This window comes from Halolamina pelagica, from assembly GCF_001307315.1.
Classification (GTDB): Archaea; Halobacteriota; Halobacteria; order Halobacteriales; family Haloferacaceae; genus Halolamina; species Halolamina pelagica_B.
Map to the genome: position 1 here is coordinate 556146 of NZ_LGUC01000001.1, position 113386 is coordinate 669531.

A 113386-nucleotide genomic window follows, 5' to 3' on the forward strand; every position below is an offset into this window, starting at 1 on the left:
TGGTCGCGCTCTCCTACTTCAACGCTCGCCCGCCCTCAGCGCTCGAGCTCCGGCGGCGCGGTCGCGTTCGTCTCGACGTAGGCCGCAGTCGCCTCGTTGCCCACCGCGAGAACGGTGTAGCTGCCTCGCGGCGAGACTGTCCAGACCGTGCCGTCGTCGCCAGTTCGGCCGACCGACGTTCGCTCGGCCTGGCCCTGGCTCAGCGTGACGGCGAGATCGACCGGCTCGCCCGACTCGGCGTCGGTGACGCTGATACGGAGCGGCCCGCCGGGGTAGGTGCGGTTGACCGTGACGTTGATCCCGTTGATCGTGTTCGACGCGATCGAGCCCGACCGGTACTGCTCGAGCGAGAAGCGCTGGTACTCCTTGAACACGCGCTCGGAGCCGCTGTCGACGAACGCGGTCAGCGACCGGTTGCCCCCAGTGAGCGTGACGATGTTGGTCGTCCCGGATGTCGTCGCCGACGGGTCGCCGTACCGGAAGATATCGGGGTAGCTCTCGCGGGTCACGTTGACCGCCTCGTTGGGCTCCATCGTCGCGCTGTCGTCGTCCGACTTGACGGCACCGCGATACGCCTCGCGGTGGTAGTGACCGTCGTCGACGGTCGCCAGTTCGTAGCCTTCGGGGCCGGTGGTGACGAAGAACTGCGCCGGCTCGTCGACACCCCGGATCGCGTCGGCAGCGCGCTCACGGACGGGGCCGCCGAACGTGCGGAGCTCGTACCGGATCTCGGTCGGCCGGGAGAGGCTGAACCCGTCAATCTCGTCGGCGAGCGCGGTGAGTTTGACCATCCGGGCCTCGAGCGCGTCGGCCTTCGCCGAGATGGTCGCCAGTTCGATCACGAACTCCTCGGGGGTCAGTTCGCCGGCGTTGAACGCGCGGATGGCGGCCTCCTGTCTGTCGCGCAGCGTGATGATCTCGGTTTCGACGGTCGAGGATGCCTGGATGATGCGGCGACTGCGTTCGCTCTCGCCGTCGGCGGCGTGGATGAACTCCACCACTGCGGCGGTCTCGACCTCGACAGCGGTGACGTTGCCGTTGAACTCCGCCGCCGGGCCCAGGTTCAACGTCGCGCGGTCGACGTCGCTCCGCTGGACGGCGCCGTCGGGTACGACGAGCACCCGGGTCTGGTTGCTGCGGTTGAACGATTCCTCTACCTGCGCGGGGGTGGTCTGGGTGACGGTGTCGCGGGTCTGGAGACTGTCCGCCGGCACCGTATCGGGGGCGCCGGCGGCGCCGATACCCGCCGGTACGGCGAGCGCCAGGGAGAGGGCGACTGCGGCGATGATCGCGAGGGACCTCATCAGCGAAACCTATCGCGGCCTCTCCCTTAAAACTCGCCGGAGCGCATCGCAGGGGTGATAGAAAGCGTTTTGCCCGGGCGCTGTCACGCTGGGGACATGCGGTACGTCGTCGTTGCCCTCCTGTTAGTCTGCGCGCTCTCGGGCTCAGCGGTGGCCCAGGAGTCGCCAAACGTCGCCACAGCGACGACGACGTTCGACGTCGACCTCCAGCCCGACGGCGACGCGGCCTGGACGGTCCGGACGACGATCCCGTTCGACACCGACGACGAGCGGGCCGGATTCCGATCGTACGCCGAGGAGTTCGAGGCCGGCGAGGCGTCGGGCTCACCCGGAATCGCGTTCTTCGAGTCGGCCGCGGCGGCGGCGTCGACGGCCGCCGACCGGGAGATGGCGATCACGGGCGTCGAGCGCAAGTACACCGTCGGGAACAGCTCCGGCACCCTGGTGCTTCAGTTCCGGTGGACGAACTTCCTCGAACCCACTGGGGACGGCTACAAGCTCAGCGACGCGTTGCTAACGGAGGACGGGACGTGGCTCCGGTCGCTCCAGTCCGGACAGGAGATCCGGATCCGAACGCCGCCGGGCTACGATATCCAGCGCAGTATCGAGGCCCGACAGGAAAACGACTCGCTGGTCGTCACCGGCCCCGAGTCGTTCGATCCGGAGGAGTTCTCGGTCGTGTACGCCGCCGAGAGCACCCCGACGCAGTCGCCCACCGAGCCTGACGAGGGGATCGACGTACTCGCCGCGGCGCTGCTCGGCCTGCTGTTCCTGGTCGTGCTCGTGTTGGCGGTCTGGCGCTGGCGTGGCGGCGAGCCGATCGCCACGGAGAACGGCGACGGCCCACCGTCGTCGACGGACGCCTCGGCGCCCGAGCCGAGCGAGCCGGACGAGGAAGACGCCCACGTCGACCCCGAACTCCTCTCTGACGAGGAGCGCGTCGAGACGCTGCTCGAGAGCAACGGCGGCCGGATGCGGCAGGCCGACATCGTCTCGGAGACCGACTGGTCGGACGCGAAAGTGTCACAGCTGCTGTCTCGGATGGCCGACGAGGGGCGGGTCGAGAAGCTCCGGCTGGGCCGGGAGAACGTCATCTCCCTCCCCGACGACGAGGAGTAAGTTGCCCCGTCGGTGGGTCATCCGCGTGAGGGCATAGCGAAAGGATTTACCCCCAGCCACGGGAATTTCGTGCCGATGAAGGTTCTGGTAACCGTCAAGGAGGTGGCTGCCGTCGAGGACGACTTCGAGATCGACGGACTGTCCATCGACGATCGGTACCTCGAGTACGACCTCAACGAGTGGGACGACTACGCCGTCGAGGCGGCCGTCCAGATCGCCGAGTCGGCCGACGAGGACGTGGAAGTCGTCGCCGCCACCATCGGTCCGGAGCGCAGCGAGGAGACGATCCGGATGGCGCTGGCGAAAGGCGCCGACCGCGCGGTCCGTGTCTGGGACGACGCCATCGCCGAGCAGACACTGCTCGACGTGGACGCGAAGGCGAGCGTGTTCGAGCAGGTGGTGGCCGAGGAGGAGCCCGACCTGGTGCTGACGGGCGTCCAGGCCGCCGACGACGCCTTCGGCGCGACCGGCGTCGCGCTGGCCAACCGCGTCGGCTACCAGTGGGCGGCGGTCGTCAACGACCTCGACTACGCGGCCGGCGACGACGTTGCCACGGTTCGACGCGAACTGGAGGGGGCATCGAGGAGATCACCGAGGTCGATCTCCCGGCCGTGCTCTCGATCCAGACCGGTATCAACGAGCCCCGCTACGCCAGTCTCCGCGGGATCCGACAGGCCCAGCAGAAGGAGATCGCTCCGCACGATCTGGGGGATCTGGGGCTCGACGCCGAGACCGTCGACGGCGCGCTCGAACTGGTCGACATGTACGAACCCGAGAGCGAGTCCGACGCGACGATCTTCGAGGGCGGCGCCGAGGACACCGCCGCGGAGTTGGCTAGCGTGCTGCGGGACAAGGGGGTGGTCGGCGAATGAGCGACGTTCTGTTCGTCGCGGAACACCGCCGCGGCGACCTGCGTGACGTGAGCTACGAGGGGATCTCCGCCGGCCGCGAGCTCGCGGACGCCCTCGGCGGCGACCTCCACGTCGCCGTCGTCTCCGGCCCCGTCGACCGGTTCGCGGAGTCGCTGAACACGCCCGAGGTCGACGCGATCCACACCGTCGACGCGGGCGAGGAGTTCGACCACGACACGTACGCGGCCGCGACCGAGGCGCTCCACGCCGAGCTCGACCCGGCCGCGCTGCTGCTTCCGAACTCGGTCAACGGGCTCGACTACGCCCCCGCCGTCGCCGACTCGCTGGGGCTGCCCTACGCGAGCGACGCCGTCGACATCGCGTACGACGACGGGCTGACCGTCACGCGCGAGATGTACGGCTCGAAGGTCGAGACCACCGTCGACGTGGCGGGCGACCAGTTCGTGATCAGCATCCGGAGCGGCGAGTGGGCGGCCGCCGACGGCGCCGGCGACGCGACGGTGTCGGCGTTCGAGTTCGACGCCGACTCGGTCGACGACGGCGCCCGCGTACAGGGGTTCGAGGAGGTGGGAAGCGGCGACGTGGATATCAGCGAGGCCGACTTCCTCGTCTCCATCGGCCGCGGGATCGAGGAGGAGGAGAACCTCGACCTGATCCGCGACCTGTGTGACGCCACAGGTGCGACGCTGTCCTCGTCGCGACCGATCGTCGACAACGGCTGGCTGCCGAAGAACCGGCAGGTGGGCCAGTCCGGGAAGCAGGTGACGCCGGACGTGTATCTCGCGATCGGGATCTCCGGCGCGGTCCAGCACGTCGCCGGGATGAAGGGCGCGGAGACGATCATCGCGATCAACACCGACCCGAACGCACCGATCTTCGACATCGCGGACTACGGCATCGTCGGCGACCTGTTCGACGTGGTGCCGGCGCTGATCGAGGAGTTCAACTAGAACCTTTTGCTGCGGGCCCCCAGAGGGGCCCTGGCAAAAGCTTCACCAAAAGCTTCCTCGCTCCCTACGGTCGCTCGTCAGCCCGCTCGCTCGGGCTTTGCCCTCGCTCGCGGTGACTGATCGGCGGCGACTGCCCCGGCCACGGGGACTGCTCGCCGTTCCGAAAACTCACGCTCGCGAGGGGTAGGACCCGTCTCGCTCCACCGCTCGCTTTCGCAAACACCTTATACGGCCCGGAAAAACCACGAACTGATCAGCTAATGCCCAGACCGGAAGTTCTTGATCGGATCAAGGAGGCGGAGGCCGACGCCGACGAGATCATCGAGGAGGCTCGCCGGGAGAAGGAGGAGCGCATCTCGGAGGCTCGGGAGGAGGCCGCCGAGATCCGTGAAACGGCCGAAGCGGAGGCCGACGAGCTCCAGGAGGAGCGCCTCGCGACGGCCCGCGAGGAGATCGAGGAGGAGAAAGAAGCGATTCTCGAGGAGGGCGAGTCCGAGCGTCAGGCCCTGATCGAGGAGGCCGAAGAGAACATCGAGGAGGCCGTGGAGTACGCGGTCGACCAGTTCGAGGAGGCGGTGCATGCTCAGGCCTAAACGGATGAGCAAGCTCTCGGTGGCCGGCTCCAAGCGGGTGATGGGGTCGGCTATCGAGGTCGTCCACGACGCCAACGTCCTCGACGTGTCCGAGTACGACGGCTCGTGGGACGGGTTCGAGCCGGGCGACCCGGAGGCAGCAGCCGAGCAGGCCTCCGAGAAGCTCGTGACCGTCCGCTCGATCAAGAGCATGCTCGACATCGACGACGCGTCGGTCGAGAGCAGCCGCACCATCTCCGAGGCGGATCTGGCGGAGACGCTCCCCGAGATCCGGGATCGCGTGAACGAACTCGACGACGAGCGCGACGCGCTCCGGAACGAGCTCCGCGGCGTCCAGGAGCGGCTCGACGCCGCGCGGCCGTTCGTCGACCTCGGGATCGACCTCAACCTGCTGTCGGGGTACGACAGCCTCGAAGTCGCCGTCGGTCAGGGCGACCGAGACTCCATCGAGCGCGAACTGCTCGACGCCGACGGCGTCCGCCAGTACGAGATCTTCGCCGGCGACGACGTGCTCGCGGTGTTCGTCTACCCCAGTGAGCACGCCGACGGGGTGCTCGACGACGCGCTCGTCGGCGCCGCGTTCACGAGCATCGACGTGCCCGACGCCGAGGTGGCCCCCGAGTCCTACGTCCGCGAACTCGAGAGCGAGAAGGACCGTATCGAGTCCGAGATCGCGGAGGTCGAGGCGGAACTGGGCGAACTCGAGCGCGAGAACGCCGAGTTCCTGCTGGCCGCCGAGGAGCACCTCGCGGTCCAGGTCCAGAAGGCCGAGGCGCCGCTCTCCTTTGCGACGACGAAGAACACGTTCGTCGCGGAGGGCTGGATCCCGACCGAGGAGTACGAGGGCGTCAGCGCCGCGCTGAAAGACGAGCTCGGCGACCGGGTCGAGGTCGAAGAGGTCGAGCGCGCCGCGTTCAAGTCCGACGGCGAGGCCGTCCACGAATCGGGCGAGGCCGTCGCCGACGGCGGCACCACGATCGGCAAAGACGAGCCGCCGGTCGTGCAGGACAACAACGGGCTGGTCCAGCCGTTCGAGGTGCTGGTCGAGGCGATCGGCCGGCCCAACTACGAGGAGTTCGACCCGACGGCGCTACTGTTCCTGACGTTCCCGGTGTTCTTCGGGTTCATGATCGGGGACGTGGGCTACGGGCTGGTGTACACCGCAATCGGCGGCTTCCTCTACACGCAGTACGACAGTCCCGGCTTCAAGAGCATGGGTGGCGTGACGATCGCGGCCGGGCTGGCGACGATCGTGTTCGGCTTCCTCTACGGCGAGATCTTCGGCCTGCACACCGTCAGCGAGGTCGTCTGGGGCGGTCACGCGCCGCTGCACAAGGGGCTCATCCCCGAGTACAGCTACTGGGTGCCCGCGTGGATCCTGGTGAGCGCCATGGCGGCGCTGGTCCACCTCAACCTCGGCTACGTGCTGGGCTTCTTCGAGGAGCTCCAGTTCCACGGCATCGAGGAGGCGGTCACGGAGAAGCTCTCGTGGATCTTCGCGATGAACGGCCTCTGGATCTTCATCGCCAGCAAGTGGTTCCAGGGCTCGAAGCCCGAGTTCATCTTCACCGTGTTCGATAGCGGCCCGAAGGCCGCCTTCGAGCTCGGCTTCAGCGGCTTCCCGGTGATCGTCGGACAGGTCGGTATCGGTCTGTTCCTGCTGGGTGCCGTGCTGCTGTTCCTCGGCGCGCCCGCCGAGGTCGTCGAGATCTTCGACGCGCTGGTGAACGTGCTCTCCTACGCCCGGCTGGCGGCGGTGCTGCTGGCGAAGGCAGGGATGGCCTTCGCGGTCAACCTGTTCTTCTTCGGCGTCGCCGTCACCGGCGAGGGCGAGGAGGCGTCGTGGCACTTCATGACCGGCCACGCCTACGAGGTCGGCGACATGTACCACGGCCACGAAGTGACGGAGATCCTGTTCGGCGGCCTGATGCACGGCGGCGTCGCGTCGCTGGTCGGCGGGATCCTCGTGCTCGTGCTCGGCCACATGCTGGTGCTCGCGCTGGGTGTCACCAGCGCCGGGCTGCAGGCGGTGCGTCTCGAGTACTACGAGTTCTTCTCGAAGTTCTTCGACGGCGGCGGCCGCGAGTACGAGCCGTTCGGCTACGAGCGCGTCCACAGCCGCGAGGAGTAGCGGGCCGTTCGGTTTTTCGGTTCTTTTTCGTTCGCCGAGTGACAACTCGGCCGCAACACCTGCTTTTCGTGTGTGCCGGTCTCGCACGTTCTCTTCGGCGCCTTTGGGAAGGTTTATGACCGTCGTGGGGCCAACTACGGCTTGTTCGGAGACGACTAACCGCGAATCCGAGTGGATACCCCTATGTTCGAAAACGCACTCCAAGTCGCAAGCCTCGTACTGCAGGACGCAAGTGGTCCGGCCATCACCTCGACGGGTATGGCGGCCCTCGCGGTCGGTCTCGCCGGTCTCGGTGCCGGGTACGCCGAGCGTGGGATCGGGTCCGCCGCCGTCGGCGCCGTCGCCGAAGACGACGATCTCTTCGTGCAGGCCCTGATTCTGACGGTTCTGCCGGAGACGATCCTGATCTTCGCGCTGGTCGCCATGATCCTGGCGTAACTTTCCTCTCCCTTTCCGCTCATGAGCTTGGAAACCGTCGTCGAGGACGTCAGAGACGAAGCCCGCGCGCGTGCCGAGGAGATACGCGAAGCGGGCGAGAGCCGGGCAGAGGAGATTATCTCGGAGGCGGAGGCCGACGCCGAGGAGATCGTCGAGCAGCGCGAGCAGGAAGTCCAGACACAGATCGACGAGGAGCGCGAACAGGCGCTGTCGAGCGCGAAGCTCACGGCCAAACAGAAGCGCCTGGAAGCCCGTCGTGACGTGCTGGAGCGGGTCCGCGAGCAGCTCGAGGAGCGCGTCGCCGAGATCGACGGCGAGCGCCGCGAGGAGCTGACCCGTTCGCTGCTGGATGCGGCCGCCGAGGAGTTCGACGACGATGCGGACGTCGAAGTCTACGGCCGCGAGTCGGACGAAGCGATGCTGACGGACCTGCTCTCGGAGTACGAGGGCTGGTCGTTCGCCGGCACCGAGGACTGTCTCGGTGGCGTCGTCGTCGAGAGCGAGAGCTCTCGCGTCAGCGTGGACAACACCTTCGACTCCGTGATCGCGGAGGTCTGGGACGAGGAGCTCAAACGCATCAGCGAACGCCTCTTCGAAGAATGAGCGCAACCGGCAGTTCCAACCCGGAGTACGTCAACGCTCGCGTGAGCGCCCGGCGTGCGACGCTGTTCGACGAGGAGGACTACCGGAAGCTGCTGCGGATGAGCCCCGACGAGATCTCCCGCTACATGGAGGAATCGACGTACCAGGGTCAGATCAACCGGCTGAGGTCGCGGTTCTCGGGTGTCGACCTGGTCGAGTACGCCCTGAACGCGGGGCTGGCCGACACGTTCGACGAACTGCTCGCGTGGGCTGACGGCCGCCTGTACGAGCAGGTCGCCCGCTACCTGCGGAAGTTCGACGCGTGGAACGTCAAGACGGCCGTCCGCGGCATCTACGCCGAAACCGACCCCGAAGCGGTCGAGGACGACCTCATCCGTGCCGGCGAGTTCGACGACGTGCTGCTCGACCAACTGGTCGAGGCCGAGAGCGTCGACGCGATCGTCGACCTGCTCGACGGCACGATCTTCGGCGACCCCCTCGCCGCGGCCGCCGAGCAGTACGACGAGTCCGGCATGCTCGTCCCGCTGGAGAACGCCATCGACCGGGCGTACTACGAGAACCTGTTCGAGGGCGTGACTAGCGCCGCTGGTGCGGGGCCGGAGTCGGCGTACGCCGAGTACCTGCAGGCCGAGATCGACTTCCGTAACGTGCGCAACGCGCTGCGGCTCGCACGGAGCGGTGCGGAGGTCGAGCCCGCCGAGTACTTCATCGAGGGTGGCACGCTGTTCACCCCGAGGAGCTGTCGACGCTCTCCCGGAACCGCGACCAGCTGGTCGAGCACATCCGCGAGAGCCGCTACGGCGACGAGCTCGGCGCTGCGCTTGACGAGATGGCCGAAGCGGACAGCCTCATCGGCTTCGAGCGCGCCCTCGAGGGTGCGCTGGTCGAACACGCACGCAACGCCGGTCACGCCCACCCGATGTCGGTGTGTCCGGTGATCGCGTTCGTGCTCGCGAAGGAGCGTGAGGCGGACAACATCCGTGCCATCGCCCGAGGCACCCAGGCGGGGCTCGACCCCGAGGAGATTCGGGCGGAACTGGTGGTACAATGAGTCAGGAGATCGCCGTGATCGGGAGCCCGGAGTTCACGACCGGGTTCCGCCTCGCCGGCGTCCGGAAGTTCGAGGACGTCCCCGACGAGGAGAAGGCGGATCGGCTTGACGACGCCGTCGCGTCGACGATGACCGACGACGACGTGGGCATCATCGTGATGCACAACGACGACCTCGACTACCTCTCGCGGGGACCCGCGAGGACGTCGAGACGAGCGTCGAACCGACGCTCGTGACGCTCGGCGGCGGCGCCGGCAGCGGCGGACTGCGCGACCAGATCAAACGAGCCATCGGGATCGACCTGATGGACGACGAGGACTAACAATGAGTCAGGCAACAGACGTCGCCGCGGAAGACCGCGGCCAGATCGAGAGCGTGAGTGGTCCGGTCGTGACCGCCGTCGACCTCGACGCCCGGATGAACGACGTCGTCTACGTGGGCGACGAAGGGCTGATGGGCGAAGTTATCGAGATCGAGGGCAACGTCACGACGGTCCAAGTGTACGAAGAGACCTCCGGGGTCGGCCCCGGCGAACCCGTCGTCAACACGGGCGAGCCGCTGACGGTCGACCTGGGTCCGGGGATGCTGGACTCCATCTACGACGGCGTTCAGCGCCCGCTGGACGTGCTGGAGGACAAGATGGGCTCCCCGTTCCTCGACCGTGGGGTCGACGCCCCCGGGATCGACATGGAGCAGACGTGGGAGTTCAAGCCCGCCGTCGAGGAGGGCGACACCGTCGAGCCCAGCGAGATCGTCGGCGAGGTCCCGGAGACCCAGACCATCGACCACAAGGTCATGGTCCCGCCGGACTACGAGGGCGGCGAGGTCGTCGCCGTCGAGTCGGGCGAGTTCACCGTCGAGGAGACGGTCGTCGAGCTCGACAACGGCGAGGAGATCCAGATGCACCAGGAGTGGCCAGTGCGTGAGGCCCGACCGGTCAAGGAGAAGCAGACGCCGACGGAGCCGCTGATCTCCGGTCAGCGCATCCTCGACGGCCTGTTCCCGCTCGCGAAGGGCGGGACGGCGGCGATTCCGGGTCCGTTCGGCTCCGGGAAAACCGTCACCCAGCAGAGTCTCGCGAAGTTCGCCGACGCCGACATCGTCGTCTACATCGGCTGTGGCGAGCGGGGCAACGAGATGACGGAAGTCATCGACGACTTCCCGGAGCTGCCCGACCCCCAGACCGGGAACCCGCTGATGGAGCGGACGACCCTGATCGCGAACACCTCGAACATGCCCGTGGCCGCACGGGAGTCCTGTGTGTACACCGGGATCACCATCGGGGAGTTCTACCGCGACATGGGGTACGACGTGGCGCTGATGGCCGACTCCACCTCCCGGTGGGCCGAGGCCATGCGCGAGATCTCCTCCCGACTGGAGGAGATGCCCGGCGAGGAGGGGTACCCGGCCTACCTGGCCGCCCGCCTCTCCCAGTTCTACGAGCGAGCCGGCTACTTCGAGAACATCAACGGTAGCGAGGGCTCGATCTCGGTGATCGGTGCCGTCTCGCCGCCGGGCGGTGACTTCTCGGAGCCGGTCACCCAGAACACGCTGCGTATCGTCAAGACGTTCTGGGCGCTGGACGCCGACCTGGCCGAGCGCCGGCACTTCCCGGCGATCAACTGGGACGAGTCGTACTCGCTCTACAAGGACCAGCTCGACGAGTGGTTCGAGGAGAACGTCTCCGAGGACTGGCCCGAGCGGCGACAGTGGGCCGTCGACGTGCTCGACGAGGAGAGCGAGCTCCAGGAGATCGTTCAGCTGGTCGGGGAGGACGCCCTGCCCGACGACCAGCGACTCACCCTCGAGATCGCGCGCTACATCCGTGAAGGATGGCTCCAGCAGAACGCCTTCATCGAGGTGGACCAGTACTGTCCGCCCGAGAAGACGTTCCAGATGCTGGGTGCGATCCGGAAGTTCGACGACGAGGCGTTCGAGGCGCTCGAGGCCGGCGTCCCGATCGACGAGATCACGAGCATCGACGCCGCGCCGAAGCTCAACCGCATCGCCACGACTCCCGACGACGAGGTCGAGGAGCACGTCGAGGAGCTGAAAGACGACATCGAGACCCAACTGCGCGAGCTCTACTGATGAAAGAGTACAAAACAATCACCGAGATTTCGGGCCCGCTCGTCTTCGCGGAGGTCGACGAGTCCATCGGGTACGACGAGATGGTCGAGATCGAGACCGCCGACGGGGACACGCTCCGTGGGCAGGTGCTCGAGTCCGCCGACGACCTCGTCGCGATCCAGGTGTTCGAGGGCACCAGCGGTATCGACCGCAACGCGTCCGTGCGGTTCACGGGCGAGACGCTGAAGATGCCCGTCACCGAGGACCTCCTCGGACGGGTGCTGGACGGCTCGGGCAACCCCATCGACGGCGGTCCCGACATCGTCCCCGACGAGCGCCACGACATCGTCGGCGAGGCGATCAACCCCGTCTCCCGGGAGTACCCCGAGGAGTTCATCCAGACCGGCGTCTCCGCCATCGACGGCATGAACACGCTGGTCCGGGGCCAGAAGCTGCCGATCTTCTCCGCCTCCGGGCTGCCCCACAGCGAACTCGCGCTCCAGATCGCCCGACAGGCGACGGTGCCCGAGGAGGACGAGAGCAGCGACGACGGCGAGGGGTCGGAGTTCGCCGTGGTGTTCGGCGCCATGGGGATCACCCAGGAGGAGGCAAACGAGTTCATGGCCGACTTCGAGCGCACCGGCGCGCTGGAGCGCTCGGTCGTGTTCATGAACCTCGCCGACGACCCGGCGGTCGAGCGAACGGTCACGCCGCGGATGGCGCTGACCACCGCCGAGTACCTCGCCTTCGAGAAGGGTACCACGTGCTGACGATCCTGACGGACATGACCAACTACTGCGAGGCGCTCCGAGAGATCGGCGCCGCGCGTGAGGAGGTCCCCGGCCGGCGTGGCTACCCCGGGTACATGTACACCGACCTGGCCCAGCTCTACGAGCGGGCCGGCCGTATCGACGGCCGCGAGGGATCGGTGACCCAGATCCCGATCCTCACCATGCCCGGCGAGGACGACACCCATCCGATCCCGGACCTGACGGGGTACATCACCGAGGGGCAGATCGTGATGGACCGCGACCTCGACAGCAAGGGGATGGAGCCGCCCGTCAACGTCCTGCCCAGCCTCTCCCGGCTGATGGACGACGGTATCGGCGAGGGGCTCACCCGCGAGGACCACGGCGACCTGAAGGACCAGCTGTTCGCGGCGTACGCACAGGGTGAGGACCTGCGCGACCTCGTGAACATCGTCGGTCGCGAGGCGCTCTCGGAGACCGACAACAAGTACCTCGACTTCGCCGACCGCTTCGAGACGGAGTTCGTCGATCAGGGGTTCCGCACGAACCGCGACATCGACCAGACGCTCGACATCGGCTGGGAGCTCATCTCGCTGCTCCCGAAGACGGAGCTCAACCGTATCGGCGAGGACCTGATCGAGGAGTACTACGTCGAGGACGCGGGCGTCGACGGCGACGCCGGCTCCGAGGAAGCACCCGCGGACGACTGAACCGATCGCGGCTGGCGACCTGCTGGGCCCTCCGTGGCCCAGCAACGGAGCGCCACGACGCGATCGTGTAGCCAGTCACGGCTTGCGACCGAGAGTGACCCCGTGTCACTCTCCGGGAGCGTGTTGCCGTGACTGTGTCGGCAGTCCCGGTGCCGATCTTCTCTCCCTCTCTCCGTTCTCACTCGTTCACAGCGCCGAGCCCGCCGTTTCGCGCGTGCGAGAGGATTCGCTCGTGCTGAGCCCCGGCGTTGGCGACGATGGCCTGTTCCGAGAACCCCGGAAGGATCTCGTTGTAGGCCTCGTAGCTCGTGGTTCCCACGGTCACCGTCTCGCCGTCTGGAACCGGTTCGCCGCCGACGGTCGCGGAGTTCGGATCCGCGTTGGCCCACACCCCCAGACCGTGCGTGGCGTCGATTGGCCCCTGCGTCGCCCGGAGTGCCGCCCGCAGGTCGGCGGCGTCGACGGCCAGCGTGACCAGTTCAGAGCCGAAGGGCACTGTGCCGATCAGGTCGCCGGTGGTCACCTCGCCCGCGATGGACTCGCGAACTGACGCTTCCAGGACGAACCCCACGTCGGCGCCGCGTTCGCCAGAGGGAGTCTCCGCCTCCGCGCGATAGGCGTCGGCGACGAACCCTGCAGTCTCAAGCGTCGTCAGCGGCGCGTCGAGGGTCGCGAGGCGGTCGTCCAGTCCGGCGGCGTCCAGCCGGGCGCGGTACGCCTCGGCGATGGGGCCGGAGACCGGGTAGTCGGCCGTCTCGTGGATTTCCCCCATCGCTTCCGCCCTCAGTTCGACTTCGAGCAGTTCGTGGCCGACGCCGGCGGTCCTGGCGACCAGCGTCCCGTCGACGTGCTCCACGACGCGTTCGTGGTCGTGAGCACCGACCACCGCGTCGGCGTCGACTGCGCGTGCGATTTCCTCGTCGAGTGGGCCGCAGTGAGAGAGCACGACGACGTGATCGACGCTCGGCGGGAGGTCGGCGATAGCCTCCGTCGCGGCCCGGATCGGGTCCGTGAACTCGAGGTCGTCGACCGCGAAACAGAGCTCCGGCGTCTCAGGGGTGACGAGGCCGACGACGGCGACCGTCCGGTCGCCGATATCGAGCGTGACGCTGTCCGGGAGGTCGAGATGCTCGCCGCCGTCGACGTTCGCGCCGAGCCAGCGACCGGGGGTGGCGGCCGCGAACCCGGCCAGCCAGTCGGGGCCGTAGTCGAAGTCGTGGTTCCCCGGGACGTGTGCGTCGGGGGCGAGCGCCCGGTGGAGCGGGGCGATCTGTCCGCGGCCCGTGTCGGTCGTGAAGGCGAGGGCCCCCATCGCGGTGGCGTCGCCGGCGTCGAGCACGGCGGTTCGGTCGTCCCGCAACGCGTCCACGGCGCCGGCGAGGCGGCCGATCCGCTCCGGGTGGTCGACGGCAGTCTCCACGTCGTTGATCACCAGCAGCCGGGGCCCAGCGGCCCCCGCGTCCGTCGTCATGCGTCGGCGTGGGGTCCTCGTCGTGATAGGTTCACGGGTCCCGAGTTCGGGCCCCAACGGCCGGCTCCGGAGGGTTCCGAACAGGTATTTAAACCTGTGCATGATACACGTTAGCAAACCGCTGTATCGGCTGCGTGCGGCGATCTCTCACGGGGTGACCACAACATCTTTATAGAACCACGGACAATCTATCGCTGAACATGAGTCAGCGACAGCGCATGGGTAACCAGCCCATGATCGTACTTTCCGAGGACAGCCAGCGAACCTCCGGGCAGGACGCCCAGGAGATGAACATCACGGCCGGGAAGGCCGTCGCCGAGTCGGTCCGCACCACGCTCGGACCCAAAGGCATGGACAAGATGCTCGTCGACTCCTCGGGCGGCGTCGTCGTCACGAACGACGGCGTGACGATCCTGAAGGAGATGGACATCGATCACCCCGCGGCCAACATGATCGTCGAAGTCTCCGAGACCCAGGAGGAGGAGGTCGGCGACGGCACGACGACGGCCGTCGTCGTCGGCGGTGAACTCCTCGACCAGGCCGAGGAGCTCGTCGAGTCCGACGTGCACCCGACGACGATCGCGCAGGGGTACCGCGCGGCCGCCGAGAAGGCCAAGGAGATCCTCACCGAGGAGGCCATCGAGGTCACCGCGGACGACTACGACACGCTGACCAAGATCGCCGAGACGGCGATGACCGGCAAGGGCGCCGAGACGGCCAAGGACCAGCTGGCCGAGCTCGTCGTCGACGCCGTCCTCGCCGTGCAGGACGACACCGGGATCGACACGGACAACGTCTCCATCGAGAAGGTCGTCGGCGGCTCCATCGAGAACTCCGAGCTGATCGAGGGCGTCATCGTCGACAAGGAGCGCGTCAACGAGAACATGCCCTACGCCGTCGAGGACGCCGACGTCGCGCTGTTCGACGGCGCCATCGAGGTGAAGGAGACCGAGATCGACGCCGAGGTCAACGTCACCGACCCCGACCAGCTCCAGCAGTTCATGGAGCAGGAGGAGCAGCAGCTCCGCGAGATGGTCGACCACCTCGTCGACGTCGGCGCCGACGTGGTGTTCGTCGGTGACGGCATCGACGACATCGCGCAGCACTACCTCGCCCAGGAGGGCATCCTCGCGGTCCGCCGCGCGAAGAGCGACGACCTGAAGGCGCTGGCTCGCTCGACCGGCGCGACGACGGTCTCCGCCCTCGACGACATCGAGGAGGAGGACCTCGGCTTCGCCGGCAGCGTCGCCCAGAAGGACATCGGCGGCGACGAGCGCATCTTCGTCGAGGACGTCGAGGAGGCCCGCTCGGTCACGCTGGTGCTCCGCGGCGGCACCGACCACGTGGTCGACGAGCTCGAACGCGCCATCGACGACTCCATCGGCGTCGTGCGCACGACGCTGCTCGACGGGCAGGTGCTGCCCGGCGGCGGCGCGCCCGAGGTCGAGCTCGCACTGCAGCTCCGCCAGTTCGCTGACTCCGTCGGCGGCCGCGAGCAGCTCGCCGTCGAAGCCTTCGCCGACGCGCTGGAAGTCATCCCGCGCACGCTCGCGGAGAACGCCGGCCTCGACCCGATCGACTCGCTGGTCGACCTGCGCGCCAGCCACGACGGCGGCGCGTTCACCTCCGGCCTCGACGCCTACACGGGCGACATCGTCGACATGCAGGAAGACGGCGTCGTCGAGCCGCTCCGTGTGAAGACCCAGGCCGTCGAGTCCGCCACGGAGGCGGCGACGATGATCCTCCGCATCGACGACGTGATCGCCGCGGGCGACCTCGCCGGCGGTCAGGTCGGCGACGACGACGGCGGGGACGAGATGCCGCCGGGCGGCGGCGGCATGGGCGGCATGGGCGGTATGGGTGGCATGGGCGGCGCTATGTAAGATCGGTCGCAGACCGATCCGCCATGGCCGCGTAGCCCCCCACCGCTGTATCGGCCTCCAACTGAGGGTCAGACAGCACGCGTTTCTCAACCCGCGACAACTTTCCGATCGTTTCTACACGGACGCCGTCTAGCCCGGTATTTATTTGTGCGTCCCGTACCGCCTCTCAAACACCCGACTGGTCCGTCGGGTAGTCAGAGGCAGGCCGGCGGGTCCTTCCGGCCCCGCTGTGTTCGATCTGGTGCAGTGCCCGCTCCGGGCACGCGTTTTCACTCGTGAACCGTCCGGAGCAGCGCTTCGAGCTCGTCGACGAACCCCTCGAACATCGCCTCGCCCTTCGCCGCACTGACCGCGCTCACGTCGCCCATCGCCCCCGAGTCGGACCACTCGGCCACGTCGAGCGTGACGTTCAGCGGGCCCGAACCCAGTAGATCCGCGGGCGCCTGGTCGTACTCTGTCTCCCACTCGGTCGCCGCCAACCGCTCGTCGTCGACCAGTTCCGGGTGGAGGTGGAGCATCAGCGAGGTCTCCAGCTCCCCGCCGTGGGCCATCCCGCCGAGATCGCTCTCCCGCACGTCGTCGAGGAAGTACTCGCCGAGTTCGAAGTAGGTCAGTCCCAAGATCTCTGTGTCCGGTTGCTCGGCGCCGACGCGCTGGGTCGCTGCCGCGATCAGCGGGCGGTTCCCCCCGTGGCCGTTGAGGAAGAGGAGAGTGTCGAACGCGTTGCCCAGCGCGCTGTCGGCGATCTGCGAGAGCGTATCGCTCAGCGTGTCGAACTCCGCGCTGACCGTGCCGCCGAAGGGGAGGTGGTGTGGCGAGTGACCCAGCCACAGCGGCGGCGTGGTGAGGACCGGAATGTCGTCGGCGACGCGCTCGCCGGCACGCTGTCCGCCGGTGTTGGCAACGCGTTCGGCGCCGGCCGTGGCGACGGCGTCGACGAGAATCGTGTCGGTGCCGGTCGGGAGGTGGTGGCCGTGCTGTTCGAGGGCGCCGACTGGCACGACGAGGATGGAGCCGTCCTGCTCGGCGATCGCCTCGATCTCGGGGTACGGTTTCGCGGCCCACGCGACGGCGCTGCTGGTGTCGACCATGGGGTGAGTTGGCAAAGGGCTGGCAAGTAGGTGTGGGTGGCGGACATCGACGGCCCGCGGGACCCGGTGGCCGGAGGCAGGTGCGGTGGGAAGCGAACCACGGTCGGACGTGCTCGCCCACTGCGTTCGCTGCGCCCGACCTCCCTGCTTCGAGCCCGACGGGCGCCGCTGCTCACGTTCGTTCACAGCCACGGGCACGGTGGGACTCTCGCGAGCGACCGAAGGGAGCGAGTGAGAGTACGCCGCGACCGTGAACGGCTGAAAGGAGTGAACGGGCACGGTGGGGGTTGACGTTTCGGCTTTTCGCGGGGTAGGAACTCGCACTCATAGGTCTGGCAGGAAGTCGCTACGCTGTTCGGCCTGTTCACGGTCTGAACGCCGGTCGTAGTGGCGCGTTAGGATGTCTTCGCTCGCGTTCAGGCGATCCTCGACGATCCGACGCGGCACGTCCTCTCGACGGTAGTACGTCACCCGACCGCTCCGAACGTCGTGGGGAGATCGGGCGGACGGGCACTTGCTCGCGTGGTCGAGATGCGTAGCCTCACACGTCTCTACGTCGCGGTCGTGCGGGCACTCTGCGCCGCGCCAGCAGGGGCGAGTCACGCGGTAGAGCGTACTCCGTAGCGTGTTGCCGACCGGGCGACCGTACTGGGTCGTGATCAGCGGGTCGCGGCCCTGGTCGTCCGTCACGTCGTTCCGGTGGTACTCGATGTAGTCCTCGATGTACCGGGCCGCTTTCTCGCTGATCCGATTCCAGCGCGTGCCGTCCTCGTGGTTCTTCAGCGGCGTACCAGACTCGGGGCGGTGGACGAAGTGGACCGCGGGGCCGTTGAAGCGTGGGTGGGAACCTTCGAGGTCGCAGTCCTCGAGGTCGAGCCCGCGAATCGCACCGGAGCGGGCGCCCGTCTCCCACAGCAGCAGCATGATGATGTGGTCGCGGCTGCCCGGCTGCGCGCCTTCGAGGTAGTCGAGTATCTCGATAGCCCGCTCAGGCTTGAGGGTCGAGTCCGACACGTCCTCGCCGTTCTTCATCGTCGGCAGCGTGAGCTGCTCGTACAGCTCCGGGTCTACTGCGTCCACGTCGCCCGCGAAGCGCAGGAACCGCCGGAGCGTGGCCAACTGGCCTTTCAGCGTGACGAGTCGGATAGCTTCCCGGCCGTCGCCCTCACCTTCCCGACGCCACGTCCGGTAGCGGTAGAGGTCGCGGCCGGAGAGTTCGTTCAGATTCTCGATCCCTTCCTCGTCGCAGAACTGCAGGAACGCGTTCAGCCGGTGGCGCTCACTCTTCCGGGTCGACTCCGCGTGTTCGTCCTGCATCGCATCGAGGAACATCTTCACACCGTCGACCGGCGAGATCGGGTCGAGGTCCATCAGGCCGACACCCCATCGGGGAGTTCGAACGCGAGCGACAGTCGCTCGGCCTCGGACCCGCAGGCGGGGCACGTTGCCACGTCCTCGAACGTCAGCACCGAGCAGTCGGCGCAGATGAACAGGCGGTCGCTCACTAGTCGGCCCTCCGGTACGGGGTCATCCGACCGAGCCGACAGCTGAGGCAACGGTCGTGGTAGTCCCTCCGCAGGACGTTCATCAGCCCGCCGCAGTCGTCACACCGTTCGTCGGCGTCCGTCACGCCGAACCACCTACCGTGAGGAACTGTGCGCAGCGTTCGCAGGCGGTCTCTTCCCGGCGCGGGTCGGGCTTCGTGGGGTCGCCGCAGTAGACGCAGTACCCGCCGGAGTTATCTGAAAGCGGTACATCTGACCGTTTGGGGCTTTCTAGCCCCGTGTTGGCTTCGTTCAATCTGACCACCGGAGCCACCTTCGGGCCGTGTCTCAGCACGGCCCGGCTCTCAACCGAGGAGAGCCATCAGTCGGCGACTCCGATTCGGTACATGATTGGAGCCCACTTATTTGTTTGGTCTAATTCGTTAGACGGATTAGTTAGCTCCTGTCGGCGGCACCCTTTTGGTTGACCGCAGTTGTGCATACAGTAATGACCGACGAGAAGCCAGGGGAGCGCTCGGAATTCGATGAATACCTTGAGGAGCACGGATGGCATGTGAGCACTGGGGAGTATGACCACGAAGAACTCAGCCCGCCAGATTGGATTACCGATCTAGACCGGGAAATCTGCAAGTTACTGGCCATGGGCCTAATTCTCACGCCGTCGGTAATCAGCAAGAATATCGACAGGCCCAGGAGCTCGATCTCAAACCGTCTCAGTACGCTTGAAGCGGGGGGTTGGTCGAGAAGGTGGAAAGGGGCCACTACAAGCTCACTGAGGAGGGGTACGCCACAATGCTGGAAACTATTGAAGTCGAGGGGCCCGAGAAAGAATCAGGCGGCAGAACTTGGCACGCAACGAGGGTTCTTTCTCCGGAGGAAGCAGAAAAGCACAGCGACAAATAGACGGTCGCGTTCGACTTTTGGGCACTCAGTCGCCGCCGTCGATCGGGGACTCACTCGATGGGCACTCCGTTGGATAAAAAATGGGAGTGAAGGGCTCTACGCCCTCAACTGCTTGACCGAACGATATACCGGGGCTTGTCCCTCAGCCGGTATTTGTTCCTGGTCCAAGTTGCCCGAAGCTCTACACTGCTGGCCCGAGCGTTGAACTTCGACTGGAAGTTATTCCGTTCTGAGTTACTCGCCCAGTTGACTTTGCTGGGGTTCAGCGAAAGCCCTTCTTTGTTGACCATCTGCTGGGCCAACTTCTCTTGGCCGCTGAGTCTGAATTTGGCCTTGTTGTCATCCCCTGGAATGACCGCGAGCAACATCGTACTCCCGCCCGGATACCTGCGGAAGTAATTGTCGTTGGCCGCGATTTTGTTGAGGGTCTGGGTTGTCGTTGAGTCGGTTAGGTGACGATTCAACTCGGAACATGCGAAGGTGTCATCACCGAAGTTCGCCTCCGCAACTTCCAAGATCTGTTGTCGGCGGGACGTGAGTTCGTCCCAGTTTGTAACGTGTTTCAATTGCTGGAGTGCCGACTATTCCCTCCTCAGGTCACTTTCACCGTGGCCAAAGGAGCAAAGTACTCCCTGGAACAAGGTGCGCTTGACCCGAGGCAGGGCGATCCCCTGTCGGCGGGTAGGGGTAGTACCAACCTGCGCGTATCGCTCTGTGTGTGTGTGATTGTGGATACGCGCAGGGCGATGCGCCCTTCCTTTCCGTTGTTACTGGTAGCTCACAGCATGACAATCAATAGTATGGTATGCTGCTTTATAGGCTTGGCCGAACCAAGGTGAAAGTGAAATTAAGCGCTATATAATCAGGGTACGGGAGTGAGTTTTGCAAGTGAATGGAAGGGGTTTCTATGGCAAAATGGAGTCGAAAACAGCTTTCGATTCAGTAGTAATAGATAAACAAATCTGTCACTAAAATCGTTCAAACGCCACTGGGGCTACACGATTCGGGCCGCGGGGCGGCCCTCTCACGTCCCGGCTTCCGGGTCGAGGGCGAGCCCTCGCTTCCGGCAGTCGCTCCGCTGCGCGGCCCTCGGGGCGCTCGGGCCGCGCCGGGCGCTCCGCGACTCTCCGGTCCTTGCGGTGGACTGTGGCACGGAGCAGCCCCAACGGAGATATAGCAATATGGCGCTTATTCGGCCACTTCTTTAAATAGAGCGAATGAAAATAGAACATCATGACTACGATCAACTCCCCGGCCGGATTATTAGAGAGTTTTCAGAACCAACTTGAACATGATTGGAGTCGGTTTCGTAATATTGCAGGTAACGATACTGCTAGAGGAAGTTCATATGAAAATGCACTAAGTAATTTACTTGACCAGTATTTAGGGGGCAAATTTGACATTCATACAGCATGCTCTGTGATGGATAGAAATGTATCCTGTTTTGACAAATTTGGAAATGGTGCAAGTAATGAAATCGATGTTGTGGCTCTGTTTTCACATTCCACTCCGAGAATTGTACTTCGGGAACATGAGATTACATGGGTTCCCCTGAGTGGTGTCGCATTCTTGTGTGAAGTGAAAAGCCGTGTTGACAAAGGGCGCTTAGAGTCTGACCTAGATAAGTTATCAGTACTACGTGAATTGGAGAAAGACCCCGACGATAGGTTTGGAGTTACTGTGTCTGGCGATTATTCAGTTAACCATCAGTTACACTGTCTTGTTTATGATGAATCCTCTATCTCTGATGATGAATTGAACTCCCAGCTAGCCAACTCCACTGACTGGGATTTAGTTCTGCTTGTGAAAGAAGGCACTCTGATGATCAACAATACCTTGTCCATCTCCGAGTATCTAGTTCCTCTCGCAATAGCCTCTCAAATACCTGACCCATCAAACGATGAACGGATATCTAACTCAGATGAACCACAGGATATCCATATTCCGGGAAACAGTGAAGATGGCATTATTTCTATAAATAATGGTCTTACTTGGTTTATTCTAGCGATATCTGGATCTATCCCGTGGCCAGTAGGACTGACCACCGCAGATCACCTGTCACAATTAGCGATGAAATCTGAAACAAAACTCCAATTTGGCGCGGCCAAGTCAGTAAGTGAACAAATAAATCTTGACGGCTCTGATGAGAATAGTTCCTAAGCAACGTTCACCAGTTGATAATATGGCATTTAATCCCTCCTTTTGATGCTGGATTAGATTGCAATCTCAGGCCCAAACGTCGGCGACGGGCGGATCGTTCTCGCGGTCGATGATCGGCAGATCCTCTTCCTGCTCGGTGTGATCCTCGACGAGTTCGAGATCGCGGCTCTGGTCGAGCTCACCGCTGGGAGGTCCCAGTACGCGTACGCACCGCGGTAGTTCACGATACACCGGAACGACGCTTCATCGGGTAGGGTCGAGCGCACCGCTGGAGCTTCGACCTCGGACAGCGCGCAGTCTATCGCGGCTTCGAGATCGTCCACGTCGTCCCACTGTCGCCGGGCGAGTTCGTCCCGGAGGTCCGACTCGCTGGCAGCTCGTACCGAGTCGAGCGAGCACCACCGGACGGCCTCTCGTACGTCGGGGTCGTGCAGGTGGTCGTTCGGCTTGATCCCGTCGCTGATGCTCTGCGAGCAGGACCAGAACCGGCGGTTCGTGGCCCAGTACAGCGCGAGCTTCCACGTCGCGGCCTTGTCCGCGAACGAGTCGGAATTCTGTTCCTGGAAGGATTCCGTGGCGTCGAGCAGCGAGCCGAACGTCGCGCTCAGGTACTTGCCGAGGTACGCGCCCGCTGTCGACTCCATCTCGTGGCCCTCGTCGCCGAACTCGATGAGTTCGTGCGAGCGGGTGCGGTCGCGGACCCACTCTTCGCCGTGGTCGTGATCGCCGAAGCGATACCAGTCTACGAACCCCTCGTCGCTCTGGAACTCGGGGCCGAGATCCTCGAGGTCGTCGCGGTAGGTCAGCGGGTACACGTCGACGATCTCGCCCTGTCCGTAGTCGGCCCACTTCGCTGCCAGCTCGGGCTTGTCGCACAGCCACGGCATGCCGTCCTCGGCACGGGTCGGCACGTCGAAAAACAGTACGTGCAGGTGCGGGTATCCGCTTTCAGTGAACTCCAGCGCCTTGATGTAGTCCGGTCGCCGTCGCGGTCGCCCGGTCACATCACTATCTAGTCCTGGTCTCCAGCCGCGCACGTCGGGGTCGCGCGTGTCGCTCTTGGTCGAGGGGTCCGAGTCCATGTACGACAGCAGGCGGTTGAACGCGGGGTTGATCGAGTCGATCCCGTCGAGCAGGGACGACTGCCGCTTGGGGTCTGTGGTGAACGTGGCGAGTACGGCGTTCTCCGACCGCTCGTACGCGTGTTCCAGCGCACCGTTGAACCGGGCGAACTGCTTCGACACCCGGCCTTCATCGTTGAAACGGGTCTTGTAATCCTTCGTCATCCGGCGGTCTGTCTGACCGCCTCGGCGGTCGAGGAACTGCACGTCGAACAGCAGGCAGTAGTCCTCGATCCTGTTCAGGTACGATGTAAAACCGTCCGTCAGCAACTCCCGCAGGTCAGGGTCTACAGAATCGACGCGAGCGAGGTAGTTACGCAGGAAATCGCGGTCGAAGGTGACGCCCTCGCTCTGGGCCGTTTGAGTTTTGCCTTCTGTAATCAAGTCAAGAAGCCGCAGTGTGGGCGTCACCGTCAGGACCCCTGACGACCGGCATTTCCGTACGTACGGGTCGTCGGGGTCGGCGAGGTCGTTCACGAACCTGTACGCGAACTGGTAGTCAGAATCTGATCCGTCGACGCGCTCGCAGGACTCTGGGCTGACTCCCTTCACGGCGTACGAGACGACGTGAGACAGCGGCGTACCCTCCGGATGCTCCGCGAGGAACCGTACAACGCGTACGCGCTGCTCGTCGCGTTCGGTCAGGCTTCCGTCGAGGAGCAGCCCGCGGCCGAGTAGATCGCGCTCTTCCAGCAGCCCTGCGAGGGCGGGTGTGTTACATCTGTCCGCGAGGTCGCTGCCGCTCAGCGTGTGGAGCGGCTGGACGCTCATCAGCGACCTCTCGATCTACGGCTCTGGAGCCGAGAGTTCGAGTCCGCGCGACCCCCGCAGGGAGGGGCCGCGCGGACGGATGCCGCCGGCCCTTGCCATGGGTGGGTCGGGCGGTGGGTGGGTCACTCGGTTGGGGGTCGAGGTACCGGGCATCAGTCCCACCGGCTGGAGATGCGCTTTCTGACGTGCCCGTGAGCAGCGTAGTGAACGTGGCACTCCAGACAGGTACCGGCTTCATGGAGAGCCGACCGTTCAGGGTTGAGGCACCGCTCTTGGCAGCGTTCGCAGTTGTACGCGACGAAGTTCTGATGCCGGAGGTCCTTCTCCGGGTCCGGCGTCACCTTCGGCTTCAGGATCTGCCGAACCGTCTGGATCGGGTCGACCTCTTGGGTGCTCACCGAGCACCACCTCCGAGTAGGTCGACCGCTGTACGGCGAAGGGGCCCGTTCGACTGTCGAACGAACTCCGAAATTCCAGAACGAACTGGGAACTCTGTACTACCGAGAGACGCACAGCAGCGGCTCTGTACCGTTGCTTCGCTGAAAAGCAAGTAACCGCGAGTTTCAGCACGGGCACGGTGGGATTCGAACCCACGACCACCGGATGGCTCCCCCGAGGGACCCACCGGGGTTAGAAGTCCGACGCTCTGTCCAACTGAGCTACGCGCCCTCATCGATCCATTACCCTCCGAGCGCAAAAACCGTCGGGTTCGTCCCGCAGCGCTTAACCCCGCCAGCCGAGAACCCAGAGCCGATGCGAATCATCGGCACCGTCGGGCTGCCGGGCAGCGGCAAGGGCGAAGCCGCCGCGGTCGCCCGGGAGGCGGGCATCCCGGTCGTGACGATGGGCGACGTGATCCGGGCGGAGACCCGTCGACGCGGACTCGACCCGAGCGAACACCACGGCGAGATCGCCCAGCAGCTCCGCGAGGAGGAGGGCGAGACCGCCATCGCCGACCGCTGCATCCCGCTGGTCCGGGACGCCGCCGAGGACCAGTCGGGCGAGCCGGTCGTGCTCGTCGACGGCCTGCGCTCGATGGCGGAGGTCGAGCGCTTCGTCGACGCCTTCGGCGAGGAGTTCCTCCTCGTCTCCATCGAGGCGCCCTTCGACCTGCGCGCGAAGCGGCTGGGCGACCGCGGGCGCGAGGCGACCGATCTCGACCGCGAGAAGCTCCGGGAGCGCGAGGAGCGCGAACTCGGCTTCGGGATGGGCGAAGTGATGGACGCCGCCGACCTCACCATCGAGAACGACGAGAGTCTGCAGGCGTTCCGCGAGCAGGTCGAAGCGGTGCTGGAACAAGGCGAGGCCGCCGTCGACGAGCGAGGGTCGGCTGCCGGCCGGACGCAGTCCGGCGACGGAGGTGAACGAGAATGATCTACAGCGTCGACGTGACGATCGAAGTGCCGGTCCAGGCGACGGAGGTCGCAGAGCGCGTCGAGGACGCGGTGACGAACCTGTTCCCGGACGCGGAGTTCCGGCGCGAGCCCGACCGCTTCGTCGCCGAGAGCCACTCCCTCGACGCGTTCTCCGACGTACTCCACGAACAGGAGATCCTCGACACCGCCCGCCGGGAGTTCTTCAACGGCGCCGATGACGAGGGGTTCTCCTTCTCGCTGAAGAAACAGCCCGCCTTCGAGGGCAAAGTCAACTTCGCGGTCGGCTCCGCGGACGAACTCGGCGACATCCAGGTCCGCGTCGACGTCCGCGAACCCGACGTGGAGTCCTTCATCGATCACGTCGCCCCGCCGACCGAGGAGGGGCGCCCGATCGATCCGGACGACCGCTAAGTCGCCTGACGGCTCCGCCGGGGACGACCATACCCTTGCCAAGTCACAGCGTGAGTTCGACGACCGCGAGCAGCACCACCACCCCGAGCACGTCGCAGGTGTTCGTGACGACCGGGATCACCACGTCGTCGGGGTCGAGCCCGTAGCGGTAGGCGCCGTACGTTGCGACGAGGGTGACCGCGACCGCCAGCACCGCGAGCACCACGCCGCTGACGAGCGAGATCCAGACGACGGTGGTGATCGCCAACTGCGCCCCGCCGAGCAGCGAGCGCAGCGCCCACGCCCCGGCGCCGACGACCGGGAACAGCGTCACCGCGAGCGCGACGGTGGCGACGGCGTTGCCCGCGAGCGCCTCGTCGGTCGGCGAGAAGGAGAGCGTCCCGAGGTGAAACGCCGTCGAGAGCCGCGACGCGAGGATGCTGCCGAGGTTGCCCGCGGTGCCGATAGTGACGGGCACGAGCACCAGCAGGGTTGGGTAGCGATACAGCGACGCCTCGAACGTCCCCAGCACCAGCCCCGAGCCGACTTCGACCATCGTCAACACGAGCAGCACGGGCAGCATCGCCCGAGTAATCGCCCGAACCGACCACTCGGTCGTCACGCGCCACCTCCGGCGGCGAGCACCAGCCGCACCGCCAGGAGGAGGAAGGCGAGGCCGAACACGTCGCCGGTCGTCGTCACCACCGGGCCGACCAGCGTGTCGGGGTCACGCCCGCGACGGTAGCCCACGAACACGACGACGACCACCACCGCAGTCAGCGCGACGCCGGAGAGCAGCCCCGCCACGAGGCTGATCGCGACCAGCGTCGTGACGCGAGCAACGTCGTCGCCAAACACAGTGAGGATCAGGAACACCGCGACGGCGGCGACCGCGCTGGCGAGCAGGCCGTTGGCCAGCGCGGCGGCCATCGCCCCGCGCAGCCGGCGGTTTCCGAGATCGACGCGCGGCTCGACCAGCCCCTGGTGGAGCTCGGTCGAAAGCCGTGCGCCGAGGCTGCCGTAGACGTTCCCCCGCGTCGCCAACAGCGCCGGCACGAGCACTAACAGCCCCGGCACCGCCCGGAGTTCGGCCTGCATCCCGCCGAGGACGACCCCCGCGAGCAGGCCGCCGACGAGGCTGGCGCCCAACGGGGGGAGCGCCGCCTCGTAGGCCTCGCGGGCGACGGCGAGGACGCTCATCGACCGGAACCACGACGCCACGGGTGAAAAACCCCGGGCGCCGGCCTACGCCGCGTCGCCCAACACCGCGATGACGCCGAGCAGGGCGAGTGCGACCACGAGCCCACCCCCCAGCGCCGTGAACGCGGCGTCGTACCCCTGGGTGTCGATCAGGAAGCCGGTCACCCCGGGTGCGACGGCGCCGGCGGTCATCAGCACGGTTCGTACCACGCCCAGCCCCCGCCGGCGGCGTCGTCAGGCAGCAGCGACATCAGGAACGCGCTCCGGACCGGTCGGAACCCGTGGGCGCCCAGCCCGAACACCACGACGGCGGCGGCGACGGCGACCACGCCCTGCACCGAGAGCAGCAGCGCCGCGCCGACGACCGCGGCGCCGACGGTGGCGAACAGCATCGGCAGTCGCCCGACCCGGTCGGTGAGTTCGCCCGTGCCTAACTGGACCAACGAGACGACGAACAGTCCGGAGTAGAGCGTGTTCGCGACGCCCGGCTCCAGTTCGGCGGCCTCGGTCAGGTACAGCGGGAGGAACGCCACGACGCCGTTGTACGCGAACGCGAACGCGACGGTGACGCCGACGAACAGCCCGACCCGCGGCACCGTCATCAGCCGCAGGTAGCCCGCGAGCGAGCCGTCGATCCCGCCGTCGCCCGAGGGCGCCGTCGCCCGCTCGTCGTCGAGATGTCTGGGGGTCCGGCGGACGAACAGGACGGTCAGGGCGGCGACGAGCAGCGCACTGGCGAGGAAGAGGCCACGCCAGTCCGGCAGTGCGTACGTGACCGCGAGCGGCGCGGCGACGCCGCCGAAGGCGGCGACGGTGTCGAGCACGCCCAGCGCCCGCCCCGTGCGCTCGCGGTGCACCGCCGCGAGCAGCCGCACGGCGACGGTTTTGTGCGCGCCGGTGCCGACGCCGATCAGCAGCATCCCGCCGACGATCGCGAGAAACTCGCCCGGCACCGACGCGACGGGGCCGACGGGGACTGCCAGATCCGGGAGGGGGACCGGCACCACCAGCGCGAGCGAGCCGAGGGTGGCGACGACGGCGCCGCCGGCGATCACCCGGACGGGCCCCTGTCGGTCGGCGATCACGCCGGAGGGGAACTGCATCAGCGCGTAGACGGTCATCAGTGCCGAGAACGCCAGCCCGGTCGCGGTGTTCGAGACGCCGAAGGCGGTCTGGAACGGTTCGAACAGCGGCGGGAACAGGTAGCGGACGAACTTCGCCATGAACCACAACAGCGACGTGAAGATCAGCGCGTCGTAGCGCGCGAGGCGGCGAAGCTCCATTCGACCCGCGATACCTCGGCGAGGGGGAAAAAGCGCGCGAATCCGGCGAACGGCGTCAGAGCGGCGGTCGCTCCCAGCAGTCCGGACACCGGAACCCCGCGGGTTCGTCGCGGCCGTCGCGGGTGACGACCCGCCGTACCGACGCCTCGGCCCCACAGTCGCCACAGGTCACGCTACCGGGTCGGTCGTACCCCGCGGGCACCCACTCGGGCGGGTCCCGGGCCGCCTCCGGCGAGAGCAGCCACCGCGGCACGGCGGGTCTGTCGGTCAGCATCGCTTCGGCCATCGCCGCCACGCCCCTCGGGTCACCACGACCGACCCGCTGCGGGAGCCCGTGTAGCTGAGCACGTAGCGGTCCCCGAGAGCGCGGCGACGCGGACGCGATCCACGCCGTCGCGGAACACGCCCCCCTCGGACTGGTTGTAGCCGAGTTCGGCGACGGGCTCGCCGGCACATGGCCGTGGCTCGTCGGACTCCTCGAGCAGTTCCGCTTCGGGGATGCCGAACACGGACGAGCGTCGTCGGCCCGCAGAATCAAACTACCGGCGGCACCGCCGAACCCGGCCGTGGCGACTACCCGAACGGCCCCATGCCGCCGAGGCCGCCACCGCCGCCGTCGCCGCCCTGCATCTTCTTCATCATCCGCTGCATCCTAACTGAATCGGTAGACGTTCGTAAAGACAAAGTGGGTGGGCTGATTAGTGGGGGATACGATGGGACGGACCCAACTCAATATCCGCATGGATGCGGAGGAAAAGGAGGAATGGGACGAATACCGTGAGCAAGCGCGTTGGGCCGACAGCCTCACCGATTTCGTAAAAACAGCAGTCCGTGAGAAGATTGAGCGGATGGATTCCGAAGGGGGCGACTTCGAGGTTCCTGAGGTAGACGCCAGTGGTGGCGGTGTCGCTAACAGTGGTGAGGTCTTGGAGCGGATTCAGGACCTTCGCAACGATATGCAAGACCTTGAGTCAGAGGTGAGTGGTGCTGTAGACGCCGTGCATGCCCAACAGGGTGTTGACCCTGATTTGGCACCAGAGCTGTATCAGGCCCTTCCTGTGGGTGAGGAAGACGCCATGACGGCGGAAGACCTTGCACACAAGACGGGCCACAAAGAGGCCGCTGTTCGGTTCGCCCTCGAAAACCTACGCCGTAGTGATGGGTTGGGGGTAACGAACGTGGTAGAGGTAGAAGACCAGCGAGGTAACGTCACTACCTCCGTGGGGTAGAGTCTTACCCCACAGGAGAAGTGAAAGGCGGTGCTGCTGCTCACGTCGTCGGTGAGCCACGGTGGTTCAAATCTGAGGAGGCCTAATTCATGTCTAAGACCACCGACCGCGAAGCCGAGTTCATTCAAGAGTACGTCGAGAGTCGGGCGTATGACGACAAATATGGTGGTCCTGAAACTCTCCGTGAGAACGCCAAGAAGTACGGAGCCAGCCTGTTCGGGACGAATGTAAGTCGCATGGGGTGGTTTGACTGGCTGGATGAACGGAAGGACAAATCGCCAGAGGAAGCCACTACGAAAGACGTTCGGGGATTCCTCTTGTACCTCCAAGAGGAAGGTCTATCCAGTCCGTCACAGACACAGGCTCGCTCAGGTATCAGCCTCTACTACCAGTTGATGGATATAGACTGTGAGAATCCTGTTGAAGGGCTTGACGGCTCTTGGCGGGCTACCACGAACAAAGAGAAGGCGACGGGAGACAAGCGCAACCACCCTTCGCGTGAGGATATTCAGGCTATGGTTGAGAACGCTCCAGAGCCAACCCTTCGCTCTACTCTCATAATCAGACTGTTGTATCAAACGGGTTGTCGACGTATGGAACTCGCAACCATGCGGAAGGACAAGGTGGACCTTGAGAACCAAGAAATCCGTGTTGAAGCCGATAAAACCGATGACTGGAGGACTGTTACATTCCGTGAATCCCTCCGTCAACCTCTCAATATCTGGATTAACGGTCCCCGAGAGGATGAACCAAGTTACGACGAACACAACCCCTACCTGTTCCCTTCCCCCACCACACGGGGAAAGAATGACCATATCAGTGGGCAAATGGTGCGCCAGACGGTGCATGAAGCCGCTCAGAACGCGGGAGTTCAGGATACCTACGGTGACGGTGATGTGAACGGGCAAAACCAGTGGAAAGTAACTCCCCACGCGCTACGGCATGCCTTCGCCGTTCATTCTGCGGAGAACAGTGTCCCCGCCCCACATCTCAAGAAGATTATGGGACACACTAAGTTGGACATCACGCAGATATACGCCGACATCGCAGAAGATGACGCTGCAGAAATGATGAAAAAGCGGGGACCGTCCCTCGGGGACTGAACCGCTCACGCCGTACTCAGACGCTATTTTGCCGTTCGTAGCCGATTCAACTATCCGAGCAGCAACTATTCGACAGAATCGCTCAGACTAAAACCCCGAGGAACAGGTATCGCCCCGCCCTGAGGGTAGGGGTAGCGCGGAGTAGACACGGCTCCCGCTCTACCGCTCAGTTTCAGCAGTCTCAAGCCGTCTCTGTCGGGTGGGGGTAAAACGCTTCTACGGCCTGCCTGTGGGCGGTAGAGACGCCGACGGCCCAATATTGGGGTAATCGGAGGTAGTTGAGAGCCGTGACTGAAACATGAGCATCGGTAATACTGTGGCCGCTCAGACGAACCTATGAGAGGCTCAAGCGCGTTCGGTGTGACGCCGATGGTTGGCTGTGGCGTCGCTTCGAGCGGCGTGGGCGGGCGCACACGCGTGTGCGATTGCGCTCGCGCCCGCTTCCCGACCCGCGGGAGCTACGTTCGTGGAGCGGCCCCACGTTCATAGCACATCTGGAGCCAAGAACGTGGAGTAGTATTACTATGCTGTATATAGCTGCGCGCGTAGACCACAGAATGGGCGTGTCTCGGCCCGTACCGCCCGCTATCAGACGCCTTAGCCGATTCCATCTTTTCGGAATAACTAATTTGCTTACATATCCGTTGTGGGCGGGCCATGTGGGTGGTACTCACGACACCCACAATTGGTGGCTCCTATCCGCGCATGGGGGCGCTAACCCCGATTTTGGCCTTCTCGGGGCCTATTCGAGATTCTATACAGATTTGTGTATATCTTTGGCTATCTTTCAGGTATTCTATACGCGTACGCGCACAAGACAAGGCCGTTCCAGTGTATTAGTCGGGTATCCCGCGGTAAATCCGTCTGCCGATACCCACTTACCCCCATCTCGGCCCCATCTCTCGGGTTACGTAGGTGGCGGCCGAATAACCCGAATCGGTGGTGTGGGCCGTCTGTCTGTTGCTCACGCCGATAGGGGCGGCGTCCAACGCTCGTAGTACACACTTGTCAGTACGGTTAACGTGAGAGGAAAGATGTCTGAGGAACCTGAGCCGCGAGAACGCTACCTGCGTATGAACTCAAAGGACCGTGAGGCTATCAAGAAAGTGAAAGATGAACACTTCGACGGAGAAGTCCCGCTTGGGTACGCCGCGAGGTACGCTTGCGAGCAGTTGGTAGAGGACACTGAGGACACTGACGCCGATAGTGGAGGTGTTCGGCTATGAGTGAGTTGACAGTTGTGGATACTCGGGTGGAGCCACTGAGCCGCGTGGAGTTCAACCCCGACGGCCGTGTAGAGTACGCCGATGGGCGGCTCACTGCCGTGTATCCCAAGAACGCGGATACAGTGGAGTACGTCGTTGGCGTGTTCAACTACCGCGAGAGTTCAACTGTCGAACTCCCCGACAATAGCGTAGTTCTCAGTGTCGGTGAGGGGACGGTAGTGGCGGCCGTACCCGCCGACGCCTACGGTGTGGAGGGTGAGGCATGACGGTGGACCTACACCCTGACACGGTGGAGGAAGCGCGGGACCGTGATGGGTCGGCCGCCGAGGACCGTCCCGAGGCTATCAGTGAGGCTCTTGAGGGAGCGGAACTCGGGTACGGCGATGGGGAGCCACTGGTTGGGGACACCTACGACGGCTACCCCAACCGTGAGGAACTCTCGAATCCGTCGCAAGGGGGTTCCTCCGCGACCTTCTCGCCCACCCGCAAGTTGACGGGCTGGATACGGCCGTGAAGGAACTCACTGGGGCGCGAGATACAGCAACCCTCCGTAAGTGGCTCACCACCCTCGAAGCGGCCGCCGACGCCCACGGGCTGGATGTGGACACCCTCACGGCCAAGGGTGAGGACGAGCGGGAGCAAGGGGGTGGGGACACTCTCACGTCCCTTCTGGGCTACGAGCCGCCCACGGACATGGTACGCCGTGACAGCCCCATCCTTCTGGCGGAACTCTACACCCTCGGGCTGAGTGTGACGGAGGTAGCCGATACGCTCACCGAAAGGGTGGAGGGTGACGTTCGGCCCGCTCATGTCCGTGACACCCTCAAGGACATGGGGTTACTGGAGGGTCGTACCCGTGAGGAACAGCAGGAAGCGTTCGAGGAGAAGGGTGGGCGGATTGGTGGGACCACTGTGGACCATTCCGACTCTACAGATACGTCGCCCGACCTTACGGTTAGCGCGAGCGACTTCTAAGCGGCGTCTCACAACCCTCTGCGGCTCTTTTTACGTTATCTAATCAAGGGTAGCCACAGCTGTAGCGGCCTACCCCCGTGTAGCGATTGACACACCCAAGGCTGGCGGGTGTTGAAGTATGCCAAGGGGTTGGCAAAAAAAGCGGGAGATGTACGGCGGGATTTCTACACGTCGGCTCCCGTGGGCCGCGCCGACGTATTAGCGCCCGTCGGTGGCTGAGTGAAACAACGAAGGATTCGACAATCCCAGTCCTTTCTGTTGACGCACTGGCGATATGGCACCAGTGGCAACCGTGGTCATCAAGTCGGGGCAACTGGCCCCGACTCTCCCGTGTTAACCGTACTGACAAGTGTCGTAGGACAGTTGTGGGACGGCTCAGACGCTTGGTTCGTCTGCGTTGTGGAGGGAGGGCGCAGCCCCGACCGCTCCCGACACGCGGGGCGAAAGACAGTTCTTTGCGACCCAAGTTGTTTTACCTAAAAATTCGTTACTTGAGGTATGCTTGGCGCAATAGCTGGAGGTCTTGTTAGTGGTTTTCTCGGGGGCGCTGTTGCCGTGGAATACCGCACTCGTCGGGACAAATGTTCTGAGTTAAATAATTGGTACGGTGAAGTGATACGGTATTCGACCCAAATTGAGAACGCAATTCCTGAGGATTGGTTAGAGTATCTTGAAGGGGATATGGAAGATTTCGACAACGCAGATGTCAGGAATGACAGGAAAGAGCAAATGGACTCGGAGTTAGGTGAATTAGCTCGAAAGCTTCGCGCCCACCTTGATAATGCTCCAGCGGATGTTCCATCAGAAATAGTCAAAAAGATGGATGAGTCTGCGCGGAAGTGCGAGATGGCGTCTGAAAATCGAGGCCAAGTAAAATTGGGAACAGTTCATGACGCGTATATTTCTCTCACCAGTGCCAAAGAAAAGTCAGAAGATGAACAAGACAATATCGGTTGGATATTCATTTCGTGACTCAGGCCCCACGCATGGGGCGCGTAAATCCACCCCCTACCACGGAGAGTAGGGAACCTACTTCGGCGCCAAAGACGACGGGGGAGCCGACTACCCGAACGGACCAAGACCGCCCATACCACCCTCTCCGTCTTTACGCCCGTCTTGCATTTTGCGCATCATCCGCTGCATGTCGCCGTCGCCCATCCCCTGGAACTGGTTGAGGGTCTGGTCCATCATCTTGTGCTGTTGGAGCAGCTCCTGGACCGTCTCCTCGTCGGTGCCGGAGCCGCGGGCGATGCGCTGGACCTGCTTGGCGCCGATGGAGCGGGGGTTCTCCAGTTCCTCGTCGGTCATCGAGTCCATGATGACCTCGAAGTTGCGCATCCGGTCTTGGGTCACGTCCATCGCGTCGTCGGGGAGCTGGTCCATCATCCCGCCGCCCATCCCGGGGATCATGTCCATCACCTGGTCGAGCGGCCCCATCTTGTTCATCGCGTCCATCTGGCGCTGCATATCTTTCAGGGTGAAGTTCCCCTGCAGCATGTCCTCGGGCTCCCAGTCGTCGTCCTCCTCCCCGGTCTCGGCCATCGCGCGCTCGACGCGCTCGGAGAGCTGCTTGAGGTCGCCCATCCCGAGCAGCCGGGAGATGAACCCGTCCGGCTCGAAGCGCTCGATGTCCTGGACCGTCTCGCCGGTGCCGAGGAACGCGATCGAGGAGTCGGTCTCGTTGACCGCCGTCAGCGCGCCCCCACCTTTGGCGGTCCCGTCGAGCTTGGTGATCGTCACGCCGTCGATGCCGATCGCGTCGTCGAACTCCCGGGCCTGCTCCTTGGCGCCCTGTCCGATCGCGGCGTCGAGGACGAGCAGGTTCCGGTCGGGGTTCACCTCGCGCTCGATCTCCTCGATCTCGTCGATGAGCTCGGTCTCCAGCGCGTGTCGACCCGCGGTGTCGACGATGTGGACGTCGGCGTCCTCGGTCGCTTCGAGGCCGTCGCGGGCGATCTTGACGGGGTCCTCGGCGTCGGGGTCGCCGTAGAACTGCACCTCGGCGTTCCCGGCCATCTGCTTGGCCTGCTGGTAGGAGCCCGGCCGGAACGTGTCGGTCTGGATGACCGCGGGGCGCAGCCCCTTCTTCGAGAACCACCAGGCGATCTTGGCGGCGGTCGTCGTCTTCCCCGAGCCCTGAAGCCCGGCGAGCATGATCGTCTGGGGCTCGAGCGGGATCTCCGTCGAGTCGCCGACGACCTCGACCATCTCCTCGTAGACGATCTTGAGGATGTGGTCCCGCGCGGAGGTGCCGCCCGGCGGCTCCTCGTTCAGCGCGCGCTCCTCGATGTTCGAGGAGAGATCCATCACCAGGTCGACTTCCACGTCGGCCTGCAGCAGCGAGCGCTGAATCTCCTTGACGATCTCCTGGACGTCGTCCTCGTCCAGGCGGGACTTCCCGCGGAGCTTGTCCATCGTGCCCCGCAGAGAGCTCCCGAGGTTGTCGAGTACCATCTTACGTCTCTCTTGACGGCCGATCCATAAACGCTTGTCCGTCCCAACGCAGGCGACAGCGCCGCGACTCGGAGGGAACCGAGGCTGAAGCTGGCCGTTCTGGCTCCCGTCTTTCGCTCGGCGATCAGGCGTTCGACAGCGTCCACACGTCGGCTTCGTCCCCGGTCCGCGTGTCCCGTTCGGCGACGCCCTCGATCAGCTCCCGCGCGAACGTCGCGGCCTCCTCCAGCCCCTCCGGAACCCCGGCTTCCAGTCGGCCGAACGCCAGCTCCGCCCCCGTGCCGAGCGCGACCGGCGAGTCGTCGATGACGCTACCGTCGGCGTACACCGCACGGGCTCGTGCGTGGCCGTCGTCGTCGCGGGCGAGTACGGCGGCGTCGGTGCCGACTGCGCCGGCCACCTCGCTGGCCAGTTGGGTGAATGGCTCGATTCCCGGGTTCCCGCCGTGGTCGGCTTCGTACTCCCGGCGCTTCCCGTCGAGTTCGCGCCGGAACTCGCCGGGGTCGTCGACGGCTGCGCCGCCGCAGTCACCGAACGCGGCGAGCCGGTCGGCGCGCTTGCTGCTGACGGTGTCGTTGCTGACGACGAGTCGGTCGGCGGCGAGGGTGGCGCCGCCCTCGGTCTCGAACGCGACGACGGTGGGCATGGGGCCGTGTTTGGGCCCCGGCGTGAAAACCCCCGTCCCGCGTCGGAGCCACCAAGTGTCCCCGTCGCCAACCACGGCCAATGCCCTCCCGACGCGACCTGCTCGCGACCATCGGCGCCGGCGCGGCGCTGGGGCTGGCGGGCTGTGCCAGCCGCGACTGTACGCCCGCCGCGCCCGTCGGCACCGACTGGCCCCAACCGGGTGGGGATCCGGGGAACACCGCTGCCCTCCCCGACGGCTCGGTCCCCGCACGCGTCGGCGACCGCTGGCGCACACCGATCGTTCCCGACACCGACCTCCTCGCCTTCGCGGGTGCGGTCGTCGACGGCGACCGCATCGTCGGGCTCAGTCGGATCCCCGAAACCGGGCTCTACACCGAGTACGTACTCCGCGACGGGAGTACGGCAACCCGCGCCACGGTCCCGGAGCGGATCGCCGCACCGCCGGTTTCGGGCAGCGGCTTCGACGCCGTCACCGCCGCGACAGCCGACGGCTCGGAGCTGCGGCTGTTCGCCGACGGCACCGAATCCGGGCGCTACGCGTTCGGCTCGGCCCCGGCCACCCCACGAGCCGCCGGGTCGACGTTGTTCGGCGGCGACGCCGACGCCGCGTTCGCCTACGAGGTGACGGACGACCGGGAGCGATGGCGGCGTGCGTTCGGCGACCCGCAAGAGGGCGGCGCGGTGTCGTTCTCGCCGGCCGTCGACGACCGACGGGTGTACGTCACCGTCACCAGTTCGAGCGACCGCGGGATCCACGCGCTCGACCGGGCGACCGGCGAGATCGACTGGGCCGTCCCGGGGCCGCGTGCGACCCGTGCGCCCGTCCGAACCGGCTCGCTGCTGCTCGTTCCCGTCAGACACGAACTGCTGGCGTTCGACGCCGAAACCGGCGAGCGCCGCTGGTCGACGCCGACGCCGGCCGACCGGCGGACGTTCCGCTCGCCCGCGGGGACCGACGCGGGGCTGGTCGTCGCCGACGGCGCGGTGATCCACCAGATCGACCCGGAGACCGGCGACCTCGGCTGGTCGGTCGAGTTCGATGGCGTGGGCCGGCCCGCCGTCGTCGGCGACACCGTACTCGCGTCGAACGACGCGGCGACACGCGCGCTCGCACTCGGCGACGGGAGCGAGCGCTGGCGGATCGACGACGTGTCGCTGATCGCGCCGCTCGGAAACGGCGTGCTCGTGCGACGCGACGACGAGCTGGTCGCGTGTACTACCTGCGAGAACTGAGGACGGGGGTTACTCCTCGTCGCCGAGCAGTTCGGCGACCAGTTCCTCGGGATCGAACTCCCGGAGGTCCTCGTACCCCTGCCCGGTGCCGAGGAAGAGAACCGGCTTGCCCGTCACGTGGGCGATAGAGATCGCGGCGCCACCCGAGGAGTCGGCGTCGGCCTTCGTCAGCACGGCGCCGTCGATCTCGGCGGCCTTGTTGAACTCCTTGGCGCGCTCGACCGCGTCCTGTCCGGCGACGGCCTCGTCGACGAACAGCGTCATCTCGGGGTCGACCACGCGGTGGATCTTCTCCAACTGCGTCATCAGGTCGTTGGAGGTGTGGAGGCGACCGGCGGTGTCGCCCAGCACCACGTCAACGTCGTTGGCGGCGGCGTACTCGACGCCGTCGTAGATGACCGCGGCGGGGTCGCCGCCCTGCTCGTGGGCGATCACCTTCCGGCCGACGTTCTCGGCGTGTTCGGTGATCTGCTCGCTGGCGCCGGCGCGGTACGTGTCACCGTTCGCGAGAACGGAGCTGTAGCCGCGCTCGCCCAGCCACTCGCTCATCTTGGCGATGGACGTGGTCTTACCGACGCCGTTGACGCCGGTGAACACGATCGTCACGGGCTTGTCGGCCTCGGCGATGCGCTGCTCGAAGTCGAACTGACCGACGGAGATCACGTCGACCAGCGCGTCCTGGAGCGCCTCCTCGACGAGTTCGGCGGTCGTGTCGACCTGTTTGCGGCTCTCGCCGATCAGCTGCTCCCGAACCGAGTCGAGAATCTCCTCGGCGACGCTCATCTCCACGTCGCTCTCGAGCAGCGCCATCTCCAGCGACCAGAGCGGCTCCTCGAGGTCTTCCTCCTCGATGATGACCCGCCCGGTCGCGAGGGCGGCGGCCTGCCGGAGGCGGCCCGGGCCGCCGTCGTCGTCCGTCTCCTCGCTCGACTCGCGGTCGGGCGCCGCGGCGGGCGTCGAGGACTCGTCTTCGTCGTCGGCTGCCGCCTCCGCCTCGGCGGCGGCTTCGGCCTCCTTCTCCTCGACTTCCTCCTCGACGTCCTTGCGGAACGAGCCGAGCTTATCCTTCAGTCCGTCGAACATGGGGCCTTACTGGTCGTCTTCCGCCTGCTGCTGCATCTGCTGCATCTGCTGTTGCTGCATCTGCTGTTGCATCTGCTGGGCGCGCTGTTCGAGCTCGGCGCTCTCCTCCTCGAGGTCGGAGATCTCCGAGCGAACCTCGCTGATGCGGTCGTCCAGCGACTCCTTCTTCGACTCGAGCGCGTCGACGGCGTCGGTGCTGTCCTGCTCGGCCGCGTAGCCGCCGCCGAGGTCGACGATGATCTCGTCGATGTCCTGAACCTCCGCGCGGACGTAGGCGCCGCCGCCGGGGGACCTGCACCGTCGAGCCGCACCGTCGAGCCGCTGTCGAGCGTCTCGATCGCCTCGATGGCGTCGTCGACGCCGGCCTTCTCCGACTGGAACTCCTCGATCTCGGCTTCCTTCTCCTCGATCTCGACGTCGAGCTCCTCGAGCTCCTGGGAGAGCTGCTGCAGCTGCTGCTGGCCTCCGCCCATCATGCTGCGGTCACCTCCTCGATCTCGATCTGCGTGCGCTTGAGGTTGTGCTCGGCGCCGAACTGGGAGAGCACGTGCTCCTGGGCGACGGACTCGTTATCGGCGTCGACGCTCCGCTCGAAGGCCTGGCGACCGTCCCGGGCCTCGAACGTACCGCTCACAGTAAACTGACTCATGCCCGAAAATGGCCGGGCGAACGGGAAGTAGCTTCCGAAAGGGTACTCGGACGACCAGCGGGCTCACCGTAGCCACGGCGTCGAGCGCCGTGGGAGCGACACGGCAGTCACTCCCGGTCACTCGCCTGGGCGGCGTCGCCTCAGTCTAGATAGCCCAGCGTGTCCTCGATGCGGCCGAGCTCCGGCCCGGTCGTGTCGCGCCCGACGACGTACCCATCGTCGTTCGCGACCAGTCCGGACCCGACCAGCGGCGCACCGTAGTTGATCGTCCCCACGTCGGCGTACACGTCGAGCAGTTCCTCGAGGGCTTCCAGCTCGGGCTCGCGGGCGCCGGGCTGACAGAGCACGCCCTGGTTGGTGGCAACCGCGGCGGTGCCGACGGTGTCCACGTCGCCAAGCGAGCCGCGCTCGACGGGGACCGACAGCGCCTCCTTGACGACACTGACCTGTTCGTCGGTCAGGTCCGGGTGGACGTAGGCGCCGCTGTCGTTCGCGAGCACGACGTTGCCGGCGGCGTTGATCTTCCCGGGCAGCCCGTAGACGGGCCGCTCGGTCGCCGACTCGATGCGTTCGCGCTCGCGTTCGGTGACCCGCCCGGAGACGAGTAGCCCGTTCTCGTTGCCGACCGAGAGCGCGCCGACGGTGTTGGAGCCGGCGACGGTGGTCGGGAGGGCGTCGACGCCGAGCTCGTCGCTCATCCCCTCGATCACGTCCTCCTCGGCGTCGGGGCGGATCAGCAGACAGTCTTCAGTCGCTCGCGCGAACACCCCGACGTACGAGGAGCCGGCGAAAGCCGCGCGGAACACAGCGTGTTACTCCGTCGGCTCGGCCTCGACGACCGTCTCGCCGTCCTCGTCGAAGCGTGCGGCGCGAACCCGAATCGAACTCGGGGGCTTGCTGCGCCCGCGCTCCCAGACGACTTCGTTGACGGCCGGGTCCAGGCGGACCTCGTCCTCCTCGACGGAGAACTGGGTCGCGAGGTGTTCGGTGATGATCGAAATCGCGGCGTCGGCCCGCTCCTGCTTGGGCGCGTTCTTGGCGTCTCGCAGCGGGACAGTGACGACCCGCTCCTCGAAGTCGCTTGCGCTCATTATTCGTCGATGTTAGAGCGCCGCCAGTTGCGCCGCTTCGGGTTGCGGGTGACTTCCATATCGGTCTTCATCATCACCCACGCCGGCACGCGGGAGTTCTGTCGCTCCTTCTTGCCGAGCCGCTTCTTCTGCGCTTTCGATTTCTTCCCCATAGTGGCCGCCAGTTCCCTCGCTCGACGTAAAACGCTGTCCATCCGCGTGCTCAGGACCGGGACTCGACCCCGAGGTGGACGGTGAGCGAGACGGTCTCGCCCCGCTCCGCCGCCCGGTGGAGCCCACAAGCCCGATGGTTCCCGTCGAGTAGCCGGGGTGGCCACTCGCCGTCGCGCTGCCACGCGACCGCGGCACCGAACTCCTCGTCGTTGTGGGCGGCGAACCACGTGATCTTCGCTGCGGCGTCGGGGAAGTCGTCGACGACAGACGGGTCGTCCAGCCGTTCGACCGCTCCTGCCACGGTGCCGTCCCCGGAGAGGTGGTCCCACGCTGGTTCCGGGAACGTCCCCAGTCCGCCCAGTTCGTCGCCGGTCAGTTCGACCGCGCGCCAGTGGAGCCGATCGTCGACGACCGGCTCGGCGGGTTCCTCGTAGGTATCGGTCAGCTCTCGAAGGAGTCGCTCGCGCTCCCAGTCGGTCGGGTCGGCGTCGGGGTACGCGTCCTTCCGGGCCTCGCGCTCGATCCAGTCTCTGAGCACCGTCTCGACGGCCACTGGCTCGCCGCGCTCGATCCAGTCGGGCATGGGTTCGGGACTGTCGGCAGAACGAACAAACCGGTTCCGGTCGGCCCTTGCCGCCCCAGCGGGCGCGGACGACGAATGGGCCCAGCCGTCGGCTCCTCAGTTTCGCGTCGACTTCGAGCTCCCCTCGTTGTCGGGCGAGGAGAACTCCGCACCTTCGACGGCTTCGGCGGTCTCGACCTGCTTCTCGGTGTCGACGTGCCAGCGGTCGACCTCGTCGTCGTACGCCGCGAGCCGGTCGCTGACCTCCTCTTTCAGCTCGTCGTCGTTGACGTTGACCTCGAAGACGAACTCGGTCTCGCCGCCCCGGGAGCTCCGCTGGATGTTGGCGCTGATGAGCTCGTTGTCGAAGTAGTACGGCGCGAGCTGGGTCATCACCTTCCGGTAGACGGTGTCCTCGACGGTCCGGATCGCCTTCCGGCCCGCGGAGTCCGCCGCGCGGGTCGCGTAGTCGATCGAGTCCTGCCAGCGCTGCAGCGCGCCGTCGTTGTCGCCCTCCTCGACTTTCTCGTAGGACTCGGTCAGCTTCTCGCCCGCGGACTTGATGTCCTCTTCGGGGTCTTTCCCCTCGCGCTCGCCCGGGCCTTCGCTGATGCTCGCCTGCTCTGCGGTCTTCTCCTCGACGTCCTCGCCGAGCGTCTCGTGGGCTTTCGGCCGCCACTCGTCCCACGCTTCGAACGCCTCGCCCTCGACGCCGGCGTCACGGAGTGCGCGACTGATGCGTTCTCCGTGTTCGACGATGTCGCCCCACGAGCCCCGCTGTTTGAAGCCCGCGATGCTCTCCTCCATCTTGGTGGAGCGAACGGCGCGACGACACATAAGTCCACGTAGTCCCTGTGGACGTACCACACGGTCGCATAGCCTGTTCAGCGCCGCCGCCACGACGAACGAGCGACGGACAGAACCGGCCGGCGGCGAACGGCGGCCCACTTTTCTCCCCCGCGCCCCCAGCCACGGTCGATGACTGACGCGCTCTCGATTGACGCGCCGGCGCCGGCCCGCCCCGACGGCGTCGACGCCGACTGCTGGCTGGCCTGTATCGACTGCGGCGAGACGTACCCGCCGTTCGCGGCGGTGCGCTACGCCTGCGACGACTGCGGCGGGCTGCTCGAAGTTCGCTACGCCGACCTGCCCGACTGGGACGCCTTCGCCGGCCGGGGGGTGTGGCGCTACGCCGCCGCGCTCCCGTTCGAGACGGGGCGGACCGGCCCCGTCGACCCCGCCGAGCCAGCAGGCGTGAGCCTCCCCGAGGGCGATACGCCGCTGTACGAGGTGCCCAGACTCGAAGCCGAGCTGGGCGTCAACCGCCTGCGCGTCAAACACGAGGGGATGAACCCCACTGGGAGCTTCAAGGACCGCGGCATGACCGTCGGCGTCGGCGCCGCCGCGGCGGTCGGCGTCGACCGACTCGCCTGCGCGTCGACGGGTAACACCTCCGCCGCCCTCGCCGCGTACGGCGCCCGCGCTGGCCTCGAAACGCTCGTCCTCCTGCCCGCGGGGAAGGTCGCGGCGGGCAAGGTCGCCCAGGCGGCGCTCCACGACGCCCGCATCCTCGAGGTCGACGGCAACTTCGACGACTGTCTCGACATCGTCCAGGCGCTCGCAAACCGCGGGGAGGCGTACCTGCTCAACTCACTGAACCCGTTCCGACTCGAGGGCCAGAAGACGATCGGACTCGAGATCCTCGAACAGTTCCGCGACGAGGAGGGTGGGTTCCCGGACCGTATCGTGCTCCCGGTCGGGAACGCCGGCAACACCGCGGCGCTGTACAAGTGTTTCCGCGAACTCGTCCAGGCCGGCGCGCTGGCTCGCGAGGACGTGCCGAAACTCACTGGCGTGCAGGCCGCCGGCGCCGCGCCGTTCGTCGAGGCGATCGAAACCGGCTCGGACACCGTCGAGCGCTGGGAGACCGTCGAGACGCTCGCGACCGCGATCCGCATCGGCGAGCCCGTCAACGCGCCCAAATCGCTTCCGGGCGTCCGGGAGACCGGCGGCACCGCCGTCGCCGTCGACGACGCGGCGATCACCGAGGCACAGCGCGATCTCGCAGGGGAGGGGATCGGCGTCGAACCCGCGTCCGCGGCGTCGATCGCCGGCCTGCGGGCCCTCCGCGAGCGCGGCGTCGTCGACGCCGACGAGCGCGTGGTCTGTCTGACGACCGGCCACCTGCTGAAGGATCCGGCGGCAGCGACCGCCGCCAGCGACGACCCCGAACCGGTCGGCGCCGACGTGGACGCGGTGCTGGAACTGGTGGGAGAGTAACGCGGCGACGGCGCGAGCGACTGCGCTCGCGCTGGCCGGTTCGTGAAAAACGGAAAGGCGGGCCCGCGTTAGCGGATGACGTCGACGTTGCTGTCCCTGTCGTCGGGCTCGTGCCCGCCGCCGTCGCGTGCCGCACCGCCGCGCTGGGTCGCGGTCTGTGCGTTGCTCTTGGCGTCGAAGTCGACGCCCTCGAGGTCGTCCTCGCCGAGCGCACGCCGGGACTCGTTTGCCTGCTTCTGGGTGGTCGAACCGAGCACCTGTGCGGACTGGACGCCGGTCATGATCGCCATGACCCGCACCTTGCCCTTGTACTCCTCCTGGATCCGGGCGCCCCAGATGACGTTGGCGCTGGCTTCCAGTCGCTCGGTGATGTTGTCGGCGATCCCCTCAGCCTCTTTCAGCGTGAGGTCGGGACCGCCGGTGATGTGGACCAGGCCGCCGGTGGCTCCGCGGTAGTCCACGTCCAGGAGCGGGTGGTTCATCGCGTCGTTGACCACTTCGTCGGTCTTGTTCGAGTCCTGCGTCTCGCCGACGAGCATCACGGCGACGCCGCCCTGATTCATGATCGTGGACATGTCCGCGTAGTCCAGGTTGATCAGCGACGGCTGCGTGATGGTCTCGGAGATGCCCTTGACGGTCTCGGCGATGATCTGGTCCATCACCGAGAACGCCTTCCCGATCGGGAGGTTGGGCACGTAGTCGAGCAGTCGGTTGTTGTCCAGGACGATGATCGAGTCGGCCTCCTCACGGAGCTTCTCCAGGCCCTCCTCGGCTTTCACCGTGCGGGCGCGCTCGACGTTGAACGGCGTCGAGACCATTCCGACGACGATGGCGCCCTGTTCTTTGGCGATGTTGGAGACGACCGGCGCCGCACCGGTGCCGGTGCCGCCGCCCATCCCGGCGGTCACGAACACCAGGTCCGCGTCGCCCAGCACTTCCTTGATCGTTCCTGGGCCATCTCGGTGGCGCGCTCGCCCATCTCGGGGTCGCCACCCGCACCGAGCCCCTGCGTGAGGGATTTACCGACGAGGATCTTCGTGTCGGCCTCGATCATCTTGAGGTGCTGTTTGTCGGTGTTGATCGCCACCGTCTCGGCGCCGTCGACGCCGATGTTGTAGAGCCGGTTGATCGTGTTGTTCCCGGCGCCGCCGGCACCGACGATGACGATCCGGGGATCCCCGAACTCGTCGTCGTCGCTTTCGACGTCCTGCATCGATCGCTGCTCGGCCTCCGCGTTGTCAAGTGCGTCTTGAACGATATCCTGCATGTATTACACCTTGGCCCAGCTGCGATCACGACTCGTCCCCTCGGACGCGTCGTTCTCGTTGATCATCTCGCGGACGGCCGAGCGAATCGCCTCGCTCCGGTTCGGGAACTCCCCGGTCTCGACCATCTGTTCGACCTCTTCCACCTGTTGTCGCGGTATTCGCAGTGTGACACGCTCCATTGTTGGTTTCCCCCGGTAAGACGAACCGGCGCGAGCCGTCGCCTACAGTCCCAACCGGCCGGGGTCCCCGCCCCGTCCGGCGCTGTAAGACGACCGTCTTACGCGTACCCATCAACGTAGCTATCCATTAAAAAGCTACCGGCGATTTCACTCGAATGTAAGACACTCGCGTCGGACAAAAGCTACGCGCGATCGAACACGTCGGAGTTCGGGCTGCGCCGGCCACACCCCGGACAGAACGTCCAGTCCGCCTGAATCTCCTCCCCGCACTCGCAGTGGACCTGCTGCTCGCGCTCCTCGCCGCAGTTCGGACAGAACGAGTGTTCGGGGTTCAGGCGCTCACCACACTGTTTACACGCGTTCTCGTTTTCGTCAGTCGGCTCGTCGTCCCCAGTCTGCCGTGCCGGGTCGTCGACGGCTGTCGGTGCGGCGCCGTCGAAGCTGATGTTGACGGTGAGCTCCGGCGTCCCGGCCTCGTCCTCGACGCGCACCGCCGGCGTCGCCGCCACCTCGCGTCCGGTCCCCACCTCGGGGTGCCGGTCGAGGAACTCCCGTAGCGCCTCGCGCATCACCTCGCTCTTGGAGGCGTCGAGCACGTCCAACTGCTCGACGAGCGCGTCGTCGGCGCGGAAGGTGATCTTGCTCATGAGCCACACCTTGACACGGCCACGGTAAGTAGTTTCCCCAGCGCCCGCTCGGGGTCGCGCTCGCGCACGCGTAGAAGAACGATAGCGTCCCCTCGGAAGCCATAAACACCCTGCGCCGATTACTACCTGTATGGAGTACGAGGAGCAACTCGACCGGGCACTCGAAAACGTGCCCGAACTCGGGGGAGCGACGAGCGTCTCAGCGTCCCCGACCCGGAAGTACAGAAAGACGGGGCGTTCACCCGACTCACCAACCTGAAGGAGATCGCCGACGCGCTCTCGCGGGACCCTGAACACCTCCACCGCGAGATCCAGGGCGAGCTCGGCACCGCCGGCCAGCTCGGCGACGGCCGCTCGCGGTACAACGGCAGCTTCTCCGAGCGGGACTTCCAGGCGGCCATCGACAGCTACATCGAGGAGTTCGTCCGCTGTTCGGAGTGTGGCCTGCCCGACACCCGGCTGGTCAACGAGGAGGGCACGATGATGCTGCGGTGTGAGGCCTGTGGGGCGTTCCGTCCGGTCACCAAGCAGTCCACGTCCAGCAGCCAGCAGACCACCACCGAAATCCAGGAGGGCGAGACGTACGAGGTCGAGATCACCGACACCGGCCGGAAGGGCGACGGCGTCGCCAAGCGCGGCGACTACACCATGTTCGTCTCCGGCGCCGAGGAGGGCGAGACCGTCCGCGCCCGCGTCAACAACGTCTCGGGCAACCTCGTGTTCGCCAGCAAGGTCAACTAACCGACGCCGGCTGCTTCTCGTCGACCCGTACGCCTCGACCGGAACGGTCGACACTCGTTTCTACTCGGTGGTGTTGCCGGAGTCGTCGCCGAGTCGGCCCGCTTCTGTCGTGCCCGGCTACTCGCGCTCAACGATGCCGCGGCGCTGGAGCACGACGGTCGCGATGGCGACGACGACGACGGCGATCAGGTGGCCGACGAGCGCGGCCACGAGCACCGGGTGATCGAGCACGAACGGCACCAGCAGCACCTGCACCCCGGCGAACAGGACGTTCAGCGTGTCCAGTCGGGTGAGCTGTCGGGTGGTCGCGGCGTCGAAGCCGTACTGGATCGCCCGCCAGAAGCCGACCACCGTCGCCCACCAGCAGGCGCCGATGCGGTAGATCACGTCCCAGCACACGAGTAGCAGGATCACCACCGCCACTACGGGCGGCTCCGACCCCAGCAGCGCCGTCAGGAGCGACTCCCCGCCTCGCTGTGGATCGACGACGAACAGGTACGTGACGAACAGCACGAACGCGAGGACGCTGAGCGCCAGTTCGATGCTGGAGCCGAACAGCAGTCGCCGGTAGCCCGTGGGTGGCTGGAGCCGCCGGACTGTCCGGCTGAACGTCAGCATCAGCCAACTCCCCACGACGGCGACGAGGATGGCCGCGGTCGCGGCGGGCACCGCAGTCCAGCGGCCGTAAACGCCCGCCACGACGAGCACGATCGCCTCGAACACGACGAACTGGGTGATCAGCGCGACACGATCCGAGAGGTCGAGCCCCGGGATCGCCCCGATGAGGCTCTCGTACACCCACGTCTCCCCGTACTGTGGCGTCATCAGGCGGCGCCCGTCTCGGCTTCTTCGATCGCCCGTTCGACGGCCGTCTCGAACGGCGTGAGTTCGACTGGCACCAGCGAGCGGATGCGGTCGTCGGTGACCACCACGTCCGTCGCCATCCCGTCGATCAGCGGGTAGGCCACCCCGGCCGGCACGTCGGTGACGAGGTCGACCCAGTACGCCGAGAGCCGCGGCGTGAGGACGGGAACCGGGACGATGATCGGCTCCCGTCCGGTGAGGATCTTCCCGACGGTCCCGAGCATCTCCTTGTAGGTCAACACCTCCGGGCCGCCGATCTCGAAGGTGTCGCCGGCCGTCCCGGGGGCGTCGAGGAGCCCCACCAGATACGCGATCACGTCGGCGATCGCGATCGGCTGGACCCGCGTCGACACCCAGCGCGGCGTCGTCATCACCGGGAGCCGGGAGCTGAGCTGCCGGACGATCCGGAAGCTCGCGCTCCCCTCGCCGACGATGATGGCCGCCCGGAGCACGGTGAGGTCGTACGACCCCTGCCCGAGCACCGCCTCGACCTCCTGGCGCGAGCGGAGATGCGCCGAGAGATCGTCGCTGTCGACGCCGAGGCCGCTGAGGTAGACCACGCGGTCGACGCCCGCCCGTTCGGCCGCGTTGGCGAAGTTGTGTGCGCCCCGCCTGTCGCGTTCTTCGAAGCCGTGACCGCCACCCATCGCGTGGATGAGGTAGTACGCCGCGTCGACGCCGGCCAGCGCGTCGTCGAGCCCGGCCGGTTCGAGCACGTCGCCCTCGAACACGGTGACGCCGGCGGGTGCGTCGTACCCCGCGCGGTCCCTGACGAGCACCGATACGTCGTGTCCGGCGTCCAGCAGCGCCGGAACTAGCCGTTGCCCGACGAACCCGGTGGCGCCCGTGACGAGAACGTCCATGGAGTCGATAAGTTCTCACAGCGCTTAGGTGCTGGGACGGACGGCAGCGGCTTCGACAGTACGGCCACGCTCCGCTCCCGACCCGATACTGCGATCCGGAAAACCCAGTAAACTGGCAGTAGGGGGCTATTAACCGGCGGTTAGGAAATTCTTTCAGGAAAAGTGATATATCTACTCGCTTCTAAATAGGTGGCGTGACACACAGTACCAATCTCGACCGACGGACGCTGTTGAAACTGGCCAGTGCCGGTGCGGTCGGTTCGATCGCCGGCTGTCTCGGTGGCAACGGTAACGGGAACGAAGACTGGGAGGGCGCTGTCGAGGGGCTGAACCTCGGCGAGGACTGGCGCGCACGACGCATCGGCGCCGCCGACGACTGGCCCATCGAGCAGCGGCGACAGGTGCCCGACCGACAGAACGACACGACGTGGACCGATTCGGGCGCGTTCCAGAGCGCGGCCGAAAACGACGTGTGGGCGCCGCCCGACGGCTGGGACGACACCGCGGCGGGCGACGTGGACAGCATCACGATCCTCAACCACGGCGCCGCCAACATGGAGTTCGACCCGGCGACGCTGGCGGCCCACGAGCTGTTCACCGAGCAGACGGGGATCGACGTCGAGGTGATCGAGATCGGCGTCGATCAGGCCAACACGCGCGAACAGCAGTTCCTCTCCTCGGAGGAGTCCAGTCCCCACGCGTTCAACGTCGACGGGATCCTCGTCCCGCAGTTCGTCCAACAGGGGTATCTGGCGGTGACTGACGGGCTGTACCCGGAGGGGAGCTACGATCCGTACATTCCGGGGCTCCAGAGCCTGGTCCAGTGGGATATCGACGCTTCCCGTGAGGGGATGCACACGTACGGCTACCCCAACATCGGCGAGGCGAGCATGGGCCACCTCCGGCCCGATCTCGTGGAGGAGCAGGGGATCGACCCCAGCCGCTTCGACGGCCAGTGGACGTGGGACCTGCTCGAAGAGCTCGGTGAGGCGTTTGCGGGCACCGACGTGAACGCCTTCGCGTACTACGCGGGCACGTCGACGTATCTCGCGTACTCCTTCCGCGAACTCCTGTTCCAACAGGGCGGCAGTATGGTGCAGGACGACGGGACGGTCGTGATGAACTCGCCGGCGGCGGTCCGGGTGATCCGGAAGATGAAGGAGTGGCGCGACGCCGGCTACGTGCCGAGCGACGTGATCTCCTACGGCGAGGGGGATATCGTCGACCTGTACGCTTCGGGCCAGCTCGCGTACACGACCGCGTTCAGCGACTTCATCCCGCGGCTGCTCCAGCAGTACGAGCCCGGCACCGAGTACCAGGTCGTCGTGCCGCCGGCGGCCAACGCCGGCCCGTCGCCGACTCAGGCGGGGCTCGTGGCGCCGAACACTACGAGCATCAACCGGTTCGCCGACACCGGCGAGAAGCTCGCCGCGATGCTGTACGGCGACCTGAAGCTGAGCTACTACACCCAGTGGCTCGAGTTCACCTACGAGGGGAACATCTCCTACATGGACCAGGTGTACACCGACTCCGCGGAGAACGACTTCGTCACGTTCGGGGACAACATCGGCGAGGCGATCGCGGCGGGCCAACTCGAGCTGTTCCCCCAGATGGCGTCGGTGTTCCAGCAGATGCTCAGCCCGGTCCAGCGCGCACTCCAGGGCGAGATGACGCCGCAGGCGGCGATGGATCAGGTACAGGACTTCGTCGACGACGAGATCAACAACTGATGGCCGCGAGCGCCGGAGGCACCCATGGCGGCTGAGGAGGTCGGGCAGGCTCCCCACGGCGAGGGCGTTGTCGGACAGCTGTCTGACTGGGTAAACGACCACATCCGGACCGTCCTGCTCGGCCCCTCGTTGGTCGCGCTGTTCGTCGTGTTCATCTACCCCGCGACCATGCTGCTGTGGCTGTCGCTCCAGAACACCCGCGGAATCGGCGAGACGTTCGAACCGGCGTACAACTACGGCCGGATCTTCAGTGACCCGACGTTCTGGAACGCCGTCGAGAAGACGCTCATCTACTCGACCGGCTCGCTGGTGCTTTCGGTCGGGGCGGGGCTGGCGATCGCGCTCGCGCTCAACAAGGTGCTCGACAGCCGCGTCCGGAACACTTACTCCACGCTGATCCTGATCTCGTGGGCCGTCCCGCTCTCGATCGTCGGCGTCACCTGGCGCTGGATGTTCAACGGCCAGCTCGGCGTCGTCAACAAGCTGCTCATCGACCTGGGGATCCTGCAGAGTTCCTACTCCTGGCTCGGGAACTCGCTGTCGGCGATGGTGGTGGTGATCCTCGCCGACTCGTGGTCGCGCATCCCCTTCGCGGCGGTCGTGTTGCTCGCGGGGCTGCAGTCGATCCCCCAGGAGATGTACGACGCCGCGAAGATGGACGGCGCGACGACGCTACAGACGTTCCGCCACGTGACGCTGCCGTACCTCCGGCCGTCGTTTTTCGTCGCGGGACTGATCACGTGGATGTTCGCGTTCCGGGCGTTCGCCATCCCGTTCTCGACGACCGGCGGCGGCCCCGGCGGGGCGACGGAGACGCTCGCCGTGTACATCCACCGTTTCGGCATCCAACTGCTCGACTACGGGTTCGCGTCGGCGGTCTCGGTGTTCCTCGTCGGTGTGACACTGATCGTCGCCACGGGCTACGTCTACTTCGTTCTGGAACAGATCGAGGAGATCGAGGTGTGAAATGGCGGGTCCAGAGTTCACCGTCGAGCAGTACCGCCGGCGACAACGCCTCTGGGACGTACTGGAGAGCCGGTACGTTGTCCACCTCGTGCTGTTTCTCGCCGTGTTCTTCATCGTCTCGCCGCTGATCTGGCAGCTCCTCACCTCCTTCAAGACCTCACAAGCGGTGCTCGATCTCACCTACCTGCCGGTCGACCCCACGCTCGCGGCGTACGAGCGGGCGCTGATCGATCGCGGCTTCTGGCGCGCGGTGGTCAACAGTGTGCTCATCGCCTCGGCGTCGACGGTGATCGTGATGATCCTCGGGACGCCCGCGGGCTACGTGTTCAGCCGCTTCCGGTTCCCCTTCGACAACGCGGTGTTCGTGTTCGTGCTGTTCACGCGGCTGTTCCCCCCGATCGGGCTGGTGACGCCGTACTACCGCATCGTCACGACGTTCGGCCTGTTGAACACCAAGACCGGGATCGTGATAGCGAACGTCTACCTCTGGCTCCCGCTGGTGATCTACATCATGCGCAACTTCTTCATCACCATCCCGCAGGCGCTCGACGAGGCCGCCCGCGTCGACGGCTGCACGAAGGTCCAGGCGTTCCGCTACGTCGTGTTCCCGGTCGTCCTCCCGGGGTTTGCGGCCGGGACGATCCTCACCTTCCTCTACTCCTGGCGGGAGTTCCTCTTCGCCTTTACCGTCAGCACCGACCTGAACTCCATGACCATCCCCGTCGCCACGTTCCTGTTCGTCGGCGACGCCGGCATCGACTGGGCGGCGATGGCCGCGGCGGCGATCGTCGCGGTGATCCCCTCGGCGTTGGTGGTGATCTTCTTCCAGCGCTACATCGTGGTCGGCCTGACCGGGGGGTTGAAAGGATGAGCCTCGCTCGGCCACCCGACCACGGTTTCGGCCCCGGCGCGCTCCAACGCGACCGATACGGTGACGCCCATGAGTGACACAGACCACCCCACGACCGACGGAGCGGCACCGGCCGCCGACGAGGACCGGGCGCTGAGCCTCGAACTCGACGGCATCACCAAGGAGTACACCGAGGACGACGGCTCGACGGTCGTCGCCGTCGACGACGTGAGCCTCGACGTGTACGAGGGCGAGTTCATCGTGCTCGTCGGCCCCTCGGGCTGTGGCAAAACCACGACGCTGCGCATCGTCGCCGGGCTCGAACAGCCGACCCGGGGCAGCCTCCGCATCGACGGCGAGGACGTGGCCGGCCGGGAGCCCCGGGAGCGCGACATCGCGATGGTGTTCCAGAACTACGCGCTCTACCCCCACAAGACCGTCCGGGGGAACATCGCGTTCCCGTTGAAGATCCGCAAGTACCCCGACGACGAGACCGAACAGCGCGTCCAGGACACCGCGAATTTGCTCGGCATCGGCGAACTGCTCGACCGCCACCCCGCCGATCTCTCGGGCGGCCAGCAACAACGAGTCGCGCTCGGTCGCGCGATCGTGCGCGACCCTGCGGTGTTCCTGTTCGACGAACCGCTGTCGAACCTCGACGCGAAGCTCCGCATCCAGATGCGTACCGAACTCAACAAGCTCCACGACCGGGTGGGCCGGACCTCCGTCTACGTCACCCACGACCAGGTCGAGGCGATGACGCTGTCGGACCGCGTGGTGGTGATGAACGACGGCTCGGTCCAGCAGGTCGCGCCGCCGAAGACCGTCTACCAGCAGCCCGCGAACCGGTTCGTCGCGGGGTTCATCGGCGAGCCGCCGATGAACTTCTTCCCCGTCACCACCACGCCCGAGGGCGATCGGCTCCGCGTCGACGCCGAGGGGTTCTCGCTCGTGTTACCCCCGAAGTCGGCGAGGCGGTCGCGGCGTGGGACATCGACACCGAGCGACTCGATCTGGGGCTCCGGCCCGAAGCGTTCGAGGACGCCGCGCTGGTCGAGCGAGAGCTCGCCGACGGCGAGACGTTCCCGGCGTACGTGGCCGTCGTCGAGCCGATGGGGCCCAACACCGACCTCGCGCTCCGGCCCGTCGAGCGCGCCGACGAGGAGGCCGCGGAGTTCACCGCCCGCGTCGCCAACGAGACCGACGCGGCGCCCGGCGAGACGATCACGCTCGCCGTCGACACGAGCGAGGTTCACCTGTTCGACCCCGAGACCGGGGAGAACATCCTCGCCTGACGATGCCCCACCAGATCGGCCTGATCGGCTACGGACGCATCGGCAGCGACCTCGCGGAGCGGGTCCGGGCGGCCCCGGACACCGAGTTGGCGTACGTGTACGTCCGTGCCCCGAAACCCGAGATCGACGAACCCCAGCTCACCGCCCCCGACGAACTCGCCGACCACCCCGTCGACCTCGTCGTCGAGGCGGCGACGCCGGCGGTGCTCGCGGAGTTGGCCGAACCGACCCTCGCCGGGAGCGACCTACTGGTCCTCTCGGGCTCGGCCTTCGCCGACCCCGACGTGGAAGCGCGACTGACCGACCTCGCGACGGCCAGCGAGCACGACCTCTATCTCCCCCACGTGGCGCTGTTCGGCATCGACGGGCTCGTCGACGCCCGCGACGCGCTGGAGTCGGTCCACATCGAGGCCCGCAAGGCGCCGAGCCACCTCGACTTCGAGTACGCCGACGCGGTCGACCCCGCGACGATCGAGGGTGAGACGGTGCTGTACGAGGGGCCGACCCGCGGGCTCTGCCAGCGCTTCCCCCGGAACTTCAACTCCCACGCCGCGATGGCGCTGGCGGGGTGGGGCTCGACGACACCAGCTCCCGGCTCGTCGCCGACCCCGACCAGGCGTCGGCGTACCACCGGATCACGGCGACCGGTCCGGGGTTCGAACTGGAGGCGGTCAGGGACTCGGCGATCGAGGGCGTCACCGGCGACTACACGCTGGTCTCGACGTGGGGGTCGGTGCGGCGGGTGCTCGGCGCCGACGAGGGGTTGCGGTTCCTGTAGCTGGCTACCCGTCGGCCCGGATCACCACCGTCAGCGCCGTCTCCCCGCGGTCGTCGACGATCCGGAGGTCGTACGCGACCGCGAGCAGGTGGGTCTCGTCCGCACGCTCCTGGACGACCATCCCGTCGATCGCCTCGCAGTCGCCGAACAGCCGGCCCGCGCCGCTCGGGCAGTGCTCCCTCGCCCAGTCGCTCGCGGCGCTGGCGTTGCGCTCGATCCGGACCGCGACCCCGCCGGCCAGCTGCGCGGACTCGATATCCCGCTCACGCGGCGCGAGCGAGGCGTTTACGCGCCGAACCGCGCCTTCGCGGCCCGCCCACGGGTGGCCCGTCGCCTCGCCGCCGGCCTCGTACACCGCGCGTTCGAGGAGTCGGACCGTCTCGCTCCCGGGCGTCTCCGGCGCCGTCGACGCCGCCACGTCCTCGTGGTAGCCCAACTGGAGGTAGGCGAAGCCCAGCGGGATCAGCGCCAGCGCGAGCATCGCCGCCGCGGCGAGCACCATCTGCCCGCGGTCGTTCCGGCTCACGCGTACCACACCCAGATTGTCACCCGGCCGCCGACCGTCGGCACCGTCGCGCGCCCGGTCGGCACACCGGTCGGCCGCTGGAATCCGACCGCGCCGTGTGGGGTCACCACCCTGTACATGAGGTTCTCCGGCAGGATCCGTTCGACGCGGTGGGCCAGCGCGTCGCGCTCGCGCTCGAACGCGCTCGCCGACCTGGTCACCTCCGAGAGCCGCGTCAGGCCCTCGTGCCGTGGCGGCTCACGAGAGAGCACCGTCCCGGCGTCGTCGGCGTATCGGTCGAGTTGGGCCGACTCGGCGCCAGCGGCGGGGAGGCCGAGTGCGAACGTCGCGGTCGCCGCGAACAACAGCAGCACGCCCAGGCCCGCTTCGACCATCGTGAGCGAGAGTTGGCCGCGGTCAGTCATCGACGGTCACCCGGAGCGTCGCCTTCTCGGTTCGGAGCGGGCGCGACTCGATCCCGACCTGTGCGGTGCCGCCCTCGAAGGAGAGCGTCGCCGTCTCGTACCGCGAGGGCTCGACGACGAACTGCCCGGCCAGCCCGCCGGGGTCGTGGAGCACGATCCGGCCGTTCACGCGGACTGTTTTGACCGTCGAGCCGGCGGCGAAGGTGAGCTCCACGCGGTCGGTTCGCCGCGGCAGCGTCAGGTCGTCGCCGTCGCCGACCGCGACCGAGCGCGACCGCGTCGTGCGCTCGGCGACGAGCACCACCCGCTCGACGGTCGCACCGGTCGGGTCGCCGCGCTCGAACAGCGTCTCCTCGCCGAGCTGCACCCGGATGGATCGGTTCGCGGCCGGCGGTGCGAGCTCGGCGATCGTTGCCGCGGACAGGTCGGCGATCACCTCGCCGTCGAGCACGTTCTCCCGAACCGTCGTCGCCTCGGCGCTCACCAGCCGTTCGGCGACGGCGCCGGCGGCGCGGCGCTGGCCCGGATTCCGGTCGGCACCGGCCAGCGCGCCGTCCGCGACGACGAGCCCCAGCGTCGCCGCCGACACCAGCGCTGTCAGGGCGACCGCCAGCGAGAGCAGGTTCGCCTGCGCTCGCGTACCACTCATCGCTCTTCTCCGAGCTGCTCGCGAGTGGTCAGTTCGACGTGCAGTCCGTCGGCGCCGTCAGTCACGAGCACCACCGTGTCGTCGCTGCTCCGCCACGCGCCGTCGACGCTGTCGACGCGATCCGGAAGCGCGAGGCGCGCCCTGGCGTCGACGGCCGGCGACGGGTGGTCGAGCACCAGCGTCCGGTTCTCGACGGCGATCCCGTAGTTCTCCCCCCGGATCGACCGAGGCAGGTGGACGCTGTGGACCGTTCGAACGTCGCTCGCGCTCGGCGGGACGGCGTTCTCGACGCGTTCGGCCGCCGCGACGACGGCGCGGTCGCCGACCTCCCCGCCGACCACGTCGCGGTACTGCGGCACCGCGCCGCCGTACAGCGCCGTCGTGAGCACGCCGACGAACAGCACGACGATACCGAGCTCGAGCGCCTTCCCGACGGCGGGAGTGAGCGCGCGATCGTCGTCGACGAGATCGCGGCTCACGGCGCCACCTCCAGCTCCGTCTCGTGGATCACGAGATAGCCAGTTCGGTCGCCGGGGAACGCCGCGACGACGCTCGGGAGGTCGTCGCCGTCGAACGTCCGCCGGCTCACGCGGGCGTTCTCCTCGGCGAAGTAGCGCTCCCACGCGCCGGGAGCCGCGGTCTCGACTGCGAGTCGGTACTCGCCCGTCCCGAGTGCTCGCCGGTCGTGGCTCGTTTCGGTCCGCAGCGTCGCGGTCACGCCGTTCCCACCGACCGAGAGGGTGCCATTCGTATCCAGCACCGGCACCCCCACGAGTAGCAACCCCTCCCCGGTCGCGATCGGCGGCGTCTCGTCCAGAACCGACGCGTTCCCGCGGCCGCGAGTGACGCCGCCGGCGAGGAACGTGACTCGGCGATCCCCGGCCTCGAACACGAGCGCGTTCGCCCGGTGTTCGGCGACGACGCCGTCGCCATCGAGCAGCCGGACCGTCCGGGGCTCCACCGTGAGCCGTCCCTCGCCGAACGCGAGGTCGTGCCGTTGGACGCCCGTGGACTTCGACGGTTCGATCGCCGCCAGCGTGTCAGCGACCCGGTCGGTGTCGGCGGCTGCGGCGTTGCTCTCGACGAGCTGGCCGACCCCTGCCGTGAGCGCGCCCATCGAGACCGTGGTGATAGCCAGCAGGAGCGCGACGCCCACGACGTGAGACTGCGCACGGAGCCCCGGGTCGTTCTCGCTCACGCCAGCCCCACCCCCGCGAACACGGCGGCCGCAAGCGCCCCGAGCAGACTCGAGTGCAGCAGCGCGTCGTAGGGGCCGCGGCTGGCCATCCCCGCGAACCAGCCCGCGGCGATCGAGGTGGCGACCGCGACGACCGCGAACCGGAACCGCTCCCGTTCGAGTTGGATCGCGTCCGGATCGAGCGCGAACCCGGCCGAGCCGGGCATCGCCGACAGCTGTGCGAACCCGTCGAGGACGTAGAGATCGACGGCGACGACGATCCCGACGACCAGCAGCGCGGTCACCCAGCCCACTGCGACGTACACCGCGAGATCGCTCCGCAGCGCCCGTTTCTCGTGGTAGAGCTGCCCGACTTCGGTCTGGAGCGTCTCGAACACCGCCTCCGTGTCGCTGCCGGCGTCGAGTGCGCCCGTCACCAGCCCCATCGTCTGGGCCGCTAGCGGCGTCCCGACGCGATCGACGAACCGGGAGAGCGCGGCCGTCCGCCGGTCGGTGCCGTCGGGGCTGTCCGACAGCGAGAGATCGAACGCGAGCGACGCCACGTCCGGCCCGAGCGGGCCCAGATCGACGTCCTCGGCGACTCGCGCGACCGCTTCGCCGAACGGCCGGCCGAGCCCGACGTGGCCCGAGACGGCGTGGACGAACTCCTGAATCTCCCGGTCTTTCGCGTCGTCGATCCGCGCGCGTCGGACGGCGATGGCGCCCACCGGGACGCCCCACGCCACGTAGCCCGCGAGCAGTGAGCCCAGCGGGTGGAGCCCGGCGACGTGGCCCGCGGCGATCCCGCCCAAGGCGAGGGGCGCGAGCACGACGGCGCCGCTTGCGGGGTTCGTCGGCGCCGAGCGGACGGTCGCCACCGCGCCGTCGGGGCGGCTGTACGTCACCTGTCGCTCGGTCGGGCGGAGGTGGCCGACAGTCGCCGCCGCGCCGGCACCGACGAGAAGCACGAACCCGGCGGCGCCGTAGATCAGCAGCGCCCGGAGCGTGATCGACCCCATCGGCGTCGAAATCGCCCTCGAGAGCATCGGTGCGAGCACGCTCATCACCGTGAGCACGACCACCAGCAGCGCCGGCATCACCAGGAGCACGACGAACAGCTCCGCGATCAGTTCGAGAAACCCCTCGTTGCGACGCTGGGTCTGTGAGCGCTGGTGGCCGAGCATCCGCGCTTCCAGGTCGAGGTAGTTCGCCAACGCGTCGCCGCCCTGCTCGCTGTGCTCGCGGAACTTCAGCAGGAACGGCGCGAGCGTGTCCCGTGACGGGGTGTCGCGGGCGACTCGGCGCAGCCCCTCGTTCAGGCTCCCGGTGAGCGCGGCGGTGTTGAGCACCTTTCGCGCCGCGACGGCAGTCTCGCCGTAGGCGTCGTTCTCGGCGACTTTCCGCAGCATCGCTCGCGGGCCGTCGGCGCCCGAGGAGAGCGCGTGGAGATATCGCGCCGCGCCCGGGAGCGTCCGCTCGATGTCGGCCTGTCGGGCGCTCGCCAGCCAGCCGAGGTAGCGCCCGCCCAGCCCGATCACTGCACGGCGAGTGACGATCCCGACAACGGTCCCGACGACGACGCCGACGAGCAGGCGAGGCGGTCGCGGCGCGACGCCGATGGGGGCGACGCGGGCGAGCAGCCTCGCCACCCCGTCGTACGCGCCCACGGGCGCCGCCAGCGCGATCGCGAGCGTCGGCAGAACGGCCAACACCGCCGTCAGCCACGCCACCCCGTGGAGTCGTGCGACGTACACGTCGAAGCCGATGCGAAGGTCCGTCCCGCGGTACTGCTCGCGGTGGGCGCTGTGGCGCGCGGCGTCGGCCTCGCTCGCGAACAGCGTGTACAGCGTCCGGTCGAGCACCGAGAGCCGGGAGACGGTATCTCGCCGCCCGGCCTCGCCCGTCGGCCCCCTCGTTCGAGACTCATCGCGCATCCTCCGGGTGGCTGTCGTCGCCACCGTCCGCGACCGCGGTACGGCGGAGACGTTCGACGGTCGCGGCTTCGTCGGTCCGGAGGTTCGCGAGCAGGTCGAACAGCGCGTCGAACTCGGTCACGCCCTCGTCGTCGAGGAACTCGACGTAGCGGCGTTTGCGCCGGAACTCCTGCTCGACGGCGTCGACGGAGCGGTCCGTCGCCGCCGCGATCCGGTGGAGCAGGCGGAAGTCGCGGTCGTCCGGGGTCGCGGGATCCGACGGCCCGGAGAGCGAGAACGAGCCGTCGATGTCGCGGCTGAACACCTCGTTGTAGTGGACCGTGGTGTCGCCCTTCTCGACCACGTCGCCGGCTCCGGGCGGGAGCTGCTCGGCCTGTTCGGGCGAGAGGAACTCCACTGCGCGTGCGACGTAGCGCTCACCGTCCGAGTGGTGCGGGAAGGCGACGAGGTCGATCTCTTCGAGCAGATACGCCGGTACGTCCTGCTCGACGACGCGGTTCACGAGCGTCCGCACGTCCTCGGCGTGGGTGGTGCCGACGACCCCGTGGCCCGTGTTCACCGTCTCGGCGAACGTCTCGAAGCTCTCGGGCGTGTTGATCTCCGCGATCACCTCGGTATCGGGGTTCAGGTAGTTGGACTCGGTCATGAGGTCCGCCATGGTCACGCGCTTGTACTCGCTTTCGTGGTCCCGCGTGGTGAGCGACACACCGGTCTCGTGCGGCAGGCGGACCTCCCGCGACCCCTCGTCGATGGAGACCGGCCGGTCGTCGAAGGGGACGAACGGCATATGCGCGTTCATCAGCGTCGTCTTCCCCGCGCCGGTCGGCCCGGAGAACAGGACGACTCGCTGGTGCTCGTAGCAGAGCCACAGCAGCGCCACCAGATCGACCGAGAGCGTGCCGCTCCGGAGCAGATCGACCGGCGTCATCGCCTCGGCGGCCTGCTTCCGGATGGAGACGTACGGGCCGCCTTCGCTGATGACCGGCAGCGCGACCGCACAGCGGACGGTCTCCGCGACGCCCGGCGGGTCGAGGTTAACTTTCGCGCTCGGGTTCGAGGCGTCGAGTTCGACGCCGTCGCCCGCCGCGAGTTGGGTGACGACGTTGATGAAGGCGCTCTCGGTCTCGAACGTCAGGTTCGTCGGCACGCGGTCGCCGTCGGCGACGTCGGTCCGCGGCACGACTTTCACCCGCTCGCCGACCCGGTTGGCCTCGATATCCTCGAGGTTCGGGTCACGGATCGGCACCGTCAGCGGTCCCTCGCCGACGTAATCACGGAGGACGTGGTAGACGAGGTCGTCCAATCGGTCTTCGGCGTAGCGGTCGTCGACGGGCGGGATCCCGATCCCTAGATCCGCGAGCGCCGACCGAACCCGGTACTCCGCCGAGGCGAGCCACTCTCGGGTGTTGCGCCCGGTCAGCCGGCGCGATAGCAGTCGCCGGGCGCGTTCGGCGACGAACGCGCGGCGGTCGGTGCCGTCGCCGATCACGTCCTCGGTGCTGGCCTCCCAGACCCGCTGTTTGCACTCCGCGATCAGCGCCTCGTCACCCGGCAGCAGATCCGGCTCCAGCACCGCGTAGCGCGTGGCGAACCGGTCGCTCCCCAGCAGTCCGTCGCGGTAGACGACCACCGGAACCGGGTAGCCCGCGAACTCGACCTCGTAGCGGCGCAGGCGCTCGGCCGCGACGCGGTCGACGAACTCGCTGTCGGCGTCGAGATCGGTCACGGCGGGCGCGAAATCGGTAGTGTGGACGACCAGTTTCCCCTCGGCTGTGGCCTCGCTGTCGGCGACGCCCACGTCGTCGTCGAGCGCCAGCGGCGTGGCGTCGCCGAGGAGTCGGAGGTCACGCAGCGCGTGGTAGTTCAGCCGCCGCCGCGCCCCCGGACCGCCGGAGAGCAGGCGATCGAGCGTGCGCTCGTACTTCGGTGAGAACCCAGCCGCCGCGCGCTCGACGGCGCCCTGTCGAGTGAGCGGGCGCCGACGCTGGGTGTCGGCGAAGTGATCGCGGACCCGATCGAGGTCGGCCCGCTCGCTCGGCGAGAGCGGCGGTTCGCGGGCGTCGTAAGCGAACTCGGTCGTTCCGTCGCCGTGCTCGTCGGCGTCGCGCCGGGAGACGGTCGCGACGACGCCGGGGGCGCTCTCGTACTGGGCGAGCGTCTCGGGCGCGTACCACGCCTCGCCGCTCTGGGGCGGCGTCGGCGCCGGCACGCGGTCGAAACGTGTCGATGGCGCGGGCATAGTGGGTTTGGGACGGGTTGGTTCGGTATCTGGTTTAAGGGTTTTGACGAGGAATTCATACTCGAAAACTGTGGTCGAGTCGTCGCCCCCCGACAACCCTACCCACACCCCACCCAAACCCCCGGCAAATGCGCGCCGCAGTGCTCCGCGAGTACGGCGAACCGCTCGACGTGACCGAGGTTCCGGACCCCGAGCCCGCCCCGACGGCGCCGTCGTCGCCGTCGAGGCCTGCGGCATCTGCCGGAGCGACTGGCACGCCTGGCAGGGCCACGGCGAGTGGGCCGACGATCAGGTGCCGCTCGATTACGTGCTGGGCCACGAGCCGGCCGGCCGCGTCGTCGACGTGGGCGACGACGTGGAGCGGTTCGCAGTCGGCGACCGTGTGGTCGTCCCGTTCAGTCTCGGCTGCGGGGGCTGTGGCGAGTGCCGGACCGGCCACGGCAACACCTGCGAGGACGGCCACGCGCTGGGGTTCGAGCGCGACGTGCCGGGCGCCTTCGCCGAGAAAGTGGGCGTGCCCCACGCCGACCACAACCTCCAGACCCTCCCTGCGGGGTGAGCTTCCGCGACGTGGCCGCCGTCGGCTGCCGGTACATGACGGCGTTCCACGCGCTGGCCCACCGCGCCGACGTGGGCGGCGGCGACTGGGTCGCGATCCACGGCTGCGGCGGGGTGGGGCTCTCGGCGATCCAGATCGCCGACGCGCTGGGGGCCCGGCCGATCGCCGTCGACGTGAACGACGCCGCGCTCGCCCGCGCGGCCGACGTGGGCGCGAGCGAGGTCGTCGACGGCAGCGAGGTCGACGTGGTCGAGTCGATCCACGAAATCACCGACGGCGGCGCCGCAGTCAGCGTCGACGCGCTCGGCCGTGCCGAGACCGCTCGCAACTCCGTGCGCTGTCTGCGCTCCCGTGGCGCCCACGTGCAGGTGGGGCTAACGACCGACGCCGAGAAAGGCGAGATCCCGCTCCCGACCGACTGGATGACCCGCTGGGAGATCGACTGGCTCGGCTCCCGGGGGATGCCGCCCGCACGGTTCGACGAACTGCTGGCGATGGTCGACGACGGCACGCTCGACCCCGGCGCGCTCGTCGGCCGCGAGGTCGGACTCGACGACGTGTCAGACCGGCTGGCGGCGATGACCACCTACGACACCGACGGAATCGAGATCCTCACGTTCTAGAGCCCGAACGCCAGCTTCTCGCCGACTTCGAGGCCGTTCTCCAGGGCGGCGTGCACGCGTGCCTCGCCGGCGACCCAGTCGCCGGTGCAGTAGAGCCCCGCGTCCTCGGCGCTGTCGAGCGGCCCGGCAAGCGCGCTCCCCGCCGTCAGCGCGTAGCGCCAGCCCTGGTGGTCGGTCCAGTCCGGATCAGTCAGTCGGTCGTCACCGACGATCTCGGCGGCGTGTGCCGCGAGCGCGTCGACGTTCGCCGTCGGGTCGTCGTCGTAGCGCTCGACGGACCAGTCGTGGTTCGCCTGGACTACCAGTAGCGACTCGCCGTCGGGGACGTGGCCGGGCTTGCACTCCTCGCGGGAGATCCACCCCACCGCGTGCTCCTTGTCGGTGTTCACCAGCGCGTAGTACGGCCGGTCGAGTTCGAAGGGGTAGTGCAACACGGCCGTCCAGATCGTGCGGAAGGGCACGTCCGCGATGGCGTCGACGAGGGCGGCTTTCACCGGCGACTCCCACTCGGACCCCCGGAGCAGGTCGGCGGTCTGTGGTGCGGGCGGATTGAGGACGACGGCGTCGAACGGGCCCCAGGACTCGCCGTCGGCGTCGACGAGCGTCCACGTCCCCGCCGCCGGATCGCGCCGGACCGTTTCGACTCGGGTCCGACGGTGCACAGCCGCGCCGGTTCGCGCGAACAGCCGTTTCGCGATCTGGGTCAGTCCCGCCCGGTAGGACCACTTGTGGCCGTCCGGCTCGCGGCCCGGCGTCACCTCGCCGTGTTCGTCGAAGGTGTACACTCGTTCCGCCACGTCGACGAGGCCGTCGTCGTCGAGCTGCTCGGTCAACAGGTCCGAGACGCGCTCACTCGCTGACTTGACGTAGTTCGCCCCGTAGTCGTACGTCAGGTCGTCGTGGCGGCGGGTCGCCGCGCGGCCGCCGAGGCCGCCCGATTTCTCCAGAACGGTCACGTCGGCGTTCGGGCGCGCCTCGTCGACGACGAACGTCGCCGCGGCTGCCGCGACGCCGGCGCCGACGACTCCGATGCTGGTCATACGTGGACTCGGGCCGGGGACGGCATCAAACGTCCCGGTCGCGGCACGAAGAGTCAACGAAACCACTATACCTCGGTTGTGATTAGCACACGGCGTGCAGCGGGACACCGCGGTCGCAGTCGTCCTCGCCCTCCTTGCCCTCCTCGCGATCGGCGCCGCGGGCGCCACGCTCGAGAACCCCGCCGCGACCGACTCCGGCGCCGGTCTCGGCGACGGCAGCGGCGGCGGGCTCGGGAGCGGCGACGGGAGCGACGCGGCCAGCAACTCGAGTGGCGGCGGTAGCGGCGGGATGCAGTGGACCGGCGAGATCAGCGGCGCCTGTATGAGTATCCTCCAGACGCTGCCGGCGAAGCTACTGATCGCCGGCAGCGTCGCCGCGCTCGCGGGCTACGTCTGGTGGCGCACCGGCTCGCTGGGGATGGGGATCCTGACGGCCCTGCTCTACGGGCCGATCGTCTACCTGATGTGGTTCGCGCTCGCGGGCTGTCAGACGATCCGGGAGGGGCTCCAGCCCGCCCAGCCGGCGAACCGGACGAGCACCGCCAACGAGACCGGCGGCGGCAGCCTCGGCGCCGCCGCGGAGACGGCGGCCAGCCAGCCGTCGGTGCTGCTCGTGATCGTGCTGGTCGTGCTGGTGCTGGCGGCGATCGTGCTGCTCTACGTCGCCTCTGCGGACGACGTTGTGGATGCGGTAGTCGACCGCGAGCGCGACGCCGACGACGAGGAGACCGACATCGCCGCCGTCGGCCGGGCGGCGGGCCGGGCCGCCGACCGCATCGAGACCGGCGACACCTTCGACAACGAGGTGTTCCGGGCGTGGGCGGAGATGACCGAACACCTCGCGGTCGAGCGGCCCGAGTCCTCGACGCCCGCCGAGTTCGCGACCGCGGCCGTCGACGCCGGGATGGCGCCCGACGACGTGAACGAGCTCACTGACCTGTTCGAGGCGGTCCGGTACGGCGATCAGGACGTGACCGAGGAGCGCGAACAGCGCGCGACGGCGGCGCTGCGCCGGATCGAGGAGAGCTACGCGGAGGCCGAGGAATGAGGCGCCGACTCGCCGCCTTCGGCGCCGTCGCCGTGCTCGTGGGGCTGTTCGTCTCCTTCCGGCAGGAGTTCGCCGGCCTGATCCCCGCGACCTGGGTGTTCGTGCTCCTGATCGCGGTCGCCGCCGGCGTCCAGTCCGTCACGACCGCGCTCAGTCGCCGCCGGACGCCGCTCCGGGAGACCGACACCGGCGACCCCGAGCGCCGCTACGAGGCGCCGACGCCGGGCGACGACCTTCGTGAAACCCTCCGCTACGCGCGTCGCTCCTCTCGCCGGGGGATCGCCCACGCGAGCAGATCCGCGAGCGGATCGCGACCGTCGCCGCCGCGGCCGTCGCCGACGCCGAGGGCTGCAGCGAGTCCGCGGCCCGCGAGCGGCTCCGGACGGGCGAGTGGACCGAGGACCCGGTTGCGGCGTGGTTTCTGAGCGACGAGGTCCGGCTCCCCCGGCCGAGCGGGCGCGCCTGCTCGCGACGGCGCCGTTCTCGCAGTACGAGGCGGCGTTCGCCCGCACGGTCGGGGTCGTCGACGACCTCGTCAGCCACGAGGGTGACGGATGAGCTACGTCGACGCCGTCGACACCGAGCACTGGGCGGGGATCGGCGCGCTGGCGTTCGCGGCGTTCGCGCTCGGCCTGCCGTTCCAGCGCCCCAGCCTGTTCCTCGTCGCACTCGTCGGCGTCGGTTTCGCGGCCTACGCCCGGTTCGGCGACGCGCCGCCGGCCGATCTCGCTGTCGAGCGGGAGCTCTCCGAGGCGTCGCCCAGCCCGGACGACGAGGTGACGGTGACGGTCACCGTCGAGAACGCCGGCTCGGCGACGGTTCCGGACCTGCGATTGATCGACGGCGTCCCCCGGGGCTCTCGGTCAGCGACGGCGCCGCCCGATTGGGGACCGCACTCCGCCCCGGCAAGCGCGCGACGTTCAGCTACACGGTGACGGCGACGCGTGGCAGCCACGAGTGGGAGCCGCTGACGGCGGTCGTTCGCAACGCCAGCGGCTCGCGAGAGCGGGTTGTCGAGGTCGACGCCGCGACGACGCTGCGCTGTCTCCCCACCCTCGAAGCCAGCAGCGATCTACCGCTACGCGGGCTGACGACGCCGTACTCCGGGCGGGTCGCGACCGACGTGGCGGGCTCGGGCCTGGAGTTCCACTCGACTCGGGAGTACCGACGGGGGACCCGCTCTCGCGGGTGGACTGGAACCGCTACGCCCGCAGCGGCGAGCTCTCGACGGTCTCGTTCCGCGAGGAGCGGGCGGCGACGGTGGTGCTGCTGGTCGACAGCCGGGAGGCGGCCTACCGGGCGCCGGACGAGGACACGCCGAACGCGGTCGAGCGCAGCGTCGAGGCCGCGGGCGAGGCGTTCTCGGCGCTACTCTCGACGGGCGATCGGGTGGGGATCGCCAGCTACGGCCCCGAAGCCTGCTGGCTCGCGCCCGCGACGGGCGAGCAGCACCGCGCGACCGCCCGGCGCCTGCTCGCGGACCACCCGTCGTTCTCGGTGTCACCCTCGGAAGAGCCGTTCTACCCCTCGATCGCGCTGCGCCGGCTCCGGCGCCGACTGCCCGCGGACGCCCAGATCGTGCTGTTCAGCCCGGCCACCGACGACTACATCGCGACGGTCGCGGAGCGACTGAACGCCTACGGCCACCAGCTGACGCTGATCAGCCCCGACCCGACGACCGACGACACGGCGACCCGCCGGCTCGCCCGGCTCGAACGCGACACGCGGCTCCGCCGGCTCCGGAGCCACGGGATCCGGGTGATCGACTGGGGCGAGCGGCCGCTGGCGGTCGAACTCGCCCGGGCGACGCGGAGGTGGTCTCGATGACCTGCACGCGTCGAGTCCACAACACCGACTGCCGGCGCCGTCGGAGGTGGCCTCGATGAGCGAAATCACTCGCGAGCCGTCCCGCTTCGGCGTCGCCGTCGCGGCCGGGTTCGCGCTGCTCTCGGTCGCGGCGACGGCCGTCGTCGTCCCCACCGGCGGTGCCGTCTCGGGGCTGGGGCTGGTCGTGCTGCTCGCCGGGCTCGCGGTCGCGTCGCGTCGGCTGATCACCAACGGCGGCGGGGTCCTGGTGCTCGGCGCGCTGTACGCGGGCTACACCGGCGCGCCGCCGCTGCTCGTGCTCGTCGGCGCCCTGACGGGGGTGCTCGCGTGGGACGCCGCCAGCAACGCCGTCTCGGTGGGCGAGCAGTTGGGGAGGGAGACCGACACCATGCGGGGCGAGACCGTCCACGTCGTCTCGTCGGTTCTCGTCGGGAGCCTCGCCGTCGCCATCGGCTACGCGGTGTATCTCGCCGCGGCGGGGGCCAGCCGATCGCGTCGGTGTTCCTGCTGGTGGTCGGCGCTGTCGCGCTGGTGAACGCGCTGCGGTGAATCGTAACCGATTAACCGGAGCACGTCCGACGGTTGGGTGAGCCGAGGTAGCCTAGCCTGGCCAAGGCGGTAGATTCGAAATCTACTGTCCTCACGGACTCAAGGGTTCAAATCCCTTCCTCGGCGTTTTTCAGGCGTCACGTCGACCGGCGCCGCGGCTCGTCGTCGACGATTAGCCCAGAGTCGGGGGCTGATGATGAGTTGCTCGCTGACGCTCTCGAGCACGCTCGCCGGGAGATGGATCCGTCCATCCTCCCGTTGATCGATCCCGAAGATCGCCGACTGCTCGGTGTTCACGACCAGCGTCTCCAGTTCGCCCGTCGCCGGGTCGAGGGTGAGCGTGTGCAGCTCACCGACGTGCTGGCCATCGGTACTCATCACTGACTTCTCGGAGAGCTCGCTTGCAAGGACGGGGGACACGCCCGTCCGTTTCGACCGAGTCCCACTAAAACACCGTGCTCGGCGGTGCAGACGACCCGCGGTCCGTGCGGCAACGACGGCGAGCGTCACGCTCGCGGTTCACCATCCCTCGGCACTTCTCCCGGACAGCCGGCGTCCCCGCCGCTAGAACTCCGTCACTTTCGACTGGATCCGGCCGTCGTCGACGGTCTCGTCGTCGGCGACGTAGCGCGCCAACCGGTCCCGGCTCACGTCGTCGTGGCCGTGGAGGTACGCCAGCTCCGTCAGCGACAGCTCCTCGCCCTGCTCCAGCTTGTGCAGCAGGCTCTCCGGGCTCAGCCGCTCGTACGTCACGTCCAGGTCGACCGTCGCCGCCCGGCCATCGCTCGCCTCGGCGACGTTGATCGCCTCGTGCAGCACCGTCGCGAAGTCGAGGTCGGTGTCGTCGACGCCACGGTACAGCAGCGCTTGGGCCGACACCAGCGCGTCGAACGCGTCGGCGCCGGCCAGGTTCCCGAACCGTTTCCCGAACACCAGCTCGCGGTCGTGGTCGTCGAGCCGCTCGATCAGGAGTTCGAAGTCCCGAACCGCCTCGAACAGCCGGTCGCGGATCCGCGCCCGCGCGTTGCGCTCCGACTGAACGCTCGAGAACGTCGTCTCCCCGCGCAGGTACGCGCGGTCGGCCTCGCTCAGGATTCCGCGCTCGCGATCACTATCGACCATACTTCGAAAACGGGTATGGATGTGGATAAAAGTGGCGTTAAATACTTGGTAATTGATTATCCACCACACTACTGGTAAAAATGCTTATACAGAAGCCGGACGCGGGTTCGACCATGTCCGAAGCCGTCTCGCCGACCGTGTCGCTCCCGCAGGACCCCGCCGTCGACGCGACGATCGACGCCGACCGACTCGACGACTCGCTGGCCGTCCTCGGCGCGCTCGTCGACGAGTGTCGGCTCGAACTGGCCGCCGACGGCCTCCACGTCCGCGCGGTCGATCCCGCGAGCGTCGCCGCCGTCTCGCTCGATCTCCCGGCCGACGCGTTCGAGCAGTACGCCGCCAACGGCGAGACCGTCGGCGTCGACGTGAGCCGGCTCGGGGAGGTCGTCGGCCTCGCGGATCCGGGGGATTCGGTTCGGCTCGTCCTCGACGCCGAGCGCCGTCGCCTCCACGTGCTGGTGGGCGAACTCGCCTACACGCTGGGGCTGATCGACCCCGAGGCGATCCGCGAGCCGCTGGACCCCGCCGAGATGGAGTACGACTGTCCGGCCGAACTGGCGATCGCGGGCAGCGACGTGTCGCGGATCGTCGACGCCGCCGAGATGGTGTCGACCCACCTCACGCTGGGCGTCGACGCGGACCCGGCGGCGTTCTACGCGGAGGCCAGCGGCGACACCGACGACGTGGCGCTGGCGTTCGACGGCGACGATCTCGCCGCGCTCTCGCCCGCCGCGGTCGAGTCGCTGTTCAGTCTCGACTACCTCCGCGAGATGGCGCGCCCGATCCCCGCCGACAGCGAGGTGACGATCGCACTGGGTACCGAGCAGCCGGTGACGCTCGGCTTCGACCTCGCCGACGGCCCGGGCGAGGCGACGTTCCTGCTCTCTCCCCGGCGCTCGGTCGCCTGACTCGGCACGCCGGGGTTTGATAGTCCCGCCCCGAGAACGGCCGGTATGAGCACCGAAGAGCCAACCGAACGATGCTACTCCGAGATCGTCACCCGTCTCGACCCCGAGGAGCGGGAGACGATCGCCGAGGCGGCGGCGCTGCTCGCCAGCACCGCCGACCGGATGGCGCAGATCGAGAGCGACGGCGACGCCGAGGGGATGGCGGTCGAACTCCGACGCATCGCGGACGAACAGGCCCGGATCGAGGAGATCGCCCTCGCTCCCTGTTCGGGCACGAACTGAAACCGACAGAGACGAACACTCGATGGTTTCACTCCCGAGCACGTACGTCGATTACCGCGTGAGCGTCGGCTTCGTCGGCCGCGTCCTGAAGTATCTCGGTGTCACGCCGCTGATCCCGCTGCTGGCCGCCCTCTACTACGGCGAGAGCCCCGTCCCCTTCGTCGCCACGAGCGCCGTGATGCTCGGGACGGGCCTGCTGTTCGAGCGCCTCGGCACTGACGACGAACTGGGTCGGCGCGAGGCGTTCCTCCTCGTCAGTCTCGCCTGGCTGGTCGTCCCGCTCGCGGGACGGTGCCGTACCTCGTCGCCGGGACCGGCACGGTCGCCGCGCCGATCAACGCGCTGTTCGAGAGCATGAGCGGGTTCACGACCACCGGCGCGACCGTGCTGGGCGAGATCTCCACCGAACGGCACGGCCACGCGATGCTGCTGTGGCGCCAGCTCACCCAGTGGCTCGGGGGATGGGGATTCTCGTCCTCATGGTGGCGATCCTGCCCGAGATGTCCGTCGGCGGCGCACAGGTAATGAACCAAGAGGCGCCGGGGCTGAGCCTCGACAAGCTCACCCCGCGGATCCAGGAGACCGCCCGCGCGCTCTGGGGGATCTACGCGGGTTCACCCTGCTCGCGGCGCTGGTCTACTTCGCGCTCGGCGTCGTCGACGTCGCGCCGAACATGGACCTCTACAACGCCGTCGCCCACGCGCTCACCACGCTCCCAACGGGCGGGTTCTCGCCCGAAGCCCGCAGCGCCGAGGCGTTCGCGCCGGCGATCCAGTGGGCGATGATGCCCTTTATGCTGATCGCGGGGACCAACTTCGCGCTGTTCTGGCACGTGTTCAACGGGGAGCCCCGTCACCTGACCGACAACGCGGAGTTCCGCGCGTACCTCCTCGTCATCGCGGGGTTCGGTGCGGTCGTCTCCGCAGTCCTGTTCGCGGGCGTCGGGATGGCCGAGACGCCGACGAACGTCGACGCCGTCGCCGGCAACCTCGAGAACGCGCTCCGGCAGGGGCTGTTCCAGGTGATCGCGATCGTCACGACCACCGGCTACGCGAGTATGGACTTCAACACGTGGGACGCTTCCGCGCAGACGGTCCTGCTGTTCGCGTACTTCCTCGGCGGCTCGGCCGGCTCTGCCGCGGGGTCGATCAAGATCGTGCGCTGGGTGATCGCGAAGCGGGCGGCCGACCGTTCGCTGTTCGTCGCCGCCCACCCCGAGGCCGTCAGGCCGGTCCGGCTGAACGACGAGGTCATCGACGAGACCACTATCCGCGAGGTGTTCGTGTTCGTGACGGTGTTCGTGGTGCTCTTTGCGGTCTCGACGATGCTGCTCTACCTCGACAGCTTCCGGACGCCCGACGTGACGCTGTCGGGCCTGGAGGCGATGAGCGTCGCCATCGCGACGCTGGGCAACGTCGGTCCGGGCTTCGGCCCTGTCGGCCCGATGAACAGCTTCCTGGCGTTCTCGGGCGCCGCGAAACTGTACATGGTGTTCCTCATGTGGATCGGTCGGCTGGAGATCCTCTCGGTGCTGGTGATCTTCACGTCGTCGTTCTGGACGCGCTAGTACCCCAGTTCGGCCAGCGTCTCCCGAACCGGCTCGCGGTACTCGTCGCCGAAGTGACGCAGATGCACCAGCAGCGGCAGTAGTCGGTAGATCGGCCGCCGGCCGGCAACGCCGTCGGGGAGTCCCCCGTCCGGCCCCGCCGCTCGCTCCCGATACCGCTCGAAGAACGCCTCCCCGCCCGTCCCGGTCCAGTCGACGTAGGCCAGTTCGACTTCCGGGTCGGCGTAGTAGCAGGCGGGATCGAGGAACGCCCGCACCGACTCGCCGTCGGTCACGAGGTTCTCGGTCCACACGTCGCCGTGGATCAGCGACGGCGCCGGGTCGTGATCCAGCAGCGCCGGCAGGTCGTCGACGAGTTCGTCGATGCGCTCGGCGTCGCTCGCCGGCAGCAGCCCTTCCGTCTCGGCACGGTCGGCCATGTAGCCGAGCCGGTACTCGCCGAAAAACGTCGGCCAGTCCGCCTCCCGTGGGTTCGGCAGGTCGAGCTTCCCGGTGAGCGTGTCGACCGGGAAGCCGAACGTCGGCGCCGACTCGGCGTGCAGCGCGGCGAGTCGGTCGGCGAGATCGCGCTCGACGGCGGGCGTGATCTCGGAGTCGCCCTCGACGAACTCGAGCACGAGCAGCGCCTCGCTGGCGTGGAACACTTCGGGAACCGTGAGCCCGTGGTCGGCGAGGTGGCGGAGCATCCGCGCCTCGGTCCGGAGATCCGTCGCGGCGGCCTTGGCGACGAGCCGGCGGCCGTCCGCGAGGTCGACGCGGTGGACGCTGCCCACCTCGCCGCCGTCGAGTTCGGCGGCGTCGACGATCGGTGCGTCGGCCCACGACTCGACGGCCGCACGGATTGGGGCGTCCATCTACCCGTCCAGCGTCTCCAGGGCGTTCGCGACCAGCATCGGCAGGAACACGGTCGCGTCGCCGACGATCGTCGCGTTGCGCGCGTCGGGCTCGAACTTCCCCAGGACCGGGCCTCGTCGAGCGTCGCGCCCGAGAGCCCGCCGGTCGCCTCGGGGTCCATGGTGATCTGGACGCCGTAGTCGTACGCACCCGGCGTCACGAGCATCGTCTGGAGGGTGAAGTTCTTCGGCACGCCGCCGCCGACCAGCAGACAGCCCGCGCGCTCGGACTCGAAGGCGAGGTCCGTCAGCCCGGTCATGTCCGCCAGCGCGTCCAGCGAGAACTCGGAGGTCTGGGAGTACACCCACGCCTGCAGGCCGAGCACCGAGTCCTGCACCGCCGGACAGTAGATCGGTACGTCGTTCTCGTACGCCGCGGCGGCGATGCCCGGGCCCTCGTCGATCTCCTCCGCGGCGTTCACCTCGCTGTTCGCCCGCCCCAGCTCGCGAGTGAACCGTTCGATGCTGACGACGCCCTCCGCCTCGAGCGGCGGGAACACGTGCTCTCGGAGATGCTCCTCGAACAGCGCGAAGTGCTCCTGTGGCAGGTAGACGTTGTAGATGCGGTCGACGCCCTCCTCGCGCAGGCGCTCGTCGTGGTCGCGCGTGCCCGAGCCCGAGGCGTGTTTGGGGTGGTCCTCGTCGTGGCCGTGTTCGCCGTGGCCTTCGCCCTCGTGGCCGTGCTCCCCATCACCGTGGCCGTGTCCGTGGACGCTCCCGTGGTGGTGCTTGCCGCCGATGGCCTCGATCGCGTCGTGGGTCAGGTTCGCGCCGGTCGTGACCAGCGCGTCGACGTGGCCCTCCCGGATCAGGCCGGCGACGACCTCCCGCATCCCGGCGGGCACCATCGCCCCCGCCAGCGAGAGGAAGACGGCGCAGTCGTCGTCCTCGAGCATCTCGGTGTACACGTCGGCGGCCTCGTGGACTGCGGCGGCGCCGATGCCGGCGTCGCCATACTGCTCGACGAGCTCGCCCACGCTCATCCCCGCGCTGACGGAGGCGTGCCCGATCGGGTCGTGCTGGAACTCCCGGCGTTCGGTCTCCTCCCCGTGATCGGCGTCCTCACTCATACACCCGTCTCGTGGCGGTACGGGCTTGAAGCACCCGATACGTGGGTACCCCTCCCGGCGGCTCAGAGTCCCGTCGGGTGATCGACGAACACCGTCTCCAGCCCCCACTCCTCGGTCAGCGCCTGCAGCGACCGTACCCGAAGGTCTCCGTCGCGTAGTGCCCCGCGAGCAGCACGTTGATCCCCGCTTCGCGGGCCTCGTGGTACACCTGCTGTTTCCCCTCGCCCGTGACTAGCACGTCGGCGCCAGCGTCGACGGCCTCCCCGAGCCAGTCGGTGCCGCTGCCCGTCAGGACGGCGACGCGCTCGATCTCCTCGGGGCCGAAGGCGAGCGTCTGGACCCCTTCCTCACCAGTGTCGAGTTCGTCGGCCAACAGCCCCGACAGCGCGCCGACGGTGATCGGCTCGTTGCGCTCGCCGAGCAGGCCGACGGTCTCCGGGCCGACCTCGCCGAACGGCTCCCGGGCGTGGAGGTCGAGCAGGTCGGCGACCCCGGCGGCGTTCCCGAGCGTCGGATGCCCGTCGAGTGGCAGGTGCGAGACGTACAGCGGGAGGTCGTTGCGGATCAGCGGCTCGATCCGTTCGTACTCCCGGCCGGTCACGCGGTCCAGCCCGCCCCACACCAGGCCGTGGTGGGTGACCAGCGCGTCGGCGCCGGCGTCGAGCGCGGCCTCGATCGTCGCGTCGGCGGCGTCGACCGCGAACGCGACGGTCTCGACCTCGCCCTCGCGGCGGCCGATCTGTAGCCCGTTGGGGCTGGCGTCGACGTCGGCGTAGTCGTCGGTCCGGAGCTCCTCGTCGAGTCGGTCGACGAACTCGGCGCGGTCCATGGCTGGGCGGTAGAGCGCGCGCGGTTTGTACCCCCGACTCCGGGCAGCGTTCGACTGTCGCACCAATACTCCTTTGCGCCAGCGCGACGTATCTTCAACCACGTGAGCGGTGTCGCCCTGCTGTGGCGGCGACCGCCACACCTGCCCATGACTCCCAGCAAACGCGATCCAAACCACGGTGACAGTTCTGACGCGTCGGCGACGGGCGCCAGTTGTACTCGCCGCCACGCAATCGTGGCGACCGCCGGGATCACTGCCGGTCTCGCCGGCTGTCTCGGCGGCGACGGCGGCGCACCCGAAGCAGTGACGCTGTCCGAAGACGCTACCTGTGACGTCTGTGGCATGGTCATCTCCCAGCACCCCGGCCCGACCTCGGAGATCTTCTACGCCGACGAGCAGCCGGCCGGGCACGACAACCCCGCGCGGTTCGACAGCACGTGGGAGGCGTTCCAGTTCGACTTCGAACACGAGGACTGGAGCCGCGAGGCGTTCTACGTGACCGACTACTCCACGGTCGACTACGAGATCCGGACCGACGACGACCAGGAGATCATCTCGACGCACTACGACGCCGACTCGTTCGTCGACGCGACGACGGTCACGTTCGTCGCCGGCTCGTCGGTGGTCGGCGCGATGGGTGAAGACCTGATCGCGTTCTCCGAGGCGGGGGACGCCGAGTCGTTCCAGTCGGAGTACGGCGGCGACATCGTCAGCTTCGAGGAGGTATCGCCGGAGCTCATCTCGACGCTCGGGCGGTAGATGGCCGCGCGAAGCCTCCCGTTGACCGCGTTCGCGACGGTGTTCGTGGTCGCCGTGGTGGTTCTGAGCGCCACGCTCGTCGTTCCCGTCGGCGCCGCCGACGACGTCGAGCCCGTCCCGTTCGGAGACACGTTCACGCTCGGCCTCACCGACGAGACCGTCCGCCAGACCGAGGCGAAGGGGCTCTCGATCCCCCGGGTGGAGGTGTACTACTCGGCCTACGAGTACGTGGTCGGCTTCAACAGCGTCGGCTCCTACGTCGCCGAGCAGGGCCGAACCGGCCACGAACAACGCTTCGGCCAGCCCGTCGCGGCGTTCGTCTCCGACTACGCGGGCGCCAACGCCTCGCTTACCGACGACGGCTACCTGACCGCCGAGGGCGAAGTCGAGTTCGCCCCGGCCGAGGAGACCGTGATCGTCGTCGACAGCCGCGCTCGCCTGCCGAGCGGCCCCGTCGCGGTCCCCTTTTCCGACCGCGACGACGCGGCGGCGTTCGTCGACGCCTACGGCGGCGAGATCGTCCCCTGGACGGCAGTCACCGAGCGGGTACAGGCCCGCGAACCGGCGTCGGCGGCGACGCTCCGGGCCGCGGTCGAAAACCGCTCGACGTGGGCGAACGATAGCGTCGCCGCGACGACCGCTCGCGACCGCCCCACGTCGATCGTCGTCGGCGAGGACGCCGAGAGCCTCGCCGCCGCCGTCGCGGCCGCCCCGCCGAACACGACCGTCGAACTCCCGCCGGGCACCTACCACACCGACGGGCTGGTCGTCAACAAGTCGCTGACGATCGCCGGCGCCGGGAACGCGACGACGATCCGGGGCAACGGCAACGGCACCGTGGTCACGATCGCGGCGCCCCGAACCACCCTCACTGATCTCCGGGTCGACGGCGTCGGCGACGTGGGGAGCCGACGGAGCATGCTCAACACGACGCAGATCGAGGGGCTGAACTGGTCGAAAAACGTCGAACTCGCTTACGGCCGGGGCGACGCGGCAGTCCGGTTCATCAACGCCGAGCGCTCGCTCGTGGCGAACGTCTCGATCGAGACGCCGGCCTCGGGCATCGTCACGCTCGATAGCCAGGGCACCGTGGTCCGCGAGTCGACAGTCGCCGTCGCCGGCGGCACCCAGGAGGGCTTTATGGGGCTGGTCGCGATGTACGAGCCGATCGTCGTCGAGGACACGCGATTCAGCGGCGGCCGCGACGGGATCTACACCCACCGCGCCGACGGGATCGTCGTCCGGGACAGCGAGTTCACCGACCACCGCTTCGGGATCCACGAAATGTACACTTCCGACTCACTGCTGCGAAACAACACCGCCCGCGACTCGAACGCGGGGATCTTCATGATGACTCGCCCGTCGGGCAACCTCCTCGTCGGCAACGACGTGCGTAACTCCCGGGTCGGCATCTCCACCGCGGGGTCGCAGTCGTACTTCAGGGGGAACGTCGTCGTCAACAACGGCCGCGGGTTCAACGTGTACAGCACGCAGTCGCTGTACACCCACAACACCGTCGTCGGCAACGACGTTGGGCTCCGGGCCGGCGACGCGCTCGCGACGAACCTCCTGACCGCGAACGACATCGTCGGGAACGAGCAGGCGGCGACGGCCAGCATCGGCCCGCTCCGCGTCTGGACCGTCGGGGAGCAGGGTAACTACTGGGGGCCGGCACCCGGGAGCGACACCGACGGCGATGGCCACTACGAACGCGCGTTCCGGCCGACCGGGCCGGTCGACTCCCGCGTCCAGACGACGCCGGGCGCGTGGACGCTCGGACGCTCGCCGGCGGTCGATCTCGTTCGCACGGTGCAGGAGACCGTCCCCGGACTGCGTGCGACCGGCGTCGTCGACGTAGCGCCGCGGACGACGCCCGCCCGCCCGGAGACGCTCGCCGAGCTCCGGGCGTCGGGCAACGTGACGGAGGTGGCCGGATGAGCGAGCCCGTGCTCGAGTTCGCGGACGCCTCGTTCGCCTTCGGCGACGTGACGATCCTCGACGACGCGAGCGTCGCGCTCGAAGACGGGACGTTCGTCGCGCTCGTCGGGCCGAACGGCTCCGGGAAGACCACGGCGCTCGAACTGTTTGCCGGCCTGCGATCGCTCGACACCGGGACGGTCACCCGGCCGGCGACGACCGGCCGGACCGTCGCGTACCTCCCGCAGTCGCCGCGGTTCCGCCCCGGCTTCACCGTCCGCGAGGTCGTCGCGTTCTACGGCTCGCTGGTCGAGACCGAGGTCGACGCCGACGCCATCCTCTCCCGCGTGGGGCTGGGCGGCGCGACCGATCGCCGCGTCGACGAGCTCTCCGGCGGGATGACGCGGCTGTTGGGGCTCGCCCAGGCGCTGATCGGCGACCCGCCGGTCGTCGTGCTGGACGAGCCCACCAGCGGGCTCGACCCGGACATCGCCGACCACATCTTCGAGGCCGCGGCGTCGATGGCCGCCGACGGCCGGCTCGTGCTCACGACGAGCCACGACCTCGAAGCCGTCTCGCGGTACGCCGATCGGGTGCTCCTGATCGCCAACGGCGAGTTCGTCCTCGACGGCTCGCCCGCCGCCCTCGTCGAGCAGGCCGGCGCCGAGCGGCTCCGGGACGTGTTCTCGGCGACGGTCGCCGGCTCCGGCCGGGACGCAGTCGACATCGACGCGCGGACGGAGGGGGATTCGGCGTGATCCGTCCCCGCCTCGTCGCCGCGGTCGCGGGCCGCGAGGTTCGGACGCTGCTGCGGAACCGGGCGCTGCTCGCGGTCGCGGCGGCGTTTGCCGCCGTCGTGATCGGCCTCGGCGGCGCCTCGATGGGCTCGCCCGGCGGCTACGTCTCGCTGACGTACGACCTGCTGTTGCCGGTCGAACTGCTCGTTCCGGTGCTCGCATTCGCCATCGCCTTCCAGTCGATCCGCGGCGACGACGAGCGCGGCACGCTGTCGATCCTCCGGACGTACTCGGTGTCGCGACTCGAGTACGTGCTCGGGGTGTTCGTCGGCCGCGCACTCCCCGCGTTCGTGCTCGTCGTCGCGGTGCTCGGGGCCGCCGGCGTCGTCGCGGGGCTCGGCGCGCCGGCGACCTCGTCGTTCCTGGCGACACACTCCGCGGGCGACACGCCGCTGATCTACGGCCGGTTCGTGCTCTTCGCCGGCTGGTACGTGCTCGCGACGGTCGCGTTCGTGCTGGCGGCGTCTGCGCTCGCCCGGACCGACCGCGAGGCGCTCGCGGCGGGCGTTGGCGTCGTCGTGATCGTGGCGTTCGTCGCCGACCTCGCGCTCGTGGCGCTGCTGACGACGGGGTTCGTCGGCGACCTGATCGGCGTGCTCGTCGGGCTGGCGCCCGCCAGCGCGTTCCGCGGGCTCGTGCTCGAACTGGCGATCAGGCCGGCGATCGCGGCTGATCCCGGGGTCGCGACGGGCCACCCGCTGGTCAGCGCGCTGGGGCTCGCGGGCTGGACCGTGGCGGCGCTTGCCACCGCCGCCGTGGCGGTCTGGCGCCCAGTCGAACGCTGAAAACCGGTCGGCGGCAGTCGTCCTGTCGCCGAGAAGAGTGACGCTAGTGGTCGTGATCGTGATCGTGGCCGCCGTCGCCGGCGATCGCGGCGCCCTCGCCGTCGATCATGTCCATGTTCTTGAGGTTGTCCCGCTCCTCGAACCCCTGGACGGCGTTCATCACGTCCTGCTGGGTGAGCTCACGGCGCCCTTCGGTGAGCGCCTGGAGGACCGCCTCGCGCAGCACCATCCGGAGGTCGGAGCCGGTGAGCCCCTCGGTCTCCTCGGCGACGACCTCGGGATCGAAGTCGCCCATCTGCATGTCCTGCGTGACGATACGGAGGATGTCCGCACGCATCTGGCGGTCGGGCTTGGGGAAGTTCACGACCTCGTCGAAGCGCCGCCAGGCGGCGGCGTCGAGCTGGTCGGGGTGGTTCGTGGCGGCCACCGTGAGCACCTCGTCGCGCACCAGCGAGATGTCGTCGATGCTCTTGAGCAGCGTGTTGACCGCCCGCTTGAGCGCGGCGTGCTCGTCGGACTTCCGCGTCTTGGCGACGGAGTCGAACTCGTCGATGAACAGGATACACGGCGAGAGCCGCTTGGCGACCTCGAACGTCTTCTCGACGTTCTTGGCCGTCTCGCCGAGGTACTGGCTGGTGACCATCGAGAGCTTCACTTCGACGAACGGGAGGCCGAGCTCGTGGGCCAGCCCCCGGGAGATGGTGGTCTTCCCGGTGCCGGGCGGGCCGACGAACAGGATCTTCCCGATCTCGCTCAGGCCGATGCTGGCGAGGTAGTCGCGGTTCTCGATCGCGGTGACGATCTTGTTCACCTCGTCGTTCTGGTCCTCGGTCAGCACCAGATCGTCGAGGGTCGTCTCGATCTCCTCGGGCGCGAGAATGTGGACGAGATCGAGCATCTCGGCGTCGTCGTCCTCGTCGAAGTACTCGTCGAGCAGGGAGTCGATCCAGACGCGGTCGGCCTGGATCGGCTGATTGTCCTCGCGGGCCTGCTCGCGGGTGACGCCGACCTCGACGTCGGCGTGCTCGGCGGCGTAGGCCAGCGTGGGGTTGGCGGCGAGGCGGTCCTCGTCGGCGTGGTCGAGATACCACTCGAGCGCCATATCGGGCTGGGTCAGCGAGATCTCGCCGGAGAACTCCGTCCGCTGGGTAAAGAGCAGATCCGAGACGGCGTCCCACGGGTGATCGACGCTGGTGGCGGTGCGCGCGCGGTCCTGCGTAACCGCCAGCGGGCGCTCGATCGACCCGTCGGACCAGAACACCTGCCGGTACCGGGGTGGGAGGTCGTCCTCGTCGAGGTCGTCCTCCTCGGTGTACGTGTGTGCAGTCAACAGGAACTCTACGACGTCGACGGCGGGGTCGCTCATCCTGACAGAGTTGCCGCCCCAGTCGGTTAAGCGCGTCGGACCCCCACTATCGGCCACCCGTGGGCGGATCTGTTCGTTCGCCCACGATCCAGTCGCGACTCGTCGACGAACGTCACGACCGCCTGCTCGTGGTAGAGCCCGAGGTCGTAGCGCGTGCGCTGGTACCCCCGATCGGTGAGCACGGCCGCCGCCGAGTCGGCCTCGCTGGGGTCCGCGAACACCACCGGCGGTATCGACGCCCGCTCGCTCAGCGCGTCGGCGCCGCGGGCGTACGCCGTGGGAGCATCGGCCTGTTCGGCGTACCACGCCATCGGGAGGCGGTTGAGCCACCAGCCGAGCCAGTTCTCCCCGTCGGCCGGTGGCGTCCTGTCGACGGACTCGTTGGGCAGGTAGTACTCCTCGCCGTAGAACAGCACGCCGCCGTCGTCGGCCGCGTCCGCGACGGTCGCCTGCACCGGTGAGAGATCGTCGGGCGGCTGTGCCGACTGCGCGAGCACGTTCACGTACAGCGGCGGTGTGATCGACGTGGCCGCGAGCACCAGCGGCACCTGCACGGCCGAGAGTACCACCAACGCCGCGAGCGCGTAGCGGGCGTACCGCTTGCGGGCGTCGGCATCCGGCAGGCGGTCGGCGGCGCCGTCGGCCGGTCCGTCGACGGTGAACTCCCACGCCCGCCCGCGAGCGAGTGCGACCCAGCCGACGGCCGCGGGAACGAGCAGCGGCATCAGGAGGTGGATCGAGATCCACGGCGCGGGGATGTCCGTCGCCAGCGGGTAGCCCAGCATCGACGCCACGCCCCAGGCGACCAGCGGGACGACGATCGGCCGCGACGGCGAGCGAAGCTCTCGGACGAACGCGGCGCCGGCGCCGACGGCCACCGGGAGCGCGCCGACCAGCAGGTAGCCCCAGAGCTTCCCCGCGTACTCCGGGTAGGAGTGGCTCCGGCTGCCGGTCCAGAGGCTCGACCTGAACGTCTCCCACGTTCCCAGGGTGGCACGCTCGATCAGCCCGAGCCAGCCGGCGTCGCCCGCCAGCGCCGCACCGAGCGAGGGGTCGCCAGCGGGCCCACGCGGCGCGAGGAAGAACACGATCGGGACGAGCGCCACGAGCAGCGCCAGCGGCACCGCGGGGAGGTGGCGGGCGGCGACGGCCCGCGCCCGGACGAGCGAGTCGCGGAGCGCCGTTTCGGGAGGCGGGTCGGCCGCCGATTCGCGCCACGGGAGTAGCGAGCCGACTGCTGGCCAGCCGACCGCGACCGCCGCCGTCCCGACCGCGCAGGCGGCGTACAGCACCACGTTCTCCTTCGTCGGGACCGCGAGCCCCGCGAACAGGCCGGCGGCGACGACGTGGCGTCGACGCCCCGTCGCGAGCGCCCGGACGGTGCAGCCGAGCGCGAACAGCGCGAACACGGCGAGTGGCACGTCCGAGCGCATGAACCGCGAGTAGTAGACGAGAGTCGGCGTGCCCGCGAGCAGCGCCGCGAGGGCGACGGTCTCGGCGTCCGAGAGGCCGAGACGGGGGAGTCGGTCGGTGGCCGGCCCCGCCGACTCGCCGGGCCGGCGGAACAGCAGCGCCGACAGCGGCGCGAGGCCGCCGATGACGGCGACCGGGAGCCGGGCCACGAACGCCGTCGGGCCGAGGCGTTCGAACAGCGCGCCGGCGACGATCGGGACGAACGGGCCGTGGATGATCGGCCGGTAGGCGAAGCCGGCGCCGCGGACGTAGCGCAGCGTCCAGTAGGCGACGCGGGCCTCGTCCCAGTGGACGGTGCGGTCGCCCAGGGCGACCAGTCGGAGGAGGAGGGCGAGCGCGGTCAGCGCCAGGACGGCCACGACCGGGCGACGGCGCGCCCAGCGAGCGGGGCGGAACACGTTCGAGAGCGTCCGGGCGGTGCTGTAAGTACTTTCTCCGTCGGCCTCCGGAAACCTTCGACCACGCACGCCGCGTTCGGTCGGATTTATGCCCGTCCCGAACGCAGGCTGAGGTATGTCGACACCTGTCGTCGTACACGCACGCCGGACCCCGCAGGGGAAGCAGGACGGCGTCTTCGCGGAGACCAGAAGCGAGGATCTCTCGGTGCCGCTGATCGAGGACGCCCTCGAGACCACCGGCGTCGACCCCGAGCAGGTCGAGGACCTGATGTGGGGCGTCGCCCAGCAGCGCGGCGAGCAGGACAACAACGTCGCCCGCGTGATCGCGCTGCTCTCCTCGCTGGGCGAGGGGACGCCGGCGACGACGATCAACCGCTGGTGTGCCTCCTCGATGCAGGCGATCATCTCCGCCGCCGACGCCGTGGCCGCGGGGAACCGCGACTGCATCGTCGCCGGCGGCGTCGAGAACATGTCCCGGGTGCCGATGGACGGCGACTCCTACGAGTACCTCCACCCCGAACTCGGCGAGCAGTACAACATCTTCCAGCTCCAGATGGGGATGACCGCCGAGAAAGTCGCCGAGGAGTACGGCGTGAGCCGTGAGCAGCAGGACGAGTACGCCGCCCGGAGCCAACAGCGCGCGGTTGAGGCCACCGAGTCCGGCCGCTTCGACGACGAGATCGTCCCGATCGAGACCGACGACGGCGTCGTCGAGGAGGACGAGGGGCTCCGCCCGGGGACGACCGCCGAGAAGCTGGCCGGCCTCCCGCCGGCGTTCACCGGCGACGGGACGGTGACCGCGGGCAACTCCAGCCAGATCTCCGACGGCGCGTCGCTGGTGATGGTCACCTCCCGGGAGTTCGCCGAGGCGAACGATCTGGAGATCATGGCCGAGATCGGCACGAACGAGGTCGCCGGCGTCGACCCGACGGTGATGGGGATCGGTCCCGTGCCGGCGACGAAGGGGCTGCTCGAACGTGCCGGGACGGATATCGAGGACTACGACCTCGTGGAACTGAACGAGGCGTTCGCCTCCCAGTGTGTGTACGCCCAGGAGGAGCTGGGGATCCCGGACGACCAGTTCAACGTCAACGGCGGCGCCATCGCGATCGGTCACCCCCTCGGCGCCAGCGGGGCGCGGCTGCCCGTGACGCTGCTGCACGAGATGGAGAAGCGCGGCGACTCGCGCGGGCTGGCGACGCTCTGTGTCGGCTTCGGGCAGGGCGCCGCGATCGAGTTCCTGATGGACTGAGGCCGCGACTGCGGTTTTGTGGCTGGTCGACCGCGACGGCGACCAGCGCCAACCGTTCGCTGCTTGGCCACTTGCGACCGCACCGCCCCACCGCTGGGGCCTCCCAGTCGAGTTCGGTGGGTGAACCGGACGCTCCGTTCGCTCCTGGCTCGGAGCGGCTCGCTGACGCCGCTCCCGGGCGGGAAAACAAACGGTATACTCTTGGCCGCGTAACTGTCCACACATGGGCGATTCAGAACTCTCGAACTACGAACTCACAGCATCGCGTCTCAGCCCCCGACGGACGGAAGTCAGTACTGGTGACGCCGAGTTCGTCGTCGGTAAGGACGTAAACCCCGTCGAGTACTTGCTCGGCTCCCTGGTTGCCTGTCTCAACTTGACCGGGACGATGGTCGCACGAGACATGGACATCGACATCGAATCCCTCGAGGCGACGATCCAGGGGACGTGAACTACGCGACGTACCGGGGCGAAGACGTCGACGACCGAGCGGGGCTCCAGGGCGTCGAGGTTTCGCTGTCGGTCGAGACGGCGGGCGATGCGGACCTCGACGCGTGGCTGTCGAACGTGGAAGATCGGTGCCCGGTCACTGATAACGTCGAAAACGAGACCGGCGTCTCAGTCTCGCTCGATTGAACAGAACCGCGTGAGATCCGGCCCACAGGGGTTGGGACGCGTACGCTGCCTTTTTCGAGGGCCGTCGATGGGGGCTGTCTCTGCAGTCGAGTCGAGACAACCGATCAGCAATCGCGGGTTCAACCGGAACCAACTGCGTCCCTGTGACCGAAGTCGGCGTACCCGAACCGCTTTCACCCGCAGCCACCAACGCCCGGCCATGGCTATCGGCGACGTGACCGCGGTCGAAGGAGCCGAGAACGTCCACTACGTCGACACCGGGATGTACGACGTGCCCGAGTACGGCTCGGTGTACGTCATCGACGGCGAGCGCACCGCCGTCGTCGACTCCGGCACCGGCGGCGACTACGAGCGGATCGCCGACGCACTGGACGAACTGGGGATCGACAGTCTGGACGCGGTGGTGCTCACGCACGTCCACCTCGACCACGCCGGCGGCGCCGGCCACCTGCTTGCGGCCCACCCGGACGCACAGGCGTACATCCACGAGCGCGGCGCGCGACACCTGATCGAGCCGGACCGCCTCGTCGCCGGCACCAAGGACGCGGTCGGCGACCAGTGGCAGTACTACGCCGAACCCGAGCCGATCCCGGACGAACGAGTCACCCGCCTCGCGGACGGCGACGCGGTGGATCTCGGCGACCGCACGCTCGTCGCCCACGAGGCACCGGGGCACGCGCCCCACCAGCACGTGTTCCACGACGCCGACGCGGGGATCGTCTACACCGGCGACGCCGCGGGGCTGTACATCCCCTCCGTGGACACGATCCGGGAGACGACGCCGCCGCCGCAGTTCGACCTAGACCAGGCCCGGCGGGACGTGTCGACCATCGCGGACCTCGAACCGGAGATCCTGGCGTTCTCGCACTTCGGCCCGCGGGCGTTCGACGAGGCGTTCCTGAACGGCTACAAGCGCACGCTGATGGAGTGGGTCGAGGCGGTTCGGCGCAAGCGGGCGGAGCTGGGCGACGACGACGCGGTGATCGAGCACTTCGTCGACCACGCCGACGAGATGGCCGGCGCCGAGGTGTGGGGCGAGCGGAAGGCCGCGGCGGAGGCGCGGCTGAATACGCGGGGGTGTTGGCGTATTTGGGGGCGAAGGAGTAGAGTGGGCTAGGTAGCACCGCACTGCGGTGTCTACCCTTGTGCCTTGATGACGATACCGCCGCCCGAGAGGTCGACGCCGCCCGTGGTGTCGATTCGGACGCCGACAGCCATCGAGTCGCCAGGGGAGATCCCGGGGCCAGTGTATCCTTCGTCCCAGTTGGGGTAGGAGTCCAAAGCGTCGCCGTACGGGTAGAAGTCCCACTTCTCCGGGTGTGAGAGAGCGGTCTTGTCGATGCCCAGTCGGACGAACTGCGTCCCGCTGTTCGTGATCCGGAACACGTAGTCGAACCGCGAGACTGCGTCGTCGTTGATGCCGTTGCCCCCACATCCGCCGACTCATCGAAGTTCAGTACTAACTGATCGGTACTCCCTTCGTCGGCGTCGGTGGCGTACTCCCCGTTCTCGAGATTGTTCGGTGCGGTGAGACCGAGTAGTGCACTGCTGTCGTCGGCGACACTCACTGAGAGTGAGCGGTTCGCACTCACACTGGTGAACGCCCCCGTCCCGATCCCGGCCGCCCCAGCGGCGGTGAGTGATCCGAGCCCTGCGATGAATTTGCGTCGTTGCATTGGGAATCGAGCCTCGTCAGTATCTAGACAGTGTGGGGTGGTAGTATTGACCGGGCTGACGTAGTTCAGCATCACCTTGTCAACCCACGCAGCCTATCTGGGGAACCCTGTGTACTTGTTCAACACGGCTACGGCGTCCGGATCAGGCTCAAGATCATCCGCCAGTGGACCACGGTGGAGTAACTGTGGTACGGAACCGGGGTGAGCCGGCCCTACTAAGTGGGCGATTCTGCGCTCGCGTGGATCGTCACCGTTCCTGAGAGCGAGTCGACGTCGCCGGCGCCGGCGCCGGAGGCGGTCGTGTCGACCTCGACGCCGATCTTCATGTGCCCGCCAGCGGCGAGCCCGATCTTCGCGTTCGACGGGCCGTCGAGGCTGTTCGAGTCCGGGTCGAACCGGTAGAACGTCACACCCGGGAGGTCGTGCTCGAACCAGATATTCACGGCCTGCGTGCCGCGGTTGACCAGTTTGAACACCTGATCGAACTGGGACACCGAATCGTGATTGACACCCTCTCCACCGACCTCGGTCTTGTCGAAGTCGAGGATCAGTTGTCCGTCCTCGTAGGACGCGAACGCGTCGTTCGTCGAGGACCTCAGCCCCGGGTCGAACATCAGGAACGCGCTGCTGTCGTCGGCGACCTCGACGGCGACGGCCCGGTCGGCCGAGACGCTGGTGAACGCACCCGTTCCGACGGCGACGGCGCTCGTCGCCGCGAGCGATCCGACGCCGGTGAGCAGCGTGCGTCGTTTCATATTGGTCCCTCCGTGGGAAACCCACCAGCGGAGTCGAACCGCCGTGGCGGGGCGTCGATACCCCTCGGCTCCCCGCTATCGGGGATACTGTGCACCAGCGTGGGCTACCGTCGTCAGTCCATCACTGGACGGCATCTGGGTTCTCCGGCGGTGTCGGTGCTTCCCCACCGGACTCGTCCGACTCGCCCGTTCCGAACGAGGACGCAGTGAACCCCGGCGTTCCATTAGTGTTCCAGTCCGGTCCGGGGGCAGTCGACCAGGGGTCGGCGTCGACCGATCCTTCGGTTCCAGTGGTGTTGCTTCCCTCCCCGGGTCCGGCCTCGCTTCCCCACCAGTTGCCTGTCGCTTCCACTTCCCCACTCCCTTCGTTCGCGACCCCAACGACGTTCCCGACGATGTCGTTTTTCGTGACCGTCACTGTATTGGCGTCGGTACCGGCCAGGAAGACGCCGTCGTCGTTGTCCTCGATCGTGTTCTCCTTGATCTCCACCTCGGCCCCGGAGAAGTGGGCGACCCCAGACCCGCCCTCATCTTCGAACTCGTTTCCAGTTATGCTGTTTCCGCGAATTTCCGCGTCGGTCCCGACGACGCCGATTCCGACCGCACCGCTGCCGGATGCGCCGTCGAAGGTACTGCCACGGACTGTTGGTGTCGCCCCACCGAACTCGTTGCGCCCGCTGACGATCGCGCCGTAGAACGAGTAGTTCTCGACGGCGAGGTTCTCCATAACGACGTTCTCTGCGGAGGGTACGAACACACCGTTCGTCACGTCGCTAACTGTCACATCACGGATGGTCACGTCAGGCTCGAACGCCGCGAGCCCGTACCCGAACACTTCGCCCGTCACCTCGAAGCCCTCGAACGTGACGCCGGGGTCGAGAATCTGGACCCAGCCATCGATTGTCGGCGTCCCGCGGCCGACGATGCTCACGTCCGCCAACGGCGCCGACGCAGGGTCCGTGCCGGCGTCCTGCGACCCAATCTGGAGTCCGGGTTTCTCGCCGTACGCATCTGCACCATACGTCCCGGGAGCAACATCGATACGAGCACCGGTCGCCGACACATCGAGTGCCGACGAAATTGTCGGGAGGATGGCTTGCTGATACGGAGTCGCGGACTCGGGCCTGAGTGAGTTCGGCTTGACCGCGTCCGTCGCTGCCGCCTCCCCGAAGTCGTTGTTATCGAGTACGTCCGACAGCCCGACGTTCCCCGTCACGTCTGCCAAGTGGATGTCCGAACCATCGAACGTGTTTCCGCTGAACGTCGTCGCTCCCGCAGCGGCTTTGACCTCCACGCCGAGCTCTGCATCCGTGATCGTGTTCCCCTCGAACGCGAGGTTCGAGCCGTCCGTCTCCACACCGAGGCCGACGCCGAGGTACGGGCCGTCGTCTGACTCGATCGGTCCGATACCGTTTTTCCGGACCGTTACGTCCGCAGGGTCCTCGTCGTGGTTTCCGGTCCCTCGAACCGTCACCCCGAACCCGTACGACGTGACACCTTCACCGATTCCGGAGAGGGTGTTGCCCGTGATCGTCGCACCGTCGACGTTGCCCTGAACGCTGACCCCGGCGACCCCGCCTTGGTCCGCGTTCCGGAGGCTTCGAACCTCGTTGTTCGTCACTACGACGTTCGACACGGAGTCGTCAGCACTGCCACCGAAGATGTTTATTCCGTCGACACCGTAGAAGCCGCCCTCCGGATCGTCCCGCTCGAAGCCGTCGACGAGATTGTTCCTGACGTTCACATCGTCCGCGCTGCCGCTCACTCTGATCGCCTCGGACTCGGACGTCGATCCCGCCGCGGGCGGTGAGACAGTGAACCCATCGAGCGTGGTTCCGTCGCTGCTGGCGACGACACGGCCCTTAATCGTGGCTTGCCTCTGCTCGGTCGTTCTGAGTGTCAGGCCGGATTTGTTGACCTCGACGTTCTCTTCGTACGTTCCAGGCTCGACGAACACCGTCGTCCCGTCTACATCGTCGATGGCAGCCTGAATCGACCCGTACTCGCCGTCGTCTGGATCCTCACTTACGACTGCGGCGTCTTCACCGGTCGGATCCGTCGGACTAGAACTGCTCGGAACGTCGACATTCGCGGTAAGCGTCGCCGTCAGGTTCTGGGTGTCGATAGAACTCAGAACTGAGGTGTCGACGTACACGCCCACCTCTACCGTCTCGCCGACCGGCAGCGTGACGACCTCGTTCGTCCCGTCGTTCAGTTTGCGGTCGGAATTGCTTCCGGGATAGAACCAGATGTTGTCGTCGTCCAGACTCCCGCCGCTAAAGTTCGCCCAGACGTAGACGGGCTGGGTCCCCTGATTCGTGATTCGGAATACGTCGTCGAACTCGTAGGTGGAGTTGAGTCCCAGCCCGTCGCCACCGGCGTTGCTGTCGGAGAAATCCAGTTCGATCTGGTCGTTGTTTATCGAGGCGAACTCGCCGTTGGCGGTGCTGCTCGCGTCCATCGCGAGGAACGCGTTCGCGTCCCCCGCTACGGAAACACTGACACTTCGGTCGGCAGAAACGCTCGTGAACGCCCCCGTTCCGACCGCCCCGGCGCCGCTAAGTGCTCCGATCCCTGCGATGAATTTGCGTCGGTCCATAGTTGACCCCTTTGCGGGAAACCCACCGGCGGAGTCGAACCGCCGAACGGCCGGAGTGGGTTAGAATCAGTCGCCTGCCGCGACAGCCGTGATCGTGAGCGTCACATCGTACTCCGTCTCTCGCACTGGAACGCCGTGGGTGTCGACCTCCAGCCCACAGAGCAGTCTATTCGCGGTTGGGAGCGTTGCCGAGGGACTATTTTTTGTGAGGAGATTCCCTGTTTCTACGTTGTACATCGTTACTTCGGGAACCCCACTCGTATCGGACTGCGTACTGTATACCTGGACTGGCTGCGTACCGAGGTTTTCAACGGCGAAGAGCCCACTCGTTTCAGCCCCCGCATCTTGGCCGAAACGGTATACTGAATCCGTCCCGAGCCCCTGCGGGTTAGTCGGATCTTGGGATGGGTATTCGTCTTCGTCGTCTCCAGGGAGCGTGAACTCCAACTGAGACGGTGTTCCGTCTAGTTCGGAACGCTCCCCTGCTCCAATCTGTGTAAGTCCGAGCAGCGATTCATAGTCCGCTGCGGTCTGGACTGACACCGTGCGGCGCGCGCTGACGCTCGTGAACGCACCCGATCCCACGGCGAGTACGCTACCCGCCGTGAGGCTGCCGAGGCCAGCCATGAGGGTGCGTCGTTTCATTGTTTTCTCCTAGGTAGGTTGTCTTACGTACCGCTTCCCGAGCCGTCTCCCGTGTAACTGTCCGGGACGCGGGTCGCATCGGCAACGATCTCTATCGTCTCGCTGATGGAGGAGGTATTATCGACGGTGCTGTCCGTGGAGACGTACAGACCGAAGTCGAATGACTCACCAGGCTCGAGGACGTATTCCTCGAGCGAGTCATCATCGTCGCTACCTACCCCACTCCAAGTGGGGCCTTTATCTCCTCCCGTAAGGGAGATCTGATCGTCCTCAACACCTGCGGCGAGCGAGCCAGTGTTGGTGTAGTCTCCGTTAGGTCGATTGGAGGCCTGCGGGTCGATCGTGATCCCGGAACCTGACCAAGTAAGGTTGCTGTCACTGATACTGTCAGGATCAACGTAGACGACTGCTGCCTGCGTTCCCTGGTTTACCACTTTAAACAGGTCGTTGATCTGCGTCGTTGCGTTAGCGTTGACACCCGATCCAGTGGTACCCGCAGCACTGTCGATGTTGATGCTGAGTTTACCGTTGTTCCAGCTCAGGTAGTCCGCATTCTCCGACTCATTCGTTCCATCGTCGTCCGGATCCGGAGTCAGGGCCAGTAGGGCATCAGTGTCGTCCGCTACGGAGACACTAACACTACGGTTCGCCTGCACAGTCGTGAACGCGCCCGTACCAATGCCCGCCGCGCCAGCAGCGGTCAGCGATCCCAGACCAGCGATGAACTTGCGTCGTTCCATTGTTGTATTCCTCCGCGCCCCGAACTCCCTCGGGAACGCTTCACTTGACACATACCCCCTTTGTAAGTAGTATTGAGTCGGCTGACACGGTTCAGCCCGAACCAGTTGGATAGACGAAACGTCTCCGGCCCGGCCTGAGAACCGCCCGCGAACCCACAGCCCCGGTCTGACACCGCCTCAAGCGGCTCTTGAGATACCCACTGAAACCGGTTTCGTCGGTCGTTTTTCCCGCGAACCCGCCAATCGAGAACCAACCCTGAACAACTGCCCTCGCGTTGCCGAATCGGCGTCGACGCCCGCCGAATCAACCCCGAGCAACACCCCCGTTGTGTACGGAACTTTATGGTCGTTCCCGACACAGCCCCGACTCATGGATATCCGCGACGCCGAACGGGGGTTCGACCACCCCGTCATCGAGGACGACACGCTGCCGGCGATGTTCGAGGCCAGCGCCGAGCGCAACGCCGACGAGGTGGCCCAGCGCTACAAGGGGGGATCTACGACCGCTCGCTGGTCGCCGAAGGCGCCATCCCCGAGGCGCCAGCGGGCGACTACGCCGACCTGCGCTACGAGGAGACCCGCGAGATCGTGCGCAACCTCGCGGCGGGCTTCCGCGAGCTCGGCATCGAGGCCGGCGACCGCGTGGGGCTGTTCGCCAACACCCGGATGGAGTGGGCCCAGGCCGACTTCGGCGTGCTCGCCGCCGGCGGCGTGGTCAACACCGTCTACAGCGGCTCCTCGGAGCGCCAGACCGAGTACCTGCTGGGCGACGCCGGCGCCGACGGCGTCGTCGTCGAGAACGGCGACCTGCTGCGGAAAGTGCTGAACGTCGAGGACGAGCTCGACCTCTCCTTCGTCGTCGTGATGGACGAGCCCGCCGACGGCAGCGGCGCCGCGGCGGCGGTCCGGGACCGCGACGACGTGCTGACGCTGGGCGACCTCCACGACCGCGGCGCCGCGGCGTTCGACGAGGACGCCTACGAGGGCTGGCTCGACGAGCGCGATCCCGACGACCTCGCGAGCCTCGTCTACACCTCCGGCACCACCGGCCAGCCGAAGGGCGTGAAGCTCACCCACCGCAACTTCCGGTCGAACGTGAACCAGTGCTACCGGCGCTTCGGCCCGCGGCCCGACCGCGACCCGGAGATGCCGACGACCGACACCGACACGGTCGCGCTCTCCTTCCTCCCCCTTGCGCACGTGTTCGAGCGGCTCTCGGGGCACTTCCTCATGTTCGCCTCGGGGGCGACGATCGCCTACGCCGAGAGCCCGGACACGCTGCGGGAGGACTTCAAGCTCGTCAGGCCGACGACGTTCACGAGCGTCCCGCGCGTGTACGAGAAGCTGTACGCCGCCGTGCGCGAGCAGGCCAGCGAGTCGCCGATCAAACAGCGGATCTTCGAGTGGGCCGTCGACGTGGCCCGGGAGTACGAGCGGACCGAGAACCCCGGCACGCTACTCTCGCTGAAACACGACGTGGGCGACAAGCTGGTCTACTCGAGCGTCCGCGAGGCGCTGGGCGACAACGTCGACTTCTTCGTCTCCGGCGGCGGCAGCCTCTCGGAGGACCTCTGCCGGCTGTTCCACGGGATGGGGATCCCGATCCTCGAGGGGTACGGGCTCACGGAGACCGCGCCGGTGCTGAGCGTCAACCCCATCGAGGATCCCAAACCCGGCACGATCGGCCCGCCGGTCGTCGACGTGGAGATGGACCTCGACGAGTCCATCGGCGTGATGGGCGACGATATCCAGGGCGACACCGGGGAGCTGCTCGTCCGTGGCCCCAACGTCACCGACGGCTACTGGGAGAAGCCCGAGGAGACCGCCGACGCGTTCGAGGCGGCCGACGACGGCGGCGACCCGTGGTTCCGGACGGGCGACGTGGTCGAGATCCGGCCCGACGGCTACATCGCGTTCCGCGAGCGGGCGAAACAGCTGCTGAAGCTCTCGACGGGGAAGATGGTGCCGCCGGGCCCCATCGAGGACGCCTTCGCCGACAACGAGCTGATCGAGCAGGCGATGGTCGTCGGCGACGCCCGGAAGTTCGTCGGCGCGCTGATCGTCCCGGCGTTCGACGCAGTCCGGGCGTGGGGGAGCGTGAAGGGTACGAACTCCCCGCGGACGACGACGAACTCTGTCACGACGACCGCGTACGCGACCGGATTCAGGCGGAGGTCGAGGCGATCAACGAGGAGTTCGAGAGCCACGAACAGATCAAGCAGTTCCGACTCGTGCCCGAGGAGTTCACGCCCGAGAACGACCTACTGACGCCGACGATGAAGAAGAAACGCCGGAAGATCCTGGATCGCTGGAGCGACGAGGTCGAGAACCTCTACGAGTAACCGGCCGCGGTAGCCACGTTTAAGCCGACCCCACCGATTCCTTCGAACGTGAGGGCGAACAGAATCGTCGAAGCCGGGGTGCTGTAGATGGCCGGGAACGAGGCAGCCGTGCTCATCGCGGTCGTCGCCGGCATCATCGGGATCGGCGTGATCGCACAACTGCTCTCGGACTGGTTCCGGGTGCCGAGCATCGTGTTCCTGATCGCGGCGGGGATCCTGCTCGGCCCGGAAGTGACCGGGCTGCTCAACCCCGAATCGTTCGGGACGCCCGCGCTGTCTGCCATCGTCGGCCTCTCGGTCGCGATCATCGTCTTCGAGGGGGCGTTCCACCTCCGGATTGACGAGATGCGGGAGGCGCCACGGACGGCGTTCAGGCTGGTGACCGTCGGCGCCCTGATCGCGCTGGTCGGCACCGGCGTCGCCGTCCACTACCTGCTGGGTGTCGGCTGGCTGGTCGCCTTCCTCGTGGGGTCGCTGCTGGTCGCCACCGGGCCGACCGTCATCGCACCCATCCTCGACGTGGTCCCCGTCCGCGACCGGGTCGGGATCGCGCTCGACACCGAGGGGATCGTCAACGACGTGACCGCCGCCATCACCGCGGTCGTGATCTTCGAGATCATCACGACCGGGGCGTCGGGCCCGAGCGCCCTCGTCACGCTGTTCGCTGAACGACTCGGCTACGGGCTGCTGGTCGGGATCGCCGTCGCCGGGCTGCTGTACTACGCGCTCCAGTACGTCGATCTCTCGCCCAGCAACGCGCCGCGGAACGCCCGCCTGCTCGTGCTCGCGGGCGCGCTGGTCGCCTACGCGGCCGCGAACTACCTCGCCAGCGAGTCCGGCGTCGCCGCCGTCGCCGTCGCGGGCATTCTGCTCGGCAACGCGGACGTGCCCTACGAGGACGAGATCGCGGCGTTCAAAGGCGACGTGACGCTGATCGTGCTCTCGTTCGTGTTCATCACGCTCGCCGCCCTGCTCAAGTTCTCGGTGCTGCTCGAACTCGGGGTGGCGGGGTCGGCGTCGTGGTCGTGGTCGCGCTCGTGCTGCGGCCGCTGCTGGTGTTCGTCTCCAGCGCCGGCGACCGCTTCACCCGGGGAGAGAAACTGTTCATGAGCTTCGTCGGCCCCCGCGGGATCATCCCGGCGTCCGTGGCGACGCTGTTCGCCATCGAACTGCGGAGCGACGCGGTCGGAATGCCGGGCGCCGCCGACGTGCTCGTCGGCACCGTCTTCCTGACTATCCTGCTGACAGTCGTGTTCGAGGCGGGGCTAGCCCGCCAGATCGCGGAGAAACTCAACGTCATACCCATGCGAGTCATCATCGTCGGAGGGGGTCGGTCGGGCGCGAGCTCGCGACCCGCCTCGAAGACCGAGGCGAGAACGTCGTGATCGTGGAGAACAACCAAGAGCGGATCGAGCAGGCCCGGAACGCTGGCTTTGCGGTGCACCAGGGCGACGGCTCCGACACCGAGGTGCTCCAGTCCGCGGGCGCGGAGAACGCCAAGATCATCGTCGCCGCGACCGGCGATGACGACGCGAACCTGCTCATCTCCCAGCTCTCCCAGTCGAAGTTCTCGCCGGATCGTGTGATCGCCCGGACGAACAACCCCGAGAACGTCGACGCCTTCGAGGAGTTGGGCGTCCGGACGATCTCCCCCGCGATGGCCACCGCACAGGCGATGGACGACTACATCGAGCGCCCCGCGATGGCGCGGTGGATGCAGGGGATCGGCGACTCCGGCGACGTTCAGGAGATCGAGGTCACCGCCGAGCCGCTGATCGGCCAGACGATCCGCGAACTCGGCCCGCAACTCCCCGAGGGCTGCATCATCGGGCTGGTTTGCCGGGACGCGGACACGTTCGTCCCCGAGGCCGACTTCACGCTCGAACGTGGCGATCGCGTCACCTTCATCGGCCGGAAGGAGGCGGTCCGCGAGGCGATGAAGTGGGCCCACCCCGAGGAGTAACGAGGTTGGGCAACGCCCTCGAAAACGAGCGGTCAGTGGTTTCGCCGACCGATACCGACGACGGTTTCTCCGCGGAACCCTGACCCTCGGTAATGGCGCTCTCACGCCGTGCGTTCCTGCCCCTCCCGGTCGTCGTCGCGCTCGCCGGCTGTACGTCGTTGACCAACGAAGCGGTCGAGATGGCTATCGAGAACCGTAGCGGCGGCGCGCGGGACGTGACTGCGACGGTGACGCCCGTCGCCGAGTACGACCCCGACGACCCACCCGAGCCCGACTTCGAGGGGACGGTCCCGCCGGGCTCCCGACAGTTGGTGGCCGACGTAGCCCCGTCGCCTGACGCGGGCGAAGCGCCCATCCCGACCCGGGTCCACGTCGTCGCCGGCCCCTACGAGGACGTACTGCAGGTCGAGGTGACCGGCACCGGGACGATCGACGTGCGGATCACGCGCAACGGGCTGGACGCCTTCTTCGCGGCGCAGGACTGAGTCGCGGTATCCGGCGGGCGAGATTCCGTTCCGAGAGCCGCCGTCTCCCCCGCCGACTCGCGTTACGGCGCCCCACGGACCCGACACGGTTTTCCCGAATCACCGAGAACTCCGCCCATGATCAGCCGACAGACCCTCCGAGAGGAGCCCGAGCGCGTCCGGGACGCGCTCGACGCGAAGGGCGTCGACGACGTGGATCTCGACGAGATCCTCGAGATATACGACGAGTGGCGCGACCTCAAAGCCGAGGGCGACGACCTCCGTCACGAGCGCAACGAGGTCAGTCGGACCATCGGCGAACTCAAACGCGACGGCGAGGAGGAGAAAGCCCAGGACGCCATCGATCGATCGAGCGAACTCAAGGAACGACTGGAGGAAGTGGAGGATCGCGCCGACGAGCTCGAAGCGGATCTGGAGGAGCGCATGATGCGGATTCCGATGCTCCCCGACGACGACGTGCCCCGCGGCGCCGACGAGAGCGAGAACGTCGAGCGCCGGCGCGAGGGGTTCGACGACCTGCGCGACCTGCCCGAGGAGGTCACGCCCCACTACGACCTCGGCGAGGAGCTCGACATCCTCGACTTCGAGCGCGGCGCGAAAGTCAGCGGCGGCGGCTACTACTTCGCGAAAGGCGAGGGCGCCCGCCTGGAGCACGCCCTCATCCAGTTCTTCCTCGAAACCCACCGCGAGCAGGGGTACACCGACGTGTTCCCGCCGATCCCGGTCAACAGCCGGTCGATGGAGGGCACCGGCCAGTTCCCGAAGTTCACCGAGGACGCCTACCGCCTTGAGGGGAGCCACGACGAGCCGTACGACGACGACGACCTGTGGCTGCTCCCGACCGCGGAGGTCCCCGTCACGAACCTCCACCGCGACGAGATCCTGCTCGACGACGACCTGCCGCTGAAGTACCAGGCGTACTCGCCGAACTTCCGGCAGGAGGCCGGCGAGCACGGCACCGAAACCCGCGGCATCGTCCGCGTCCACCAGTTCAACAAGGTCGAACTGGTCAACTTCGTCCGCCCGGAGGAGAGCGACGAGCGCTTCGAGGGGCTGGTCTCGGAGGCGGAGTCGGTGCTGCAGGAACTGGGGCTGCCCTACCGGATCCTGGAGATGTGTACCGGCGATCTCGGCTTCACGCAGGCCAAGAAGTACGACATCGAGGTCTGGGCGCCCGGCGACGACATGGCCGAGGGCCCCGACCGCGGCGGGCGCTGGCTCGAGGTGTCGTCGGTGTCGAACTTCCGGGAGTTCCAGGCCCGCCGGGCGGGGATCCAGTACCGGCCCGAACAGCACGAGTCGGCGGAGTACCTCCACACGCTCAACGGGTCGGGCGTCGCCGTCCCGCGCGTGGTGGTGGCGATTCTCGAGTACTACCAGAACGACGACGGCACCGTCGACGTGCCGGAGCCGCTCCAGCCGTACATGGGCGGCCAGGAACTCATCGAGGGCCGGGAGCCCGTCGGTGAGAGCGCGGTGGGGGACGGGAACTGAGCGCTACTTCGTAAAGGTCCGTAGCTCGACGATTTTCTCTTCCTCGACGGTGAACAGGTCGACGAACGCGAACAGCTCCTCGCCGTCCTCGGCGAACAGCCGCCCGTGGGCCGCGACCTCGCGCTCGCGGGCGTCGTCGGCGTCGACGGCCGGCAGGAACAGCGTGTCCACGGCGTGGACCGTGTCGGTCTGTGGCCGGTCGTTCATCATGAACTCGACGAACCGCTCGCGGCCCTCGATTGTCCGGTCGCTCCGGTCGTGGCGGAACTCGGGGGCGAGCACGGCCGCGAGGCCGTCGGCGTCCATCGCGTCGATGGCCTCGTAGTAGCGCTCGACCAACTCAGTCTGGCTCATACCGCATCTCGGGCGAGCGGACCCAAGAAGGGTCGGGGAACATTTGGCCCTCGGGCGCCCAGCGAGCGTATGGACCTGCACGTTCGGTACGAGGGCGACGACGACCCCGAGAAATGTACCGCCCGGAAGCTCGCGCGGTTCGACCTCGCGGAACTCCACCGCTCGGACCGCGCGACCCCGTACGGCGTCGTGCTCAACCCCCACGCCGACCGGGCGCTTTCGCCCGCCGATCGGGACGCCGCCGAACACGCACTGGTCGCGCTCGACTGCTCGTGGGAGTCCGCCGGCGAGAAGCAGTTCACCATCGACGGCGACCACCGCGCGCTCCCCTACCTCGTCGCCGCCAACCCGGTGAACTTCGGGAAGCCGATGCAGCTCACGACCGTCGAAGCGTTCGCCGGCGCGCTGGTGATCCTGGGCGAGCGGGCACAGGCCGAGCAGGTCCTCTCGAAGTTCACGTGGGGAGAGACGTTCCTCGAACTCAACGAGGAGCCCCTGCGCCGGTACGCCGACTGCGAGGGCTCGGCCGAGGTCGTGGCGATCCAGGGGAGTACTTGGACCGATAAACCGCAAGCGACGATACAGAACTACCTGCGCGTGGGCAAACACGCGAGTTGGCCGACGACAGCCGTTCGGCGATCGGCGACAGGGTTCGTCGATGCCGGCCGAGAACGGGGCTCGGTAACCGCGGGGCCGCGCTTCGACGGGGTTCGGCCGCTTCTGGTTACCAGACTCGACCCACGACCGTTCGCCCCCACCAGTCGACTTACGGTCGATGGCCCGCTACCCACTCACATGGCGAGCTTCCAGATCGGGCGGATCTACGGGATCCCGATCAAGATCGACGTGACGTTTCTGTTGGTGCTACCGTTGTTCGCGTGGGTGATCGGTTCGCAGGTCGGCTTTTGGGTCGACATCCTCGGTATCCTGCCCTCCACCGTGCCGGGCGCGGCGCCGCTAACCGAGGGGAACACGCCGTGGCTCATCGGCTCCGCGTCGGCGATCGGCCTGTTCGTCGGCGTCCTCCTGCACGAACTGGGCCACTCGCTGGTCGCGATGCGCTACGGCTTCGAGATCGACTCGATCAAGCTCTGGCTGCTCGGCGGCGTCGCCCAGTTCACCGAGATGCCCGAAGACTGGAAGCAGGAGTTCTCGGTCGCCGTCGCCGGCCCGATCGTGAGCGTCGCCGTGGGGATCGTCTCCTACGGCGTGTTCACGACGATCCCGGCGGAGCTCCCGGCGGTCCAGTTCGTGTTCGGCTACCTCGCGCTGGTGAACGTGATGCTTGCGGTGTTCAACATGCTGCCGGGGTTCCCGATGGACGGCGGGCGCGTGCTGCGCGCGCTGCTCGCGCGGAACCGGTCGCACGTCCGCGCGACCCAGATCGCGACGACCGTCGGCAAGGGGTTCGCGATCCTCATGGGCTTTTTCGGCTTGCTCCGGTTCGACCTGATCCTGCTTGCCGTCGCCTTCTTCATCTACATGGGCGCCTCGAGCGAGGCCCAGCGCACCGTTCTGAAGGCGGCGTTCGAGGGCGTGACCGTCCGGGAGCTGATGACGCCGGCCGCGGAGCTCCAGACCGTCACCGAGGAGACGACGGTCGCCGAACTCATCCAGCGCATGCTGCGTGAGCGCCACGTCGGCTACCCCGTGATGCGCAACGGGGCGTTCGTCGGCATGGTGACCTTAGAGGACACGCAGTCGGTGCCCGAAGTCGAGCGCGACGCCTACCTCGTCGAGGACGTGATGAACTACGAGGTGCCGACGCTCGACCCCGACAGCGAGGTGATGGACGCGCTCGACGCGATGCAGTCCCACCAAGCCGGGCGGCTCCCGGTCGCCGACAGCGAGGGGAACCTCGTGGGGCTGCTCTCCCAGACCGACCTCGTGATGGCGTTCAACATCTCCCAGACCAGCGGCGGGCTCGGCGGGCTCACCGGGCAACGGCTCCCCCGCAGTCGTAGCTCCTGGCCGGCCGAGAGCGCCGCTCGCCGGTCGTTCCCCGAACGGACGCGTTTTTACGCGCTGGGCGGCTACACTCCCGTAATCGATGACCTTCGAAGATCTCCCGACCACCCCACGGTCGGAGGAGCTCCTCGACAAGGCGTTCTCCCGGGCCGCCCGGACCGGACGCGCCAAGGAGCCCTACGAGGCCCAAGAGGCCATGCTGCGCACCGCCGGGAACATCCTCTCGGACAACCTCCAGAACGTCGCTACCGCCTGGCCGGACTTCGACTACGTCGACCCGTTCTACTACGAGCTCGCCGACGCGATCGTCGACGTGGACCGGCTCCGACAGGCGCTGAGTGAAGTCACCTGGGCCGGCAACCAGATCGAGGCGCTACGGGACGAGTACGCCTCGAAGATCCGGAACAGCGACACCGAGACGGCGAAGAAACACCGTAAGCAGGCATTCGCCCGGATGGCCGACATCATGGACGAGATCGAGGACGACCTGCTGGCCGTCGGCGAGGCCCGGGACGAACTCAAGACGCTGCCGGACATCCGCCCCGACGAGCCGGCGATCGTCGTCGCGGGCTACCCCAACGTGGGGAAGTCCTCCTTCGTCAACGAGGTCACCAACGCGCGCAACGCGATCGAGTCCTACCCGTTCACGACGACGGCGGTCCACGTCGGCCACTTCGAGCACGATCACATCCGCTACCAGATCGTCGACACGCCGGGGCTGCTCGACCGCCCGGAGGATGAGCGCAACGACATCGAGGCCCAGGCGGTCTCCGCGCTGCGCCACCTCGCCGACGCCGTGCTGTTCGTCGTCGACGCCTCCGGCCAGTGTGGCTACCCGCTGCCCGCCCAACTCGAACTCCGCGAGGAGCTGGCCGCCCAGTTCGACGCGCCGATGGTCACCGTCTGCAACAAGTCCGACGTGTCGACCGAGGTCGAGGCCGACGCCTACATGAGCGTGACCGAGGGCGAGAACGTCGACGCCGTGCTCGACACCGTAGTCGAAGCGGTCGACTGGACGCCCGACATCCCGCCCTCCCGGAACGACTGAGCCGCGGCGTCGCCGACGTCCGACCGCGTCCCCTCGCCGCCGGCGGTTTCGACGGCGGCGTAGCGCACCGACACCGAGACGCCCTCGCCGCTTCCTAGCTCGAACGGTCCGTTCTCGATGGCGCCGATCCGCTCGGCCAACCGGTCGGCCAGCGCGGGCGGCTCCGTCCCCGACTGGTACCCGATAGTGACGAGCACTCGCTTGGGGCTCCGGAACGGGAAGGTGGAGCCGTGTTCGACCTCGAAGGAGACCAGCGACAGGCTGGGCTCCCCGGCGAGGAGCGACTCGGTCTCCTCGCGGGCCTGATCCGCGAACGCCGCGCGCTGCATCGAGGCGTACGTCGCGCCCGCGAGCACCGAGGAGAGCACGAGCACCGTGACCGCGAGCGCGCCGATCCGCTTGACCGTGTCTTTCCGCGCCTCGCCGACTTTGAACCACTCCTCGGGCTGGTACCCCTGGTACCAGAACGTCGCCAGTGCCACGAGGTTGATCGAAAGGAAGTTCACCGCGACCAGCACCGCCGAGCCGACGATCGCCGCCGGCCGCCCCCACGCGATCCCGATCCCGACGACCGCGGTCGGTGGCACCAGCGCCGCGGCGATCATCACGCCGACGAGCGCCGAGGAGACGCCAGAGGAGAGCGACAACGCCCCGGCGACCCCCGCCGCGAGCGCGACGGCCAACGACGGGACGCCCGGCGAGAGCCGCTCGCGCACCTCGCCGATCGCGAACACCTCGGTCACGCTCAGCGGGACGACGTTGCCGAACCGCAACAGCCCCGCGAACGCCGCGGCGCTCCCGACCGCGAGCACGGCGCCGACCAGCTGCAGCTTGATTCCCCGGACGAACAGCTCCCGATCGTCGACGACGGAGCCGACGCTGGTGGCCATCGCCGGCCCGATCAACGGGGCGATCACCATCGAACCGACGACGACCGCCGCCGAGTCGATCAACAGCCCGGCGGTCGCGACGACGGCGCTGATCATCGTCATTACGAGGAAGGGGACCCAGTCCGGCGCCAGGTCCGACGCTCGCTGGACCAGTTCGTCGCGGGCGATGCGTTCGCCCTCCTCGCCCTCGGTCCACTCCTTCTCCAACTGCTCGTAGCGCTCGGACACGACCGTCTCGGCGTCGAGCACAACGGTGTAGGCGTCGCGGTCGATCCCGGTCTCCTCGCGGAGCTGGTCCAGTATCGGCTCGACGGCGTTGGTCGGGAGCGGGAACGAGACCACGGCGGTGTAGCGCCGCCCGCTGGTTTCGTCCGAGAGCGCGTAGTCGATCCCGTTGTCGTCCAGCACCGAGAGCACGGCCTCGCGCTTCCCGGTGGGGATCATCACCTGTACGAGTCGCACGGCTGTGTCTCTCGGGGACTCGGGAAATAGCCGGCGGTGGTGTCGACCACGCCGTTCGCTATCGCCGTATGGAGTTTACACCCCGACCCGTGAGGGTTAACCCCGTCTGCCCGCTAGCACGCCCATGCCTTTCGAGAACCGGCCGGACCGGGGGGACGAGGTCGTCCTCGTCGGCCGGTCGAACGTCGGGAAATCGACGCTGATGCGGGAGCTGACGGGCCACAGCTTCGACACCGGGGGGAAACCCGGCGTGACCCGGCAGCCGAACCATTACGACTGGGCCGGTCCGGACTTCATGTTCACCGACCTGCCCGGCTTCGGCTTCATGTCCGGCGTCGAGGAGGGGAAACGCGAGCAGATCAAGACCGACGTGGTGCGCTACGTCGAGGCCAACGCCGACGACATCCTCGCTGGCGTGCTGGTCGTCGACGGGAAGGCGGTCATCGACATCATCGACCGCCACCGCGGTAACGGCGATATCCCCCACGACGTGGAGATGTTCCACTTCCTGCAGGACGTGGGGATCGACCCTATCGTGGCGGTCAACAAGATGGACAAGGTCGACGACCGCGACGAGCGGCTCGACGAGCTCTGTGACCGGCTCGGGCTGTTCCCGCCCTGGCAGCAGTACCAGGAGACGATCTGCCCGATCACCGCCAAGACCGGCTCGATCGAGCCGCTCGAGTCCGCGCTCGCCCAGCGGTTCCGCGACGCCAAGCGGGACGAGCTGCTGCAGTTCGTCAGCTGAGCGCGTAACGCTCTTCCGCCTCGGCCCCCCTCCTTCGGCCATGTCTGCGGTCACCGGGCCCCCGCCGGAGCTCGACGAGCGCCGTGACGAGCTCACGCCGATGCTCCAGCAGTACGTGGATCGCTGCCGGGAGTACGACGACGCGCTCGTGCTGTTCCGGGTGGGGGATTTCTACAAGACGTTCTGCGGCATCGCCGAGGAGGTCGCCCGGATCTGTGAGCTCACGCTGATCGAGCGCGAGGACTCGACGGGCACCTACACCGCGGCGGGGATCCCCGTCGACAACGCCGCCGAGTACGTCGAACGCCTGCTCGACGCCGGCCACCGCATCGCGATCGCCGACCAGGTCGAGGACCCCAGCGAGACCACCGGCATCGTCGACCGCGCGGTCACCCAGATCGTCACGCCCGGCACCGTCGTCGACGACGAACTGCTCTCGCCCGATTCGACGTACGTCGGCGCGATCGTCGGGGACGACGACGCCTTTGCGGTCGCGAGCGTCGACGTGTCCACCGGCGAGTGCCGGGTCGCCGCCGCGCCGGATCGCGCGAGCGTCCGCGAGGAGGTCGCCCGCGTCGGGCCCGCAGAGCTGCTCGTGGGGCCGGGTGCGCCGGAGGTCGATGCAGCCTGCCCCACGACGGACTGGGACGACGACGCCTTCGCCGCCGACACGGCTCGGGACACCCTCGACGCCTACACCGATCCGGACCGCTTTACGGCCGTCGAGGCCCGCGCCGTCGGTGGACTGTTGGCCTACGCCGAGTACACGCAGGGCGACGACGGCGCGCTCGCGTACGTCTCGCGGGTGCAGCGGTACGACGCCGCGGACTGTCTGCGGCTGGACGCCGCCGCGCTCCGGAGCCTCGAACTGTTCGAGAACCGCGCGGGCGGCGAGCGCGAGGGGGATACGCTGTTCGAGACGATCAACGAGACCGTCTGTGCGCTGGGGCGGCGCCGGCTGGCGTCGTGGCTCCGCCGGCCGCTGGTCGATCGCCGCGCGATCGAGGCTCGCCTCGACGCCGTCGACGAACTCGCGACGCGGACGCTTCTGCGGGAGGCGCTCCGGGACGAACTGCGCGCCGCCTACGACCTCGAACGGCTGGTCTCCCGGGTTTCCCGGGAACGGGCGAACGCCCGCGACCTGCGCTCGGTCGCGGGGACGCTCGCCATCGTCCCGGAGCTGAAGGACGCGCTCGCGGACGCCGAGGCCGATCGCCTCCAGCGTCTCCGGGACGACCTCGACGAACTGCGGGAGACGCGGCAGCTGATCGAGAGCGCGATCGTCGAGGACCCGCCCCAGGAGATCACCGAGGGCGGGGTGATCCGCGACGGGTTCGACGACGAACTCGACGAGGTCCGAAGCACCGAGCGCGAGGGGCGAGCCTGGGTCGCCGATCTCGAGGAACAGGAGCGCGAGCGGACCGGGATCGACAACCTCGAAGTCGGCCACAACCAGGTCCACGGCTACTACATCGAGGTGACCGACAGCCACCTCGATTCCGTGCCCGAGGAGTACCGCCGGCGCCAGACGCTGAAGAACTCCGAGCGCTTCGTCACCCCCGAACTCCGCCGGCGCGAGGACGAGATCCTGGGCGCCGCCGAGCGCGCCGACGCGCTGGAGTACGAGCGCTTCTGTGCGGTCCGCGCCGAGGTCGCCGACGCCGCCGACCGACTGCAGGGGCTCGCGGACGCGCTCGCCGACCTCGACGCGCTGCTCTCGCTTTCGACCGTCGCCGTGGGGCCGGCGTTCTCCCGCCCCGCGTTCCACGACGGCGACGAGCCGCTCGCGATCGAGGCCGGGCGTCACCCCGTCGTCGCGCAGGCACAGGCGGAGTTCGTCCCCAACGACGCCGAGCTGCCCGCCGGCAGCGTCGCCCTCATCACCGGCCCCAACATGAGCGGGAAGTCGACGTACATGCGGCAGGTCGGGCTGATCTGCGTGCTCGCACAGGCCGGCGGGTTCGTGCCCGCCGAGTCCGCGAGCCTCCCCGTGCTGGACCGGGTGTTCACTCGCGTCGGCGCCAGCGACGACATCGCGGGCGGGCAGTCGACGTTCATGCGCGAGATGAGCGAACTCACCGACATCCTCCACGACGCGACCGCGGACTCGCTGGTGCTGCTGGACGAGGTGGGCCGCGGCACCTCGACGGCCGACGGCCTCGCCATCGCCCGCGCGGCGACGGAGTTCCTCCACGACGAGGTGGGCGCCCGGACGATGTTCGCGACGCACTACCACGACCTGACCGCGCTGGCCGACGAGCGCGAGGGCGTGTTCAACCGCCACTTCACCGCGATCCGTGACGGCGACGACGTGACGTTCCTCCACCGCGTGGACGACGGGCCGTCGTCCTCCTCCTACGGCGTCGAAGTCGCGCGGATGGCCGGCGTTCCCGAACCGGTGGTCGAGCGCTCGCGGGCGCTGGTCGAGGGTGGGGGCGACGACGCGAGCGCCGACCCCGAGGCGGACGGCTCGGCGCCGGCCCCGACACAGGCAGCGACCGACGGCGCGGGCGCCGACAGCGCCGGCGAGAGCACCGCGCCCGAAGCCGACGCCGGACCGGCGACGCCCCCGGGCCAGCAGACGCTTCCCGGGGTCGAGCCCAGTACGCCAGCCGAAACCGACGCGGTCGTGGCCGAGCTCCGCGACCTCGATCTCGCCCGGACGACCCCGATCGAGGCGTTGAACCGCCTGCAGGAGCTGCAGGATCGCGTCACCGACGAATGAGCGACCCCACCGAGCCGACGCCGACGGTCGAGCGACTCGACGCGTCGACGGTCGACCGCATCGCCGCCGGCGAGGTGATCACCCGGCCCGCCCGGGTCGTTGGCGAGCTGCTGGACAACGCGCTCGACGCCGGCGCGGACTCGATCCGCGTCGAGATCGACGGCGACGGCACCGAGCGCATCAGGGTCGCCGACGACGGACACGGGATGCGCCGCCGCGACGCCGAGCGGGCGATCGAGCGCCACGCGACCAGCAAGCTCCGGGACGCCGCCGAGCTGCCGTCGACGACCAGCCTCGGCTTCCGCGGCGAGGCGCTGCCGAGCATCGCCGACGCGGGCCGGCTCGAACTGGTCACCAGCGACGGCACCGAGCCCGGAACCCGGCTCGTCGTCGACGGCGAGGTGGAGGTCACCGACGCCGGCCGGGCCCGCGGGACGACCGTCATCGTCCGGGAGCTGTTTGCGGACCGCCCCGCGCGCCGCGAGTCCCTGGGCGGCGCGGGCGCGGAGTTCGCGAAGATCTCCTCGCTGGTCGCGCGCTACGCGCTCACGCGGCCGGACGTGTCGTTCTCGCTCGCCCACGACGACCGAGAGGTGTTCGAGACGCCCGGTAGCGGCGCGTACGAGGACGCGCTGGCGGCGGTGTACGACCGTCACGTCGCCGCGCGGTCGACGACGTTCAGCCACGAGACGGCGCTCTCGGGGGCGTTCGACGGCGCGGCCATCCACGTCGACGGGGCCCTCGTCTTCCCCGCGACGACGCGCTCGGACCGATCGCACCTCCGGACCGCGATCAACGACCGCCCCGTCGTCGACGAGGGGATCCGCCGCGCGGTCGAGCGCGGCTACGGCCGGCTGCTCCCGGACGGTCGCCACCCGGTCGCCGTCGTCTCGATCTCGCTCCCGCCGGCGGCTGTCGACGCGAACGTCCACCCCGCGAAGGCCGAGGTCGCGCTCTCGGTCCGCGAGGCCGTGGAAGCGGCAGTCGAGACGGGCGTCAGCGACGCGCTCACGACCGCGGATCTCCGGCGCTCCGGCGAGGTGGCGATGGGGCTGGCGGAGTCCCTGGAGCCGAAACGGGGGGAGTCCGCGCTCGCCGAGGCCGACGTGCTCGGGCAGTTCCGGGACACGTACATCCTCTGTGCGGAGGGCGACGACCTGCTCGTGATCGACCAGCACGCCGCCCACGAGCGCGTGAACTTCGAGCGCCTGCAGGCGGCTGTCGCGGGCGAAGCGATCGAGCGGATCGAACTCTCGCCGCCGGAGACGGTGTCGCTGTCCCCGGCCGCGGCGGCGGTCGTCGAGGAACGAGCCGGCGAACTCGCGGCGCTGGGGTTCGACGCCGCGTCGTTCGGCGGCGCGACGGTGAAGCTCTCGACGGTTCCCGCGCCGCTGGGCCGGCCGGCCGACACCGAGGCGTTTCGGGAGACGCTCGCCGCGCTCGCGAGTGGCAGCGACCCCGACGACGCCCGGGAGTCGGCGCTCGCGGAGTTGGCCTGTCACCCGTCGCTGAAAGCCGGCGACGCGCTGGCGACCGAGGAGGCGGCGGCGCTCGTCGAGCGACTGGGGCAGTGCGAGCAGCCGTTCGCCTGCCCGCACGGTCGGCCGACGGTCCTCAGCGTGAACGAGGAGACGTTGGCGGCCGGGTTCGAACGATAGCCGACCGCGGCGCGCGAGCAGGCGCGACCGCCGTGTCGCGCCGCCGAGCCAACGCCGCGGTCGTGCGAAGCCGAAACCCGACGATCGAACGGGCGCGACCGCCCCGTCGGGCGCCGCCGGAGCCAACGCCGCGGTCGTGCGAAGCCGAAAACGGACACCCGACGCAACTGCCGTGTCGCCTCGGGTTCCTACCACTCCTTGCAGTCGGAACAGACCAGCGCGTCGGGGGCGAGATCGGGCGCCTCGGCGGCGCCGCCCTCGCCGGCCCGCCAGCGCTGCTCGACGCTCGCGCCGCAGGCCGCACACGCCGCGCCGTCGGGCGTCGACGTGTAGGTGAACGTCGGCGTCTCGGGGGCTGATTCGGCGTCCGGGTCGTCGGCCTCCGGTTCGTTGGCTTCCGGATCGCCGTCTCCCGGGCCACTGGCCGCCCGCTCGCCGTGTCCGGCCGCCTCATCGCCGGCCGCCTCGCCCGCGAAGTCCGTGAGGCTGGCGTCGTCGCTCATGCTCCCGGCTGGGGGCGGCGGGGGCTTAGCGTTGGCGTCCCGCAAGCGAACGCTTTTCACCCCCGACGGGCCCACAGTCGGGCATGGACCCCGGACATCCGCTGCAGGGCATGACCGACCTCTGGGACGACACCATCGACGACATGGAGGCCACCGCGGCCGAGTTGCGGGACGATGGCTGGGAGACCGTCGAGCTCCACCCCGGCGCGGTGACGCCGCTGCCGCGGCTGGAGACCGAGGACGGCTACGAGGACGACCGCACGGGGTTCGACGTGCTCGTGCCGGGCAACGAGTTCTCGGCGGTGCAGGACGCCGTCGACGGCGCCGCCTTCGACGAGTACGAGGCGTACAACGCCCAGGCCAACGGCGTCGTGTTCGCGGTGGTCGTGATGAAAGCCGACGACGCCGGACGGGCGGTGCTGATCCCCATCTACTACCGGGCCGACGAGGCGGCCGAGACCGTCCAGCGTATCGAGGCGGCCGGCGAGAGCCGACTTTTCGTCCGCCCGCTCGACGACAGCGAGCGCGTGCTGTTCGTCCAGCAGTCCCCTGCGGCGCTGCTTCCCGGCGAGGAGTAACGCCGCGTCCGGTCCACCCCTGCCGGAACAGGCGGTTTCGACGTGTTTTTCAGCCGCGGCCGAGAGTTCTCCGGTATGGCCGAACTCAAGCTCGTCGTGTCGGACCCCGACACGGGCAACACGTATCAGACGGAGGTCGACGGACAGGATGCCAACCGGTTCCTCGGGCGCTCGCTCGGCGACGAGGTCGACGGCGACGTCGTCGGGCTCTCGGAGTCGACGCTGAAGCTCACCGGCGGCTCGGACGCCGCCGGCCGACCGATGCGGGAGGACGTGGCCGGCTCCAACCTCAAGCAGCTCCTGCTCGAGGGCGGCGTCGGCTTCAACCCCGAGAAGGACGGCGAGCGCCGACGCATCACGGTCCGCGGCGCCGAGTTCAGCGAGGAGAGCGCGCAGGTCAACGCCACCGTCCTCGGCGACGAGGACGTCGCCGCCGCCTTCGGCGAGGGCGACGACGAAGACGCCGAGTAAGTTCCTACTCGCTTCTCGATGGCCGACCGTATCCCCAGCGACCACGCCAGCGTGCACACCGAACGGGCCGAGGTGGCTCGCAGCGGCGGCACACGCCGGCCCTGCCTCCACCTGCCTGCCGATCTGGCGCTCGCCCCCGGCTCGTTCGTCCGGCTCGTCGTCGGCGGCGACGAGTACCACGCCGAGGTCCGCGAGCACCGCTCGGGCTTCCTGCTCCGTGGCGCCTACGACCTGAAAAGCGAGGCGCGCGATCCGGGTCGGGCCGAGAACCGACTGGTCGAGTGGCTGCGGGAGGAGGGCCGCGAGGCGGGCGACCCCGTCGAGATCGACGAGATCGAGCCCGGCGAGCGCTACGGGCTCCGCCTCCCGGGCGAGCGAGCGTTCTACCGCGACAGTAGCGGCCCGGGTGGCTCGCTGCAGGACATTGCGAGCGATCTCGCCGGCACCGGGCAAGGCGGCGAGGACGGCGATTTCGCCGGTAACGACGCCGACGGCACCGACGACCCGTTCGATCTCGACTGAGCCGACCGAAACGCGGTCGCTTTTTCCCGTTCAGGCGCCTCGTCGGGGTATGAGCAAACTCTCGGAGTTCCTCGCGGGCGAGCGCCTGGAGGACGTGGCGCTGTTCCTCGCGGAAGACCAGCTTGACGAGGCGGGCAAACTGGCAGACGCCGGCGAGGAGGTCGACGGCGGCGTCGTGCTCGTACGCCCGGGCGAGCAGGGCCGGAAGCTGTTCAGCGCCGGCACCGGCCAGGACGCCATGGAGTTCGCGAAGGAGGCGATGGGCGAGGGCGGCAGTATCGACGCCGACCTCGCGGGCGGGCAGTGTCCGGCCGGCGACGGCGACGCCCACCAGGTCCAGTACGTCTTCGCGTTCGCGGAGGCGGAGAACCCCGAAGTCGGCGGGATGTACGCCGACGGCGACGTGATCCACGCCTACGCGAAGTGTGCCTGCGGGGAGTCGTACTCCGAGAAGTGGGTCGTCGGGAGTCGCGAGTAGCTACGCGTCGTCGTCGACCAGTTCTTCGAACGCCCGCCGGATAACGGTCCGTGCTGTCCGGCCCTCGCTGGTCCAGTGCTGGGCCATATCGAGCATGTCGTCGTAGATATCCGGCTTACAGCCCGCAGCTTTCGGGTGGCCGCCGCCGTTGACCTGGCCGGCGACCTCGTGGCAGCGCTCGAACCCTCGGAGCCGCGGATGCTCGCGCTCCCGGAGGGTTTGACGATCACCGCGGCGTCGCAGCCGTCCTCCCGCAGCGCCTCGGCGACCTCGTTCTGCGAGCAGCGACCGTACGTGAACCCGACAGTCCAGTCGCCGATCTCCCGGCGGTTCGCTCGCGACACGGCGGCCTCGATGCGCTGTTCCTTCTCCACCCGGCGGTGCTCGACGTACTCCAGCACGGTTTCCGGGAGTTCGGCGCCGTACTCGCCGACGACCGCGGCGTACTCCTCCGGGCCGCTCCAGTAGGCGTAGTCCGCGAGGTCGTCGCTGCGGGCGTCCTGCTTCAGCCAGAGGTCGTGGTCCCGGGTGACCGCGGCGAGTTCGGCGTAGCGCTCGTCGAACGCGTAGTCGAGCGAGCGCAGCGTCACGTCGGTGGTGCACTCTTCCTCGCTGTCGCCGATCACGAGGTCGACGCCCGCGTCGCGGACCTGCTGTTCCAGCTCCTCGCCCCACTGGTGGTGGTCGAACCACCGCACGTCGCCACAGCGCTCGACCAGCGTCGCCAGGTCGTCGGCGATGTACTCGTAGCTGTCCGGGCAGATGTCACAGACGTAGCAGTCCGTGCCCGCTTCGACGTACTCGGCGACCAGTTCGAGCGACTCCTCGATGTCGCCGGGGCCGGACGCGACCAGCGCCACCGTCGAGCGCTCGTGGGGTTCGGGTTCGTCTTCCTCCTCGTCGGGCTCAGCCTCGTCCTCGTCCGCCTCGTCGGCCAGCTCCGCGGCCAGCGCCGCCTCGAAGGGGGCAACGTCGAGGGCGGCGTCGCGGGCCTCGCGGATCAGCGCGACACAACCCAGCCCGTCGGCGTCGGAGTCGGTGATCACGACCGCCTCGGCGCCGTCGACGGCCTCGGCGACGCGTTCCTCGGTGCGATCCTCGTCGAGCGAGTCGGGGTAGAAAAAGCCCTTGCCGGGCAGTAGCGAGCGCCGGTGCAGCGAGAGATCGCCGGTATCGATGAGTTCGTCGTCCATACCGACGCGTCGGCGAGCCGGGGTATAAGCGCCGTGGAACGGGCTACGCGGTCGCTCCGTCGCCCTCGGCCGCGGCCTCGCCCTCAAGCTGGCGGACGGTCAACACCGGCACCGGACAGCGCCGCACGACGCGCTCGGCGACGCCGCCGATCAGGTAGCGGTTCTCGCCGTGGCGCCCCGTGTGCCGGTCGCGACCACGTCGGCGTCGACCTCGCGGGCGTAGTCGGAGATGGTCGCCGCCGGTCGACCCTGGCGGACTGCCGTGGTGACTGGCTGCTCGGCGCGCGTGGCCACGTCGGCGACGGCGTCCTCGCCGTCGTTGCGGAGCCCCTCCCGGAGCTCCTCCCGGACACGCTCGGGCGAGGACTCGACCTCCCCCTCGTCGACGACGAACAGCGCGTGCACCTCGGCGTCGAACCGCTCGGCGAACTCCAGCGCCACGTCGACCGCGCGTCGAACGCTCGCGGAGCCGTCGGTGGCGATGACTAGGGTGTCGAACACAGTCGTTCGTTCGCCCGAGAGGACATAACTCCGACGGGCCAGCCCGGCGCGGGCGTCGCGCTCTCAGAAGCTACTTCCCGATACCGACCCCCACTCCGACCATGCGCACCGACATCGGCAACGCGCTGGGCGGGGAGCCAGCCCTGACCCGCGACGCCCTCGACGAACTGGACGCCGACGTGGCCGCGGCCCACGAGCGGATCGCCGCCGGGATGGCCGACGACGAGTTCGGCTACGCCGCGCTCAATCTGCCGGAGACGGCCGACCCCGAGCGCATCCGCGCCGCGGTCGAGCCGTTCGCCGACAGCGAGGCCGTACTCACGGTCGGCATCGGCGGCAGCGCGCTCGGCGCCGCGACGCTCTCGAACGCGCTGGCGAGCGACATCGACGCGTACTACCTCGACAACGTCGACCCCGAGCACACCACTCGCCTGCTCGACTCGCTGGATCTCTCCCGGACCGCCGTGAACGTCGTCTCGAACTCCGGCACCACCGCCGAGACGCTCTCGAACTTCCTCGTCGTTCGCGAAGCGATGGAGTCGGCGGGCGTCGACTGGACCGAGCGGACGTTCGTCACCACCGGGCCGGAGGGAAACCTCCGGAACCTCGCGACCAAACACGATCTGCCCGCGCTCGACGTGCCAGCGGGCGTCCCGGGCCGGTTCTCGGTGCTCTCGACGGTCGGGCTGGCCGTCGCGGCGATTCAGGGCCACGACATCGACGCCGTGCTCGCCGGCGCCGCCGCCGAGCGCGAGCGACTGGCGGGGTCGCTGTACGACTCGCCGGCGTACGCCTACGGCGCGACGACGTACGCGCTGGCCCAGCGCGGCGCGCTGACGAACGCATTCATGCCGTACGCCGAATCCCTGGAGACGTTCGCGGAGTGGTTCGCCCAGCTCTGGGCCGAGAGCCTCGGCAAGGACGGCCAGGGGCAGACGCCCGCTCGCGCGCTGGGCGCGACCGACCAGCACTCACAGCTCCAACTGTACCGCGCCGGCCCGCGGGACAAGCTCGTGACGCTCGTGCGCCCGACCGAGCGCGCGGACCGCGACATCCCGGAGACGGACCTCGAGGGACTCTCCTACCTCGGCGGCGAGTCGCTCGGCACGCTACTCGACGCGGAGTTCGAGGCGACCGAGGCGAGTCTCACGGCCGCGGACTGCCCGAACGTCCGGCTCGAGATCGACCGCGTCGACGAGCGCGGGCTGGGCGAGTTGCTGTTCGGGATGGAGGCCGCCTGCGTCTGCTACGGCGAACTCGCCGACCTCTCGACGTTCACCCAGCCGGCCGTTGAGTGGGGGAAGAAGGCGGCTCGCGGCCTGCTCGGCGGCGGCGAGTTCGAAGAGGCCGAGGCGGTCCGCGGGAAGGACCGACTGGTCGTGGAGTAGGGCGGCTCGGCGCGCGTCGACGCCCCGACCGTCACCGATTTGCCGCCCGGGCCGTTGGCTCCGGTCATGAGTCAGCCCGCACAGGCCTCCGCGATGGGGGCGAAAGCCCTCCGGACGTTCCAGGCGATCGTGCTGTTCGTCGCGGCCATCGTCGGCGGCAGCGTCGGCATCTCGCTGTGGGCCGGTGCCGCGCCGGCGCTGGGCGTCGCCGAGGGGACGACCGCGTTCGAGCTCGCCAACACCGTCGCGCAGTTCGCGGGGTTGGTGGCGCCGGTCGGGCTGTTCGTCGCCGCCGCGGGCGACCGCGAGTTGCTCTCGTGGGGCCGTCCCGACGGGCGCCAGGTGGCGATCGCGGTGGGTGCCGTCGTCGTGCTGTACCTCGGCCAGATCGCGCTGATCAGCGCGTTCTCGCTGATCGACGTGGCCCCCTCACAGAACCCCGCGGTCGACCCGTCGGGGCGGCAGGCGACGTACTTCCTGCTGATGATCCCCGTCTCCCTGTTGGTGGTCGGGCCCGCGGAGGAGCTCCTCGTACGCGGCGGGATCCAGGGACTGCTGAAGCGGGCGTGGGGGCCGTGGCCCGGCATCGTCGGCGCGAGCGCGCTGTTCGGGTCGCTGCACTACATCGGGTCGGGGAGCAGCGCGCTCGCGTACGTGGTGTTCTCGTTCCTCCTCGGCATCCTGCTGGGGTATCTGTACGAGCGGACCGGGAACCTGATCGTCCCAGCCGTCGCTCACGGCGGCTACAACGCGGTGATCTACGCGATCCAGTACGGCCAGGTGGCGTAACTCCGGCGCCGACAGTCGTGAGAATCAGGCGGGGTTCTTCCGCGAGAGGTCGCTGCCACAGATCGGACAGCGCTCGCGGTCCTCGTCGAACTCGCGGCCACAGCCCGCACACTGGAACTTCCAGTCGCGCTCCTCTTCGATCCCCTCGCGGGCGATCACCTGTACGTCGATGTCGAGCTTCTCGGCGACGTTCTGCATCGCGTAGTCGTCGGTGACGAGCGTCGCATCGAGTTCGAACGCGGTCGCGAGCAGGCGCGTGTCGGTCTCGGAGAGCTCCTCGGCGTCGCCCGTCTCGCCGGCGGCCCGGCGCACGCGGTCGACGGTCTCGTCGGCGGGGAGGTGGAGCTCCATCCCCGCGCCCTCCATCGCGTCGAAGCGGTACTCGTTGCCGCCCTCGAGCTCCTCTTTGACGAGCGGGATCGAGACCTGCTCGTCGTCGGTGTGGTACTCGTGGATGAACGCCGAGGTGTCGAGGACCTGCATCTATCGCTGGACGACGATGTAGTCCTTCACGGCCTGCACCCGGGAGACGGGAACCCGGAACCGACCGCCCTCGTCGCGCTCGAAGTTGATCTTCCCACGGGGGTGTCCTCGTTGGGCGAAACCAACAGGTCGTGGAGTTCGCCGGTCTTGAGGTCCATCGTGATGTTGTACAGCATTCCCAGCTCGGTGCCGTCCGAGCCCATGACTGCTTTCCCCGAGAGGTTCTCGGCGAGTATGTCGGCCATACGGCCCAACACAGGCCGTGGCGTGATAAACGCCACGGGGGCGCTATCGTCGTCGCCGGGATCGGGCCGTCTCACGCGGCGGAGAGTCGAAACAGGTAACTGGCGCCCGCGACTCGCTGAAACCAAGAGACGTTCTCTCGGTGATTTTCGATGCCTGACGCCAACAACGACGACGCCAGCGCCGACCCCGGTTCGCTCCGCACACCCATCGTTGCCGTGCTCGGTCACGTCGACCACGGGAAGACGAGCCTGCTCGACAAGATCCGCGGCTCGGCCGTCAGCGAGGGCGAAGCCGGCGCCATCACGCAGCACATCGGCGCCACCGCGGTCCCGCTGGACACGGTGTCGTCGATGGCCGGCGAGCTCGTGATGGCCGACGACTTCGACCTGCCGGGGCTGCTGTTCATCGACACGCCCGGCCACCACTCCTTCTCGACGCTACGGGCCCGCGGGGGCGCGCTCGCGGACATCGCGGTCCTCGTCGTCGACGTGAACGACGGCTTCCAGCCCCAGACGAAGGAGGCGCTGGACATCCTCCAGCGCACGGGGACGCCGTTCGTCGTCGCGGCGAACAAGATCGATACCACGCCGGGCTGGAACCCCAACCCCAAAGCGCCGGTCCAGGAGACGTACGAGGCTCAGACCGACCGCGCCCGGCAGCGACTGGACGAGAACCTCTACGAGATCATCGGCCAGCTCTCGGATTCGGGGTTCTCAGCGGATCTCTACTGGCGCGTCCAGAACTTCCAGAACAACATCGGCGTCGTCCCGATCTCGGCGATGACCGGCGAGGGCGTCCCGGACCTGCTCGCGGTGCTGATGGGGCTCTCCCAGCGCTACATGAAAGAGGAGATGGAGATCGACCTGACAGGCCCCGGGAAGGGGACCGTCCTCGAAGTGAAAGACGAGAAGGGGTTCGGTGCCACACTGGACGTGGTGCTGTACGACGGCACCGTCGAGGAGGGCGACCGGATCGTCGTCGGCGGCGTCGAGGGGCCGATCGTCACGGAGGTCCGCGCGCTCCTGCGCCCGCGGGCGCTCTCGGAGATCCGGACGGAGGCGGAGTTCGAGCGCCTCGACTCCGTCCAGGCCGCCTCCGGCGTGAAGCTCGCGGCGCCGGACCTCGACGACGCGATGGCCGGCGCGCCGGTCCGTGTGGTCCGGGGCCGGCATCTGGAGAAAGTTATCGACGAGGTCGAGGCGGAGCTCTCCGAGATCGAGGTCGACACGGAGGACGAGGGCGTCGTCGTCAAAGCCGACACACTGGGGAGTCTGGAGGCGATGGCCAACGCGCTCCGGGAGGCGGAGATCCCCATCCTCCGCGCCGAAGTCGGCGACGTGGCGCCGCGTGACGTGGCGGTCGCAAGCACCGCGAACGAGGACGAGCACCGCGTGATCCTCGGCTTCAACGTCGACACCCTCCCCGACGCCGAGCGCGAACTCGACCAGCAGGGCGTGAAGCTGTTCGGCGACGACGTGATCTACCAACTAGTCGAGGACTACGAATCGTTCATCGAGGAGCGCGAGCGCGAGCAGCAGGAGACCGTGCTGGACAAGATCCACCGCCCGGCGCGCTTCCGCATCCTGCAGGACCACACGTTCCGGCAGAACAACCCCGCGGTCGTCGGCGTCGAGATCCTCGCCGGCACGATCGAGAACAACCGCCGGGTCGCGAAGTTCGAGAACGGCGAGTCGACCCGCGTGGGCGAACTTTCCGGGATGCAGGAGCAGGGCGAGGACGTCGACAAAGCCCGCGCCGGCAGCCGGGTCAGCGTCGCCATCGACGGCCCGACGGTGGGCCGGGACATCGAGGAGGGCGACGAACTCTGGATCGACCTCCCCGAGAAACACGCGAAGATCCTGGAGCAGGAGTTGAAAGAGGAGATTCCCGCGGACGAGCGCGAGGCGCTGAACGCGTATCTGGAGAAGATGCGGAAGCGCGATCCGTTCTGGGGGAAGTGACGCTCACCGGTTCTGTTGCGTTGTTTGGCCAGTGGTCGGTATGTTGTGGTTTGGTGAGTACAGACAGTACATGTGGAGCCGCCTTACCTCTCTCCCGGTAAATCCATTTGATCCTTCTTCCGTCATTGTTACTACAATATAGTGGATACGTCGGCTAGCGAATCCAACTGGAACGTCGGTGTTGGATCGGGAGTGCCTGGAAGAGATTCATGGGGTCGGAGATGGGGAACCCACGCTGACTGAAGACCTGCTGTATGCGCCCCGACGACATCGGTGCTGTGGTCGTCTCCAATATGAATCACCTCCTCTGCGGATGCCGAAAGTTTGGCAACTGCCTCTCGAAACGGCTCACTAGCGGGTTTGGGATTAATCCCCTGAGTCGGATCGCAGAACACTCTGACATCAAACATATCCTTGATGCCGAGTGTTTCAAGTTTCTCCTGCTGGGTTTTCTGTCCGCCATTCGTGATGAGCCCTATCT

99 protein-coding genes, 2 tRNA genes and 24 pseudogenes (1 of these 125 running past the window's edge) are annotated in these 113386 nt (G+C 67.9%); 68 read left to right on the top strand and 57 right to left on the bottom strand.

Going from position 1 to position 113386, the window contains the following annotated elements:
- Positions 1-35: 35 nt before the first annotated feature.
- Positions 36-1304, bottom strand: coding sequence for a DUF7096 domain-containing protein (locus SY89_RS02955; RefSeq protein ID WP_054583085.1), 1269 nt, complete (start codon positions 1302-1304; stop codon positions 36-38).
- 96 nt (positions 1305-1400) lie between these two features.
- Between SY89_RS02955 and SY89_RS17035 the strand changes: the two genes are divergently transcribed.
- The 11 genes and pseudogenes from SY89_RS17035 to SY89_RS03010 all read left to right on the top strand — a co-directional run bounded on the left by SY89_RS17035 (position 1401) and on the right by SY89_RS03010 (position 12590).
- On the top strand, positions 1401-2423 hold the full coding sequence (locus SY89_RS17035; RefSeq protein WP_054583086.1) for a helix-turn-helix transcriptional regulator: 1023 nt from the start codon (positions 1401-1403) through the stop codon (positions 2421-2423).
- 75 nt (positions 2424-2498) lie between these two features.
- Positions 2499-3295: pseudogene (locus SY89_RS02965) on the top strand (electron transfer flavoprotein subunit beta/FixA family protein).
- A complete protein-coding gene (locus tag SY89_RS02970; protein WP_054583087.1) occupies positions 3292-4245 on the top strand; it encodes an electron transfer flavoprotein subunit alpha/FixB family protein in 954 nt (317 codons plus the stop codon). Before SY89_RS02965 ends, SY89_RS02970 begins: the two are co-directional and overlap by 4 nt.
- Positions 4246-4505: 260 nt before the next feature.
- Entirely contained in the window at positions 4506-4838 is a 333-nt protein-coding gene (ahaH, locus tag SY89_RS02975) for an ATP synthase archaeal subunit H (RefSeq protein ID WP_054583088.1), read from the top strand.
- Positions 4825-6969, top strand: coding sequence for a V-type ATP synthase subunit I (locus SY89_RS02980; RefSeq protein WP_054583089.1), 2145 nt, complete (start codon positions 4825-4827; stop codon positions 6967-6969). The genes ahaH and SY89_RS02980 overlap by 14 nt, the downstream gene beginning before the upstream one ends.
- Positions 6970-7152: 183 nt before the next feature.
- A complete protein-coding gene (locus SY89_RS02985) occupies positions 7153-7407 on the top strand; it encodes an ATP synthase subunit K (protein ID WP_054583090.1) in 255 nt (84 codons plus the stop codon).
- Between the two features lie 21 nt (positions 7408-7428).
- Positions 7429-8010 carry a V-type ATP synthase subunit E gene (locus SY89_RS02990; RefSeq protein WP_054583091.1) on the top strand — a complete coding sequence of 194 codons (582 nt, stop codon included), beginning with the start codon at positions 7429-7431 and terminating at the stop codon, positions 8008-8010.
- Positions 8007-9061 (top strand): annotated as a pseudogene (gene ahaC, locus SY89_RS02995) (ATP synthase A1 subunit C). Before SY89_RS02990 ends, ahaC begins: the two are co-directional and overlap by 4 nt.
- Positions 9058-9383, top strand: a pseudogene (locus tag SY89_RS03000) (V-type ATP synthase subunit F). Before ahaC ends, SY89_RS03000 begins: the two co-directional pseudogenes overlap by 4 nt.
- A 2-nt stretch (positions 9384-9385) precedes the next feature.
- Positions 9386-11152 (top strand): ATP synthase subunit A, encoded by a 1767-nt coding sequence (locus SY89_RS03005; protein WP_054583092.1) that lies wholly within the window; start codon positions 9386-9388, stop codon positions 11150-11152.
- A pseudogene (locus SY89_RS03010) lies at positions 11152-12590 on the top strand (V-type ATP synthase subunit B). Before SY89_RS03005 ends, SY89_RS03010 begins: the two are co-directional and overlap by 1 nt.
- Before the next feature lie 178 nt (positions 12591-12768).
- On the opposite strand, the gene SY89_RS03015 reads toward SY89_RS03010, so the two are convergent.
- Positions 12769-14061, bottom strand: coding sequence for a 5'-nucleotidase C-terminal domain-containing protein (locus SY89_RS03015; protein WP_054583093.1), 1293 nt, complete (start codon positions 14059-14061; stop codon positions 12769-12771).
- Between the two features lie 233 nt (positions 14062-14294).
- On the opposite strand from SY89_RS03015, the gene thsA reads away from it, so the two are divergent.
- On the top strand, positions 14295-15944 hold the full coding sequence (gene thsA, locus SY89_RS03020) for a thermosome subunit alpha (protein WP_054584651.1): 1650 nt from the start codon (positions 14295-14297) through the stop codon (positions 15942-15944).
- Positions 15945-16213: 269 nt separating this feature from the next.
- On the opposite strand, the gene SY89_RS03025 is transcribed toward thsA, so the two are convergent.
- The 3 genes from SY89_RS03025 to SY89_RS18950 form a co-directional block, all read right to left on the bottom strand.
- Positions 16214-17035, bottom strand: a complete 822-nt coding sequence (locus SY89_RS03025; RefSeq protein ID WP_054583094.1) for a creatininase family protein — start codon at positions 17033-17035, stop codon at positions 16214-16216.
- A 324-nt stretch (positions 17036-17359) separates the two neighbouring features.
- Complete coding sequence (locus SY89_RS03030; RefSeq protein WP_204374412.1) at positions 17360-18406, bottom strand: tyrosine-type recombinase/integrase; 1047 nt, start codon at positions 18404-18406, stop codon at positions 17360-17362.
- Positions 18406-18540, bottom strand: coding sequence for a hypothetical protein (locus tag SY89_RS18950; protein ID WP_275575390.1), 135 nt, complete (start codon positions 18538-18540; stop codon positions 18406-18408). Before SY89_RS18950 ends, SY89_RS03030 begins: the two co-directional genes overlap by 1 nt.
- A gap of 735 nt (positions 18541-19275) precedes the next feature.
- On the opposite strand from SY89_RS18950, the gene SY89_RS17040 reads away from it, so the two are divergent.
- Positions 19276-19443 carry a hypothetical protein gene (locus SY89_RS17040; RefSeq protein ID WP_189319099.1) on the top strand — a complete coding sequence of 56 codons (168 nt, stop codon included), beginning with the start codon at positions 19276-19278 and terminating at the stop codon, positions 19441-19443.
- A 104-nt stretch (positions 19444-19547) separates the two neighbouring features.
- On the opposite strand, the gene SY89_RS15645 is transcribed toward SY89_RS17040, so the two are convergent.
- On the bottom strand, positions 19548-19958 hold the full coding sequence (locus tag SY89_RS15645; RefSeq protein WP_204374413.1) for a hypothetical protein: 411 nt from the start codon (positions 19956-19958) through the stop codon (positions 19548-19550).
- A 718-nt stretch (positions 19959-20676) separates the two neighbouring features.
- On the opposite strand from SY89_RS15645, the gene SY89_RS16395 reads away from it, so the two are divergent.
- Positions 20677-21603, top strand: a complete 927-nt coding sequence (locus SY89_RS16395) for a DUF6602 domain-containing protein (protein ID WP_144427114.1) — start codon at positions 20677-20679, stop codon at positions 21601-21603.
- Positions 21604-21656: 53 nt separating this feature from the next.
- On the opposite strand, the gene SY89_RS03035 is transcribed toward SY89_RS16395, so the two are convergent.
- The 3 genes from SY89_RS03035 to SY89_RS03045 form a co-directional block, all read right to left on the bottom strand.
- Positions 21657-23495: a hypothetical protein gene (locus SY89_RS03035; RefSeq protein WP_204374414.1), complete on the bottom strand. Its 1839-nt coding sequence runs from the start codon at positions 23493-23495 to the stop codon at positions 21657-21659.
- 152 nt (positions 23496-23647) lie between these two features.
- Positions 23648-23893 carry a hypothetical protein gene (locus SY89_RS03040; protein WP_054583095.1) on the bottom strand — a complete coding sequence of 82 codons (246 nt, stop codon included), beginning with the start codon at positions 23891-23893 and terminating at the stop codon, positions 23648-23650.
- A 171-nt stretch (positions 23894-24064) separates the two neighbouring features.
- Positions 24065-24164: transfer RNA gene (locus tag SY89_RS03045), tRNA-Arg, on the bottom strand.
- 84 nt (positions 24165-24248) lie between these two features.
- Here SY89_RS03045 and SY89_RS03050 point away from each other — a divergent pair.
- Together SY89_RS03050 and SY89_RS03055 are read left to right on the top strand one after the other, a co-directional pair.
- Complete coding sequence (locus tag SY89_RS03050; RefSeq protein WP_054583096.1) at positions 24249-24869, top strand: AAA family ATPase; 621 nt, start codon at positions 24249-24251, stop codon at positions 24867-24869.
- Positions 24866-25282, top strand: a complete 417-nt coding sequence (locus SY89_RS03055) for an RNA-binding domain-containing protein (protein ID WP_054583097.1) — start codon at positions 24866-24868, stop codon at positions 25280-25282. Before SY89_RS03050 ends, SY89_RS03055 begins: the two co-directional genes overlap by 4 nt.
- Positions 25283-25325: 43 nt before the next feature.
- Here the strand turns inward: SY89_RS03055 and SY89_RS03060 are convergent, their stop codons facing one another.
- From SY89_RS03060 to SY89_RS03080, 5 genes and pseudogenes are all read right to left on the bottom strand, one after another.
- Complete coding sequence (locus SY89_RS03060; protein WP_054583098.1) at positions 25326-25883, bottom strand: magnesium transporter; 558 nt, start codon at positions 25881-25883, stop codon at positions 25326-25328.
- Positions 25880-26461 (bottom strand): magnesium transporter, encoded by a 582-nt coding sequence (locus SY89_RS03065; RefSeq protein ID WP_054583099.1) that lies wholly within the window; start codon positions 26459-26461, stop codon positions 25880-25882. Before SY89_RS03065 ends, SY89_RS03060 begins: the two co-directional genes overlap by 4 nt.
- A 45-nt stretch (positions 26462-26506) precedes the next feature.
- Positions 26507-27744: pseudogene (locus SY89_RS03070) on the bottom strand (MFS transporter).
- 55 nt (positions 27745-27799) lie between these two features.
- The gene (locus tag SY89_RS03075) at positions 27800-28030 is read right to left on the bottom strand and encodes a hypothetical protein (RefSeq protein WP_144427115.1); all 231 of its coding nucleotides are present in this window, start codon (positions 28028-28030) and stop codon (positions 27800-27802) included.
- 19 nt (positions 28031-28049) lie between these two features.
- Entirely contained in the window at positions 28050-28253 is a 204-nt protein-coding gene (locus SY89_RS03080; RefSeq protein WP_054583101.1) for a hypothetical protein, read from the bottom strand.
- A 231-nt stretch (positions 28254-28484) separates the two neighbouring features.
- Here SY89_RS03080 and SY89_RS03085 point away from each other — a divergent pair, with 231 nt between their 5' ends.
- The 7 genes from SY89_RS03085 (at position 28485) to SY89_RS16405 (ending at position 33249) form a co-directional block, all read left to right on the top strand.
- Complete coding sequence (locus SY89_RS03085; RefSeq protein WP_144427116.1) at positions 28485-28973, top strand: hypothetical protein; 489 nt, start codon at positions 28485-28487, stop codon at positions 28971-28973.
- Between the two features lie 89 nt (positions 28974-29062).
- Positions 29063-30076 carry a tyrosine-type recombinase/integrase gene (locus SY89_RS15650; protein WP_080506578.1) on the top strand — a complete coding sequence of 338 codons (1014 nt, stop codon included), beginning with the start codon at positions 29063-29065 and terminating at the stop codon, positions 30074-30076.
- A gap of 1034 nt (positions 30077-31110) precedes the next feature.
- Positions 31111-31302 (top strand): hypothetical protein, encoded by a 192-nt coding sequence (locus SY89_RS16400; RefSeq protein WP_144427117.1) that lies wholly within the window; start codon positions 31111-31113, stop codon positions 31300-31302.
- 44 nt (positions 31303-31346) lie between these two features.
- Positions 31347-31568 carry a hypothetical protein gene (locus tag SY89_RS03095; RefSeq protein ID WP_144427118.1) on the top strand — a complete coding sequence of 74 codons (222 nt, stop codon included), beginning with the start codon at positions 31347-31349 and terminating at the stop codon, positions 31566-31568.
- Positions 31565-31816, top strand: a complete 252-nt coding sequence (locus tag SY89_RS03100) for a hypothetical protein (protein ID WP_054583105.1) — start codon at positions 31565-31567, stop codon at positions 31814-31816. Before SY89_RS03095 ends, SY89_RS03100 begins: the two co-directional genes overlap by 4 nt.
- Positions 31813-32277: a hypothetical protein gene (locus SY89_RS03105; RefSeq protein ID WP_054583106.1), complete on the top strand. Its 465-nt coding sequence runs from the start codon at positions 31813-31815 to the stop codon at positions 32275-32277. Before SY89_RS03100 ends, SY89_RS03105 begins: the two co-directional genes overlap by 4 nt.
- A gap of 498 nt (positions 32278-32775) precedes the next feature.
- Complete coding sequence (locus SY89_RS16405; RefSeq protein ID WP_144427119.1) at positions 32776-33249, top strand: hypothetical protein; 474 nt, start codon at positions 32776-32778, stop codon at positions 33247-33249.
- 90 nt (positions 33250-33339) lie between these two features.
- Here the strand turns inward: SY89_RS16405 and SY89_RS03110 are convergent, their stop codons facing one another.
- Together SY89_RS03110 and SY89_RS03115 are read right to left on the bottom strand one after the other, a co-directional pair.
- Positions 33340-34731 carry a signal recognition particle protein Srp54 gene (locus tag SY89_RS03110; RefSeq protein WP_054583107.1) on the bottom strand — a complete coding sequence of 464 codons (1392 nt, stop codon included), beginning with the start codon at positions 34729-34731 and terminating at the stop codon, positions 33340-33342.
- A gap of 124 nt (positions 34732-34855) precedes the next feature.
- A complete protein-coding gene (locus SY89_RS03115) occupies positions 34856-35377 on the bottom strand; it encodes an Ntn hydrolase family protein (RefSeq protein ID WP_054583108.1) in 522 nt (173 codons plus the stop codon).
- A gap of 80 nt (positions 35378-35457) precedes the next feature.
- On the opposite strand from SY89_RS03115, the gene SY89_RS03120 reads away from it, so the two are divergent.
- A complete protein-coding gene (locus tag SY89_RS03120) occupies positions 35458-36612 on the top strand; it encodes an outer membrane protein assembly factor BamB family protein (protein ID WP_054583109.1) in 1155 nt (384 codons plus the stop codon).
- A gap of 9 nt (positions 36613-36621) precedes the next feature.
- On the opposite strand, the gene ftsY is transcribed toward SY89_RS03120, so the two are convergent.
- The 8 genes and pseudogenes from ftsY to SY89_RS03160 form a co-directional block, all read right to left on the bottom strand.
- Positions 36622-37695 (bottom strand): signal recognition particle-docking protein FtsY, encoded by a 1074-nt coding sequence (ftsY, locus tag SY89_RS03125; protein ID WP_054583110.1) that lies wholly within the window; start codon positions 37693-37695, stop codon positions 36622-36624.
- A gap of 6 nt (positions 37696-37701) precedes the next feature.
- Positions 37702-38168: pseudogene (pfdA, locus tag SY89_RS03130) on the bottom strand (prefoldin subunit alpha).
- Complete coding sequence (gene rpl18a / locus SY89_RS03135; RefSeq protein ID WP_049981175.1) at positions 38168-38344, bottom strand: 50S ribosomal protein L18Ae; 177 nt, start codon at positions 38342-38344, stop codon at positions 38168-38170. Before rpl18a ends, pfdA begins: the two are co-directional and overlap by 1 nt.
- A 140-nt stretch (positions 38345-38484) precedes the next feature.
- Complete coding sequence (locus SY89_RS03140) at positions 38485-39150, bottom strand: translation initiation factor IF-6 (protein WP_054583111.1); 666 nt, start codon at positions 39148-39150, stop codon at positions 38485-38487.
- 6 nt (positions 39151-39156) lie between these two features.
- Positions 39157-39435 (bottom strand): 50S ribosomal protein L31e, encoded by a 279-nt coding sequence (locus tag SY89_RS03145; RefSeq protein WP_054583112.1) that lies wholly within the window; start codon positions 39433-39435, stop codon positions 39157-39159.
- A complete protein-coding gene (locus SY89_RS03150) occupies positions 39435-39587 on the bottom strand; it encodes a 50S ribosomal protein L39e (RefSeq protein ID WP_049981178.1) in 153 nt (50 codons plus the stop codon). The genes SY89_RS03145 and SY89_RS03150 overlap by 1 nt, the downstream gene beginning before the upstream one ends.
- A 50-nt stretch (positions 39588-39637) precedes the next feature.
- Positions 39638-40171, bottom strand: coding sequence for a hypothetical protein (locus tag SY89_RS03155; RefSeq protein WP_054583113.1), 534 nt, complete (start codon positions 40169-40171; stop codon positions 39638-39640).
- 96 nt (positions 40172-40267) lie between these two features.
- Positions 40268-40957 carry a DUF5828 family protein gene (locus SY89_RS03160; RefSeq protein WP_054583114.1) on the bottom strand — a complete coding sequence of 230 codons (690 nt, stop codon included), beginning with the start codon at positions 40955-40957 and terminating at the stop codon, positions 40268-40270.
- Between the two features lie 171 nt (positions 40958-41128).
- On the opposite strand from SY89_RS03160, the gene thrC reads away from it, so the two are divergent.
- Positions 41129-42430 carry a threonine synthase gene (gene thrC, locus SY89_RS03165; RefSeq protein WP_054583115.1) on the top strand — a complete coding sequence of 434 codons (1302 nt, stop codon included), beginning with the start codon at positions 41129-41131 and terminating at the stop codon, positions 42428-42430.
- Between the two features lie 68 nt (positions 42431-42498).
- Here the strand turns inward: thrC and ftsZ are convergent.
- The 3 genes and pseudogenes from ftsZ to SY89_RS03180 form a co-directional block, all read right to left on the bottom strand.
- Positions 42499-43697 (bottom strand): annotated as a pseudogene (gene ftsZ / locus SY89_RS03170) (cell division protein FtsZ).
- A 3-nt stretch (positions 43698-43700) separates the two neighbouring features.
- A complete protein-coding gene (locus SY89_RS03175) occupies positions 43701-43877 on the bottom strand; it encodes a ribbon-helix-helix domain-containing protein (RefSeq protein ID WP_054583116.1) in 177 nt (58 codons plus the stop codon).
- A 182-nt stretch (positions 43878-44059) separates the two neighbouring features.
- Positions 44060-44524: a double zinc ribbon domain-containing protein gene (locus tag SY89_RS03180; protein WP_054583117.1), complete on the bottom strand. Its 465-nt coding sequence runs from the start codon at positions 44522-44524 to the stop codon at positions 44060-44062.
- A 130-nt stretch (positions 44525-44654) separates the two neighbouring features.
- Between SY89_RS03180 and SY89_RS03185 the strand changes: the two are divergent.
- Positions 44655-45265: pseudogene (locus SY89_RS03185) on the top strand (translation initiation factor IF-2 subunit beta).
- A gap of 117 nt (positions 45266-45382) precedes the next feature.
- On the opposite strand, the gene SY89_RS03190 reads toward SY89_RS03185, so the two are convergent.
- On the bottom strand, positions 45383-46090 hold the full coding sequence (locus SY89_RS03190) for a DUF7530 family protein (RefSeq protein ID WP_054583118.1): 708 nt from the start codon (positions 46088-46090) through the stop codon (positions 45383-45385).
- A complete protein-coding gene (locus SY89_RS03195) occupies positions 46090-46992 on the bottom strand; it encodes an NAD(P)H-binding protein (protein WP_054583119.1) in 903 nt (300 codons plus the stop codon). The genes SY89_RS03190 and SY89_RS03195 overlap by 1 nt, the downstream gene beginning before the upstream one ends.
- Positions 46993-47186: 194 nt before the next feature.
- On the opposite strand from SY89_RS03195, the gene SY89_RS03200 reads away from it, so the two are divergent.
- The 6 genes and pseudogenes from SY89_RS03200 (at position 47187) to SY89_RS03225 (ending at position 52611) form a co-directional block, all read left to right on the top strand.
- Positions 47187-48722 carry an ABC transporter substrate-binding protein gene (locus tag SY89_RS03200; protein ID WP_054583120.1) on the top strand — a complete coding sequence of 512 codons (1536 nt, stop codon included), beginning with the start codon at positions 47187-47189 and terminating at the stop codon, positions 48720-48722.
- A 24-nt stretch (positions 48723-48746) separates the two neighbouring features.
- Positions 48747-49688, top strand: coding sequence for a carbohydrate ABC transporter permease (locus SY89_RS03205; RefSeq protein WP_054583121.1), 942 nt, complete (start codon positions 48747-48749; stop codon positions 49686-49688).
- 1 nt (position 49689) lies between these two features.
- Positions 49690-50559 (top strand): carbohydrate ABC transporter permease, encoded by an 870-nt coding sequence (locus SY89_RS03210; RefSeq protein WP_054583122.1) that lies wholly within the window; start codon positions 49690-49692, stop codon positions 50557-50559.
- Between the two features lie 69 nt (positions 50560-50628).
- Positions 50629-51126, top strand: a pseudogene (locus SY89_RS19485) (ABC transporter ATP-binding protein); the annotation flags it as partial.
- Between the two features lie 709 nt (positions 51127-51835).
- Positions 51836-52363, top strand: a pseudogene (locus tag SY89_RS19490) (hypothetical protein); the annotation flags it as partial.
- Between the two features lie 38 nt (positions 52364-52401).
- Entirely contained in the window at positions 52402-52611 is a 210-nt protein-coding gene (locus tag SY89_RS03225; protein WP_054583125.1) for a hypothetical protein, read from the top strand.
- A 4-nt stretch (positions 52612-52615) separates the two neighbouring features.
- On the opposite strand, the gene SY89_RS03230 is transcribed toward SY89_RS03225, so the two are convergent.
- The 7 genes from SY89_RS03230 to SY89_RS03260 are packed head-to-tail and all read right to left on the bottom strand — an operon-like array spanning position 52616 to position 59540.
- Complete coding sequence (locus tag SY89_RS03230) at positions 52616-53137, bottom strand: DUF7261 family protein (protein WP_144427121.1); 522 nt, start codon at positions 53135-53137, stop codon at positions 52616-52618.
- Positions 53134-53541 (bottom strand): DUF7262 family protein, encoded by a 408-nt coding sequence (locus SY89_RS03235; RefSeq protein WP_054583127.1) that lies wholly within the window; start codon positions 53539-53541, stop codon positions 53134-53136. Before SY89_RS03235 ends, SY89_RS03230 begins: the two co-directional genes overlap by 4 nt.
- The gene (locus SY89_RS03240) at positions 53534-54190 is read right to left on the bottom strand and encodes a DUF7263 family protein (RefSeq protein ID WP_054583128.1); all 657 of its coding nucleotides are present in this window, start codon (positions 54188-54190) and stop codon (positions 53534-53536) included. Before SY89_RS03240 ends, SY89_RS03235 begins: the two co-directional genes overlap by 8 nt.
- Positions 54187-54669 carry a DUF7266 family protein gene (locus SY89_RS03245; protein ID WP_054583129.1) on the bottom strand — a complete coding sequence of 161 codons (483 nt, stop codon included), beginning with the start codon at positions 54667-54669 and terminating at the stop codon, positions 54187-54189. The genes SY89_RS03240 and SY89_RS03245 overlap by 4 nt, the downstream gene beginning before the upstream one ends.
- Positions 54666-55388, bottom strand: coding sequence for a DUF7289 family protein (locus tag SY89_RS03250; protein ID WP_054583130.1), 723 nt, complete (start codon positions 55386-55388; stop codon positions 54666-54668). Before SY89_RS03250 ends, SY89_RS03245 begins: the two co-directional genes overlap by 4 nt.
- A complete protein-coding gene (locus SY89_RS03255) occupies positions 55385-57301 on the bottom strand; it encodes a type II secretion system F family protein (protein WP_080506727.1) in 1917 nt (638 codons plus the stop codon). Before SY89_RS03255 ends, SY89_RS03250 begins: the two co-directional genes overlap by 4 nt.
- Positions 57291-59540, bottom strand: coding sequence for a type II/IV secretion system ATPase subunit (locus SY89_RS03260; RefSeq protein ID WP_054583132.1), 2250 nt, complete (start codon positions 59538-59540; stop codon positions 57291-57293). Before SY89_RS03260 ends, SY89_RS03255 begins: the two co-directional genes overlap by 11 nt.
- A gap of 128 nt (positions 59541-59668) precedes the next feature.
- Here SY89_RS03260 and SY89_RS03265 point away from each other — a divergent pair.
- Positions 59669-60722 (top strand): annotated as a pseudogene (locus tag SY89_RS03265) (zinc-dependent alcohol dehydrogenase family protein).
- Here SY89_RS03265 and SY89_RS03270 read toward each other — a convergent pair.
- Positions 60719-61762, bottom strand: a complete 1044-nt coding sequence (locus SY89_RS03270) for an NAD(P)/FAD-dependent oxidoreductase (protein ID WP_054583133.1) — start codon at positions 61760-61762, stop codon at positions 60719-60721. The pseudogene SY89_RS03265 and the gene SY89_RS03270 sit on opposite strands and share 4 nt — an antisense overlap.
- Before the next feature lie 94 nt (positions 61763-61856).
- Here SY89_RS03270 and SY89_RS03275 point away from each other — a divergent pair, with 94 nt between their 5' ends.
- The 7 genes and pseudogenes from SY89_RS03275 to SY89_RS03295 all read left to right on the top strand — a co-directional run bounded on the left by SY89_RS03275 (position 61857) and on the right by SY89_RS03295 (position 65312).
- A complete protein-coding gene (locus tag SY89_RS03275) occupies positions 61857-62810 on the top strand; it encodes a DUF4129 domain-containing protein (protein WP_054583134.1) in 954 nt (317 codons plus the stop codon).
- Positions 62807-63013: pseudogene (locus tag SY89_RS19795) on the top strand (DUF7269 family protein); the annotation flags it as partial. The gene SY89_RS03275 and the pseudogene SY89_RS19795, both read left to right, overlap by 4 nt.
- A gap of 104 nt (positions 63014-63117) precedes the next feature.
- Positions 63118-63252 (top strand): annotated as a pseudogene (locus tag SY89_RS19800) (DUF7269 family protein); the annotation flags it as partial.
- Complete coding sequence (locus SY89_RS17045) at positions 63225-63368, top strand: hypothetical protein (protein WP_189319100.1); 144 nt, start codon at positions 63225-63227, stop codon at positions 63366-63368. The pseudogene SY89_RS19800 and the gene SY89_RS17045, both read left to right, overlap by 28 nt.
- Positions 63365-64637 (top strand): annotated as a pseudogene (locus tag SY89_RS03285) (DUF58 domain-containing protein). The gene SY89_RS17045 and the pseudogene SY89_RS03285 overlap by 4 nt, the downstream one beginning before the upstream one ends.
- Before the next feature lie 55 nt (positions 64638-64692).
- The gene (locus SY89_RS17050; RefSeq protein WP_054583136.1) at positions 64693-65172 is read left to right on the top strand and encodes a DUF7519 family protein; all 480 of its coding nucleotides are present in this window, start codon (positions 64693-64695) and stop codon (positions 65170-65172) included.
- Between the two features lie 55 nt (positions 65173-65227).
- Positions 65228-65312 (top strand) — tRNA-Ser (locus SY89_RS03295).
- Here SY89_RS03295 and SY89_RS03300 read toward each other — a convergent pair.
- The gene (locus SY89_RS03300) at positions 65286-65696 is read right to left on the bottom strand and encodes a PRC-barrel domain-containing protein (RefSeq protein WP_321163886.1); all 411 of its coding nucleotides are present in this window, start codon (positions 65694-65696) and stop codon (positions 65286-65288) included. The genes SY89_RS03295 and SY89_RS03300 overlap by 27 nt on opposite strands.
- 54 nt (positions 65697-65750) lie before the next feature.
- On the bottom strand, positions 65751-66308 hold the full coding sequence (locus SY89_RS03305; protein WP_054583137.1) for a hypothetical protein: 558 nt from the start codon (positions 66306-66308) through the stop codon (positions 65751-65753).
- Positions 66309-66421: 113 nt separating this feature from the next.
- On the opposite strand from SY89_RS03305, the gene SY89_RS03310 reads away from it, so the two are divergent.
- The 3 genes and pseudogenes from SY89_RS03310 to SY89_RS03320 all read left to right on the top strand — a co-directional run bounded on the left by SY89_RS03310 (position 66422) and on the right by SY89_RS03320 (position 69065).
- Entirely contained in the window at positions 66422-67216 is a 795-nt protein-coding gene (locus SY89_RS03310; protein ID WP_054583138.1) for a DNA polymerase sliding clamp, read from the top strand.
- 45 nt (positions 67217-67261) lie between these two features.
- Positions 67262-67498 carry a hypothetical protein gene (locus SY89_RS03315; RefSeq protein WP_054583139.1) on the top strand — a complete coding sequence of 79 codons (237 nt, stop codon included), beginning with the start codon at positions 67262-67264 and terminating at the stop codon, positions 67496-67498.
- Between the two features lie 22 nt (positions 67499-67520).
- Positions 67521-69065, top strand: a pseudogene (locus SY89_RS03320) (TrkH family potassium uptake protein).
- Here SY89_RS03320 and SY89_RS03325 read toward each other — a convergent pair.
- The 3 genes and pseudogenes from SY89_RS03325 to SY89_RS03335 all read right to left on the bottom strand — a co-directional run bounded on the left by SY89_RS03325 (position 69062) and on the right by SY89_RS03335 (position 71857).
- Positions 69062-69919, bottom strand: a complete 858-nt coding sequence (locus tag SY89_RS03325) for a fructosamine kinase family protein (protein WP_054583140.1) — start codon at positions 69917-69919, stop codon at positions 69062-69064. The pseudogene SY89_RS03320 and the gene SY89_RS03325 overlap by 4 nt on opposite strands.
- Positions 69920-71028, bottom strand: a pseudogene (locus SY89_RS15670) (deoxyhypusine synthase).
- Between the two features lie 62 nt (positions 71029-71090).
- Positions 71091-71857 (bottom strand): annotated as a pseudogene (locus SY89_RS03335) (Nif3-like dinuclear metal center hexameric protein).
- A gap of 234 nt (positions 71858-72091) precedes the next feature.
- Here SY89_RS03335 and SY89_RS03340 point away from each other — a divergent pair.
- Genes SY89_RS03340 through SY89_RS03355 form a run of 4 tightly spaced genes read left to right on the top strand, consistent with a single transcriptional unit; the run spans position 72092 to position 76115 of the window.
- Complete coding sequence (locus SY89_RS03340; RefSeq protein ID WP_239685499.1) at positions 72092-72616, top strand: nitrous oxide reductase accessory protein NosL; 525 nt, start codon at positions 72092-72094, stop codon at positions 72614-72616.
- The gene (locus SY89_RS03345; protein WP_054583143.1) at positions 72617-74554 is read left to right on the top strand and encodes a NosD domain-containing protein; all 1938 of its coding nucleotides are present in this window, start codon (positions 72617-72619) and stop codon (positions 74552-74554) included. It begins immediately after the preceding gene.
- Complete coding sequence (locus SY89_RS03350; protein ID WP_054583144.1) at positions 74551-75291, top strand: ABC transporter ATP-binding protein; 741 nt, start codon at positions 74551-74553, stop codon at positions 75289-75291. Before SY89_RS03345 ends, SY89_RS03350 begins: the two co-directional genes overlap by 4 nt.
- A complete protein-coding gene (locus SY89_RS03355) occupies positions 75288-76115 on the top strand; it encodes an ABC transporter permease (RefSeq protein WP_054583145.1) in 828 nt (275 codons plus the stop codon). Before SY89_RS03350 ends, SY89_RS03355 begins: the two co-directional genes overlap by 4 nt.
- 43 nt (positions 76116-76158) lie before the next feature.
- Here SY89_RS03355 and SY89_RS03360 read toward each other — a convergent pair whose 3' ends face one another.
- Positions 76159-77481 (bottom strand): ATP-binding protein, encoded by a 1323-nt coding sequence (locus tag SY89_RS03360; RefSeq protein ID WP_054583146.1) that lies wholly within the window; start codon positions 77479-77481, stop codon positions 76159-76161.
- Positions 77482-77507: 26 nt separating this feature from the next.
- Positions 77508-79352, bottom strand: a complete 1845-nt coding sequence (locus SY89_RS03365; protein WP_189319101.1) for a flippase activity-associated protein Agl23 — start codon at positions 79350-79352, stop codon at positions 77508-77510.
- Between the two features lie 115 nt (positions 79353-79467).
- On the opposite strand from SY89_RS03365, the gene SY89_RS03370 reads away from it, so the two are divergent.
- The 4 genes from SY89_RS03370 (at position 79468) to SY89_RS03380 (ending at position 82357) form a co-directional block, all read left to right on the top strand.
- Entirely contained in the window at positions 79468-80604 is a 1137-nt protein-coding gene (locus SY89_RS03370) for a thiolase family protein (protein WP_054583148.1), read from the top strand.
- Between the two features lie 223 nt (positions 80605-80827).
- The gene (locus tag SY89_RS18070; protein ID WP_239685500.1) at positions 80828-81055 is read left to right on the top strand and encodes an OsmC family protein; all 228 of its coding nucleotides are present in this window, start codon (positions 80828-80830) and stop codon (positions 81053-81055) included.
- Positions 81052-81240 carry a hypothetical protein gene (locus SY89_RS18075; RefSeq protein ID WP_239685501.1) on the top strand — a complete coding sequence of 63 codons (189 nt, stop codon included), beginning with the start codon at positions 81052-81054 and terminating at the stop codon, positions 81238-81240. The genes SY89_RS18070 and SY89_RS18075 overlap by 4 nt, the downstream gene beginning before the upstream one ends.
- A 199-nt stretch (positions 81241-81439) precedes the next feature.
- Complete coding sequence (locus tag SY89_RS03380) at positions 81440-82357, top strand: MBL fold metallo-hydrolase (RefSeq protein WP_054583149.1); 918 nt, start codon at positions 81440-81442, stop codon at positions 82355-82357.
- A 20-nt stretch (positions 82358-82377) separates the two neighbouring features.
- On the opposite strand, the gene SY89_RS03385 is transcribed toward SY89_RS03380, so the two are convergent.
- The 5 genes from SY89_RS03385 to SY89_RS03400 all read right to left on the bottom strand — a co-directional run bounded on the left by SY89_RS03385 (position 82378) and on the right by SY89_RS03400 (position 87655).
- A complete protein-coding gene (locus SY89_RS03385) occupies positions 82378-82626 on the bottom strand; it encodes a hypothetical protein (RefSeq protein WP_054583150.1) in 249 nt (82 codons plus the stop codon).
- 505 nt (positions 82627-83131) lie between these two features.
- Positions 83132-83671 (bottom strand): DUF1102 domain-containing protein, encoded by a 540-nt coding sequence (locus SY89_RS03390; RefSeq protein WP_054583151.1) that lies wholly within the window; start codon positions 83669-83671, stop codon positions 83132-83134.
- 121 nt (positions 83672-83792) lie between these two features.
- Complete coding sequence (locus tag SY89_RS03395; RefSeq protein WP_054583152.1) at positions 83793-86132, bottom strand: right-handed parallel beta-helix repeat-containing protein; 2340 nt, start codon at positions 86130-86132, stop codon at positions 83793-83795.
- Positions 86133-86336: 204 nt separating this feature from the next.
- A complete protein-coding gene (locus SY89_RS15675) occupies positions 86337-86897 on the bottom strand; it encodes a hypothetical protein (protein ID WP_239685502.1) in 561 nt (186 codons plus the stop codon).
- Between the two features lie 41 nt (positions 86898-86938).
- Positions 86939-87655, bottom strand: coding sequence for a hypothetical protein (locus SY89_RS03400; protein WP_054583153.1), 717 nt, complete (start codon positions 87653-87655; stop codon positions 86939-86941).
- Between the two features lie 370 nt (positions 87656-88025).
- Between SY89_RS03400 and SY89_RS03405 the strand changes: the two are divergent.
- The 4 genes and pseudogenes from SY89_RS03405 (at position 88026) to serS (ending at position 93939) form a co-directional block, all read left to right on the top strand.
- Positions 88026-89997, top strand: a pseudogene (locus tag SY89_RS03405) (AMP-dependent synthetase/ligase).
- An 87-nt stretch (positions 89998-90084) separates the two neighbouring features.
- Positions 90085-91960: pseudogene (locus SY89_RS03410) on the top strand (cation:proton antiporter domain-containing protein).
- A gap of 92 nt (positions 91961-92052) precedes the next feature.
- Positions 92053-92445 carry a hypothetical protein gene (locus SY89_RS03415; RefSeq protein ID WP_054583154.1) on the top strand — a complete coding sequence of 131 codons (393 nt, stop codon included), beginning with the start codon at positions 92053-92055 and terminating at the stop codon, positions 92443-92445.
- Positions 92446-92562: 117 nt separating this feature from the next.
- Positions 92563-93939, top strand: a complete 1377-nt coding sequence (serS, locus tag SY89_RS03420; protein WP_054583155.1) for a serine--tRNA ligase — start codon at positions 92563-92565, stop codon at positions 93937-93939.
- A gap of 3 nt (positions 93940-93942) precedes the next feature.
- On the opposite strand, the gene SY89_RS03425 is transcribed toward serS, so the two are convergent.
- The gene (locus tag SY89_RS03425) at positions 93943-94293 is read right to left on the bottom strand and encodes a nuclear transport factor 2 family protein (protein ID WP_054583156.1); all 351 of its coding nucleotides are present in this window, start codon (positions 94291-94293) and stop codon (positions 93943-93945) included.
- Positions 94294-94362: 69 nt separating this feature from the next.
- Here SY89_RS03425 and SY89_RS17055 point away from each other — a divergent pair.
- From SY89_RS17055 to SY89_RS03435, 3 genes and pseudogenes are all read left to right on the top strand, one after another.
- Positions 94363-94842, top strand: a pseudogene (locus SY89_RS17055) (DUF367 family protein); the annotation flags it as partial.
- A 246-nt stretch (positions 94843-95088) separates the two neighbouring features.
- Positions 95089-96228, top strand: a pseudogene (locus SY89_RS17060) (CBS domain-containing protein); the annotation flags it as partial.
- Between the two features lie 115 nt (positions 96229-96343).
- Positions 96344-97309 (top strand): NOG1 family protein, encoded by a 966-nt coding sequence (locus tag SY89_RS03435; RefSeq protein ID WP_080506583.1) that lies wholly within the window; start codon positions 96344-96346, stop codon positions 97307-97309.
- On the opposite strand, the gene SY89_RS03440 is transcribed toward SY89_RS03435, so the two are convergent.
- Positions 97207-98661, bottom strand: coding sequence for a TIGR00341 family protein (locus tag SY89_RS03440; protein ID WP_239685503.1), 1455 nt, complete (start codon positions 98659-98661; stop codon positions 97207-97209). The two genes, SY89_RS03435 and SY89_RS03440, sit on opposite strands and share 103 nt — an antisense overlap.
- A gap of 124 nt (positions 98662-98785) precedes the next feature.
- On the opposite strand from SY89_RS03440, the gene engB reads away from it, so the two are divergent.
- From engB to mutL, 3 genes are read left to right on the top strand one after another with little or no spacing between them, the layout of a single operon-like run.
- Entirely contained in the window at positions 98786-99409 is a 624-nt protein-coding gene (gene engB / locus SY89_RS03445; RefSeq protein WP_054583158.1) for a GTP-binding protein EngB, read from the top strand.
- Positions 99410-99449: 40 nt separating this feature from the next.
- The gene (gene mutS / locus SY89_RS03450; protein ID WP_054583159.1) at positions 99450-102134 is read left to right on the top strand and encodes a DNA mismatch repair protein MutS; all 2685 of its coding nucleotides are present in this window, start codon (positions 99450-99452) and stop codon (positions 102132-102134) included.
- Positions 102131-103792, top strand: coding sequence for a DNA mismatch repair endonuclease MutL (mutL, locus tag SY89_RS03455; protein ID WP_054583160.1), 1662 nt, complete (start codon positions 102131-102133; stop codon positions 103790-103792). The genes mutS and mutL overlap by 4 nt, the downstream gene beginning before the upstream one ends.
- 188 nt (positions 103793-103980) lie before the next feature.
- Here mutL and SY89_RS03460 read toward each other — a convergent pair whose 3' ends face one another.
- Positions 103981-104295: a DUF7573 domain-containing protein gene (locus tag SY89_RS03460; protein ID WP_054583161.1), complete on the bottom strand. Its 315-nt coding sequence runs from the start codon at positions 104293-104295 to the stop codon at positions 103981-103983.
- A gap of 83 nt (positions 104296-104378) precedes the next feature.
- On the opposite strand from SY89_RS03460, the gene SY89_RS03465 reads away from it, so the two are divergent.
- The 4 genes from SY89_RS03465 to SY89_RS03480 all read left to right on the top strand — a co-directional run bounded on the left by SY89_RS03465 (position 104379) and on the right by SY89_RS03480 (position 106344).
- Positions 104379-104873, top strand: coding sequence for a DUF7529 family protein (locus tag SY89_RS03465; protein WP_054583162.1), 495 nt, complete (start codon positions 104379-104381; stop codon positions 104871-104873).
- Between the two features lie 75 nt (positions 104874-104948).
- Positions 104949-105344 carry a 30S ribosomal protein S6e gene (locus tag SY89_RS03470; protein ID WP_054583163.1) on the top strand — a complete coding sequence of 132 codons (396 nt, stop codon included), beginning with the start codon at positions 104949-104951 and terminating at the stop codon, positions 105342-105344.
- Positions 105345-105362: 18 nt separating this feature from the next.
- Positions 105363-105866 (top strand): DUF7112 family protein, encoded by a 504-nt coding sequence (locus tag SY89_RS03475; RefSeq protein ID WP_239685504.1) that lies wholly within the window; start codon positions 105363-105365, stop codon positions 105864-105866.
- A 49-nt stretch (positions 105867-105915) separates the two neighbouring features.
- Positions 105916-106344 carry a DUF5807 family protein gene (locus tag SY89_RS03480; RefSeq protein WP_054583164.1) on the top strand — a complete coding sequence of 143 codons (429 nt, stop codon included), beginning with the start codon at positions 105916-105918 and terminating at the stop codon, positions 106342-106344.
- Here SY89_RS03480 and SY89_RS03485 read toward each other — a convergent pair.
- Together SY89_RS03485 and SY89_RS03490 are read right to left on the bottom strand one after the other, a co-directional pair.
- A pseudogene (locus SY89_RS03485) lies at positions 106345-107537 on the bottom strand (DHH family phosphoesterase).
- Positions 107538-107580: 43 nt separating this feature from the next.
- A pseudogene (locus SY89_RS03490) lies at positions 107581-108038 on the bottom strand (universal stress protein).
- A gap of 101 nt (positions 108039-108139) precedes the next feature.
- Here SY89_RS03490 and SY89_RS03495 point away from each other — a divergent pair.
- Together SY89_RS03495 and SY89_RS03500 are read left to right on the top strand one after the other, a co-directional pair.
- Positions 108140-109426 (top strand): hypothetical protein, encoded by a 1287-nt coding sequence (locus SY89_RS03495; RefSeq protein WP_054583166.1) that lies wholly within the window; start codon positions 108140-108142, stop codon positions 109424-109426.
- A 66-nt stretch (positions 109427-109492) separates the two neighbouring features.
- Complete coding sequence (locus tag SY89_RS03500) at positions 109493-110215, top strand: CPBP family intramembrane glutamic endopeptidase (protein ID WP_054583167.1); 723 nt, start codon at positions 109493-109495, stop codon at positions 110213-110215.
- 24 nt (positions 110216-110239) lie between these two features.
- Here SY89_RS03500 and SY89_RS03505 read toward each other — a convergent pair whose 3' ends face one another.
- Entirely contained in the window at positions 110240-110698 is a 459-nt protein-coding gene (locus tag SY89_RS03505; protein WP_054583168.1) for an NOB1 family endonuclease, read from the bottom strand.
- Positions 110699-110943 (bottom strand): annotated as a pseudogene (locus SY89_RS03510) (PRC-barrel domain-containing protein). It lies immediately after the preceding gene.
- Positions 110944-111093: 150 nt separating this feature from the next.
- Between SY89_RS03510 and infB the strand changes: the two are divergent.
- Entirely contained in the window at positions 111094-112905 is a 1812-nt protein-coding gene (infB, locus tag SY89_RS03515; RefSeq protein ID WP_054583169.1) for a translation initiation factor IF-2, read from the top strand.
- Positions 112906-113036: 131 nt separating this feature from the next.
- On the opposite strand, the gene SY89_RS15685 is transcribed toward infB, so the two are convergent.
- On the bottom strand, positions 113037-113386 hold the 3' end of the coding sequence (locus tag SY89_RS15685) for an HAD family hydrolase (RefSeq protein ID WP_080506584.1). The gene runs 352 nt beyond the window's last position; only the last 350 of its 702 coding nucleotides appear in the window; its start codon lies off the right edge, out of view; its stop codon occupies positions 113037-113039.

Coding starts and splice junctions, on each gene's coding strand:
- SY89_RS03235 (WP_054583127.1), bottom strand. CDS start 53,541: ATGACTGACCGCGGCCAACTCTCGCTCACGATGGTCGAAGCGGGCCTG.
- SY89_RS02990 (WP_054583091.1), top strand. CDS start 7,429: ATGAGCTTGGAAACCGTCGTCGAGGACGTCAGAGACGAAGCCCGCGCG.
- SY89_RS03255 (WP_080506727.1), bottom strand. CDS start 57,301: ATGCGCGATGAGTCTCGAACGAGGGGGCCGACGGGCGAGGCCGGGCGG.
- ftsY (WP_054583110.1), bottom strand. CDS start 37,695: ATGTTCGACGGACTGAAGGATAAGCTCGGCTCGTTCCGCAAGGACGTC.
- SY89_RS03495 (WP_054583166.1), top strand. CDS start 108,140: ATGCGCACCGACATCGGCAACGCGCTGGGCGGGGAGCCAGCCCTGACC.
- SY89_RS16400 (WP_144427117.1), top strand. CDS start 31,111: ATGTCTGAGGAACCTGAGCCGCGAGAACGCTACCTGCGTATGAACTCA.
- SY89_RS03035 (WP_204374414.1), bottom strand. CDS start 23,495: ATGAGCGTCCAGCCGCTCCACACGCTGAGCGGCAGCGACCTCGCGGAC.
- SY89_RS02980 (WP_054583089.1), top strand. CDS start 4,825: ATGCTCAGGCCTAAACGGATGAGCAAGCTCTCGGTGGCCGGCTCCAAG.
- SY89_RS03180 (WP_054583117.1), bottom strand. CDS start 44,524: ATGAGCAAGATCACCTTCCGCGCCGACGACGCGCTCGTCGAGCAGTTG.
- SY89_RS03115 (WP_054583108.1), bottom strand. CDS start 35,377: ATGCCCACCGTCGTCGCGTTCGAGACCGAGGGCGGCGCCACCCTCGCC.
- SY89_RS03145 (WP_054583112.1), bottom strand. CDS start 39,435: ATGAGCGCAAGCGACTTCGAGGAGCGGGTCGTCACTGTCCCGCTGCGA.
- SY89_RS03100 (WP_054583105.1), top strand. CDS start 31,565: ATGACGGTGGACCTACACCCTGACACGGTGGAGGAAGCGCGGGACCGT.
- SY89_RS18070 (WP_239685500.1), top strand. CDS start 80,828: ATGGGCGATTCAGAACTCTCGAACTACGAACTCACAGCATCGCGTCTC.
- SY89_RS03400 (WP_054583153.1), bottom strand. CDS start 87,655: ATGGAACGACGCAAGTTCATCGCTGGTCTGGGATCGCTGACCGCTGCT.
- SY89_RS03350 (WP_054583144.1), top strand. CDS start 74,551: ATGAGCGAGCCCGTGCTCGAGTTCGCGGACGCCTCGTTCGCCTTCGGC.
- SY89_RS03505 (WP_054583168.1), bottom strand. CDS start 110,698: ATGCAGGTCCTCGACACCTCGGCGTTCATCCACGAGTACCACACCGAC.
- SY89_RS03480 (WP_054583164.1), top strand. CDS start 105,916: ATGAGCAAACTCTCGGAGTTCCTCGCGGGCGAGCGCCTGGAGGACGTG.
- SY89_RS03345 (WP_054583143.1), top strand. CDS start 72,617: ATGGCCGCGCGAAGCCTCCCGTTGACCGCGTTCGCGACGGTGTTCGTG.
- thrC (WP_054583115.1), top strand. CDS start 41,129: ATGACTGACGCGCTCTCGATTGACGCGCCGGCGCCGGCCCGCCCCGAC.
- rpl18a (WP_049981175.1), bottom strand. CDS start 38,344: ATGAGTCAGTTTACTGTGAGCGGTACGTTCGAGGCCCGGGACGGTCGC.
- SY89_RS03435 (WP_080506583.1), top strand. CDS start 96,344: ATGACCTTCGAAGATCTCCCGACCACCCCACGGTCGGAGGAGCTCCTC.
- thsA (WP_054584651.1), top strand. CDS start 14,295: ATGATCGTACTTTCCGAGGACAGCCAGCGAACCTCCGGGCAGGACGCC.
- SY89_RS03150 (WP_049981178.1), bottom strand. CDS start 39,587: ATGGGGAAGAAATCGAAAGCGCAGAAGAAGCGGCTCGGCAAGAAGGAG.
- SY89_RS03205 (WP_054583121.1), top strand. CDS start 48,747: ATGGCGGCTGAGGAGGTCGGGCAGGCTCCCCACGGCGAGGGCGTTGTC.
- engB (WP_054583158.1), top strand. CDS start 98,786: ATGCCTTTCGAGAACCGGCCGGACCGGGGGGACGAGGTCGTCCTCGTC.
- SY89_RS03240 (WP_054583128.1), bottom strand. CDS start 54,190: ATGAGTGGTACGCGAGCGCAGGCGAACCTGCTCTCGCTGGCGGTCGCC.
- SY89_RS16405 (WP_144427119.1), top strand. CDS start 32,776: ATGCTTGGCGCAATAGCTGGAGGTCTTGTTAGTGGTTTTCTCGGGGGC.
- SY89_RS16395 (WP_144427114.1), top strand. CDS start 20,677: ATGACTACGATCAACTCCCCGGCCGGATTATTAGAGAGTTTTCAGAAC.
- SY89_RS03260 (WP_054583132.1), bottom strand. CDS start 59,540: ATGCCCGCGCCATCGACACGTTTCGACCGCGTGCCGGCGCCGACGCCG.
- SY89_RS03005 (WP_054583092.1), top strand. CDS start 9,386: ATGAGTCAGGCAACAGACGTCGCCGCGGAAGACCGCGGCCAGATCGAG.
- SY89_RS03325 (WP_054583140.1), bottom strand. CDS start 69,919: ATGGACGCCCCAATCCGTGCGGCCGTCGAGTCGTGGGCCGACGCACCG.
- SY89_RS03015 (WP_054583093.1), bottom strand. CDS start 14,061: ATGACGACGGACGCGGGGGCCGCTGGGCCCCGGCTGCTGGTGATCAAC.
- SY89_RS03460 (WP_054583161.1), bottom strand. CDS start 104,295: ATGAGCGACGACGCCAGCCTCACGGACTTCGCGGGCGAGGCGGCCGGC.
- SY89_RS03160 (WP_054583114.1), bottom strand. CDS start 40,957: ATGGAGGAGAGCATCGCGGGCTTCAAACAGCGGGGCTCGTGGGGCGAC.
- SY89_RS17035 (WP_054583086.1), top strand. CDS start 1,401: ATGCGGTACGTCGTCGTTGCCCTCCTGTTAGTCTGCGCGCTCTCGGGC.
- SY89_RS03030 (WP_204374412.1), bottom strand. CDS start 18,406: ATGGACCTCGACCCGATCTCGCCGGTCGACGGTGTGAAGATGTTCCTC.
- SY89_RS03175 (WP_054583116.1), bottom strand. CDS start 43,877: ATGGAGCGTGTCACACTGCGAATACCGCGACAACAGGTGGAAGAGGTC.
- SY89_RS15650 (WP_080506578.1), top strand. CDS start 29,063: ATGTCTAAGACCACCGACCGCGAAGCCGAGTTCATTCAAGAGTACGTC.
- SY89_RS03425 (WP_054583156.1), bottom strand. CDS start 94,293: ATGAGCCAGACTGAGTTGGTCGAGCGCTACTACGAGGCCATCGACGCG.
- SY89_RS03475 (WP_239685504.1), top strand. CDS start 105,363: ATGGCCGACCGTATCCCCAGCGACCACGCCAGCGTGCACACCGAACGG.
- SY89_RS03120 (WP_054583109.1), top strand. CDS start 35,458: ATGCCCTCCCGACGCGACCTGCTCGCGACCATCGGCGCCGGCGCGGCG.
- SY89_RS03085 (WP_144427116.1), top strand. CDS start 28,485: ATGGATGCGGAGGAAAAGGAGGAATGGGACGAATACCGTGAGCAAGCG.
- SY89_RS03190 (WP_054583118.1), bottom strand. CDS start 46,090: ATGACGCCACAGTACGGGGAGACGTGGGTGTACGAGAGCCTCATCGGG.
- SY89_RS03310 (WP_054583138.1), top strand. CDS start 66,422: ATGTCCGAAGCCGTCTCGCCGACCGTGTCGCTCCCGCAGGACCCCGCC.
- SY89_RS03315 (WP_054583139.1), top strand. CDS start 67,262: ATGAGCACCGAAGAGCCAACCGAACGATGCTACTCCGAGATCGTCACC.
- SY89_RS03470 (WP_054583163.1), top strand. CDS start 104,949: ATGGCCGAACTCAAGCTCGTCGTGTCGGACCCCGACACGGGCAACACG.
- mutL (WP_054583160.1), top strand. CDS start 102,131: ATGAGCGACCCCACCGAGCCGACGCCGACGGTCGAGCGACTCGACGCG.
- SY89_RS03370 (WP_054583148.1), top strand. CDS start 79,468: ATGTCGACACCTGTCGTCGTACACGCACGCCGGACCCCGCAGGGGAAG.
- SY89_RS03465 (WP_054583162.1), top strand. CDS start 104,379: ATGGACCCCGGACATCCGCTGCAGGGCATGACCGACCTCTGGGACGAC.
- SY89_RS02985 (WP_054583090.1), top strand. CDS start 7,153: ATGTTCGAAAACGCACTCCAAGTCGCAAGCCTCGTACTGCAGGACGCA.
- SY89_RS03415 (WP_054583154.1), top strand. CDS start 92,053: ATGGCGCTCTCACGCCGTGCGTTCCTGCCCCTCCCGGTCGTCGTCGCG.
- SY89_RS03110 (WP_054583107.1), bottom strand. CDS start 34,731: ATGGTACTCGACAACCTCGGGAGCTCTCTGCGGGGCACGATGGACAAG.
- SY89_RS03050 (WP_054583096.1), top strand. CDS start 24,249: ATGCGAATCATCGGCACCGTCGGGCTGCCGGGCAGCGGCAAGGGCGAA.
- SY89_RS03500 (WP_054583167.1), top strand. CDS start 109,493: ATGAGTCAGCCCGCACAGGCCTCCGCGATGGGGGCGAAAGCCCTCCGG.
- SY89_RS03075 (WP_144427115.1), bottom strand. CDS start 28,030: ATGGCCGAAGCGATGCTGACCGACAGACCCGCCGTGCCGCGGTGGCTG.
- SY89_RS03055 (WP_054583097.1), top strand. CDS start 24,866: ATGATCTACAGCGTCGACGTGACGATCGAAGTGCCGGTCCAGGCGACG.
- SY89_RS03210 (WP_054583122.1), top strand. CDS start 49,690: ATGGCGGGTCCAGAGTTCACCGTCGAGCAGTACCGCCGGCGACAACGC.
- SY89_RS03360 (WP_054583146.1), bottom strand. CDS start 77,481: ATGAGCGACCCCGCCGTCGACGTCGTAGAGTTCCTGTTGACTGCACAC.
- SY89_RS02955 (WP_054583085.1), bottom strand. CDS start 1,304: ATGAGGTCCCTCGCGATCATCGCCGCAGTCGCCCTCTCCCTGGCGCTC.
- ahaH (WP_054583088.1), top strand. CDS start 4,506: ATGCCCAGACCGGAAGTTCTTGATCGGATCAAGGAGGCGGAGGCCGAC.
- SY89_RS17050 (WP_054583136.1), top strand. CDS start 64,693: ATGAGCGAAATCACTCGCGAGCCGTCCCGCTTCGGCGTCGCCGTCGCG.
- SY89_RS03065 (WP_054583099.1), bottom strand. CDS start 26,461: ATGAGCGTCCTCGCCGTCGCCCGCGAGGCCTACGAGGCGGCGCTCCCC.
- SY89_RS02970 (WP_054583087.1), top strand. CDS start 3,292: ATGAGCGACGTTCTGTTCGTCGCGGAACACCGCCGCGGCGACCTGCGT.
- SY89_RS15675 (WP_239685502.1), bottom strand. CDS start 86,897: ATGGCTGGCCTCGGCAGCCTCACGGCGGGTAGCGTACTCGCCGTGGGA.
- SY89_RS03305 (WP_054583137.1), bottom strand. CDS start 66,308: ATGGTCGATAGTGATCGCGAGCGCGGAATCCTGAGCGAGGCCGACCGC.
- SY89_RS03395 (WP_054583152.1), bottom strand. CDS start 86,132: ATGGACGCGAGCAGCACCGCCAACGGCGAGTTCGCCTCGATAAACAAC.
- SY89_RS03195 (WP_054583119.1), bottom strand. CDS start 46,992: ATGGACGTTCTCGTCACGGGCGCCACCGGGTTCGTCGGGCAACGGCTA.
- SY89_RS03390 (WP_054583151.1), bottom strand. CDS start 83,671: ATGAAACGACGCACGCTGCTCACCGGCGTCGGATCGCTCGCGGCGACG.
- SY89_RS03380 (WP_054583149.1), top strand. CDS start 81,440: ATGGCTATCGGCGACGTGACCGCGGTCGAAGGAGCCGAGAACGTCCAC.
- SY89_RS03025 (WP_054583094.1), bottom strand. CDS start 17,035: ATGGTCGACACCAGCAGCGCCGTCGCGTGGGCCGCGAAACCGTACCCC.
- serS (WP_054583155.1), top strand. CDS start 92,563: ATGATCAGCCGACAGACCCTCCGAGAGGAGCCCGAGCGCGTCCGGGAC.
- mutS (WP_054583159.1), top strand. CDS start 99,450: ATGTCTGCGGTCACCGGGCCCCCGCCGGAGCTCGACGAGCGCCGTGAC.
- SY89_RS03155 (WP_054583113.1), bottom strand. CDS start 40,171: ATGCCCGACTGGATCGAGCGCGGCGAGCCAGTGGCCGTCGAGACGGTG.
- SY89_RS03270 (WP_054583133.1), bottom strand. CDS start 61,762: ATGACCAGCATCGGAGTCGTCGGCGCCGGCGTCGCGGCAGCCGCGGCG.
- infB (WP_054583169.1), top strand. CDS start 111,094: ATGCCTGACGCCAACAACGACGACGCCAGCGCCGACCCCGGTTCGCTC.